The following is a 115343-nucleotide window of genomic DNA, read 5'->3' on the forward strand; positions in this document are numbered from 1 at the left end:
CCTGGGCCGTAGCTGAGAAGTCCTTAAGAGCATCTTTGACAGTCAGCTGTACCTGTCTGGCCTGCTGCATCATCGCCCCGGATTGATCGCTCAATTGCACCGAGTGCTCGGCGACCTCATGGATCGAAGCGGTCAGTTCCTGAGCGGAGGAGCTGACATTCATCGTTTCCTGCAGCGACAGATTGACCGAATCGATCAACGGCTTGACTTTATCCATCTGGATCAGCTCTTCAATGATCTGGCTGTTCGTCTCGATATACTCGAAGTCATGAGCCTCGTTGTAGGCTTCAAGCACCAGCTGCGAGTCCAGCATAATGATTCGTTGCAAAGAGATGATAATTTCTGCCGCTTCGCTAGGCCGTGAGAATTCATGAACGATCGCCGGAATGAGAATTTCATATACTCTGGTGTATGCACCAAGGAACCATTCGGGTGGTAATTTGACGCGATTATGGATGAAACCGATTCTTTTGCGGGAAGTGACATATTCTTCATTAAGCTCGATACGAGGAATTGATTTCATATATTCAATAAAAGTGACTGTGAGACGTTCTCTTGTACTGTGATCCTTGATAATTTGCAACATCTCAGGGATTTGAAACAGCATATCATAATTGCGTTCTGTGATCGGCTTGGCTAGACGATCCATCAATTCGGTTAGTTTGCGCAGATTATTGATGTCTGCTTGCTTGATTTGCAGGTAGTGTAGCTTCTGTTCGAGTGCCGGAACGGAGGACAGGTCGGAAGCTGATAGCGGTTTCACAAGTTGAGAATATGCTTTATGGCGTGTGCGAAACATGTTAGATACCCCTTTTCATATATGTATTAAATGCCATACTACTCCTATTCTGCCGAGTCACTGCTGCTGTTCAACTTCTACTACTATCAATATACTAGTTACTATAGTTATTATAGTCCTGATTGAATCATAGGGACAGGATTATAATAGAAAAGAAGACACCCACCTAAATTATGGCAAGTATCCTCTCGTAATGCAATGGTTTGATTATTCAGACGCTCTATTATTTTGCTGCCTCAACAAATCACGAATTTCAGTCAGCAATACCTCTTCATTGGAAGGCTTGGGAGCTTCCTGCGGCTCTGGCTTGGTCTCTTCCTTGCGTTTGAAGCGGTTAATCGCCTTGACGAACAGGAAGATCGCGGCCGAGACGATCAGGAAATCGATCACCGTCTGCAGGAATACACCATAGGTCAGTGGAGAATCGCCAATGGTCACCGTTAATCCAGATAAGTTGACGCCACCAAGTAGCATTCCGACCAGCGGCATGATGATATCTTGGACAAGGGAAGTGACAATTTTACCAAAAGCACCACCGATGATAACCCCGATAGCCAGGTCTAGCACATTACCCTTTAGAGCGAATTCCTTGAACTCTTTGAGAATATTCATTTAGGTTCACCTGCTTGTTAGAAAATAATGATTCCTTCTTAAGAATCCATCGTTGGTAATATATCAGCAATCGCTAGATTATGCAAGATGATGTTGGAGGGAAGCTTGAATCACTAGCAGTTGGAATTTATATGTAGTAATATAACAAGCCCCCCGGAGATCCGGAGGGCTTTGTATGAATGCTAGTTTGTTTCTTATATATGTTAAGCTTCTTCTTCCTCGGTGTCCTCGATGTCTCCAGCCTGGATCTTAGGCGTTACTACTGAAACCAGCAGTTCGTTCTCGGCAGAGATCAGGTCGAGTCCGTCCGGAAGCTTAATGTCGCCTACGGTCATGGAATCTCCGATTTCAAGATGACTGATGTCTACTACAATCGAAGCCGGGATTTTGTCCGGGAATGATTCAACTTCGATGAAGGTACTCTGGGTCTGAACGATGCCGCCCAGCTTCGTACCTTGCGCAGTACCGACATACTCGATATTGATCTTGGTGCGTACGAGTTGGTCTTTCTTGACACGAAGGAAATCCACATGAATATATTCCTGTGTTACCGGATCACGTTGCACGGCTTCCAGAAGAACAGGAATCGAGTCATGATTTTCAAGATTAAGCTCAATAATACCGCCGCTGCCGCCTCTAATCCATTTTCTGAAGTCCTTCGTAGAAAGATGGATCATCGTATTGTCTGTGCCTGAACCGAACACAACAGCAGGGAGCCGTCCGGAATTCCGCAATTGCTTCAGCCCTGTTCGATTCGTAGGTATACGTTCTTCAACTTGAAAACATGTTCTCATAATAAAAACACTCCTCTGATATATATATGGTATCCATGCTCTGAAAATCTATCGTCTATTGACTACGGATTTCGCCCCCCGTAGCTGGGGAAGCCTGAGCACCATCACATCACCATCCTTAATACATTAAATGTAAAAAGTCGTATAAATACGCGCTAAGGCACTTCGTTCCATCTGGAACGAAATGCCCTATTACTAGGTACGATAACACAGAAATAAGCTCCTGTCGACTACATATTGGGTTAATTTGGGTATTCTTCAGCCACAATATTCGTCCGTCTATACACCGATAGCAGCAAGCCCATCAGAGCCATATTCATCATAAATCCATATGCGCCATAGGATACGAACGGAAGATAGAAGGACAGCGGCATAATGAGCCCTAAGTTGGTAAGTACATAGAAAATAATTTGCCCTGCTATCGCCAAACAGGCTGCACAGGCGACAAGAAAAGCGGGGGTATTCTTTTGCTTCAATACGGAAGAGAACATTCTTGCAATGAGCATGAGCAGGATCACGATGATCGTCATGCCCGGAATATAGCCTATTTTTGCAATGAGATAGGTGAGAGAGAAATCTGTTGTCCACGAGGGGAGAATCTCTTCCACCGTCATGTTCCCTATGAAGGAAGCCCCGATCGGTTTAGAGGAAGTAATGATGTTCTGCACCGTCGTCTGAAGATACCCAGCGCCTAACGGATCAAGCTCCGGACGAAACATCATCTTGAGTTTCAGCAGCCGATATGAAGTTGTGGCCATGGGCAACCCTAGAATGAGAAGCGTCAACGTATAGATTAGCGGCAAGAAGAATCTCCTAATATTTCCAAATACGCCCCTAGCAACAGCGACTGTTAGAATGATCAAATAGGAAACGGTGAGTAATACTAGAGCCGAAGAGGAGGGCGCAATCAGGCACAGATACGCTGCAACGCCATAATACATATAGGAATAAAAAATTCCTAACCAGCCCTTATTTCTATAGCTATATATGACGCCGGCCAAGACTGGTATTAATAGCAAGGATAAATACTGGACATGAAAGTATGAGCCGTTCATCTTCAAAGAAAACATATAGAATCCTACTAATGTGATGAAAATGAGCGAAAAATAGATTACTCTTGAGTGGCGTACAAACCATGTATAGTTAAAAAAGTACATCCCTGCAAAAATGACGATGCCGATCGGTACATACTTAACAAAGTAAGAAAAGCTATGTATCCCGATTGTATTCATCTGAGAGGACACGAAAAATTGGATCACACCACCGATAGAGATTAATAGGGCTGTAATCAGCAGGATCGACCATTCGGTCTTAGGTTGATAGGTGCGATTGAACTGCTTGCCTACTAGGGATGGATCACCCATTTGTTCAATAGCCAGAGAGGTTGCAACTTCTTCGCTGAACCCTTGCTGAAGGTATTCTCCCTTCAGATCTTCGATATGATCTCTAAGCTCTTTACTGATCTTGGCGTGGACGCTTCTGAAGCGAATCTCTTTACATACCTCACCGACAAAATCCTGAACCGCTTTGCTAGTCCTAGTCGAGCGCATAGTTCGCCCCCCCTAGAACCCGATTTACAATCGCGGTGTATTCCTTCCACTGAGCCTGCTGTTCTTTAAAAGCTTCTTTCCCTTTCAGCGTGATGCGGTAATACTTGCGTGGTCGTTGTTGGTCGGAGACTTGCTCATAGGATTCGATCATGCCTTGCTGCTCCAAGCTGTGAAGAATCGGATAAAGAGTACCTGCCTTCAGCGAAAATACATTCTCAGACCGAAGCGCAAGCTCCTGAATCATTTGATACCCGTACATATCCTTAAGGTCAAGAAGCTTCAAGATTAACATTGTGGTACTGCCACTCATAAGGCTTTTATCAACCCTCATCTGACGTGATCTCCTCCTATATATAGATGATCTATATATGATGATATGTAGATCATCTATATATGTCAAGAAGAACTATAACCATACATTACCTAATGTTCTGCAGCTCAATATGCTATGGTCGGGATAAACGCAGTATTCTGTGGAGTTTCTGATATTTGTTCAAGTTGGAGGCAGCAGCCGTTATAGCGTTCTGTAGTTACTTTTGAAAGGCAAAGGGCTTATTCGGCGCTAGAACTTGGAGCTTTCAAAAAAAGCCTGCAATTCTGCAGGCATGCTCTAAGAAATGATGATTTCGTGGGCAAAAGCCTGCATATTTGCAGGCTTGACAAAACCTCTGCTGCTTTTACTTCCTATATCCGCGCATCCCGGCCTAAAGGTCCTTTTTTAAATAGTAGTGTGTATACCCGCCAGCATTTTCGATAGTTCCATATTCCTTCGTGCCCCTCTCAAGTTAGCAGTTCGTTTAATCTGATCCTTACCGTTTTAGTTACTTACACTTCCACCACTTCCACAATCGCCTTCAAATCCCTAAAAGATATTTCCTCCATAAATTAATAATTTGATGGCTAAAAACTCCGGACTAATGATATAGTTAGATCGTAACCCAATATATCATGTAAAAGAGAGGGACCGAGCGATGAATTCAAAGCTTGAGCAAGGCGCTAACATTTTGTGGGTGGACTTCCTGGCAAATGGCCTGCGCCTGGCCGATCCGGAAGAACAAAGAAAACTGGCCGACAACGCCAAACAGGCGGGGATAACTCATATCGTCGTGGACGCCAAAATACCTTACGGTCATACTACTTTTCCGAGCCAATTCGGTTATCATGTCAGCCGTTGGTCTGATGGGCGGTATGATATGTGGAAGGAACGCGACTTTCTGCAGGAAATGGTCGATGTGCTGAAACCGACTGGAGTGAAGGTGCTGGCGAATGTTGACGTGTTTGCCGAAGGGACGGCTCAGTCACGGGATGGTATCGCATACGATAAAAAAGAGTGGCAGGTTATGTTTTATAATCCAGACATGTCGTCTGCCCCAGTAGCTGCTGAGAATGCATCAGATGCAACGATCTTCGTCAATCCGATCCATCCGGAGGTCAAGCGTCACGAATTATCGATTATTGAGGAAATTACCACAAACTACGAACTGGACGGGATCGTGCTGGACCGCTGCCGCTATCCCAACGTGTATGGCGATTTCAGCGAGCTGAGCCGACAGCAGTTCGAACAGTATATCGGGCAAAAGGTAGAACAGTGGCCACAGCATATTTTCACCCTCCAGGAAAATGCGGATGGGACGAAGCAGGTTGAATTCGGACGTTGGTTCGGGAAATGGTCGGAATGGCGGGCCCTAAATATTAAGAACTTTGTAAAAGAAGCCAAGCAGCTCGTAAAATCACTGAAGCCGGAATTATTGTTCAGCATTTACGTCGGTTCCTGGTATCCCCTGTATTATAACGAGGGCGTGAACTGGGCGAGTGAGACGTATCATCCCGACCTGCCATGGGCCTCGGAGGACTACCATCGCTCTGGCTACGCGGATGAACTCGATTTTATTATGACAGGCTGCTACTATCCGGAAGTACGGGTGGAAGAGGCGGAACAGAACGGTCGCCCTGCCTCTTGGTACAGTGTCGAGGGCGCGATTGACATCAGCTTGCAGGCGGTTAATGGACAAATCCCAGTCGTGGCTAGTTTATATCTGAAAGACTATGCCGGCGATGTGGAACAGTTCAGAAAAGCCATCCGCATGTGCAGAGAAAAATCCCATGGCGTCATGCTGTTTGATACGGTGTATTTGGAAGATTATCATTGGTGGGGAGAGTTGGACTCCAAACTCTAATGCTGCGCTGGCTTGTTCCGTTTAGTTGTACTTAGTTCCGCTTAGTTGTAAAAATACACTTATTCTGGACAATTAGCTTGAAACTCAGAAAATAGATGCAAATATACAGTTATTTCCTTACTAAAGCTCAAATGGAAGAAAAACTCATGCGAATAGTTGCATAATTGCAGTTATATCCACGGTCTCGGCCATAAAGGAGGAATTTAGTTGCATTTGAGCACTTATATTGCCTTCAACGAGCTATGAAACGAGCTGTGAGACCAGCTGCGAGAACCATCCAGACAATCCCAACTTCCCATTGACCATGGATCTAAATGACGGCCGCTCCTAGAGCGGTCTTTTTTTTATTCCGCACACGGTGGGTTTAACACAAAAAGGAGATTAAATTCTTTTTCGAAGCATAAAAATAAAGAAACATTCATTCCAAATCCATAAAATCCTCACACTATCCTACTGAGAGGGGGAATGCTGATGGCATAACGGATACTCGCGAGCTTAAAATCGAGCGGTTGTCTGGACACTTGAGTTTCACAATAATACGACGGGGGTACGGGGTTCATGAAGAAGTTTGCGGTTACAGCTACAGCGTCCAACAGAGAATCCATTATGCTCAATAATGTAAACGCTAACACAAAGGCGAATACCTTCCTTCTCATCGAACACATCGAACACAGTTGAGTACATTGTCGTCAACGATGTCGTGGTAGTTAGGAATCCAGAGGCCCATCAAGGCACCCGCATCCAAGCTTCATCGATTACATGCTGAATGTGTATGCAGCCAGAACCAAAATGGGGCAATCATTGTAGAACCAATGAAGCCCGAAAGAGGGGAAAGAAATGAAAAGAATAGGACGTATGACCGTGATGGTGCTGGCCGTCTCATTGCTATTATCCATACTCGCCGCTTGCGGCAGTTCCGGGACCAAGCAAGTCGAGGATACGCCAGGCCCGGTTACCATCAACTTCTGGACCATTTCATTAAGCCCTACCTTTGACGATTACGTAAATGCCAGAATTAAAAAATTCGAAGACGCCAATCCCGACATCACTATTAAATGGACCGACCTGCCTTACGGTTCGATGGAGAATAAATTGCTGTCCTCGATCGCCGGGAATCAGTCGCCGGACGTCGTCAATCTAAATACGGCTATGGCGCTCAAATTGGCTGATAAGAACGCGCTGGTCGATTTGAACAAGGAAGCGACTGAGGAGCAGCTGTCGATCTATTTCGAATCCCTACTGCACTCGGCCCGAATCGGTGATAGCATATATGCCTTCCCGTGGTATTACGGTCTCGGCGTTCTGTCGTTAAACAAGGAAATTTATGAGGCTGCTGGTCTGGATCCGAATCAACCGCCTTCCACCTGGGAGGAGATGAAGGAACATGCCGTGATCATTAAGGAAAAGACAGGCAAATACGGGTTCGTACCTATCTATAACCCACCGATCGATCTATTCTTGCGTGGGGTGCCGATCATTAATGAAGATAAGACCCAAATCATCGTCAATACGCCCGAAGCGCTGGAGTGGGCGAAGTGGAATAAAGATCTATATGATTCAGGTGTTGTGCCTAAAGAGAGCATTACAGCTGATGCGGGGTATGCAACTGACAAATATCAGGGCGGCCAAATCGCTTCTTTTATCACCGGGTCACAATTTTTGAACCGGATCAAGAACAATGCCAAGGAGGTCTATGATAAGACGGTTGTCGCTCCGATACCGACGGTTTCAAAGGACGGTAAAGTCCACGGTGGCTTGATGAACGTCGTCGTTCCAACGATGAGCAAGCATCATGAGGAAGCGATTCTGTTCGCGCATTTCATAACGAATGATGAGTCACAGCTTGAGTTTGCCAAGGTCGTCAACATTTTGCCTTCGACCAAAGAGGCGGCTAAGGACCCGTTCTTTACCGAGGGCGATAGTAACGAACCGGAAGACGTGGCGAGGAGAATTACGGCTACGCAAACCGATAAAGCCATCGACTTTACGCTCGGTGTAAATAAAGAAGGTGAAATCCTCGAATTCCTGTGGAAATATTGGAAGGAAATGCTCCTGGGCCGGATGACACCGGAAGAAATGCTGAAAAAGGCCGAAGCGGATATGCAAGCTAAATTGGATGAAATCCTAGCCGAGGGGTAGGCTCAAGTCGAATCGTCGATGGCGCAAGGGGTGAGTCTGTACTCACCCTTTGCCATCTAATAACAAGGGGGATGCACTATGGCGAAAGCTACAATTACGAATTTAAGAAAAAAACGGCTGATTTTCTCCTACGCTATGCTTACCCCAGGAATCATTGTGCTGCTTGTATTCACATTTTATCCGATCGTTTACGGATTGCCGCTTGCGTTCACCAATTATTCCGTCATCGAAGACACGAAATGGGTCGGGATGGCCAACTTCAACCGCATGTATGCCGATCCGGACTTCTGGCTGGCCTTGCAAAATTCGCTGCTCTATGTCATCTGTGTGCCGGTCATTCAGATTTTAGCCATTCTTATGGCGGTGCTCGTCAATAACAAGCTGCGCGGAGTTCATTTCTTTCGCGTCGCTTATTTTATTCCGGTCGTCACTTCTATGGTGGCCGCCGCGATTGCCTGGAAATGGGTGTACGAGGAAAAAGGGGTGCTGAACTATATTCTGCAAGCCTTAGGCGTGATTAAAGAGCCGGTGTCATGGATGGCGCTGCCAGGCATCGCTTTATTCGCAGCCATGGGCGTTACCGTCTGGAAAGGACTTGGCTACTATATGATGATCTATCTGGCCGGATTGCAGTCGGTGCCCGTGGAACTTCAAGAAGCGGCGCGAATCGACGGTGCCAGCCGCTGGCGGGTCATTTGGAGCATCACGATCCCGCTGCTGCAGCCGTTTATTCTAGTATGTACCATTATGTCGGTGATGGGCGCGGTGCGCGTCTTTGACGAGATCTTCGTCATGTTCGGTCCCAAGGGAGATCCGGCAGGGGCGACCTTGGTCACCGGAGTGTATACTTATAAGCTGGCTTTTATCGACTTCAATTTTGGTTATGCGGCTACCGTCGGCTTGATCGTCTCGCTGATGATTATGATCTTTACGATTCTGTCATTCAGATTCAACCGCAGGGGAGGCATGTCCTATTATGAGTAAAATAGGTGCATTCCTTTTATATACTCTAATGATCATTGTAGCCTTGATCTGCTTGGGCCCCTTTCTATGGCTGCTATCCACTTCACTCAAGACGGGTGAAAATTTATATGCATTCCCGCCACAATTTATCCCTAATCCAATCACCTTCGAGAATTACGTAAAAGTATTCGATATTATGCCGCTCTGGAACTATATGTGGAATACGGTCGTGATGACCGCGTCGGGAGTCGGCTTGAACATCATATTTTGCTTAATCACCGCTTATCCGCTGGCACGTCTGAGCTTCCCCGGACGGAATTTTATCTTTTTTGCGATTATCAGCACGATGATTCTGCCTAATGCGGCGGGAATGATCGTCAATTTCATAACCATCAACAAGCTGGGATTATATAATTCGATGATGGGCGTTGTCATACCGTCGGCGATTAGCGTCTTTAATGTGTTCCTGTTACGTCAGGCGTTCATAACCATTCCGCGGGAAATGGAGGACTCGGCTCGGGTGGACGGAGCCGGGGAGTTCAGGATCTTTTGCAGCATTATGGTCCCGATGATTAAACCGACGATTTCTACGGTGCTTATTTTTGATTTTATGGCGTTCTGGAATTCGTTCCTCTGGCCGATTATCGTGCTTGACGATCCGAAGAAGTATCCGTTGGCTCCCGCGCTATCGTATTTACAGGGCTCGCTTTCCTTCAACTTCGCTTATATCGCCGTTGGGACCATCATTTCCATCATTCCGATCATCGTCATTTTCCTGATCCTGCAGAAGCAATTTATTAATGGGATGGTCGGTGCCGTTAAAGGGTGAGAGAGGTAGGACTATGAATTAGCAGAGCGAGCGTGAGGCATTTCCTTGCCTATTCAGTACAACATAGCTAAAATATAACAGAAGGAATCAACCTTCCAAGTGATCCAAAATGGAGATTTCATTCTATCGTTTCGGCTGAAAGGGGATTTTATGTTTGTCAACCACACAAGGGATGGGGAAAACATTACTGAAAATACGCAGTCATTTGAATGGACTTACTAAGACGGAACAAAAGGTGGCGCAATATATATTGGATAACGCCTCCGACATTATTTATCACTCGGTCACGGAGTTGGCGGAAAAAGCTGATGTCGGTGAGACGACGGTGCTGCGCTTTTGCCGGAAGCTGAAATTTCAAGGATTTCAGGATTTTAAATTATCCCTGGCGCAGGATCTGGTGAAGCCGATCGATAATCTGCATGAAGAAGTGTCAGAGGATGATGATTCCACCGCGTTGAATGAGAAAATTATTGCCAACCATATCCGCACCTTGGAGCAGACGAGAGAATTGGCCGTCTCGGACCAGTTAGGCAAAGCGATCGACGCGCTGTTTCAGGCGCACAGCATTTACTTCTTCGGCGTCGGTTCGTCTGGACTGACGGCTATGCAGGCGGCGCACAGCTTCTCCAGAATCGGCAAACGGAGCAGCGCTAAGATCGACACGCACTTCCAGGCGATGGAAGCGGCCTTGATGACCAAGGACGATGTGGCGGTCGGTATTTCGATCTCCGGCAGCACGAAGGATACGGTCGAGAACCTGACCCTGGCCAAGAAGACCGGTGCCACGGTAATCGCCATTACCAGTAATGCCCGTTCTCCGATCACGAAGGTGGCGGATATCGTCCTGTTAATGATCGCGCGGGAGAATCCATTACAAGGCAGTTCGCTTGCGGCGAAGATCTCCCAGCTGGCCGTCATCGACATTCTGAATGTCGCTGTCTCGCTGCAAATGAAGGACGAGGCGCTAAAATACAGAGAAATATCGGCCAAAGCGATCTCCGAGAAACTGTTCTAGTATAAAGAGCCTTTTGCGGGCTCTTTTTTTGTGAACAAGAATATTGGATATATTTTTTATTATAAAATAAAATAGTGGAGATTTTCTCTTATAGGTGATACAATGAACGTGCAAGAGAGGAAAAGCTGCAGGAATATGCTGCTATGGACCGATAATCCGCAGAGACTGTATCCGGATAATTAATTCTTTTGTAAGCGCTTATCAAGGAAGAGTCGAATCTGTTGGATGCAGGGCTAAGTTATGTCCTCTCTCGGCGTAAGATCAATATATTACACACAAGAAAGGGTGTCAGGTATGAGTTTCAAAGGAAGGCGATTGATTTCACTACTTTTGGCGTCGATGATGATGGTAGGTCTGTTGGCAGCGTGCGGATCGAGTTCTTCGGGTAACGGGGAGGCTGCTCCGGGCGATGAGGGAAAGAAGGCGGAGGAACAAGTCACCGTAGAGTTCTGGACGATTTCATTGCAGCCTACCTTTAACGACTACTTCAACAAATTGATCACGGATTATGAAGCGCAGAATCCGAACGTCAAGATCGATTGGAAGGACTATCCTTACGATGCAGTGCTGAACAAATTAATGACGAATATTGCTGGTGGCGAGGCGCCGGATGTGGTCAACCTCAATACGGAGCTTGCTAACCAGATGGGAACCAAGGGTGCACTGGTTGACCTCAACCAAGAGCTGACGGCTGAACAGAAAGCGGCTTACTTCCCAGGAATCTACTCCTCGACGGAAATGGGCGGCCAAGCCTACGCGCTTCCTTGGTATACCGGGCTACCTGTCTTATTCCTGAATAAGGATCTGGTAGAGAAAGCGGGGCTGAATCCGGATACCCCTCCGCAGACGAAGCAGGAATTGAACGAGTGGGGACGCCAGATCAAAGAGAAAACCGGTGCTTACGGCTACATCTTCACGATGGAGGCTCGCACTCTGCTAGAAGAGAACCTGCCGTTCCTGTCGGAGGATTATAAGAAAGCAACCTTTAATACACCGGAAGTAGAAGAGTATGTCAATGAGAACTTACAGCTATTGAATGACGGCGTTATTCCAAAGGACATCATCAATTATGATAAGCAAGTGCAATACTTCGCAAGTGAGCAAGTAGCTATGTCCCTGTCCAGTTCTCCGTTTATTAACAAAATCAAGACGGCGGCACCGGATGTATATGAGAAAATGATCGCTGTACCGAGCCCGGTCGGCAAAGCGGGCATCCGTTATTCCAACACGATGAACCTGGTCGTGCCTGCGGCAACATCGCATAAGAAGGAAGCAGTCGATTTCGCCGTATTCGTCACCAACGCGGCCAACCAGCTCGAATTCTCCAAGATCGCGAATACACTGCCTTCGACGGTAGAGACCGCTAAAGATCCGTTCTTCTCGGAGAATGACGGAACCCTGGAAGGTGTGGCCAAGACGGTATCCGCAGTGAGCTTGGATAAAGCCGAGGATTTCTACATCGGTGTCGAGAGCGCGAAGGACGTCAACCAGGCCGTTACCAAGGCGTTGCAGACTATCTACTTGAACGGCGCTGACGTGAAGAAGACATTGGATGAAGCTGAGGCTGAGGTTAATAAAATCTTGGGTGATTAAATATACCAGAAAAGGGCAGGCTCGTCCTGCCCGATTCTTTATAGTGGAAGTTCAAAAAGAGGCCCTTTTTGAACTACCTCTTTAGAAGTAGTGTTCAAAAAAGCCAGTTTTCAGTACCGAGAAGGTTGGATGAAGCTAGGGCATGAGGAGCGGAGCGTACGTAGTGGGTACGTGAGCACCGGAAGGCCCGGCTGAATTCAAGATTCGATGTCGAGTTACTTCTCGAGTTACTTCGTAATCAAAAGAGGCCCTTTTTGAACTACCTCTTATTAAGGCGGTGGAGGAAACTAACATGAACAAGACTCCCTTTTTTGCTAGATTCGGCAAGTCAGAAGCGTCCGTCGCTTGGCTATTCATGGCCCCGGGTTTGCTGCTATTGGCTCTATTTGTCTTTTGGCCGATTATTTACAGCATACCGCTGGCGCTGACGAATTACTCCGTGATCGGCAAGACCGATTTCGTCGGCTTTGATAATTTCGTCAAGGCCTTGCAGGATAAGAGCTTTATTACGTCGTTGATCAATTCATTGCTCTATGTTATCGTCGTGCCATTCATCCAGTTTTTCTCCATTCTGATGGCGATTCTGGTCAACAGCAATGTGAGAGGAATTAAACTGTTCCGCACGGCTTATTACATCCCCGTAGTTACATCCATGGTTGCGGTCGCGCTGATTTGGGGCTGGCTGCTCAACCAGAACGGGGTCGTGAACTATATATTATCCAACGTAGGCCTGATGCAAGAGCGAATTACCTGGTTATCTAACAAAAATACAGCTTTGTGGACCCTGATGTTCATTACGATGTGGAAGGGTCTCGGTTACTATATGATGATCTATTTGGCCGGACTGCAATCTATACCGAAGGATCTGGTAGAGGCGGCGATGATCGATGGCGCGAACCGGGCACAGACGATTCGAAAAATTACGATCCCGCTACTCAAGCCGTACGTCTTTTTCTGCTCGCTGATTTCACTCATGGCGGCGATTCGGGTGTTCGACGAGGTATTCATCCTGACGATGGGCGGACCGGGGGATGCCACCTTGACCTCCAGCTTGTATATCTATCAGCAGGGCTTCCAGCAATTTAATTTCGGCTACTCCTCGGCACTTGGCTTAATCGTCAGCGTTATCATTGCCGCGCTTAGTATCGTCATCTTCAGATTCAACCGGAAAGGCGGTGTCAATCCATATTAATGGATGAATGATATGAGAAGAAAACCACTTCATTTTATCAAATTTACACTGCTGTATGTCTGTCTGCTATTATTCGCTATTTTTATGATGGGGCCGTTTCTATGGCTGTTGAGCGTGTCGCTGATGCCTGGCAAGAATGTGTTCAGCTTCCCGCCAGCGATTTTCCCGACATTTATCGATTTCGAAAATTACGTGCAAGTGTGGAATTATATGGACTTTCCTCGTTATCTAACGAATACCTTGATCATAGCTATGATGGGCGTCGTGATGAATATCTTCTTCTCTTGTCTGACGGCTTATCCGCTCGCTGTATTCCGGTTCAAAGGGCGGGATCTGATCTTCACCCTATTGGTGGCGACGATGATTATCCCCGCTGCGGCCGGTATGGTAGTCAACTACCTCACGGTGAAGGCGCTTGGAGTGATGGGCACCTATATGGCGGTCGTGCTACCTTCGGCGATTACCGTCTTCAATGTGTTCCTCATGAGACAGGCGTTCATGGGCATGCCGCATGAGCTGCGTGATTCCGGCAAAGTAGACGGGGCCAGTGAATTTCGCATTTGGCTGCAATTGTCGCTGCCGATTGTGAAGCCGGCGGTTGCCGTAATCGGGCTATTGGAGTTTATGGGCATGTGGAATAGCTTCCTCTGGCCGATGATCGTGCTTAATGATCCGAAGCAGTATCCGATCGCGTCTGCGCTCAGCTTTTTGAATGGTCAATTTGCTTATAATTTCGGCTGGATCGCCGCTGGAACCGTGATTTCAGTCATACCGATTATCATCGTGTTCCTGTTCACACAGCGTTATTACATGGAAGGTGTATCTGGAGCGGTTAAAGGATAGGAGGGTGCTGCTCTTATGAAAAAAATCATCTATATTCCCCTGGACGAACGTCCGTGTAATTATGAGTTCCCGGCGCTACTTGCGGCTGGAACCGATTATACCGTGATCCGTCCGGATATAAACTTGATGGGACTCAAGAAACGCCCTGGAGACGTAGAGAAATTATGGGCGTGGCTATTCGAGCAGGCGCGTGATGCGGACGGAGCCATCGTCGCCTTGGATACCTTACTGTACGGAGGGATTATCCCTTCACGGCTGCACGGAATGACAGAGGAACAATGTGCGGAGCGGTTGGAGAATGTCCGTAAGTTAAGACGGATCAATCCGTCCATGCAACTGTTCGCATTCCAGCTTATTATGCGCTGTCCGCAGTATTCCAGCAGTGACGAAGAGCCGGATTATTACGAGAATTGGGGCAGGGAGATTTTCCGGCGAGGTTATATTCGTCATCGGCTGGAGCTCGGTATCGCGACCGGGGAAGAGCAGAGTGAACTGCAGCAGATTGAGGCAGCTCTGCCTGAGTCGGTATGGCAGGATTATACGAAACGCCGCGCCGTCAATTTGACGGCGAATCAGCGGGCGATCGAGCTGGTGCAGGATGGGACCGTTGATTTTATGATCATCCCGCAGGATGATTCGGCTCCATACGGTCTAACGGCCATCGATCAGCAAGGGGTTCGGGAGCATGTTAAGGAATGCCGACAGCAATTATCGGTCTATATGTATCCGGGAGCAGATGAAGTAGGCTGTACACTGCTGGCGCGCATGATCCATCATTTTGAGCGTCGCAAGCCGCGGGTGCATGTTCATTTTGCCAGTGTGCAAGGACCTTACGTAATACCTCTATATGAAGATCGCGTGTTGTATGAATCGGTGAAGTATCAGATTATGGCAGCCGGAGGGCTGATGGCGTCTTCCTTGGCGGAAGCTGATATGGCGCTATGCATCAATACGCCGGGTGAGAGCATGATGGAAGCGAATAATCAGGGTCAGACTCATCCGGGGTATCAGGTCTATCGGAATATCGTTGAACTGGTTGAAATGGCGGATGACATCGTTCGTCGCATCACGAAGCCATGTGTTATAGCTGACGTTGCTTATGCGAACGGAGCAGATCTTGAACTACTGCAGCTGCTTCGCGACAAGAAACTACTATTTGATCTGGCTGGTTATGCTGGTTGGAATACGAGCGGGAATACGCTGGGAACCTGTATTGCGCAAGGTATGATCTATGCGATTTATGGAGATACGCCGCAGCATCGTGATTTTCTGTCGCTGCGCTATGTAGAGGACGGCGGCTATTGCGGCTATGTACGCCAGGATGTATGCGATCGCGTGCTGCCGGGCATGGGTTATGATTATTTCGCCGTTGATGGTCAGCGGGGGCAAGTCGCGGAACGGGTCAGAGCGGAACTGAACCGCTTCATCGAGACCCATCTGCAGGACGATGAGGATGAATATGAGATCGTGATTGACGATTGCTATATGCCTTGGAGCCGGATGTTTGAGGTTGGATTGAGAACGCATGTACAGGCGCGCCATAAAAATTAAGGAAATGGGTAGGAGAGAAAAAAATGAACAATAGAGAGGAAATGAACCAGCAGCCGCTGTTTGACCGTGTTCGAAAAGGGTTGATCGTATCCTGTCAGGCATTGGAGGATGAGCCGCTCTTCGGGGCGGAGACGATGGCCAAAATGGCGAAGTCGGCTGAAGTCGGAGGTGCCGTTGCCATCCGGGCCAACAGTACGCAGGATATCGCCGCGATTAAGAAGGCTACGAAGCTGCCGATCATCGGCATCATCAAGAGAGTCTATAACGGTAGCGACGTTTATATTACGCCAACGCTGCAGGAGGTTCGGGAGTTGATGGAGGTGGGAGTCGATCTCATCGCGCTGGATGCGACCCGCCGTTCTAGACCGAACGGGGAGACATTCGAATCGCTCGTCGCTTATATGAAGGAGCGAGGCCAGAAGGTGATGGCCGACATCTCCACCTTGGAGGAAGGACTCTATGCGGCTTCGCTAGGCGTGGATTGCGTCTCGACGACATTATCCGGCTATACGCCTTATTCGCCACAGGAGCCTGAACCCGATTACACCTTGGTAAAGGAGGCGGCTGGGCAGCTTGAAATTCCGGTGTTTGCAGAAGGGAAGATTCATATGCCGTCGCAAGCGGTGCAGATGCTCATGCTGGGTGCCCACGCTGTCGTTGTCGGCTCGGCCATAACACGCCCGCAATTGATCACGGAGAGGTATGCCGTTGAAATCAGGAAGGCGACGGAGCAGCGGATTTGACGGTTTCGACGGATTTGACCATTCGAGCGGGAGGAGGCGGGTTGTTATGAACATCATCGGCATCGATATCGGTGGCACTTCCATTAAAGGGCTCGTCATCAATGAACGCGGGGAGGAGTTACACGAGGCGGGAGCGCCAACGGAAGCGAGCCGCGGCAAAGACCATATCATACTTCAAATGGAAAAGGTAGTTCGGCAATTGCTCGACCGCTATCCGGACGCAGCGGGGATCGGTATCGGCACGGCGGGCCGGGTGGACGTCGATACTGGGCGAATCGTATACGCGACCGATAATCTGCCGGGTTGGCAAGGGTTCGAATTGCGGCAGTGGTGCGAAGCGAGGTTCAATCTGCCCGTCATTGCCGATAATGACGCCAATACAGCGTTAGCCGGGGAAGCATGGCTCGGCGCGGGCGTTGGCCTGGCTGATTTGACGATGCTGACGCTCGGTACGGGCGTCGGCGGCGCCAATATGATCGGCGGCAAGCTGTATCGGGGCGCGCATTGGAATGGCGGCGAGTGGGGACATGTCGTCTTCGTTCCGCACGGCCATCCGTGTAATTGCGGGATGCAAGGCTGTATCGAGCAATATGTCTCAGGTACGGCTCTGGTGCGGCTCGCTCGGGAGGCGGCGCAGCAGGACTACGCGTCGGGGCGTGAAGTATTCGCTGCCTATGAGCAGGGCAATGCGGCGGTCGCCGCCGTGATCCGTCGATTTGTCGACGATTTGGCGCTCTTCATCCATAACATCCATATCGGATTGAATCCTCGCGCGATGATCCTCGGCGGAGGGGTTGTCGAAGCGAAGGCATTGTGGTGGGATATGCTGGAGCAGAGGCTCGCGGCACTGGACCCGGCACTGGACGTTCGTGCTGCATCGCTCGGTAATCGGGCCGGGGCGATTGGCGGGGCGCGATTGGTACTGGATGAACTTCTAGAGTAGCCATAATGAGTGAATTTTTGAGAGAAGTGAAGCAGGAAGAAGCTGATCTTGCAAAAAATAGTTGCGGCGACCCGGTGACAGCAATGCCGGGACGCCGGAAAAGGAGCTTGCGAATGCATAACGATAACGAACGGATAACGGATGTCGTCGTGCTCGGCGGTGGGCTGGGCGGATGCATGGCTGCATTGGCTGCGGCCAAAATGGGCGTGCGTGTAATTATGACGGAAGAGACAGACTGGCTCGGCGGGCAATTAACGAGCCAAGCGGTTCCGCCGGATGAACATCAGTGGATCGAAAAGTTCGGCTGCACCCAAACGTATCGCGAGTTTCGCAACCGAGTACGTGCATATTATAAGCAAAACTATCCGATGACGGACGAAGCGGAAAGCAACGAGCTACTTAACCCGGGCAACGGCTGGGTAAGTCGGCTCTGTCACGAGCCGAAGGTGGCGCTGCGTGTGATTGAGGATATGCTGGCCCCTTACGTGAGCAGCGGCCGTATCACGATACTATATCATTACCGACCAAGCGCAGCTGCTGTAAATGAAGATCGGGTGGAGAGCGTGACGGTTACGCATACAGGCACAGGCCAGGAAATGCTGCTAACAGGGGCGTATTTCCTCGACGCAACCGAATGCGGGGATGTGCTGCCGTTAGCGGGCGCCGAATATGTGATCGGTGCGGAATCCAGACATGACACAGGTGAGCCGCATGCGCTGGAAGAGGCGAATCCGCTCGATATGCAGTCGATTACGCATGTATTTGCGCTCGACTATGTAGAAGGCGGCGATTTCACGATCGCGAAGCCGGAGCAATATGATTTCTGGCGCCAATTCGTACCGAAGCATTCGCGCTTTCCGCTATTAAGCTGGTATGCGAACGATGCGGATGATACGACGCAGATGAAGGAATATGGCCTGTTTCCCGACGGGCGCAAAGACGCTGCCGGGCGTGAGATCATGCCGCTGTGGACGTATCGGCGCATCATCGACCCGGCATTATTCGAGCCGGGCTTGTACGACGGTGATATCACATTGATCAACTGGCCACAGAATGATTATTTCCTCGGCCCGATCATCGATGTCTCCGCGGCGGAGCGGCAGGAGCATCTGGAGAATGCCAAGCAGTTGAGCCTCTCACTTGTCTACTGGCTCCAGACCGAGACGCCTCGTCCGGACGGGGGATGCGGATATCCGGGCATACGGCTGCGGACAGATGTGCTGGGAACAGAGGATGGATTGGCCAAATACCCGTATATCCGCGAATCACGGCGCATCAAATCGGTATATACGATCACCGAGCAGGATGTGAGCAAAGAGATCCGCGGAGCGCAGGGGATATGCCGTTACGACGACAGCGTCGGGGTCGGCAGCTATCATTTGGACGTTCACTTGACGACCGTCACGAACCGGACGTTCTATATTCCGAACTATCCGTATGAGATTCCGCTCGGGGCGCTGCTGCCGGTTCGGATGAAGAATCTGCTTCCAGCCTGCAAAAATATCGGCACCACTCAAATTACGAACGGCTGCTATCGACTTCACCCGACGGAATGGAATATCGGCGAGTCGGTGGGCTATTTGGCCGCCTATGCCCTGCAGAACAAGGTGACGCCGCATGAAGTGCGCGCCAACCAGGAGCATCTTCACGCGTATCAGGCGCTGCTGCAGCGGGAGGGCGTACAGATTCATTGGCCGGAGGATCTCCCGCTTTAAGCTATAATTAGAGAGACGCAAGGGGCGCGCCAGCAATGTGGCACGCCCCTTCTTGATGAGCAATATATGGAAGCCCTCAGAGCCAATGGTCAGGAATCTGCAAGTTATGGGGCAGCCTGGTATTTTTATTGCCTTTTGCAGAGTTCACTTGGGCCTGCGTCAGGAAAATACTCCCAACAAGATCGGCATCCGATAAGTCAGCATCTCTTAAGTCAGCCCCTATAAAGTCCGCTTTCCTCAAGTCTGCATGCCTTAAATTAGCGGCGATCAGTAATGCCCCGCGCAGATTCATGCCCTGTAGATTTGCCCCCTGCAAATTCGCTCCAATGAAATCCTGGTGCTGCATGCTGTTCTTGTGGCTCTGGGAATCGCCTTTTCGAACGAGTTCACTGGTTTTTTGCAGCAGCGGATTGACGATCGCTCGATGAGCGGGCACATCCAGATTGAGAATTTCCGCCGGGCTAAGCTTAGTTAAAGCTAGAGTCCTCTCATATATAGTTTGTAGTTCGCTGCGAATGGAGCTTGTCTCTTGCAAATTCAGGGCTTGATCCAAATAGTAGAGCATCTCATGCAATTGCTGAACGATCGGGAAGATGGCGAACATTTCCTGCGATAGCTCGGGATTCTCTCGCCAGTCATTACCGTTATAGGTTTCCTGAGATATATGCTGCCCCGCCCCAAAGCACTCATAGGTAATACACCCGTGAAACCCTTTATCTCTTAAATGCGCGTGTATGCCACAGCGGTGATCTGAACATAAGTTAGGGCAGGGCACACCATCCATTTTGTCAAAAGCAAAATCAGCGGATTTCACATACGCTAAGGCCACACAACATAATCCAAAACATCGCTCACAATCAGACTGCAAATTTTTATTCAACGAGAACACTCCTAATTTTAACTAAATACGCTATTTTAACTAAGTACGAAACTCCTCAGTACCCATTATCTTAGAAAAGCCTGCAAATGTGCAGGAATTTCACAAAAATTTCGACCTGCGAGAGTAAATTCCTGCGATAATGCAGGTTTTTTCTCCACATCGGCTCGTTTGTGAGGAAATATGAGGAAAAGCCTGCATATTCGCAGGCTTTTCTTAAAAACAGCTGAGTTTGGGCGAAAAAACTGCATATTTGCAGGTTTCGAGTGGTTTCGAGTCCATACGCGGTTTATACGTGTACGCATGTGTTCCGCAAACGGGCAGCATTACTCCCACCAGTGCTTGTTCTCCGTTATCCCGACATCCCATAGCTTCGCATTCCCGGTCATCGTTATTTTAATCTCATGAACCTGGTCGAAGTGCATCTCTACAGGCACTACTTCATTACTATATTCATTACTGGTCTGAAAGATGGTATTCCCATCCGCTTCAATCGAGACCTCGCCCTTGAATTCAACATCGTCAGGGATGCCATAGTTCGCGTAGAACTTAACATCCTGCTTGTTTCCCAGACGGTAAGTATATTCTTTGCTAGATCCATCTTCACTACTATACAGGTTTAATTTCGGAGCTACTGTATGATTGGCCACAGTAAAGCTGGGAAGCTGATCTGTCTGTGCGGCGTTGCTGCCTACTTTTTCGTAATGGCTTAATGCTTGGATAGAGCTTTCTTTTTTCTGAATCGTTAAGTTAATGATCTCGGAGACAGCGATAATCCCCGCAAGGATCAGAGTCATAGATAATATGGCGGCGATAAGCTTCTTCGTAGTAATCTTGGCGGCAAACCCGATTCGATAGCCTATATATCCTGTGGTCGCGCCTAATGTATTGGAGATCACATCATCGACATCGAAGGTCCCTCGGAAGGTCAGCGACTGCATCGTCTCGGCAATAAGTATCGCGAAGATGAAGAAGGCGATGAACCTTTTGAAGCTCATTTTAGGGAACAACCATGGGATTAATAAGCCGAAAGGAATGAATGCAGCGACGTTTCCAAAATCATAGATCCATGAGAAAGTAAGCTTGGGAAAGGTTAAAGGAACGCTACTTGGAACGAGCATAAATTCATATTCGATATAATCGACGGAATGCGCGATTCTATTAAAAGCGAAGAACTGAAAATATAATATTAATAGTGTATAAAGGATTGCTGCCAGGAGTATGAAGCGGCGTGTTGTAGTTTTTGTCATTCAATGATTACCTCACATTTCAAGTAGAAAAATTGTAGTTGAAACCCTGAACTTTGCCGTTCGCGGGGATTATGTTCATAGAACGTCTCATCCTTTGAAATAGTTATACATTGAACATTTTTATATCAAATTAGAACTAATTGCATCGGGAGGTGGGGGGAGGTGTGCGCTGATTGGGTGTAAAAAAAAGGCGCGGAACAGTAACCACCATTCCGCACCTGGTGTAAGACAGGATTAATGCCTATTATGCCAAAAAATATACATAATCTATGTATTCACCAACAAAATCTTCACTATTTTGATTCTTCCTTTGTTGATCTCTTGTAAACCCAACGCTCTCATACATTCGTTGAGCAGGGGTCAAGTCATCATTCGTAGTGACGATGATTTTTCTAACATCATTTTGGACGATTCTATTGAACGCTTCTTGAAGCTGTACTTTGCCATAACCATTTCCTTTGTGTTTTGAGGCAACGCAATTATGGCCAATTTCCACATATTCAGGCATTTTTCTCGGGTCCCATGAAACAAATCCGATGACTTCATCGGCTAGTGTTGTTACGAACCCATATTGATCTGCAATTTGCAAATAGTCAAAGAAAAAGTCATCAAAAGCTTGCCAATCAGAATGGAAATTTTGCTCATACCTACCATCAAAAGAATACGCGTCTTTCAATAATTCAAACAGTATGCCTCGTTTAAAGTCGCTCACTTTTCTAAATTCGACATTCATGTACTAATCAGCACCGCCTTGGCAGCTATTTGAAGCATCTGCCCAATAAAAAAACCGCCCCTTAGTAAAAGGAATGCGGTCATCATATGACTTATCAGTGAATTCTGCCACGTTTGAAAACGGCTACCTGTATCATTTTTTCTCCAAACATGCTACGCACTCCACATGTGTCGAGATGACAGGGAGTATAACTAAATGATGGAATGACATTTGCTCACTTTTTATATTAGATTATCTTCTCTAATTCATATTGAATAATCGCTAAATGGACTGGAAACTTCTTGACGAATTGTGAGTATAAATAATACTCGTTTCCTTGTTCTTCTTGTGTTGCTATTGCAAGGTTATCTAAATCTATAAGGGCATCATAAAGAACTCTGTTTAGTTTACGACATTCATAGGGTGGCAAAATGTCACTCATTAAATGGAAGTTTCTTCGATAGTATTTACTCTTCAAAATAAGATGTTCATTAAATTCCCTTTTATCGGTTTTGTTAAAAAGTTCCGTTAAATTGGCCAACTCATACTTAGTGAATGAAAGCAATTCTCTAATTTCTTTCAAGTATTCATTTTTGGAAGCGGAGTTTAATTTGAGGTACTCGTTCAAGGGTCTATAATTATCTTCCCATTTAATTCTTATATTATGACTTTCGATGTATTGGTCAAACTCCTTCAAGAGAATTGGCTCGTTGTTGCCATTGTTGTTGTTAGTCCATTCACTTCGGCAAATAGGTAAGCCAAATTCATGTTGGATTAAATCGTCATAAAAATAAAGCCATATATAATCAGGATTACTTCCGTCACTACCTGTTTCTAAGACTTTTCTGAAATAATTATTGTTCTTCACTTTTTCATTTATTTTTTTAATAAGTTCAACTAAAGAATCCTTTGAACTTGCAAATGAACGTTCAACATATATTTTTGCACTAATCTTTCTTTTGGTGCCTGTTGGATTATCCTTTTCTTCCAGTATGGTAAAGTAGTATTCGCTTGTTTCTTGTTTTCTCCATTGTTGTAACTCATGTACTCCCACTTTTGAAATGCTCTCTATTGCATTATAAAATTCGACATCCTCTTTAACCTCATTTTGGATTGGTACTTTAATTCTTGTTGTCGATGTGTTTTTTCTCCAGTCTACACCCTTACCATCCAAATCCTGAAAAATATATTTCTGAGCCCATATCCAGTAAGCTTTTTCCTCAGAAACACCGTAAATTACTAAGATGACTGGAAAATCACATACATCACAAAAGTTCAAAAATTTTATAGGACAATCAAAAACAATTGAGTCTTCATTATATTTCAGTTCACTTGTTGCCTTTAATTGCACCTTAATTATCTTAGCTGTAGTTTCACCTTCATTAGTAAAAACTTCAATCTCACCATCAATGTCATTGTCCTTTTCTTGTGTCCTGTATTTCCATCCATTGGAAACGATTGTTTTTTCAATAAATACTTTAGATAAATACTCAGAAATTTGCTTTGAATCGAGCTTAGAACGCACTACTTCGTCACTCCTTTTCAGGTACTAAACTTCTCTATTCAATCCATATGTTTATCAATTTTAATATGTAGGAGAATAGATTTTGTTAGTATCAGAGTCAATAACAAAATCCACTTGCACATCTGCCGAATACGGCACTATCTCAAAATTATGGAGTTTACAAAATACTTCGGCTAGTTCCTTAATTTCTATGACTAATTTACAGTTTATTGGACTGTATCTTTTCTTTTAAGTCTCACTGTAACCTCCGACTTGATTGTGTAGTAATGATGTCATCACGGAAACAATCACTATACTACAGTGCTGCTCTTAAGCTTAAAGCAGCTAATAAATAAACCCAGTAGTTCTTCTGAACTCTTTACTGGAACCTTCTCGTCATTCTCATTTAATAAAAATGTACTACCATATTCAATACTGACTTCAAAACATGATGCTGCTATATCTTTTATAAGAATACATAAAGAAAGGAATACATCGAGAAACACTAGTAGTTCTCTCTGTCCCCAATCAGTATGAATATCATATCTCTGTGTTGTTGTAATCCCATGTACCAATTTATTTCTCATTTCGAGAAATAGATCCATTGCAATTTTAATATCAGTATCAATGTCAAAAGCTTCTTGAATAGCCGAGAATAATCCTCCTAATGTTTTCTTCTCCCAGCCCTTAAAAAAATCATTAATTGTTTCATATTTTTTTTGTTGCTTTTCTGATACGGCAAATATAAAAGATTTCGAAAATAGATATTCAATTTCATGACATTGCGTCAAGGATAGCCCAATGGCACCATGGAGTTGATCGGCAATATTGATTCTAGGTTCATTTTCATAATTGTCATACTGGGGAAGTAGCTCATTTCTTTCTGAAAGAGCTCTTGCTCCAACGCTATAGGTATACCATTGGCCGTTAGTTTTTTTTGCGTAAACAACGTCCCGCAAAAGTGTCTGCTCCTCGTCATCTATAACTCGGAACTGTGCCCCCAAATCTTCAAGCAGCCATTTATCAGCATACCAAGGCCATTGATGTAAGTCAGGTCTATTAGCTTGGTGTGGCGCATGTTCTTTTGACCAGTCTCTGAATTTCTTATCTGCTTTCTCTTCAAAAGTATCAGGTATATCCATTACACGCATAGCCGTAACATCGGACATATTAAATCCGTTCATATTTACCTCAACACATTTTGCACTACGGCTATTTTTAGCCACCACAAAACAGTCCTCATAACCATCGGATTCAACCCAATATAATTTCCATTTCGCCATATGAACACCTCTGTCCTATTATCTTCATAACAGATGTAATTGAGTAGGGTCGAAGTATTACGAGAATCTGTTATTACTGGATTATATAGAATACTAAAAAAGTCCAGTAGTATGAACTAAGACTTTTCTAAATCACATTTATGCGGAACCCTACCACACCTCATTTTCGATCTATAGTATACTAAGTTTTTGATGATTTCCTTCAAAACAAAAGCTCGAGCATAGTTATTATGCCTAAGTTTTTAACAACAACTATGCTCAATGTTGCCATTTATTTTCTCATTAAGAATTTTAATGCATAGATATATGAGAACATTTCTATCTAAGAATGATGGGCTTGTAGGAAAAAATGGTCTATACAAGTAAGAAACTTTCAAAATAATCTACGAAACGATACCTCAGTCTCTTTGGACGTGCCACTTAAGAGTCCAGGATACTAGATCTGAAAGATTAAAATATTCTTCAGTTAAGATAACCTCTTTTAGTTGGCTTGGTAATATACTAAAACATGACTTCCGGAGTCACTTGTTTAATCATACATGTGGTATCGGGGAGACTTATCCTTATATTTGTTACTGGGTCCATAGTCAAAAGGTGCACATACACGTTTTAACGTATGCAGATCTTCGTTGGAGAAAATGTTACGAGTATTTTCCTTTTTTCGTGGATAGCTTTAATAAAAATATCATGCATGTCAGACCCTCAATATTGGTTGGATTTTCCTGATACTATAAATCTATTTTATCACCAAAATCATTATTATGGGAGTCGTAGTCCGCTACTTTGAATGAACGATTTGGTCTACAGAAAAAGAGAACCCAAGCACTGTCTACGCTTGAGGTCATTATTTCCAGAAATGTTATGCTATAAATTAACATTTAAACTAATATTAATAATATTCAAGAGAACAATCAGTAACCCAAACCAACGTTAAAGCTCAAGCATTTTACAGCTTGAGCCTTTTGTGGTATCAGTTAAATTTGGATTTAAATCGCTACTTCTCAACAACACATAGCAATACACAATCTTTAAGCGAACCTGCCATATCTCATTTTCGAACCATCAATATTACCGTCTCCACATGACTCGTCTGCGGGAACATATCTACCGGCTGCGCCCACTCCAAGGTGTAGCCGCCGTCCAGTAGGTCTTTGCAATCCTTGGCCAGTGTGGACGGATTGCAGGAGACATAGACGAAGCGCTCCGGCTTCGTGCGCAGCACCGCTTCGATGAAGCGGGGATCAAGGCCGGTGCGCGGCGGGTCGGCGACGATCACGTCAGGGGAGAAGCCGCTCTTGACCCAGCGCGGCAGCAGCTCCTCGGCATAGCCTTCGTAGAAGGCGGCATTGCTGCGCCCGTTGCGCTGCGCGTTGGCTTTGGCGTCCTCGACCGCCTCCGGGATCGACTCGATCCCGCGCACCTCGCGGGCGTAGGGCGCCAGCCACAGGCCTATTGTGCCGGTACCGCAATAGGCATCCACGACCGTCTCCTTGCCGGTCAGCCCGGCGGCAGCCCGTACGGTCTCGTACAGCTTCACCGTCTGCAGCGGATTCAGCTGGAAGAAGGCGCGCGGAGACAGAGTGAATTCCAGATCGCCCAACGACTCCTGGATGCTCTCCTCACCCCACAGAATGATCGTCCGATGACCGAACACCAGCGAGGTGTTCTTCGGATTGATATTCATCGCGATGCTCGTAAGCTCCGGTATGGCGAGCCGTAACTCCTTGATTAATTGCTCCTGTTTTGGCAATTTATCGCTGCTCGTCACGAACGTAATTTGCAGTTCTTCGGATTGAAATCCCCAGCGCACCACGATGGTGCGGACGAGCCCTTGATTGCTTTTCTCCTTATATACTGGAATCTGCAGCCGTTGCAGTACCTTGCGTGCCTGATCTACGGCTTCATTCACCTTAGGATGCTGGATTGGACAGCCTTTAATGTCGATCAGTTGATGAGAATCCGCCGCATACAATCCGGCGATCAATCCCTCGGAACCCATGCCCAGCTGGAGCTGCGCCTTGTTTCGGTAGCCCCAGGGATGATCCATGCCCAGGATCGGCTTCAGCTTGATCTTCTCAAGTCCGGTATAGCGTGAGAAGGCCTCGCGCAAGATCTCTTCCTTGGCGGCCAGTTGTCCTTCATAAGACAGATGCTGGATCTGGCAGCCGCCGCAGATGTTAAATACCGGACATGGGGCATCAACCCGATGAGGGGAGCGCTTCTCGATTTGCTTGATCACAGCTCCAATATATCTGGCCTCTGCTTTAGTGACCTCAGCCTTGATGACTTCTCCCGGTAGAGCTCCGTTAATGAAGACCGCTTTCCGACGGTAATATCCGACGCCCTCGCCGTTGATTCCGAGCCGCTTGATCGTCACGACGATCCGGTCCCCTACGCGAAGCTCCTCCGCCGAGTCCCGGCTAGTGATGCGATCTGCTACAGGGCGCTTCTGCTTCTCCTTCTGTTTTGAACCGGGCCTGGAATAAGGCTTTGATGCTGTATGTGATGCTTTTTGTGCTGTTTTATGTGCTTTCTGTGCTTGATGATTAGGTCTGCCTTTCATGATATATCTCCATCCTGCATTCAGTTTGTTTACTGCAAATGATACCTTGTAGCGTGTCCACGGTCAATGAACCGGCGGTGTGGTGAGAATAACGAAACACCATATCGTTATTTCCGCGAAATCAGCATCCATTCAAATCTAACGAAACACCATATCGTTATTTGAGTAAAATTCCGTCGTTTAGCCCCTTTTTGCCATAATAACGATACCCTGTTTCGTATAAATTTTAAATCACTCCTTTTGGCGCAAATAGCGATACGTAGTTTCGTTACAACTTAGCGCATTTAAAGCAGCCTTCAAAGTAGCAACAGTAGTTTACACGCATAGTTGGTCAGTGTTGATCATTATTGGTTATTGTTAGTCATTGTCGGGTAATCGTCGATTGTAGTTATCATGGGGTCAGTGTTGGTCATGTTGGGGTTACAAGAGGGGCAGGATTACATCGCGATGATTTGAATTTCGGACACGGGGAACCATTTTTTGGAGTCGATATCTTTAAAGTACACCTTAATCACATAATTTCCTTTCTCGCTATAGGTGTAGGTGAAATCCTCTGATCGGAACCAGAAATATTCCGTTGAATCTTTGATCTCCTGGGAGCTTATGGTGTCTGTCTTGTCCGCAGGACTCGTGATGGTGACTTTTAAATCGGAAATCTTCGTCTTTAAATTATCCACCTGTACCAAGGTAGAGAAGGTAATGCGATTGGTGCTTTTCACTTTGCCGAACACCTTATCATTATTATCAAGCAAAACGACGTTAACATTCGGTTTATAGATGCGAACTGTTTCTCCTGACTCGTCCCGGGAAAATAAGGCAAATAAATCCTCAGACATCTGCTCACTGGATAGTAACACGTCCCCATCCACGACTAATCCGGATCTTTTTTGCAACACATCATTTAAATAGAGAGAAATTTCCGCTTTATTTACCGCTGCAGCTAGAATGGTCCCACCCGGCAAAATCATCAAGCAAAATAAGAAGAAAAGGATCTTTTTGGCTTTTTTCATTATTTTCCCTCCGTGGTTCGATTATTGTATTCTTACCTTTAAAATGTTGAAAAGTTGCGTTCCGTGGGAAATAGCTGAAAATCTGCTGCGGATTTACCAGTTTCTCGATTTGCCCATTTGTGAAAAGCCCAGTAAACTTAATGAATAGAAGCTGGCCCGTCAGACAGAGCGGGCAGGAACGGTGCAATAAGGAGATATGATATGAAAACGGAGCTACATATGATGGAAGAAGCCAAGCAATTACTGCAAAAATACTACGGTTATCCCGACTTTCGCGAAGGTCAGCGCAAAATCGTAGCGAGTGTGCTGTCCGGCGCGGATACGCTGGGTATTATGCCGACCGGGGGCGGGAAATCGATCTGCTACCAGATTCCGGCGCTGATGCTGCCGGGGCTTACCTTGGTAGTCTCACCGCTGATTTCATTAATGAAGGATCAGGTCGACGCCTTGCTGGCAGCGGGGATATCCGCCGCTTACATTAACAGCACCTTGACCGGCAAAGAGGTCAATGAACGGATTCGCGCGGCCAAGCGCGGCGAGCTTAAGCTGCTCTATGTCGCTCCCGAGCGACTGGAGCTCGACTGGTTCCGCGAGGAAATGAAGGCGCTGACCATCTCGATGCTGGCGGTGGATGAAGCGCACTGCGTATCGCAATGGGGGCATGACTTCCGCACGAGCTATCTGGCGGTCACGCCGTTCGTGGCCGAGCTGCCGCGCCGCCCGATCGTCGCCGCCTTTACCGCGACAGCCACGCCAGAGGTCATGGACGATATGATCGGATTGCTGAAGCTCCAGGAGCCAGCGGTGTTCGTCACCGGACTCGGCCGGGACAATCTGTCCATGTCAGTGCTGCGCGGGGAGAATAAGCGGGAATTCGTGCTGAATTACGCCCATACTCACGCCAGCCAGCCGGGGATCGTCTATGCGGCGACCCGTAAGGATGTGGATGATCTGTATGAGCGGCTGCAGGCCTCGGGAATTCCGGCCGGACGATACCATGCCGGCTTATCGGATCAGGAGCGGGATGGGAGCCAGGAGGCTTTTCTCTATGACGATATCCGCGTTATGGTGGCGACGAACGCCTTCGGTATGGGCATTGATAAATCCAATGTCCGCTATGTAATTCACTACAATATGCCTAAGAATATGGAGGCTTACGTCCAGGAAGCTGGTCGCGCCGGGCGTGACGGTGAGCCGAGTGAATGTATTCTATTGTTCAGCGGCCAGGACATCATGACCCAGAAGTTCCTGATTGAACAGAATCCCCAGGATGAGACGCGCAAGCATAATGAGTATCGTAAGCTGCAGCAAATGATAGAATATTGCTACTCTACCAAATGTCTGCGTTGGGGGATGCTTGATTATTTCGGCGAGGAGCATGACCATACGCCCTGCGGCATCTGCAGCAATTGCCGAGATGAGCGCGAGCTCATGGACGCTACGACCGATGCGCAGATCATCTTCTCCTGCATCCATCGGATGAGAGAGCGATTCGGGGTGGCACTTGTATCTTCGGTCCTCAAGGGCTCACAGAGCAAAAAAGTGCTCCAATACCGCTTCGATCAGCTATCCACCTATGGCATGATGCGGCGGCGGACGGAGAAGGAGATCTCCGAGCTGATCAATGTATTGATCGCCGAAGGCTATTTAACGCTGTCCGAAGGCCAATATCCTGTCGTGAAGCTGGCGCCGCTGGCGATTCAAGTGCTGAAGGGCGAGCAGCAGGTGATGCTGCGTGCGCCGGAAACACCACAGACGGCAGGCTCAGGCAGCACAAGGCGCCGAGGCCGCAATTACGACGAAGGGCCGTCAGCGGTGAACGAGACGGTGTTCGAGCAGCTGTGCTTGATCCGCCGCGATCTGGCGCAGAAGGAACGGGTTCCGTCCTATATTATTTTCAATGATGCGACCCTGCGGGAAATGAGCGTAGTCTGTCCGACTTCCGAGACGGATATGCTGAGAATAAAAGGCGTGGGCGAAGTGAAATTCCGTAAGTACGGCGCGCCTTTTCTGGAGTTTTTTCAAAATATGGAATAGGGTTGTGAACAGAGCATGAAAGTCATCTTGGCTACATTAAACGCAAAATTTATTCATACTTCGCTGGCGATTCGGCTGCTCAAGGCCTATAGCGGCGGAGAATTCGATATCGATCTGGCAGAGTACACGATCAAGGACCCGACGATGAACATCGTATCGGATCTGTATCAGCGGAAGCCCGATGTGATCGGGTTCTCCTGTTATATCTGGAATATAGAAGAGACGCTTAAGATCGTGGATCTATTAAAAAAAGTGCTGCCCGATACGTTCATCGTGCTCGGCGGTCCCGAGGTGTCCTACGACACCGTGTATTGGATGGAGCGCTGTCCGAATATCGACGCGATCGTGATGGGGGACGGGGAAGAGACGTTTCATCACTTACTGCAGGAGTTGGCTGGTGAACGTAAGCTTCATTTCGTCTTCGGCGCCACCTATCGTAAAGGCGATGAGGTTATCGTCAATCCGCCCCGGCCGAAATGCGATCTCAATACGTTGCCCTCTCCGCACCGTTTTCCCGAGGATATTCCGAACATTAGTAAACGGATTATTTATTTTGAGACGAGCCGTGGCTGTCCGTTCAACTGTCAATTCTGCTTGTCCAGCATCGAGGTCGGGGTGCGGTATTATGATATCGAGCGCGTAAAGTCGGACATTCTGTACCTGATCGATCATGGCGCGAAGGTGATCAAGTTCCTGGATCGCACCTTCAATATTAATCGTAGCTATGCGATGGAGATGTTCCAGTTCCTGATCGACAATCACCGCGGCTGCGTATTCCAATTCGAGATCACCGCCGATATTATGAGGCCCGAGGTACTTGATTTCCTGGCCGAGAATGCGCCGCCGGGGATCTTCCGCTTCGAAATCGGTGTGCAGTCGACCAATGATCCGACCAATCTGCTGGTGAAGCGGCGGCAGAACTTCACTAAGCTGACCCGTACCGTGACCAAGATCAAGCAGAGCGGCAGGATCGATCAGCATCTTGACTTGATCGCCGGTCTGCCTGAAGAAGATTATCCGACTTTCCGCAAGACCTTCAACGATGTGTTCGAGATGCGTCCGGAGGAGCTGCAGCTTGGCTTCCTGAAGATGCTACGCGGCACTGGGCTGCGCAACGAGGCGGCCAAATACGGTTATCAGTATATGGACCATGCGCCCTATGAAATATTGGGCAATGATGTGCTGCCTTTTAGTGACGTGATCCGGCTGAAGCGGCTGGAGGATGTGCTGGAGAAATATTGGAATGACCATCGTATGGATCATACGATCGAATACCTGATTACGCAGGAGTTCACATCCCCATTCGATTTCTTCCAGCAGTTCGGTGATTATTGGGAAGAGCGGGGGTGGCAGCGGATCGGCCATCAGCTGGAGGACTTGTTCTCACGACTGCATGAGTTCCTGATTCAGCGAGGCCTGAAGCAGCCGGAGATCGTGCTCGGCTTGATGAAGCTCGATTACTATCTGGGCCATAAGTATAAGCCGCGTAAAATATGGTGGGAAGACCGGATGCATAAGCATGAGCGCAATAGCTACATCAAGGCTCTGGCCTCGGGTACGCTGGAACTGCCTGACGAGCTAGCCGCCCGGAATAGGGATGAACGTGAGCTGATGAAATACGCAGTGATCGAGGAGCTTCCGTTCTCGCTTACCGAAGTTTTAGCGGGCCAGCCAGCTACTTGTTCTGAGGTCAGGGACGGCAAAGGCTCATTGCTTGTCGTGCTGTATCAGCAGGAGGCTGATCAACATCCCGTATACTATACACTGCCGTTGACGTCGGCAGCTGTGCAGGAATAAGATGACTTCAAGAGAGAGCCGAACTTGGGATTTAGCAGAGAATAATCTGATTGCGAACTAGAAAAGGTCGCTTTTGGGAGCGACCTTTTCTAGCATAGTTACCTATTCATAGGAGGGAAGAGCCTTAGAAATCATCTTCCACGATGTTTCTTTTTGGCTTTCTGACGTTTAAGCGAATATTTGTATTCCTTTAACTCCTCCAGACTTTCTTTGCTTTGGGTCTTCCGTTCCTTCTTTCGCGCTTCTGTCTCCAGTTTTATCGCTTCTTGAGCTAAGGTGGAGATTCCTTTCCTGTGGATCTCTCTTGCTGCTTGTCTGGCCAGCCTTTTAGGATTGATTCGCTGACGAACGACATTTGGACATGTCTCCACACCTTGTCTGTTTTCAGCGATGAGATCCATCATTTTGTGGCATACAAAGTCCAGAACCTCATTATCTTTGGGCTCGGTACCAAATAAATGCTGACAAGCTGTTAGATTGGAACCGATTTGGTTTTCTACAACACCGACCCAAAACTGACCATTAAAAAATACGGTTAGCTTCACGCAACCGCCCCCTTTGATTTGATTCAGAGTGGCGGACATCCCAAGGGGGAAGGTTACTGATAAGAAAAAGAATGAACTTTTCTTACGTCCGGACTACCGACCGGAGCTGTGTTTTTACACTCTATTTTCATTATTCATAAATATGTCTTTCATTTCAAGATCATTTTCACTATTAATGAATAAGGAGACTTCATGGGAAACTATCAAATATGTGACTTCTGCGGGAATCTATCCGAGAAGAGAAGCAGGAAAATGTGCGCGAGCTGTGAAGAGGACTACCGGCAAATACGCGACATTGTCGAGGCCAAACCGGATACGATGGTGATCGATATATCCCGGCAGACGGGAATTCGGGTGAGTAAGATTATTGCCTTCGCGCAAAAAGGCTTCTTCATCTTGAACGAAGGAACGATCGAAGGACTCGACTAATCTCTAACGAAACGCCATATCGCTATTTTCGCAAAAAAGGGGAGGTATCATATTGAGCGACACAGATGCAGAGAGCAAGCTGCGGGAGCAAGAAGGAGATCGCATCCTCTACATGAAAGCTGAGGTGTTCATCTATCAATGCTATAGCGAGTTGAATAAGTCGGAGGAAGAGGCTCAGCGGCGAATGCAGGAGATTGAAGCGGAGATAGAGCGCCTGGGAACCTACGAGCTAAGCTATGAGGAGCTGGAGTATGGAGCCGGAATGGCCTGGAGGAACAGCAATCGTTGTATTGGCCGGCTGTTCTGGGAGTCATTGAACGTCATCGACGCACGTCATAAGTCTACGGAAGCGGAGATTGCCGAGGCCCTGTTCCATCATATTGAGTATGCCACGAATGGCGGGAAAATCCGGCCGACTATTACGATATTCAGCCAGAAGACGTCCGGGTGGCAGCTCCGCATCTGGAATCATCAGCTTATTCGCTATGCAGGTTATGTGACCAAGGACGAGGACGGGAACGGGGATGGAGTAATCACCGGAGATCCTCACTCCGTGAGCTTTACCGATCAATGCATGGAATTAGGCTGGCAGGGTGAGGGTACCCCCTTTGATCTTCTGCCGCTCGTTGTGCAGGTGAATGATCAGAAGCCGCAAGTCTTTTCGCTACCGGAAGGCTTGGTGCAGGAAGTGCCGATCAGACATCCCAAGTACAGTCCATTCAACGAATTGCAGATCAAATGGTACGCCGTGCCGATTATTTCGGATATGGGTCTGGAGATCGGGGGGCAGCATTTTACGGCTGCGCCCTTCAATGGTTGGTATATGGGGACGGAAATTGGCGCTCGCAATCTGGCGGATGAGGGAAGGTACAATTTATTGCCCAAAATGGCTGAAGCGATGGGGCTGGATACCGCGTCCAACCGAACTCTATGGAAGGACCGCGCGCTTGTGGAGCTGAATGCGGCGGTGCTGCAATCCTTTAGACAAGCTGGAGTAAGCATCGTGGATCACCATACGGCAGCGGAGCAGTTTGCGTTATTCGAGCACAGGGAGGAGCAGCAAGGGCGAAATGTCACCGGGAACTGGACCTGGCTTATTCCTCCGGTATCTCCTGCCACAACCCATATCTGGCATAGACAGTACGATAACACGATAGTTACCCCTAACTTTGTCAAGCAAAATAAACCCTATTAAGCTGGGATGATGAAATGCGGGAATATGTCTTATCGAATGGCGAAGTAATTCGGCTGAAGCAATACATAGAGCAGAAATATGAGAATCTTGGAGCAGAGCAGAAGCTGGCGATCTGGTCCGATGCGGCTCATCGGATTATTGAGAGCCGTCTTCCTGCTTTTCCCGATGAAGTGAAGAAGCGGATGCGCGCAGAATTGTTGTACAAGCAGAGAGAGACGCTAGTCATTCATCAGGATGATGCCTTGCGGGAGTTCATGACATTGGATTTGAATCAGGAGGAATTACTCGCTCCCTTGACAGTCTGGGTGAGCAGCCGCTCTGCTCTGCCCTTGGAGGATGAGGACGTTAGGCATACCTTGCAAAAATGGGCTCAACATACCCCAGATCATATCTCCTTGGAGGCACTAACGGAAGAAGATGCTAAGGCTGCAGAGGCCTCCCAGCCTATGCAGAAGCCCGGCTGCGCCCTTGATGAGACAGCTGCCGCTATTGAAATTACCGATATGGCGAACTTATCCGGCGCAGCTCATTCAGCCACTCCGGCTCCTCTGCCGATGCACAGGATTTGGCTTGGACACCCACGAGCGATCATGGCATCGGTCTCATTGGGGTGTCTTGCTGCTGCGGTCGTCCTTGTGTTCACGGCGAACAGCCTCCGTAATGAGCCGCCTGTGGCTAAGGCCCGCTCCTATCCGAGCGTAATGGAGATTATGCTGCGTGATATTCGCGAGCGGGAGAGCTTGCGAAGGGCGGGCGGTATCCCGGCCGAGCTCCGCTATGTAGAAGTGGATAAGACGCGGGTACGCGTATTTTTACAGGATAGAGGCTCTTTGCTGGCGGATGAACCGTATTTATCGGCGATCATCGCCTCAGCGAAGCGATATGATATTCATCCTCTGCTGTTATTCGCGATTACGGGACAGGAGCAAGGGTTCGTGCCTAAGGATCATAAGGAGGCCGAGCGGATCGCGAATAACCCGTTCAACGTATTCGGTAGCTGGGAGAGCTATAACACGTCCATCGAGGCTTCCGCGGATATCGCGGCCAAGACAGTGAGGAATATAAGCCGTCGCCGCCAGGGAAGCGAGCACCCGATTCAGTGGTTAAATCGAACCTATGCAGAGGACCCGGAGTGGTGGACTGGCGTAACCTGGATATTCAATACGATGCAGCAACAAATTGAAGGGAAATCCTTCGAGTGGGCCAAGTAGCCAGCTCTCGTAGAATTTCCCTCTTCGACATTTTTAACGAAAACATCTACGACACATGCCGCTCCAGCCAACCGATGACATCGCGCGTGACTTCGTCTCGATTGATCTCATTGAGCATTTCATGTCTTCCTCCAGGATATAACTTCACCTCAAGATCCTTGATCTCTAATTGCTCATACAATTGAGCCAGCTTCTTGACTCCAGCACCGCTCAATCCAACCGGGTCCTGCTCTCCGCAGAAGATATAAACCGGCTTATCCTTCGGAATCCGGCACAGATGATCCGGGCGGTGGATCTCTCGGAGGATACCGAACAGGCCCTGAAAGAATTCCGCGCTGCACAGGAAGCCACAGTAAGGATCAGCAATGAACTTATCTACTTCGGCCTCGTCGCGGGACAGCCAGTCAAAGGCGGTTCGTACCGGACGGAATTGCCGATTGAAGCTGCCGAAGGAGAGCGCGTTCAGGAACACACTCGGATGACTGGGCCCCTGCAGCTTCATCTGCAGCCGGGCGAGCCCATCGCCGAAGGAGAGGAAGGGGCGGGGGCCGTTGGTTCCGGACAGGATAAAGCCGGTGTACAGCTCTGGAGCTGCGTACATCATCTTCTGTGCCAGGAAGGAACCCATACTATGACCGAGCAGAAACAACGGCAGCATCGGGTGCTTCTCGCGAATGAGATCGCCGAGCTTGGTTAAATCGCGAACCATGCCATTCAGACCGTCCTTGCCAGGCCAGCCGAGCTCGGATTCATCGGCTGCCGTCAGGCCGTGGCCGCGATGATCACCTGCGTAGACCAGGAAGCCTGCCCCGGTCAGGGCCTCGGCGAAGCGGGCGTAGCGCTTGGCCGTCTCCGCCATTCCATGGGCGATCTGCACTACGCCGCGCAGCGGCAGCGTGGTATCGTCAGGACACCAGTGATACACGAACACCTGCTGACCGGCATCATTTCCGAAAGTAAAGGTTTTCTCTTGCATATGTCAAGACACTCCTTCTCATGATTTCCCTGATACTCATATATTTCCAGTTTAACGCTATTTCTTCTCGATGGCTATGAGATAAGGCGCATGAGGACGCTGAATTTGTCGATATAGTATAGTCTGCCCGACGGAGGCAGGCAGGGCGGCGGCCCAGGCTTGAACCGCTTCAGCCTCCCGATCCCCGCCCGGATGACCGGGATAGAGGACAGCGGTCACAATTCCCCGCGGGCGCAGCAGTGAAGTCGCCGTCTCCAGCGCAGCAAGGGTAGTCTCAGCAAGCGTAATCAAGGAATGATCGGCCCCTTCCGTCGGAAGATAGCCGAGATTGAACATCACTGCGCCTAAATGGCCATGGACTGCCTGCGGGAGCAGCTCCTTCATGTCGGCATGGCTTCTCTGAAGCAGATGAACCTGTGCCAGTTCAACCTGATCCGCTTCTTTAGCCAATCTTTCCCCAGTCAACCGCAGTGCCTCAGCCTGAATATCGAACGCCCAGACTTGTCCGCGCCGTCCGCAAGCTCTAGCAAGGAACAAAGTGTCGGCTCCGGTCCCCGCGGTCGCGTCAACAGCCGCGTCTCCAGACTGTAGTCGATCAGCCGCCAATTTATGAGCATAGCTCAATACAGAAAGAAAGCCCATCTTTATCCCCTCCAATACTTACCTTGCCAGGAATCTCTGCGCTTCAATTCATCATCGAACGCATTCAGCACTTCCCATTTCTTGAGACTCCACATCGGACCGATCAATAGATCCCGCGGCGCATCGCCGGTCAACCGATGGACGACCATCTCTGGTGGCAGGAATTCAAGGGTATCCACGATCAGTTTAATATATTCATCCTTCTCCAGAAAACGCAACAGTCCTGCTTCATATTGCTTGACCATCGGTGTCTTGCGCATAAGATGCAGCAGATGGATCTTGATGCCCTGAACGTCCATATTCGCAACGGCGCGCCCGGTATCGAGCATCATTTCATGGGTTTCCTGCGGCAGTCCGTAGATGATATGGGTACACACGCGGATGTTCCGCTTGCGCAGCTTCTCTACGGCATCCAGATAACACTGGGTATCATGAGCCCGGTTAATCAGCTCCGAGGTGGTATCATGGATCGTCTGCAGACCCATTTCAACCCAGAGATAGGTCCGTTCATTCAGCTCGGCCAAATAATCGACCACATCATCCGGAAGACAATCCGGGCGCGTAGCAATCGATAAGCCGATGACTCCGGGCTGCTCGAGAATCGCTTCATAGTACTCGCGGAGTACCTCGACTGGAGCATAGGTGTTCGTATAGGCCTGGAAATAACCGATATATTTGGCATGCGGCCATTTTTGATGCTGTTTATCGCGAATTTTGTTGAACTGCGTCACAAGGTCGTCGCGGCGACTGCCAGCGAAATCCCCGGACCCCCTCGAGCTGCAGAAGGTGCAGCCGCCTTTGGCGATGGAGCCGTCCCGGTTCGGACAGGTAAATCCGGCATCGAGCATCACCTTGAACACTTTATCGCCGAATTGATGTCTCATTTCATAATTCCATGTATGGAATCTTTTGTCAGACCACAGCAAGGGGGAAGCAGATAATGGTGTATTCATTTAAAAACTCCTTTATTTGTCACAAAAATATGCGAAATTCTCTCTGTTGCTCGTAAAGCCTGCCCTATAGCGGGCTCTCCTGACTTATTGTATCAAAGATCAATTAAAAAAGGGAATGAAGGCCTACTTCCTTCTGTTGCGATGGCCAGGCGATTATGTTATTTTGATTGTAATAACATTCGTTGGACCCCAATTCCAAAATAGATGAAGAAGGAATCTTTTCCACTGTCTCCCCGGCGGTGTGAAGGGTTCCTTTTTCTCTGCGGCTCTTTACTTTTCCGACGAACTTCGGCACAATATTTCAGTAATCGTTTTATTTTGCAATCAATTTTAGTGTGTGTTCAAAAAAGATCGATTTTCAGCACCGAGAAGGTTGAATGAAGCTGAGCATAAGCGGACTTTTTGAACTATCTCTAAGAAAGCGGAGGAATGACATGCGTTTACGCGGTAGAAAAGGAATACGGGAAAATCTGGAGCAGCAGCCTGATCTGGTTGTGCTCGATCCCCAGCAATATAAAGGACGCTGGTCTCAGCTGTTCGGCAATGATCGTCCTATTCATGTCGAGCTCGGCATGGGTAAAGGACAGTTTATCAGCGGCATGAGCGCGAAATATCCAGATGTGAATTTCATCGGCATGGATATGTATGATGAGTTGATTCGTCGCGGCAGTGAGAAGGTACGGACGATCCATCGTCAGGAGGATGCAGAGGCAGCCGACGAAGCTGGTTCAACCAGCGATAGCGATGAAGGTTCATTCAATGTCCGGCTAGCGCTCGGCAATGTGGAGCATCTGGAGGAGATTTTTGCCCCGGGTGAGGTGGAGCGGATTTACTTGAATTTCAGCGATCCTTGGCCGAAGAAGAAGCATGCGAGAAGACGTTTGACTCATCCGCGCTTTTTGAATAAATACCGCTCTATTCTGAATGAGAACGGAGAGATCCATTTCAAGACGGATTCACGCTCTTTATTTGAGTTTTCGCTGAATGCCTTCGCTGCGTCTGGCTTACAGATGAATAATATTTCGCTCAGTCTGCATGAGAATGGCATTAATGAAGAGCATGTAATGACCGAGTATGAGCAGAAATTTGTCGGTAAGGGAATGCCTATTCACCGCTGCGAGGTCATCATCGGAGAGACGGCTCTGGGTCGGTATCATGAGCGTAAGATGGATCAATTTTAAAATATAATAGTCTTAAAATCATAAAAACGCCCTTGGCTCTAAGCCAGGGGCGTTTATTGTTGGATTATGCCGAAAACGTTTAAGTTGTTTAAAGATCAATTAACCTGCTGATTGTTCGAAGCAGCCAGCATATCTAGAATCGCTTGGGCACTCTGCATTGGATGATAGCTTGCGATATGCTCCAGCACCTTCTCGCGGTTGCGGGATACTTCCTCATAATTGTACAGCAACCGATGAATCCAGCCTTCAATATCGCCTAAGGAGTGGATCTGCGTTCCCCAGCCCTGTGATGCGAAATACTGCGAATTCTCTTCTTCCTGACCGGGAAGAGGCTTATGGAACAGCATCGGGATGCCTTTGGCCAGGCCTTCAGTACAAGTCATTCCCCCGGGCTTCGTAATTAACAGATCGGAGACCTCCATCAGCTTGTCGATCTCCCTCGTGAAGCCGAGCAGATGGATATTGGTATGGATATATCGCTCATCCTTACGCATTTTATCGAGCTGCTTGGTGTTATTGCCGAAGCAGAAGATGATCTGAATCTCATTACGATAGGACGCGAGCAGCGAATTCACCGCCTCATCCTTCATAAATCCCCAGCCGCCGCCCATGACGAGCACAGTAGGCATATTCTTCAAGGCGAATTGGGAGCGAATATCATCCTTCTGATGCCTTTCCCAGAAGTTAGGGTGTACAGGAATGCCAGTAATCTGGATCTTGGCGGCCCCGACCCCCCGTTCAAGAAGCTTCTCTTTGACCTGCTCGGTCGATACGAGATAACGGTTCACCTCACGGCTGACCCAGGCGCCATGCACATCATAATCCGTAATGACAGTGCATAGCGGTACATCGAAGCCGAGCCGCTTGATCCGCGAAATAACCACGCTTGGAATCGGATGAGTACAGACGATGACATCGGGATGTAACTGACGTATGATCTGTAAAGTCCGTGTATAGAATATCCGATGAAGAGCAAGCGTCGTGAAACGGTTCAAAGATTTATTATAATTGCTGCGATACATCATGCGAACGAGCCGAGGCTGGGAGGATACCGTCTTCTTATAGGCAGTTATAATGACTGGCGCTACCCGCGGGTTAAGAAAACTGCCCAGTTCCAGCACTCTCGTCTGAATATGCGGAGCAATTTTGCGTAAACTGCTGGAAAGTGCATATGCTGCTTGCGTATGTCCTGCTCCAAACCCCTCAGATAAAAGCAATACTCTTTGTTTTTGCACTTTGGTTTCACCTTTTCCTGCAAGGTTTTCTACCAACTACAATATCCCGTTTACGTCCATAATGCAACAGTTCCAAACGCTACGGAGGACCCGATGACTGCCCCTGCAAGCACGTCTGACGGGTAGTGCAGCCCCAGATAAATTCTGGATATTCCTACGAGCAGAGCGATTGGTCCTAGCACAAAAATAAGCGATGGCATGACGACCATGAACGGCATGGTGATAGAGAAAATCGCCGTCGTATGCCCGGAAGGAAAAGAATGGTCGGTCAGCGGATTCGGAAAAGTCTTCGTGTCCGGAAGCGCCAAATAAGGGCGGATGCGCGGGTAGATCTTCTTGGCTATAGCCACTGGTATATGGCTTAAAGACAAGGCGGTTAAGGCCTGCAGCCCCAGACGACTCCATGGATTCGCTGTGAAATACCAGACGAGCACAGTGGTTATAATTGTAAACCAGGCTCCGCCTAAATGCGTGATATAATAAAATCCGAAATTTAAGGATTTACGATGTAAACGTCCGTTAATTCCTTTAAAAATCTTTTGGTCGAGCAGAGTAAGCTTTTGAAGCAAGGAATTCATAGGATACCTCCGATATAATTTGGCGAGCAGTAGTAGCATGTCATTTCCGAGTTAGACTTATCATATTTTTATTTTGTTGCCTTTTCAAGGGTTGAACGCTTTTAAGCAGCAGATTTTTGATTTCTGTTAATAAGGGCATTACAATGTTTTAATGATAACAAATTTATGTAAACAATATTGAAGAATTAAGTAACTTTTTTGTGTTGTTTTCGTTATTAAGGATGTATTGGAAAGGCCAAAAAATTAACATTCCGATAAAAAAGGGGGTCTAAAGAAATAAAAACCGTCTAAATGGATGAAAATAAGACCAAACTGCACTGAAATAGAGTTGCGGTGGATCATGCTTGAATAGAGGGTGGCTCCGGTCGATATTTACGCCACGATGACGTTACATCGTTTTTGACAAATAGGCCGAAGTCATGGAAAATCGTAATGCAATGTAAGAAAATGTTTTTTCTCAAAAACATAATGAAGAAGAAGGGTCATTAAAAACTCCGCAAAAAACAAAAAAACAAGAGATGGAGTTTTGAAGGGGGTACAAAAACAACATGTTTCAGGCTATTTTGATTGTACTGCAGGTTGTGCTCGCTGTCGTTGGGCTCTATCAATTTGGTTTGTCGTTGTTCGGCTTGTACAAGAAAAAGACAAAGGTACATTATGAGCCGAATAAATCATTTGCCGTGCTCGTCGCAGCGCATAACGAAGAGAAGGTTGTAGGGGCTCTGATGGAGAACCTCAAGCATCTCAATTATCCAAAAGAATTGTACGATGTATTTGTTATTTGCGATAACTGTACTGACCGTACAGCTGAAATTGTACGCAGCCACGGGATGAACGCATGTGTTCGCACCAACCCGAATCTACGCGGGAAGGGCTATGCGATCGAATGGATGCTGAAGGAATTATGGAAGATGCCTCGTCAATATGACGCGATCGTTATGTTCGACGCCGATAACTTGGCTCATCCGGATTTCCTGACCGAGATGAATAATGATCTCTGTGGTGGGGCGCGGGTTATTCAGGGCTATATCGATACGAAGAACCCGGAGGACTCCTGGATTACCGCCGCATACGGGATCTCCTATTGGTACTGTAACCGTCTGTGGCAGCTATCTCGCCATAATCTCAACATGGCCAACTTCCTCGGTGGTACAGGCATGTGCTTCGAGACCGATCTGCTCAAGGAAATGGGCTGGGGAGCGACCTCTCTCGTCGAGGACCTGGAATTTACGATGCGCTGTGTTAACCGCGGGGTGTACCCGGTATTTAACTATGATGCGAAGCTGTTTGACGAGAAGCCACTGACCTTCAAGGCGTCGGCCCGTCAACGTCTGCGTTGGATGCAAGGGCACTTTACGGTGGCCCGCCGTTATTTCTTCCCGCTGCTGTGGAAGAGCATCAAGGAGCGTAATCTGGTGAAGCTGGATATGGCATTGTATGGTGTGAACGTATATATCGTTCTGCTGACCTTCCTGCTGACCGCGCTGATATGGGTTGACCAGTCGCTGCTTAGCGGGCCGCATTTTGCGACCTTGTACAGTTACTTCCCGCTGTGGATTTCATTTCTGGCGATTGCGGCCAACGTGTTTATTTTCCTGGCGGCCATGGTGCTGGAGAAGGTCAAATCCAAGAAGGTGTATGCTTATCTGGTGCTGTTCCCGATCTACCTGATTTCCTGGTGGCCGATTACGTTCTACGCCTTTTTCACGCAGAACAACAAGCACTGGAGCCATACTCAGCACACCAGAGTGGTGCGTTTGGAAGAAGTACAGAGCAAGCAGGGGTAATATGGGGTTTATATTTTCAAAAACAATTCTTGACATAGTATTCAGAAGTATGATACATTAGTCTTCGGTATTAATCAGGATTGCAAGCAGAGGCCGTGGCTTCTCACCTGTCCGACTACGTGTTGGCTGGTATTGATCCGTTAATTTATGAATGTACTATTCATGGCGAATTGACGATCAAGTGGGATGCGGGCGTGAACCTGCATCCCTTTTCTTTTGAACTATATCGGTCGTAGGATCAGAATATTTTTCGGAGGTGGAGAACTATTAGTAAGGAACACATGATCAATGAAGAGATTCGTGCGAAGGAAGTCCGTTTGGTAGGCGCTGAAGGTGAACAGATCGGCATCAAGCCGCTGCGTGAAGCCCTGCAAATGGCCGTGGACTTGAATCTTGATCTGGTGAACGTAGCGCCAACTGCCAAGCCGCCGGTATGCCGGATTATGGACTATGGTAAATTCCGCTATGAGCAACAGAAGAAAGAGAAGGAAGCCCGCAAGAATCAAAAAGTTGTCGATGTCAAGGAAGTTTGGTTCCGTGCCAATATCGAGGAACATGATTTCCAGACCAAGCTTCGCAATGTCATCAAATTCTTGAAGGACGGCGACAAGGTGAAATGCTCGGTACGCTTCCGCGGCCGTGAAATCACCCATGCTGATATCGGTAAGAAGATCCTTGACCGTGTCAAGGAAGAGGTCGCAGAGATTTCCTCGGTGGAACGGATTCCGAAGCTGGAAGGCCGCAGTATGATTATGATTCTGGCACCGAAAAGCAACTAAAAAAGCGCGTGCGCATTCATTAGGGTTGTCCTTAAAGCGACGACCTGTGGATGAGCACCGTATCACACAATTTGAGGGGGATATACCATGCCTAAAATGAAAACCCACAGCAGTCTGAAAGGACGCTTCAAAATTACTGGAACTGGTAAAGTAAGACGCTACAAAGCGAACCGCAACCACTTGCTGTCTCATAAGTCCAAACGCGGCAAACGCGTACTGGCTAACAGCCCAGTAGCTTATTCGGGTGACGTTAGCCGCATGAAACAGCAGCTTGCAAATTTGAAATAATCTAACACAATTTTTCTGGGAGGTTTATTAATATGGCAAGAGTAAAAGGCGGATTCGTGGTTCGTCGTCGTCATAAAAAAGTACTGAAACTGGCTAGAGGTTATTTTGGTTCGAAGCACCGCATCTACAAAACAGCTAATGAGCAAGTTATGAAATCCATGCAATATGCATACCGTGACCGTCGTGTGAAAAAACGCGATTTCCGCAAATTGTGGATCGTGCGTATTAACGCGGCTGCACGTATGAATGGCTTGACTTACAGCAAAATGATGCACGGCCTTAAGCTGGCTGAAGTGAACATCAACCGCAAAATGCTTGCGGATCTGGCTGTGAACGATCTTGAAGCGTTCAACTCCTTGGCTACTGTAGCTAAGCAAAAAATCAACGCTTAATTATATATTTAAAAGAGACAGGCATCCATTTTTGGATGCCTGTTTTTTTGGATTAAAGGCGATGGCATATGCGGACTGAATCGCTCATGAATAAGCTGATGGAAGATAGGGCGCATGCTTCAGGCTTGAGGAATAACGCTTTGTCAGTGGATCTTGGACGATTCTGGAAGGAGGATGGATGATGGGTAGAACAGTGACCAGGAGAGAGGCTGAGAAATGGGTTGGCAAGTCCATCGTCGCTTACAAGAAGGACGGCGGATTCGTAACCGGCAAGCTGGTAAAAATCAGCGGCAACCGCTTGGTATTGCGGCAGAATCCGGGCAAGAAGGTGAAGACTAAGGCGCTGATCCCGCTCGTATTATTCGATCTGCTCGCCATCGGCAGCGCACCCTATGGTTATGGTGCATATGGCCCATACGGCGGCGGCTATGGTTATAGCGGCTATGGAGGGTACGGCGGTTATGGTCCCGGTAGTTATGGTTATGGCGGTTATCCGTATGGCTACGGATACGGCCCTTTCCTCTAACAGACTTATACCCTTACAGGTAGCTGCTTCTCCAGCTCATAGCATTCCGATTGATCGATATAGCGAATCGTTTTATACCCGAGCTTGCGGTAGAAGGTGTGGGCTCGGGGATTCCCCTGGTCCACCATCACCTTGGCCCGTCGGCATCCACGTGCTCCGGCATAGCTCTCGGCCTGGGACATTAGCGTCTTTCCAAGCTGCTGCCGACGATGCGCCGGTGCTACGGCCATCATGTCAATATATAACAATTCTCCATGGATCATGAAGTGAATAAACGCGACCGGATCGGCCTCATAATAGGGCGAAGCGACCAACGTGATCCCGCGGGCCAGCCGCTTGGGGATATCCTTGAAGATAGCGGTTATTTCCTCCGGAGGAAGATGGGAATAGGGGACAAGCTCCTTCTCGATCAAGTCGATAATGACAGGATCATCCTGCCTGGGCCTTCTATAGCGGATCATTCGTCAGTAACCCCTCCTTTGGGTCTTAGCTTGCTGAAAATCTGATTTTTGAGGACGTGAAACAAAGGCTGCTCTAACGCCCTAAAATTTTAACGAAACTAGGTAACGCTATTTGCATCAAAAGCAGCCCTTTCAAAATCTAACGAATCTGGGTATCGCTATTAGAGCCAATAGGGGACAAAATAGTGGATTTTCACCGGAATAACGCTATGGTATTTCGTTAGGTTTGGGTGGATGCTTATTTCGTGAAAATAGCGATATGGAGTTTCGTTAGAGCTCGGGAAGACTTTCCAATGCTGGTTTTATAGCCGGAAAACAGGCGTTGTTGTTTATCATATGACAGCAGGGGGGAGAAGCGTTCCAACCGGATCATGAGCTATCTGCTTTAACTAGCCTTGGAAAAAAGGGTATTGACTCTGGCTGTGAACTGATCATATAATGTTTCTAAACATTTTCATGACAAAATATTGAATCGGCGATGAAGAGGACGAAGGTTTAGGGGCTCTTTGCTCAGAGAGTGGATGGATTTGCTGAGACCACCACCAATATCCCTTAAATGCGAGCTCACCTCGGAGCTGTTTTCCTGAAAGGCCAGCGGACTAATCCTAGGTATAGTCCCGCCCAAGCTTATTAGGGAGAATCGTCAGGTCTGCGTTAGAGACCACAGGTAAGCACGGGTTAAGTGTGCATACCTGTTAAGGCTTGATGCTGTGAAGCGTCAGGTGAACTTGGGTGGTACCACGGAAGTAATAACCTTTCGTCCCTCGAAGTAGATATAACTATTTCGACGGATGGAAGGTTTTTTGTTTTATATCCCATAACAAAAATTAGAGGATTCAAATCTTGGAAGGAGGATGACTGATGAGCGCGCAAATGCCAGCAATGCGGTCTACAGAACAATTACGTGAGAAATGGATGAAACCGGAAGTCATTACAGGCTCGGAAATCTTGCTTCGCAGTTTGCTATTGGAAGGTGTCGAATGTGTCTTTGGTTATCCGGGCGGCGCAGTCCTGTACATCTATGACGCGATGTACGGATTCGATGATTTCCACCACCTGCTGACTAGACATGAGCAGGGAGCGATTCATGCGGCAGATGGCTATGCACGCGCCAGCGGTAAAGTTGGAGTCTGCATCGCGACCTCCGGACCAGGAGCGACCAATACCGTAACAGGAATTGCCACAGCCTATATGGATTCGGTGCCGCTGGTAGTGATTACCGGGAACGTGGCTACGAGCCTGATCGGTACCGACGCATTCCAGGAAGCGGATATTACCGGCATCACGATGCCGATTACGAAGCATAGCTATTTGGTCAGAGATGCTGCGGATCTGCCGCGGGTTATCCACGAGGCGTTCCATATCGCCAACTCTGGCCGCAAGGGACCGGTATTAATCGACATTCCGAAGGATGTCTCCGCACAGAAAGTAACCTTCGAGCCAGCTCAGTCGGTTGACCTGCGCGGCTATCATCCGACGGTAGTGCCGAATCGCCTTCAGCTTGATAAGCTGGTGGCGGCAGTCTCCAAAGCGGAGCGACCGGTGATACTGGCCGGCGGTGGTGTCATCTACTCCGGAGGCCATGAAAGCTTGTACGAATTCGTCAATCGTTCAGGCATACCCGTGACGACGACCTTGCTAGGACTCGGTTCATTCCCAAGCGGTCATGACCTGTGGATGGGGATGCCGGGAATGCACGGTACTTATACCGCCAATCAAGCGATTCAGCAAGCGGATCTGCTGATCTGTATCGGAGCCAGATTCGATGATCGCGTGACAGGACGGCTGGACGGCTTTGCACCTTATGCCAAGATCGTTCATATCGATATCGATCCGGCGGAGATAGGCAAGAACGTCAAGACGGATATCCCGATTGTCGGTGACGTGAAGACGGTGCTGGATATGTTGAATCCGGTGGTTGGATACAGCAGCAAGGCGGATGCCTGGAGAGCACAGATCATCAGCTGGAAGCAAGAAAAGCCGTACAAGTATATAGATTCCGAAGAAGACGGTCTGAAACCGCAATGGGTAATCGAGCTGTTGAACGATACAACCCAGGGGGAAGCGATCGTAACGACCGATGTAGGGCAGCATCAGATGTGGACGGCGCAGTATTATAAATTCAACCATCCGCGCTCCTTCATCACCTCGGGCGGACTTGGCACGATGGGCTTCGGCTTCCCGGCTGCGATCGGCGCACAGATGGCCCACCCTGATCGTCTGGTGATCTCGATTAACGGGGACGGCGGAATGCAGATGTGTGCCCAAGAGCTTGCGATCTGTGCGATCAACAAAATCCCGGTCAAGATCGTCGTTATTAACAACCAGGTGCTCGGGATGGTAAGACAGTGGCAGGAACTCATCTACGACAACCGCTACAGCCATATCGATCTTGCCGGCAGTCCGGACTTCGTGAAGCTCGCCGAAGCTTATGGAGTCAAGGGGCTTCGAGCCAGCAGCAAGGAGGAAGCTGAGCAGGCTTGGCAAGAAGCGCTGGATACAGACGGGCCGGTACTGGTGGAATTTGTGGTTCGCAAGGAAGAAAACGTATATCCGATGGTTCCTCAAGGTTCCACTATTGATCAAATGCTGATGGGGGACTGTGAATGATGACGAAGAGCCATGTAATCGCCGTATTAGTGAATGACCAGCCAGGTGTGCTGCAGCGTGTGTCCGGATTGTTCGGCCGTCGCGGATTCAATATCGAGAGCATTACGGTGGGTCAGTCGGAGGAACAGGGATTGTCCCGGATGGTCATCGTGACCCAAGGGGATGACACGACGCTGGAGCAGATCGAGAAGCAGCTCTACAAGCTGATTGACGTCATCAAGGTCGTGAATTTAAGCGCCAATCCAATGGTATCCCGTGAATTAGCCTTGATCAAGGTGAAGGCGGAGCCGGCGGAGCGCCCGGAAATTATGGGCGTCGTTGAAACATTCCGCGCCGCGGTCGTCGATATCGGCTCCGGCAGCATGGTCGTACAGGTCATCGGGGATACCGAGAAGATCGATGCGATGATCGAACTGCTTCGCCCTTATGGTATCCGCGAGTTGTCGCGGACTGGCGTAACAGCCATGCCGCGCGGATAGTCAGTTACATTCCGTTACGTTTCGTTGGTATGCAAGCATCATCCGCTCCTGTGAGCGGGGGTTTGAGAGGAGCGGTCTAGTCAACGTCTGCATTTCGTTAACGCTGCGACGGCCCTCTGAAGCACCCGCTTAACAGGCGGAGAATCAAATTTATGGGACATGCTGCAAGCAGTCCGACATTATTTAGGAGGGTTATAATCATGGCAGTTACTTTGTATTATGAACAGGACGCAGAACTTAGTGTTTTGAAAGGAAAGACAATTGCAATTATCGGTTATGGCAGCCAAGGCCATGCTCATGCTCAGAACTTGCGGGAGAGCGGCTTGAACGTAATTATCGGTCTTCGTGAAGGCAAATCATTCGATAAAGCGAAAGAGGATGGCTTCGAAGTGTTGTCCGTAGCTGAAGCGACCAAGCGCGCTGACGTAGTACAAATCTTGATGCCAGACGAGACTCAGGCTGCTGTGTATCAAAGTGAAATCGGACCGAACCTGAAGAAAGGCGCTGCTCTTCTGTTCGCTCACGGCTTCAACGTTCATTTTGGTCAAATCGTTCCTTCCCAAGACAATGACGTATTGCTCGTAGCTCCTAAATCTCCGGGCCATATGGTTCGCCGTACTTATGTGGAAGGCTTCGGGGTACCAGGCTTGATCGCTATCCATCAGGATGCTACAGGCAAGGCGAAGGAAATCGGTCTTGCTTATGCCAAAGGGATCGGCTGTACTCGCGCTGGGGTTATCGAGACTTCCTTCCGTGAAGAAACAGAAACGGATCTGTTCGGTGAACAAGCGGTATTGTGCGGCGGCGTTAGCGCCCTGATCAAGGCTGGCTTTGAAACACTGGTAGAAGCAGGCTATGCGCCGGAAATGGCATACTTCGAGTGCTTGCATGAAATGAAGCTGATCGTAGACCTGATCTATGAAGGTGGATTGGCAACGATGCGCGATTCGATCTCTAACACCGCGGAATACGGCGACTATGTAACAGGACCTCGCATCGTGACCGACGAAACGAAGAAGGCGATGAAGGAAGTATTGGCGGATATCCAACAAGGTAAATTCGCTCGCGACTTTATCCTGGAGAACCAATCCAACCGTGCTTTCTTGACAGCAACTCGCCGCAACGAAGCGAATCATCCGATCGAAGTGGTAGGCGGGGAGCTCCGCGGACTCATGCATTGGATCAAAAAATAATAGCTTTCTCGTTATACAATGAATCGGGCGTCATATGTTTATGTATGTAGTGTGATGACGTAGACTGTCTCAAGTTTGAAAGTCTGAGTCATCCTTCTAAGCCCTCGCTTTAATTAATTATGGAGTTAAAGCGTTCTAGTAACCATCCCCCAATGCGGCCGTGCTTATGTATGTGCCGCATTGGTTTTATCAGGTATTCGTACAGGAGGTGTACATAGGTGCGCAAAATTTATATGTTTGATACCACCCTGCGGGATGGAGAACAGTCCCCGGGAGTGAATCTGAATACCCGTGAGAAATTGGAGATTGCCTATCAATTGGAGAGGCTTGGCATCGACCGGATTGAGGCTGGATTTCCTGCCGCCTCGCCAGGCGACCTGGCGGCTGTCAATGCAGTTGCCCGGGCGATCAAGAACTCGACCATCATCGGCCTGTCCCGCTCGCGGATCCAGGATATCGATGCGGTAAGGGAAGCGCTCAAGGGAGCGGAGGACCCTTGTATTCATATCTTCCTCGCGACGAGCCCGATCCATCGCCAGTATAAGCTGAAGATGGAGAAGGAGCAGGTGCTGGAGACAGCGCAGGCCGCGCTAAGATATGCGCGTCAATACTTCTCCAAGATCGAATTTTCCTGTGAGGATGCCGGGCGTACAGAGATCGACTTCTTGTGCGAAATGACGGCGATGGCGATCCGTGAAGGAGCGTCGGTCGTGAATATTCCGGATACGGTAGGATATCTGTACCCTTATGAATACGGGAATATCTTCAAGACCTTGAAGGAGAGAGTTCCGGACATCGAGAAGATTCAATTGAGCGCGCACTGCCATGATGATCTGGGCATGGCGACGGCGAATTCCTTGGCCGCGATTCTCGGCGGAGCCGATCAGATCGAGGGAACCATCAATGGGATCGGTGAACGGGCTGGTAATACGGCGCTTGAGGAGGTGGCGATGGCGCTGGAGACGCGCAGTGAATTCTTCGGGGCCAAGACGACGCTTGAGCTGTCGGAGATCGCTCGCACGAGCAGTCTGATCAGCCGCTTGACAGGGATGGTCGTGCCGGGGAACAAGGCGATTGTCGGGGCCAACGCTTTTGCCCATGAGTCGGGGATTCATCAGGATGGCATGCTGAAGGAGAAGACGACTTATGAGATCATGACGCCGGAGACGATCGGCCTGAAGGAGAGCAAGCTGGTGCTTGGCAAGCACTCCGGCCGCCACGCTTTCCGCGAAAGATTGATCGAGCTTGGCTACAGGCTGGATGATGAGCGCCTGAACGAAGCCTTCGCCAAATTCAAGGTGCTGGCTGACAAGAAGAAGGATGTTACCGATCAGGATCTGCATGCTCTGCTGCAAGAGAAGCTGGTGGATACACCGGAAGCATATCAATTGCAGGCGATCCATGTGTCCTACGGCAATGAATCGACGCCGACGGCCAGAGTACGCATCATCACCGCGGAAGGCCAGACGCTGCAGCGAGAAGCTGAGGGCAACGGCTCGGTCGATGCAATATATAATGCGATTGACCAGGCTACGGGCGTGACCGTGACCCTATCGGATTACTCGATCAAATCGATCAGCTACGGGAAGGATGCCCAGGGCGAGGTTCATGTTGTCATGACGCAAGGTGAACATACCGTACAGGGCCGCGGCGTAAGCACGGATATTCTGGAAGCCAGCGCCCGCGCTTATGTGGATGCGCTGAATCGGCTCAAAAGCCTTGAATTAAGTCAGTTTGAGCTACAATAAATCTTTCAAAAGGTCGACACTCACTGCTTCTGTAACATAGGAGAGCGCGCTGAGGTCGGCCTTTTTTGCTGCGCTTAAGATCCGCTTCAGTCGTTAACTTTGACCGTTATGAAATTTTTAGCGAATGTGATAACCTAAAATTACTAGTGAAAGGAAGTGTTCATATTGAGTCAGATGATTCCGGAAATCACGTTAAATGATGGGCTTAAGCTACCGGCCATCGGTTTGGGCACCTATACACTTCGCGGCAGCGAAGGCGTGCAGTCGATCGTCAGCGCGATCCATTCGGGCTATCGTCTGATCGATTCCGCCTATAACTATGAGAACGAAGGAACGGTCGGCCAAGCGGTAAGACGCAGTGCGTTACCGAGGGAAGAGTTGATCATCGCGTCGAAATTACCGGGTCGCTATCATGAGTACGACAAAGCGGTGAAGGCGATCCAGGAGTCGCTGTATCGAGCGCAGCTGGATTATTATGATTTATACCTGATCCATTGGCCGAATCCGCTCCAGGATCATTATGTGGAGGCTTGGCAGGCGTTGATCGATGCGAAAAAGTGGGGGCTTATCCGCTCGATCGGCGTTAGCAATTTCCTGCCAGAGCATTTGGAACGGTTGGAGCGGGAGACTGGCGTGATCCCTTGCGTGAACCAAATCGAGCTGCATCCGTTCTTCAACCAAGCGGAGCAGCGGACATGGAATGAAGAGCATGGTATCGTAACGGAGTCTTGGAGCCCACTCGCTCGTGGCAACGAGGTGTTTAATGACGAAGCGGTTCGTCAAATCGCCGCACGTCATGGTAAGTCGGCATCGCAGATCATTCTGCGCTGGCATTATCAGCTGGGAGCGATACCGATCCCTAAATCGGCTTCCGCCGCACGGCAGCAGGAGAACCTCCTGATCTTCGACTTCGCCTTGGATGAGGCGGAGATGAATTTGATCTCTGGAATGTCCCGCCCAGACGGCCGCTTGAAAAATCAAGATCCGAAGGTGTACGAGGAGTTTTAATACGTTATAGTGTTTGTGATGAGGAGAAAGCTTGCATATTTGCGGGCTTTTTCTTATTTTCAAGGGAAATCAGGCCAAGGTGAAGGAACATACTGCAAATACTAGGCTGCCCCAAATTTTAACGAAACTACGTATCGCTATTTGCGCCAAAAGGAGCGATTTCAAAATCTAACGAAACTGGATATCGCTAATGCGTCAAAAAAGGGGTTGAATGGTAGATTTCTGCTCAGATAGCGGTATGGTGTTTCGTTAGATGGGAATAGGTGCTGATTTTGTTCGAATAACGATATGGCGTTTCGTTAGAGCTCCGGCAGAAGCGTCCGGAAATTTATAATGTTGGGCAAATCTGCACAATCTAAGGTTGCTAGAAGCGGGCAAGTCTATTCAGGAGGGAGGCCATAAAGCGGTATTCGAGAAATTCAATTACCAGATCACGAAGGGGGAAATTGAACGGAACCGCGAGCTGGCGCGTCAAGCCGGAGCCAATATTATCGTTGGTATCGGCGGCGGCACATGCGATCCATAACGGCATGACGGCAGTGGAATCCTTGCATAAAGCGCAGCATGGGGAGAAGGTAACCTTCGGTCTGCTGGCCCACTGGTCCTGGAGAATGCTCCACGGGAAGAACTGGAGACGGTGATCCATCTCATCAAAGCAGTGAATCTGCCGCTGACACTGAAGGATCTTGGCATGGAGAAGTTCGTTGAGGAAGAGTGGCGCAAGGTCGCGGCCGATGCATGCGCCGAGGGAGATACGATGGGCAATATGCCGTTCCCGGTCAGCCCGGATGATGTATACCAAGCGATCGTTACCGCGAACGCCATTGCCGAAAAGTATCATGATTAATAAGGGGGAGCACGGGAGATTTCTGGTATTCCGTGCTTTTCTTTACATCAGCTTATAGTCAAAACCTATAAGTCTAATAGATTCTATATCTTGGTCTAGTCCGGGCGGTTATGTTACAACAGAGTAAGGAGATATTCGTCAAATGCTTAGGAGAGGAAGATGGGATCATGGCTGACGTGAAAAAGATTGCTGTTATTGCCGGAGATGGGATCGGACCCGAGGTAGTGGCGGAGACGGAGAAGGTGTTGAAGCGTACGGAGGAGCTGTTCGGCTACCGCTTCGAGACCGAACATGCGCTATTCGGAGGGATCGCCATCGATGAGAAAGGGACGCCGCTGCCGCAAGAGACGCTCGATATTTGCCGCGATGCGGATGCGGTACTGCTCGGTGCGGTCGGCGGGCCAAAATGGGATAACAACCCGAAGGAACTCCGTCCAGAGACAGGTCTGCTCGGCATTCGCAAGGCGTTGGGGTTATTCTCCAACCTGCGTCCAGCTGTGGTCTTCGATTGTCTGAAGGACGCCTCTACGTTGAAGCCGGAGGTGCTGGAAGGTACCGATCTGATCGTGGTGCGTGAGTTAACCGGCGGTATTTACTTCGGTGAGAAATTCCGTCGCGAGACCGAGCAGGGGCAGGAAGCGGTCGATACTTGCGCTTATAATGTGAGTGAAGTAGAGCGCATCGTACGCCAAGCGTTCGAGATCGCCCAGAAGCGCCGCAAGAAGCTGGCCTCGGTGGACAAAGCGAATGTGCTGGAGACTTCCCGTCTATGGCGTGAAGTGGTGAATCGCATCGCTCCGGAATATCCGGATGTGGAGCTGGAGCATGTACTGGTAGACAACTGCGCGATGCAGCTGCTGCGCCGCCCAGCCAGCTTCGATGTCATCGTGACCGAGAATATGTTCGGCGATATTCTGAGCGATGAAGCAGCGATGTTAACGGGTTCCATCGGCATGCTATCCTCGGCTTCGCTTGGGGAAGGAAGCTTCGGCCTGTACGAGCCGGTTCATGGATCAGCCCCGGATATCGCTGGCCAGAACCTGGCGAATCCGATCGCGACGATCCTGTCGCTCGCGCTGATGTTCAGAATGACCTTCGGCTATGCGGATGCGGCGGATTCGATTGAGAAGGCGGTGGCCGATGTTCTCAACGCGGGACATCGTACCGGAGATATCGCTGTAGATAAGAGCACGGCGGTCGGGACCCAGGAGATGGGAGATCTGATCGTCGCGGCGATGCAAGCATAATTATTAATTCATAATAACAAGCCCTCTGTCTGGTTTAGGACCATACAGGGGGCTTTTTAACCCCCAAAATGCTGCAGTTTTGGATTTTTGGTAATATTTTCGTGGATCACAGAGGAATTACTAACTCCATTCTCGAATAAATTATTTGAAATCACTTATTTCGCTGGATATAATACTGTAGTGAATTGAACAAGGATCTGGAAAGGGTGACAGGGGATGAGTTTTTGCTGCGGTGCTAGTATGCTTGGAACGAAGGGGACATTGAAGCATTATCGTACCCAGGTTCATAACGTTCCCTTGCTGTTCTGCCCGGTATGTCATCGGGTGGAGGTCCATTATAAAGTGGAGAATGAATATGAGATTTTAGCAGAGTACGCACATGGTGACGGGGTCTCGGAGATTGACTTCCAGGATTTTGTGATGGAGGACGAAGAATCGATCTTTTGCAATTGCGTGAATTGTGAGGAAGAGGATCCGCTAGATATCGTACAGAGCCAAATCGATATGTCCCTGGACCTGCTGGCCTTTGCGAAGCATATCGGGGATGCTAAATGGGAAAAAGAACTTAAAAAACGACTTGCGGTCATGAGCCGGCGCAGAACAAAATTGCTGCAAAAATAGAGTTTTCCATTTTCTTGCAGTGACAAACGGAAGTTTTTTTGTGATAATGTTAACAACTTTATATTGATACCTTTAAATCAGTCCCGTGAGACTGGCAAGGACAGCGGACTTTATGATCCGAATACAGCATAGTTGTGCTTATTTGGTCATGAGTAGAAGAGGCGTATTGTCAGAAACGGCAATATGCCTTTTTTATTTGCAAATCGATTGAAATTTTGCACGGTTCGGTGATCTCCAAGTATGTACTAGCATCTAACGGTATCAATCAACATTGGAGGCTGCTATGGAAAAAGTAGATTTGGAATTCTCGCTAGAACCTGTGCCGCAGGCACACCGTAACGGATTTTGGAAAATTCTCGCCGTCATGCTGGCATTCACCTTCTTCTCCGCCAGTATGTGGTCAGGCGGTACGCTCGGCAACGGACTTAAGTTTTCCCAATTCATCTGGATTGTACTGGCCGGTAACCTGATCCTTGGTGTATACACCGGGGCTCTGGCCTATATCGCGGCGAAGACAGGGCTGTCCACTCATCTGCTGACTAGATATGCGTTCGGGGAAAAAGGCTCTTATCTGTCCTCATTGCTGCTCGGCTTAACGCAGGTCGGCTGGTTTGGCGTCGGTGTCGCGATGTTTGCCGTTCCGGTACAGAAAATGACCGGCATGAATGTGTACGTTCTGATCCTTATTTCCGGGATACTGATGACGGTAACGGCGATTTACGGCATAAAAGCTTTGGCAATTCTCGGAGTTGTATCTGTGCCTTCGATTGCGATCCTGGGCAGTTATTCGGTCATCGAGGCGACGGAGAAAGCGGGAGGCCTGCAAGGATTAGTGGCTTATCAACCGGCTGAAGCGATCGGGCTTGCGACAGCTCTAACGGTCTGCATCGGTTCCTTTATCAGCGGAGGGACGTTAACACCTGACTTTGCAAGATTCGCCAAGACGACCCGTTCCGCGGTGGTTTCGACGGTGCTGGCCTTTTTCCTCGGAAATTCATTAATGTTCTTATTCGGCGCAGTGGGTGCGATTGTATATGACAAATCGGATATCTCCGATGTTATGTTCCTGCAAGGCTTGATCCTGCCAGCCATCATCGTACTCGGTTTGAACATTTGGACCACGAATGAGAATGCGCTGTATGCTTCAAGTCTGGGATTCTCTAATATTACGAAAATATCGCGCAATAAATTCGTGATCGGAAACGGGCTTCTAGGTACGATTGCCGCGATGTGGCTCTATAACCATTTCGTCGGCTTCCTTACGGTATTAGGCTCTGTGCTGCCTTCGATCGGGGCGATTCTGTTGACCGACTTCTTCTTGCTCAAGCGCGGCAAGTATCAGAAGTTCGAAGAGATGAAATTCAGACAAGTGAATTGGAATGCTCTGATCGCCTGGGTAGGAGGCGTGTTGATCGCCAAGTTCGTACCGGGGATTCCGCCGATCAACGGGATTTTGGGCACAGCTGTGATCTATGTGATCGCTATGAAATGCTTTCCTCTACGTGAGGGACAGACAACGACTACGAAGATAGTTAATGAGGGGGTTCATCAATGATTATTCAAAATGCAAAATTAAGAGCTCAAGAGGGACTATGGAATATTGTTGTACAGGACGGGAAATTCGAAAGTGCGACAAAGTCCCCGGTGGATGCTGCGGGACATGAAGTGATCGATGTAGGCGGGGCGCTTGTGCTTCCGCCATTCATTGAGCCGCATATTCATTTGGACACGACGCTTACAGCCGGTGAACCGGAATGGAATCAGAGCGGCACGCTATTCGAAGGAATTCAGCGTTGGTCGCAGCGCAAAGAGACATTGACCCGTGAGGATGTGAAGCTTCGCTCCAAGACGGCGCTTAAATGGCAGATGGCCCAAGGGATTCAGCATGTGCGGACGCATGTCGATGTGACCGACCCCGATCTGACCGCGCTGAAGGCGCTGCTGGAGGTGAAGGAGGAGATGGCTCCGTATGTGGACATCCAGCTGGTCGCTTTTCCACAAGAGGGCATTCTGTCGTTCCCGAACGGTGTAGAACTGCTGGAGGAAGCGATGAAGTTAGGAGCGGATGTGATCGGCGGAATTCCTCACTTTGAATTTACGCGCGAATATGGTGTCGATTCCATGAAGGTTGCCTTCGACCTGGCGGAGAAATATGACCGTCTGGTAGACATTCATTGTGATGAGATCGATGATGAGCAGTCTCGGTTCATTGAGGTTGTCGCCAAGGAAGCGCTGGAGCGCGGCCTCGGGGCGCGTACGACGGCAAGCCATACAACCGCGATGGGCTCCTATAATGATGCGTATGCGTACAAGCTGTTCCGTCTGTTGAAAATGTCAGGCATTCATTTTGTCTCCAACCCGCTCGTCAATATTCATCTTCAGGGCCGATTCGATACGTATCCGAAGCGCAGAGGCTTGACCCGTGTAAAAGAGCTGCTGGAAGCCGGGCTTAACGTATGCTTCGGGCATGATGATATCTTTGATCCATGGTATCCGCTCGGTACAGGGAAGATGCTTCAGGTTCTGCATATGGGGATTCACGCCGCTCAGTTGATGGGCTATGAACAGATAGTCAATTCCATCGATATGATTACGACGAACAGCGCCAAGACCTTGCAAATTGAGGATCAGTATGGCATTGAAGCCGGCAAGCCGGCGAATTTCATCGTCCTGTCGGCCGAGAATGAGTATGAGGCGATCCGCAAGCAAGCGACGGTTCGCTATTCCTTCCGTAACGGCAAGCTGATCGCCGAGACGAAGCCTAGCGAGACTACCCTCAGTTTGGGGCATGGAACGGAAAAAGTTGATTTTAATCGATAATCAGACAAGGGCACTCCTCATTTGGGGGTGCTCTTCAATTTTCACATATTTTTTAGAGAAAATGAGTATTTTTAATCGAAATCTCTTTTTTCGACAGTATCTCTGATTGACGTTTTCTGAAAAAGTTTACTATGATTAAAATATGGCTTTTGTACAAGCTGATATAAGGAGTTGGTAGTAAAGATCAATGCCGGAACGTGGAATGGAACTGTTGCATATAGACCGAAGTTTGACGCATGCAAGGCAGGTAGATCATTTGAAAAGGGGGATCAACTTGTTGAGTGAATTCCAGGATACATTACTTGAGTCCGTTAAAGCGTTTGAGTCGACTCAGCTTGTTATGAACAAGTATGAAAATGTGCTCCAGCAGCTGGATAGTGGGATTATGCTATTCGATAGCGACGGAGTGCTGACCTTTATTAATGTGCAGATGGCTAAACTCCTTGAAACCCCGCGCCATGCATTGATCGGATGCAATTTACTACAAATATTACTACATCCACATCTGAACCAATTCAAGAAGAGGAAGATTCTACGGATTTATCGTGAGACTATTTTTTATCGCAAGAAAAATCATGAGGTCATCGATGAATATGGCCGCCACTGGCTCATCACGGTGAAATATGGAGATCAGATGGATGGGGATTTTCTGCTCAGCGTCAAGGATGTGTCGGAGTTCAGGCAGATTGAACAGACCGCCTATCAGAATGACAAGCTGGCCATGCTGGGGAAGATCTCAGCGGCGATCGCCCATGAAATCCGCAATCCGTTGACGACTATCCGCGGGTTCATCCAATTGTTGCGTCCGCATCTTGCTCAATTAGGCAAGGATGAATATGCGCGGATTATTCTGACCGAGATTGACCGTGCCAATGATATTATCTTTGAATTCTTAAATTCTTCCAAGCCAACTACTCCACAAATGGTTGTCGTTAGTGTGTATTCTCTGTTGAAGGAAGTCGTGCTTCTGACGGAAAGTGAAGGGCATATGAAGGGCTGCGAGATTAACCTGCTCATGTCAGAGGACTGGAACATGAATGTATCGATCGATGTGAAACAGATTAAGCAGGTGCTATTGAATATTATCAAGAATGCCATGGATGCGATTGAAGAGGTCAAAGGTGATCGCTCCGGAGTTATCAATATTACAGCAAAACCAGAAGGAAAATATGTCAATATGTCCATTCAGGACAACGGAGATGGCATAGACAAGACCTTGCTCACCCACCTGTTCGATCCATTCTTTACGACGAAGGAGAAGGGAACAGGGCTTGGTCTGTCGGTCAGCTACCGCATCGTCAGAAACCATAAGGGGACGATTTCCGTCGATAGCATTAAAGGGGCGGGAACGATCTTTGAAATCTGGCTTCCGATGGTGGATGATCCCGATGCTTAGCTCAGTTACAGCGATAGAGTCGTATGGGGTCGATATGAAGAATAGGGGCATCCCGGGTCAGTAGCTGACCGTGGGATGCCCCAGTTTTGTTGCTGCTATTCGATACACGAGCTCTCAGGATTTGCTGCAGGTAGAAGCTGATGAATGGTTGCTATCATCGCTATTGCAGGCAGCACAGGAATTACGCTGGGAGCAGCCTGCGCAGGCCCCCTTCTTGCTCTTCTTGAAGCCGCGGTAGAGCGCGAATGCGGCAAATCCGAAGACGACGCCAACGATCAGGATATCGGCCATGAATAACACTTCCTTTCCTTGAATCTATGGCTCTTATGCGAATCCGAGCAATCTGCCGCCTTGATAGATGATGAAAGACATAATGTAGGCGAGCCCTAAGGAATAGAAAATAGAGAATAAAGTCCATTTCCAGGAGGCCGTCTCTTTGCGCAGAACCCCTACGGTAGCCAGACAAGGTGTATATAACAATACGAAGACCATGAAGCTGTAGGCTTGCAATGGGGTAAAGGCCATTGCAATTTGTCCGATAAGTCCGCTCATATCCGAGGCATGATAGATAATAACCATCGTGGATACGACGACCTCTTTAGCCATAAATCCGGTAATCAGCGCGGCCCCTGACTGCCAGGTTCCGAAGCCAAGCGGCTGCAGCATCGAAGCGAACAGACCACCGATCCAGGCCAGGAAGCTGTCATCCATCGTCTCTGCTACCCCTCCAGGACCCAGATAGGTGAGCAGCCAGATCAGTACGGAGCCGCCGAGAATGAAGGTCCCTGCCTTGCGCAGGAAGCCTTTGCCTTTCTCCCAAGTGCTGCGGAACAAGGTAACGGATTGCGGCATCCGGTAAGGCGGCAGTTCGACCATGAAGAAGGACTTGGAGTCCTTGAACATGAACATGGAGAACAGCTTGGCCAATAAAAGCGCCAGAACAATGCCTAGCAAGTATAAAGAGAATACGATGAGCGCCTGGGAGCGGGCGAAGAATATTCCCGCGAACAGGGCATAAACTGGCAGTCTGGCAGAGCAGGACATCAGAGGTACGAGCAGCATCGTCAGCATCCGTTCCTTTGACTGCTCGATACTGCGCGAGGCCATGATACCGGGAACATTACAGCCGAAGCCGATAATGAACGGAATCAGCGCTTTGCCGTTAAGGCCAGCCAGTTCCATGACTTTGTCCATCATCACTGTGATCCGTGCCATATAACCTGAATCCTCTATGAAGGAGATGATCAGGAACATAATGAAGATCTGCGGTATGAAGACGAGTACGCCACCGACCCCGCCGATGATCCCTTCGGTCAATAACGCTCGGGTGAATTCCGAGGCACCCACTGCTACAAGTCCTTGATCTACCCATGTACTGACAGGTCCGGATATGAAGCCCTCCAGTAGGTCTGAGAGCGGAGTACCGAGCCAATCGAAGGTCAGCATGAAGGTAAGGAGCATGAATAGTAGAAAGATGGGAATCCCCCAGATTGGATGGGTGACTATGGCATCTATTTTTTCAGTCAGTGTGTTAGGCTTACGGTTCGTCGCATCTACAACTCTTGCGCAGATATCGCGAATCAGCTTCGTTCTTACAGAATGGATATGCTCTTGAACGGTTGTTTCGACGCCTGATTTATGCAGTCTTTGCTCAGCCAGATCGCAAATCGATTGGATCTTGGCTTTGACCTCATCCCCAATCGCTAGTGAACGGAGAACGGCATCATTGCGCTCGAGTAACTGGAGAGCGATGAAGCGCTCCGAAGGGCTATGCTCTGGCAGCACGGAATTTAATTCCCGGGAAATGTTGCTGATCGCTGCTTCAACTGCATTTCCGTAATCGATGTGAAAATCCGGCGCCTGAATGGAATGGCTGCTGATCAAATGCAGCAGCTCCTCCGCGCCTTTTCCCGCCCGGGCTACGAGCGGCACGACAGGTACTCCGAGACTGCTCGCTAGAGTCTCAGAGTGAATGCGTAGACCATTTGATTTGGCGACATCCATCATATTAAGTCCGATGACTAACGGCTTCCCGTATTCCAGTAATTGAAAGGTTAAATACAGGTTCCGCTCCAGTTGAGAAGCATCGACGATATTAACTAATAAGGAAGGTGAATCTGTAACCAGATATTCCGCAGCGATGCCTTCATCGCGCGATAAAGGATGCAAGGTGTATATACCGGGGAGGTCGGTCAGTGCTCCGCTTTTATTCTTGAGCTGTCCGACTTTTTTCTCGACGGTAACGCCTGACCAATTACCTACATATTCGTAAGAACTAGTCAGTGTATTAAAGAGGGAGGTCTTACCTGTATTCGGGTTGCCGATCAGCGCTGCACTACTCATGAGACAGCCACCTTAATTTCCGCAGCTTCCTTCTGACGAATTCCGAGCAATTGCCCGCTGCATTCCAGCATTAACGGTCCACCGCAAGGGCAGTAACGTTTAATGGTGATATTCGATCCGATCGAGATTCCCAGATCAGCAAGACGGCGCTTCAATGCAGGGTCAATTGCCCCAAAATGCGATATCTCTGCGGAAATTCCCGGTTTCAGACCAAGCAGACAGTTGTGACAGGCAGACATAGTAGATCGACTCCTTATTAAATTAGTTTAGAATCTTAGATATAGAATAGTCTCATAAGTAGACAAAGAATAATGATCTATGGGAGATCATTATTAATGTAGGAACTAATATTAAATAACAATTTATATTAGTTAATAATATCTGATATTGAGAATCAATCTCAATTACTAGAATCAATATATCAAATCATAAAATAAACAACTGTGATAAGTGTCACATAAAATTATATGTTTCGCTTTACATTTTCAATTACCTTCAAGTAAGATGGATAATAAAACATATATGATTGGAAAGGGATAGGCCGATGAAAGCGAACAAATGTAAGATTGTCGATTGCACCATTCGCGATGGTGGGTTAGTGAATAACTGGGATTTCAGCGTGGAGTTCGTTCAGAAGCTGTATGCTAGTCTGAATGAAGCGGGCGTAGATTATATGGAAATCGGATATAAGAATTCTCCCAAGCTATTAAAGGGTGCAGATCAAGCGGGGCCTTGGCGCTTCCTGGATGACGATTTCCTGCGCAAGGTAATCCCTGAGAAGGGAAAGACCAAGCTATCTGCTCTGGTTGATATCGGGCGGGTGGATGAGAATGATATTCAGCCACGCAGTGAAAGTATGATAGATCTGATTCGTGTAGCTTGCTATATCAAGGATGTGGATAAGGCGCTGGAGCTGGTGCAATTATTCCATGACCGCGGCTATGAGACAACGATCAACATTATGGCATTGTCTAATGTAATGGAGAATGAGCTGCTCGAAGCGTTCGAGATGATTAAGGATAGCGTCGTTGACGTTGTATATATCGTCGATTCTTACGGCAGCCTTGACTATAAAGATATGGAATACCTGGTGAATAAATTCAAGACCCATTTGCCGAATAAGCGCTTAGGTGTTCATACGCATAACAATATGCAGTTGGCCTTCTCAAACACGCTCGTCGCTGCCGATCACGGGGTTGAACTGCTTGACGCTTCCGTATACGGAATGGGACGTGCGGCAGGGAACTGTCCTACAGAATTACTAGTTACTCATCTAAAAAATACGAAATACAATCTTCGTCCATTGATGACTGTGCTCGAAGAGTTAATGATTCCACTTCGCGAGAAGGAAGAGTGGGGATACTTGATCCCCTACATGATTACCGGCACGTTCGATGAGCATCCTCGGTCAGCGATGGCGCTTCGCGCATCGGAGGATAAGGATAAAGTCGTGGATTTTTACGATAAGCTTACGACGCCTGAAGTGAATTTCAAGACGAAGTAAGCTTAGAGAGCGCCATTATTATGAAATAAAATTTTACTGAGAAAAGTCCGGTTATCTTAGGGGAGCCGGGCTTTTTGTCGTAGACAGAGGATGGAGGGGGTGCGAATTTTGTCGTCGACTGCAGGAATAAGGCAGGAAAAGAGCGGGCGATGTTGAATTGTACAACTAATGAATATACCTCCGGGGGTTGAGAGCGCAAATGGGTACAAAGAGAGATAGAAGGACAGCGATGATCCAAGGAGGACTCGGCTTGGCAGGCATGTTAGGCTTATTTATAGCGTTAGCCAGGTCAGGCAGTCTGGGGATATCAGATAGTAGCTTGAGAGCACTGCTGGTTCTGGCTGGTCTCGTCTGCGGGACATTCTCCTTTGCGATTTTTGCACAGGGCTGGATTCTTTTTGCAGACAAGCTGTCGCGGCAGCGTTTGTATGCGGCGGTGCTGTTTTTCATCGTTGGGTTATTAGATATTCTACATATTTCGGCGTTTAGCGGATTAGAGCTATTCGGTGTACAGACAGGACTACATCTATCCGACACTTTGTTAGCGATTTCTCATCTGCTGGGCGTATTGGGGATTTTGTTTATTTTCAGTACAGAGGATCGGCAGGTCTCAGGCAAGCATAAAATGATCGCCTTCACCGCAGCCGCATTGCTAAGCGTAATCGGGATCGGACTATTATATACATATCAGTGGAGTCACTCCACTTGGCTGGAATACAATGGACGCAGCACCGGGAATACGATCATTTGGGTGGGGACGCTTCCGGTCATTGTGTTGGCGGTTATATCGATGATTCATCGCTCCCAGAAGGATAGCTCATCCGCTGCGCTTACGATGGTTAGGGCGCTTATGTTCATGCTGATGGGACATGTTCTGCTGCTGACTGTTGATATGCATACCAGCTTGCTTCATGCAGCCGGAGAGTGGTATATGGTTATCGCCTATTATTTCGTCCTTAAGGGAGTGTATCGCCTTACGATTGAGGAGCCGTTCCATGATCAGCTGGCTGTTGAGGCCCGGATGAAGTATATGGTCTATCATGATGATCTGACCGGACTTCCTAATCTGAGGCGTATGAAGGAGGAGCTTGTGCACGCAGCTCGTACCGTTGGTTCTTCCTGCATCGGCGTGACGGTGATTAATATCGACCGATTTAAGGCGATTAATGATTCCCTCGGTTATAGTGCGGGTGACAAGATGCTTATGGAGGTCGGTGAGCGGCTGTCCGAGGTCTGCCAGGGAGCGGAGAGCGTGTATCGGATGGGCGAGGATGAATTCGCAGTCATCTTGCCGAAGTTGAACGATGCGGCAGCTGCCGAAGAGCATGCGGTGAATTTGCTTCATACGGTCAATCCGTCGGTCATTCTCGATGAGACAGAGTATCATATTTCGCTCTCGATGGGCTTGGCAGTATTCCCTGTGGATAGTACCTCGGTGGAGCAGATCATTCGATACGCCGACATGGCTGTTCATCATGCCAAGGAGCAGGGGCAGGAGTTCGCACGTTATGCCGATACGATGAAGCAGGCTATTCAGGCCAGAGTCGAGCTGGAGAATGATCTGCGCAAGGCGCTGGAGGCGGAGCAATTCTTCCTCGAATTCCAGCCGCAATTCAGTTTGCATACGGATCAAATGGTGGGAATGGAGGCGCTGGTCCGCTGGAATCATCCGAAGCGGGGCGTCATTCCGCCGGGAGAGTTCATTCCGATTGCCGAGGAGAGCGGGTTGATCGTACAGCTTGGGGAATGGGTGCTGAGGACGGCTTGCCAGTACAATAAACAGTGGCAATTAGCAGGTTATCCGCCGGTGTGCGTCTCTGTCAATCTGTCGATGCGGCAATTCCGGCAGTACAATCTCGCTGAGCGAATTGGAGCCATCCTGGAGGAGGTTGGCTTGGAAGCGAAGTATTTGGAGCTGGAAGTCACGGAGAGTATGACGTATGATATCGAGACGGCGCTGAGCCAGCTACATAGCTTGAAGCAACTGGGAATACATATTAGCATTGATGATTTCGGAACAGGCTATAGCTCCCTCTACTATTTAAAAAGCCTGCCGATCGACCGTCTGAAGATCGATCGTTCCTTCGTCCAGGAATTGATGCTGGACGGAAATGACGCCGCCATCGTGTCCACGATTACGACGATGGCACATCACCTGCAGCTGAAGGTGACCGCTGAGGGCGTTGAGAGTCCGGAACAGCTTGAGTTCTTGAAGCGGCAGAACTGCCATGAGGGCCAGGGCTTCCTGTTCAGCAAGCCCGTGCCCGCAGCGGTGTTCGAGAATCAGTTTCTTAGCCGACTTGTCGGCTAGGAAGCTGATGGGGGAGAGGGAGAGCGGGAGTTGGCGGCCTTGCTAGTCTCAAGCAGAATTGCAGTATCGCATTGTCATATTATCGCCCCCGTTCCGCCCTTCCGCCGGTATCTCGGGGCATCGCGCTAGAAAAGCCTACAGAAATGCAGGCTTTTAACCCTCATAAGCCTCTCAAAGAGGAAATTCCTGCGAAAATGCAGGTATTTCGGATCGTAACGCCCGAATTCACGCGAATACGAGAAAAAGCCTGCATAATCGCAGGCTTTTTGCTTGAGCTGCCCATTTTTGGGATAAAAAGATGTATTTTTGCAGGCTTTTCTATTTGGGACCTTGTCGATGAGCTCTAACGAAACTTTAGATCGCTATTGCAGCATCAGAGGCACTAACTGAGCTCCGACGAAACCAACTATATTACTTTAACGGCGGCATACGGCACACAAGACGAATCGAACTCTAATGAAGCGCCAGTGGGACTTTAACGAAACCCCATATTGCTATTGTTGGTGGAAGCCTGTCTGCTCTGACCGCCTTATTTTACATAGTAGCCCGGTCGAGTTGATTGCTAAGGTGGACTTTGAAACGCAGAAAATCCCTTGCTCTCTGCAAGGGATTTTCTAGGAAGCGGGTGATGGGAATCGAACCCACGCTACCAGCTTGGAAGGCTGGAGTTCTACCATTGAACTACACCCGCACAATATGAATGATGGTCGGGACGACACGATTTGAACATGCGACCCCCTGGTCCCAAACCAGGTGCTCTACCAAGCTGAGCTACGTCCCGTTGTCTTTTGTGAAGTGTTTTCTTCTTTTGAAGACAAGAAATAATATATCATTTTCGTAGACGGAATGCAAGACTTTTTTCGAAAAACTCTAACAACTCCCTCATCCTGCTCCAAGCGGCTCAGAGCTTGCCATTCGGCTGAATTTTGCATATAATAGTCGTTAAGCAACAATTAGTCAAGCTGATGTATGAATGATGTGTAATGCGATGATGGAGAAGAGTAAGCAGAAGCCTTCTTACAGGGAGGGGACGCCGCGGATTGAGAGCGTCTCTACGAAACACAGACTGCTGAAGTTCACTCCGGAGCTGTTCCTTGAACACCTTGTCCTTATGGAAGGCTGAAAAGCCGAGATGAGGCGAGAGTTAAGTAGAGGATACCGGTTACGAGCCGTTATTCGTTAGAGTGAGAATTCTGCTGTTCCAGCTGGATGCGATGAGCGTCTAATTGTAGGCTGCAGGTTCTAACAAGGGTGGTACCACGGTCTTTTCGTCCCTTTAGGGGAGAAAGGGCTTTTTTTGTTTTGGTCAACTATTAACTTTAAGAGGTTGTTCCAAAAATTCCGCTTAATTAATGAGTTGTCTTATGAGCTGAAATGGATATCTAAAACATAGGGAGGACTACGTTCATGAAGGATCGTTTGGAAGCACTCAAGCAAGATGCAGTAGAGCAGCTTCGCAAAGTTGCGGATGGAAATCATCTGAATGAGCTGCGTGTCAAATATTTAGGTAAGAAAGGTGCGCTTACAGAAATTCTGCGCGGGATGGGAGCTTTAAGCGCTGAGGAGCGCCCGGTGATCGGCCAGGTGGCGAATGAAGTTCGCGGAGCTATTGAAGCGTTGGTTGAAGAGAAGAGCAGCTATTTCCAACGTCAAGCGACCGAACTGCGTCTGGCGGCGGAACAAGTCGATGTGACCTTGCCAGGTCGTCCGCTGAAACAGGGGGCGGTTCATCCGCTGAACCAGGTTATTCAGGATATTGAAGATATTTTTATCGGGATGGGCTACCGGATCGCCGAGGGACCGGAAGTAGAGACCGATTATTATAATTTCGAAGCCTTGAACTTGCCGAAGGATCATCCGGCTCGGGATATGCAGGATTCCTTCTATTTGACGGAAGAATTGCTGATGCGTACGCAGACCTCTCCAGTTCAAGTTCACACGATGGAAGAGATGAAGGGCGAAGTACCGATCAAGGTAATCTGCCCGGGACGTGTCTATCGCCGTGATGATGACGATGCGACGCACTCCTTCCAGTTCCATCAGATTGAAGGTCTGGTGGTTGGCAAAGGCATTCGCATGAGTGATTTGAAGGGGACCTTGCTGGAGTTCACCAAGAAGATGTTCGGACCCAATACCCAAATTCGCTTGCGTCCAAGCTTCTTCCCTTTCACAGAGCCTAGCGTTGAGGTTGACGTGACCTGTGTGAAATGCGGCGGGCATGGCTGTCGGGTCTGTAAGCAGACCGGATGGCTGGAAATTCTGGGCAGCGGCATGGTGCACCCGCGTGTGCTTGAAATGAGCGGCTATGATCCGGAAATTTATAGCGGCTTTGCATTCGGTATGGGTGTGGAGCGGATCGCGATGCTGAAATATGGAGTAGACGATATCCGTCACTTCTTCAGCAATGATCTTCGCTTCTTGCAGCAGTTTGCCAGAATTTAATAGCGGAAAGGGGAATTCAGATGAAAGTATCAACCGAATGGTTATCCAAATATGTATCGCTGGAAAATGTAGATATCCCGGAGCTTGCGGAGCAAATTACGCGCTCGGGCATTGAGATTGATTCGATCGAGAATCGTAATAAAGGCGTGACTAAGGTCGTCGTCGGCTATGTGAAAAATAAAGAGAAACACCCCGATGCTGATAAGCTCAACATATGTACCGTAGATGCTGGCGAGGGCGAGGATCTGCAAATTGTATGCGGAGCGAAAAATGTGGATGCTGGGCAGAAGGTTCCGGTTGCGCTAGTAGGCGCTGAACTGCCAGGGGGCCTGAAGATCAAGAAGGCGAAGCTGCGCGGTGTTCCTTCCCATGGTATGATCTGCTCTGCTAAAGAGCTTGGCCTGAATGACAAGCTGCTGCCCAAGGAACAGCAAGAGGGAATTCTGGTGCTGCCGGAGCATGTAGAAATCGGCACTTCCATCTCGAAGCTGTTGGGGCTTGATGATCAGGTGCTTGACTTCGATCTGACACCGAATCGTTCGGATTGCTTAAGCATGCTGGGTGCGGCTTATGAGGTAGGAGCTATCCTGGGCAGAGACATCAAGCTGCCGACACCGGAGAAGGATCTTGTCGAAGTACAGAAGCCAGCTAGTGAATATATTTCCGTGAAAATAGATGCGCCAGCCTTATGCGACCACTACGCGGTTCGATACATTTCAGGTGTGAAGATCGCACCTTCACCGCAATGGATGCAGAATCGCTTGATGGCGGCGGGTGTTCGGCCGATCAACAATATCGTGGACATCACGAATTATGTCATGCTGGAATATGGGCAGCCGCTGCATGCTTTTGATGCGGATAAAGTCGCTGGCGGCGTAATCGGCGTTCGTCAGGCACGATCCGATGAGGGCCTCACTACATTAGATGGTCAGAAACGCAAGCTGGATGCAGGCACGCTTCTGATTGTTGACGGAGAAGATAAGCCGGTCGGTCTGGCTGGTGTCATGGGTGGCCTCGATTCGGAAGTAACCGAGCAGACGGTGAATATCGTACTGGAATCGGCCAAATTCAGCGGTAGCTCAGTACGAGTGACATCCCGTCATCTGGGGCTACGCTCGGAGGCGTCCCAACGCTTCGAGAAAGAGGTTGACCCGAATGCGGTAATACCGGCTTTGAATCGCGCAGCTGGCTTAATGATGAAGCATGCTGGCGGCAGCGTGCATCAAGGTGTCGTTGAAGCGGTCACTAAGCAGCCGCAAGAGAAGATCGTTTCCTTGTCTCTGGATAAGCTGAACGCCTTCCTGGGAACAGATATTTCTTCACTGGAGACCAAGACGATTCTCAGCAGATTGCATTTCGATTGTGGCGAGATCTCTGATAATAAAATTGAAGTGCGAGTTCCGACTCGTCGCGGGGATATTACCCGTGATGTGGATCTGATCGAAGAGGTCGCACGCTTATATGGATATGACAACATCCCGACGACGGTGATTGAAGGGCCGACGACAGCAGGCGGTTATACTAAGCCGCAAGCGCTGCGTCGCTCTCTACGCAATCTGCTGGTGCATGGTGGCTGGCAGGAGGCGATGGGATATTCCTTCGTCAAAGAAGGCAGCGGCAAGCTGTTCCCGCGTCTGGGTAACGGGGAATATGAAGTGAAGCTAGCGATGCCGATGAGCGAGGAGCGGAGTGTGCTGCGCAGCAGTCTGCTGCCAGGTCTCGCAGATATCGCGGCATATAATCGCAATCGCAAGCTGGATAATCTGGCGCTGTTTGAAATCGGCAATGTATTCCTATCCTCTGAGGAAAAGCTGACGAAACAGCCGCAGGAACTGTCCGTGCTAGGTATGCTGCTGACTGGAGCTCGCAGTGAGAAACGTTGGAATACTCCGGCGGAGAATGTCGATTTCTTCGATCTCAAGGGAGCGCTGGAGAGTGTATTCGAAACGCTGGGATTGAACGGACGCATCTTCTATGAAGCGGATAAGCCGAATGGATTCCATCCGGGACGCTCCGCTTCGATGTATCTGAATACGGCGGAAGGCAAGCTCTGGATCGGGACTCTTGGCCAGCTTCATCCGGAATTACAGCGTGAGATGGATCTTGATGATACGTATGTAGCCGAATTACTGCTGGAGCCTATTTACCGCTATGCGGGAGAGACAGTGGTGTATCGTGATTTACCGCGTTTCCCATCGATGCAGCGAGATATTGCTGTAGTTGTAGGAGAAGAGGCTCAGGCAGGAGATCTGATCGGTACGATCCGTCAAACGGCAGGTGAATTGCTGGAATCCGTGGAGGTATTCGATGTGTTCACCGACAGCAAGCTGGGAGAACGCAAGAAGAGCGTTGCACTGTCACTGGTATACCGTCATAAGGAACGGACGTTAACCGATGAGGAGATCACAGCGGTGCATGGAGCTGTGGTTGGCGCACTTGAACAAACTTTTGCTGCTGAATTAAGAAAATAGAGCAGGAATTGTACAAAGTCACATCGAATCAAGTATGGGTAACCGATTCGATGTGACTTTCGTGCAAAAAAATGCAAAATTCAGACACCCAGAATAACCGCGGATTAGAAGGAGGCACAAAGTTTGAATACCCCTGACCGGATTAGTGTAAACGTAGATATTTACGGTACTTCTTATAAAATTGTAGGCAGTGACGAAGTGTATATGAAGCAAATCGCTAAGCGTGTGGATGAGCAGATGCGGATGATTTCCAAGGCGTATTCTCATCTGGATACTCCTCGTTTAGCGGTATTAACCGCTGTGCGTATGACGGAAGAGGCTGCGAAGACGGAACGGCTTGAGAATGAGCTGCATAGTCTGCAGCAGGACAAGGCGGCGGTCGCTCAGGAGCTGGAGGTGTTCAGGACACTGAACGCCAAGCAAGAGGAACAGCACGCCAAGCTCCAGGAAGAGTATAGCGATTTGAAGGATCAGAAGAAGGCGCTGGCGGACAAGCTGGCAAGTGCAGAAGCGACCATCAAGCAGCGAGAGGCGGAGTATGCCAAGCTGTCCAAGGATCGGGAAGCTGAGTATGCCAAATTGTCCAAGGAACGAGATGCCGAGCAGTTGAAGCTGGCCAATAAGGTGCAGGAACTGGAGCGTCAATTGAGTGAACAGCGGAATAGCAATTCCCAGCTGCAGAACAAGCTTCGCACATCAGAGCAGAATTTGCAGCGAGAGAAGAGTGAGCGTGATAAGCTGAATGCTCAATTAAAGGCCGCTCAACAACGGGAAGAGACGGCCAAGACAGATGGACAACGTCTGAAGGCGGATCTTGAGAAGCTGGAGCTGCAGAAGAAGGGGATCCAGCAATCCTTGCAGGGTGCAGAGGCTGAGGCGAAGAAGCTGCAGCAGCATATGCAGGAAGCGAATGCGCGGGAGAGCAAGCTTCGTTCCGAGTTGGATAAGGTTCTGCAGAATGAGAAATCATGGCAGAAGCTGGCTGAGAAGCGCAGTGGAGAGCTGAGTAGTCTGGAAACGAAATTGTTGGAGACGATGAAGGAACTGGAGAAGAACGAGCAGCAGCTGCAATTCGCTACGAAGGAAGCGAATGCGGCCCGTCAGAGTCTACAGGTTGAGCAGGACAAGCAACAGCAGAGCTTAGCCGAGCTTGAGGAGCTTCGCGCGAAGCTGAAGCAAGCTCTATCGGACCGGGGCACTGCGATTATGAAGGTAGAGGCGATGGAAGAGGAGAAGATCCGTCTGGAGGCGGAGATTCGAAGTCTTGGCGAGCGTATCCATGGCTTGGAAGAAGAATCGAGAGAGTATGCAGAGCTGGCGGAGTCCAGTGAGTCAGAGAACGTTCGGCTACAAGGGAAGGTTCAAGCCTTAGAAGAGCGTATCCGTGGCCTGGAGGAAGATGCGAAAGACTATGCGCAGCTGGCAGAGTCTAGTGAAGCAGAGAACCACGGCTTGTCAGAGAAGGTTCGAGGTCTGGAAGAGCAACTCCAGGGGTTGATGAGAGAGGCGAGTAGATTTGCTCAGGAAGCTGAAGCGAGTGAAGCCGAGAAGAATCGCCTGAAGGAAGAGGTTCAAAGTCTTGGCGAGCGTATCCGGGAGCTGCGGGAAGAGGCGAAGGGCTATGCCCAGCTGGCGGAAGAGCAGGAACAGGCGCGCAAGAATGCGGAGCAGCAAGAGCAGGCCTGGAGAACGCAGCTGACCTCAGCGGAGCAGGAGCTTGCTTCCTGGCGTGAGATCGAGGCGGATCTGCAGCGACAATTGAATACATGGCAGCAGGAATGTGCGGCTAGTGCAGAGAAGGTTGACGAGCTGACCGGGGAGTATGAGACGCTGCAGCAGGAGAAGGAGAAGATGTCCGAGCAGCTTCAGCAAATTTCCGAAGGCTACGAGATCGTATCGCATGAGTATCATCTGTTAAGATCGGCTAGGGAATTGGAGCAGGAGAATGTACAGAAGATCGAGGAAGAGTATAAGCGCCTGAAAGAGGACTATGCCAAGCTGCAAAATGAGTATGATGAATGGATCGAATTGATCGAACAGGATAATAAGTAACGCATGAGCATATGAGCTAAAGCTGATACATGTTCGCGTTATAGAATTCGAGGGTCCTTAGGCGATTTGCCCAAGGACCCTTGCTGCTGTTACTCCTCGACAATAATTTTCGAGATCATACTGGAATGCCCGGTGCCGCACATAATGGAGCAGGCTACTTCGAATTCCCCGGTCTCATCAGGAATAATCGTCTTGGACTCGCTTTTGCCGCTCAGCTGGAGCTTGAGTCCAGGTACGAGCATTCCGTGATTCCCTTCGGTGCTCTTGAATGTAATCTTCACCGGGACACCCTTCTTCAAGTGATATTCGGGCTGATCGAATTGAAAATTAGTCGCCTCGATCGTAAGCTCGGCCTCCGGTTTCACGTTGTTATTCTCTGCGCTTGTATTGGAACCGCTGCCACAAGCAGCCAGTACAAGCAATAACACAGATGTAGCCATGAATGCAACAGTCTTTTTCACACTAATCACCTGCAATATAATATTATTGTGACAAATTTAAGAATATTATAGCGCAGGTTTTTAACGGAAAGAGGAGAATGATATGAATAATTAGTGAACTTTTACCAAAAATTTCTGGAATGTGGGATATATAAAGAAAACTACCCCGAACCCACCATCGCTGGAGGCACGGGGCAGTTCACGGATCTGATGGCCAAAATCGCGGGGAGCTTAACGGGAGCGATCGTCACGGCCTGCTTCAAACGGCGTAGAAACAGGGATGAACAGATCGATAATCCCGATCACTAATGCTGCCAGCAAAGCGCCGATTATGGACACAGAGACTCCGGATACGACAAATTGGGCGAGCCAGATCACGAGAGCGCTGGCCAGAAACCCGACGATTCCGCGACCAAATGGAGTGACCTTCTTACCGAAGATGCCCTCAATAGCCCAACCCAATAAGGCAATTACAAGAGCGAGCACGAGAGCGCTCCAGAACCCACCGACACTGAATTGTGGAACAAGCCATCCCACAACGAGCAGCACCAGGGCGGAGACGATAAAACGGACAACATGCCCAAGAAAATGCATGGTATTTGCCTCCTTTTTTTTAAATGAAATACATCTGGCAACTCTATATTATGATGTTCATGAAAGACGGTTCTTATGTGTCTGTATTTATAATTAGGGCGAAATAGCGAAATTTGGGCGGTTTCGATATAATGTAACCATAGCTCGAGAGAGGTTGTGAAGTTTCTTGGATCAGAAAATACTTCAAACAATGGAATACCCGAAAATAATAAATCAATTAGTCAACTATGCGCAGACCTCGCTAGGCAAACAGATGGCGGAAGAGCTTCAGCCAGTGACCCAACTTGAAGATGTGAAATTGCTGCTGCAGGGGACTGAAGAAGCCTTCACGGTTGATCGGCTCAAGGGTTATCCTTCCTTCGGGGGGATTGTAGATATATCGTCGGCTGTGCGACGCGCCCGCATCGGCGGGACGCTGAATCCCCATGAATTGTTGGGAATAGCGACGACGCTGGAAGGCTCAAGACGGCTCAAGCGGTATCTGTCGGCCATGCATGAGGACAATCCGGTGGAAATTCTATTCACGCTGAGCGATTCCTTGAGTGAGCAGAAGCCGCTGGAGGAAGCGATCAAGCGCTGTGTGGATGATAGCGCGGAGATTATGGACTCGGCAAGCTCGGAGCTATCGCAGATTCGCCGCGAGCTGCGTGGCGGTGAAGTGCGAATTCGCGAGAAGCTCGATGCGATGATCCGTTCGTCGACGGTGTCGAAGATGCTACAGGATCAGATCGTTACGATCCGTGGAGATCGCTTCGTCATTCCGGTTAAGGCGGAATACCGCGCTCATTTCGGCGGAATTGTCCACGACCAGTCCGGTTCCGGAGCGACGCTGTTCATCGAGCCGGAGTCGATCGTAGCGATGAATAATAAGCTGCGGGAGACGAGACTGCGGGAGGAGCGGGAGATCGAGGTCATATTGCAGAAGCTGACCGCCCTCGTAGGAGATCAGGCCGAGCTGCTGCTCTATGATATCGATATTCTGGCGCAGCTTGATTTCATGTTCGCCAAGGCACGCCTGGCGCGCGAAATGAAAGGCACGCTGCCGCGGATGAATGATCGTGGCTTCATTAAGCTGCGTCGAGGACGCCATCCGTTAATTCCGGTTGAGCAAGTCGTGCCGATTGATGTGGAGCTCGGCAATCACTTCTCAACGATTATCGTCACCGGTCCTAACACAGGCGGGAAGACGGTTACGCTGAAGACGATCGGCCTGCTGAGCCTGATGGCGATGTCCGGTCTATTCGTTCCGGTAGAGGATGGTTGTCAACTATGTGTATTCGATGCGATCTATGCGGACATCGGCGATGAGCAGAGCATTGAGCAGAGTCTCAGTACCTTCTCTAGCCATATGACGAATATTATCTCAATTCTGAAAAATATGACGCCGAAGAGCCTGGTTCTATTGGATGAGCTGGGGGCGGGTACAGACCCGGCCGAAGGCTCGGCATTGGCGATTGCAATTCTGGAGCATATTCATTCGCTGGGCTGCAGAATGGTCGCGACCACCCATTATAGCGAGCTTAAGGCCTATGCCTATGAACGCAAAGGTGTCATCAACGCCAGTATGGAGTTTGACGTCAATACATTAAGCCCGACCTACCGTTTGCTGGTAGGGGTACCTGGTCGAAGCAATGCATTTGCGATAGCCGAACGACTCGGACTCCCAGCCCCGATCCTTGAATTTGCCCGCGGTGAGGTCAAGGAAGAGGATCTGCGGGTAGAGAATATGATTGCCAAGCTCGAAGAGAATCGCAATATCGCCGAGCAGGAGCGCGAGAATGCCGAGAAAATACGTAAGGAAATGGAAGATCTGCGCAGCAGGCATGCGGCCGAGCTAGAGAAGCTGGAGCAGCAGAAGGAACGCTATCTTGAGAAGGCCGAGGATGAAGCGAGAGCTGTTATCGCCAAGGCTCGCAGCGAAGCCGAGAAGATTATCGATGAGCTGCGCCTGCTAGCCATGGAAGAAGGAGCTTCGGTGAAGGAGCATAAGCTGATCGCTGCCCGCAAGCAGCTCGACGAGGCGGAGCCGGCGCAGCGCAAGAAGGCAGCCCCTCGCAAGGCGGCTAAGCCGAAGCGCTCGATCCAGCCTGGTGATGAGGTGAAGGTGCATAGCTTGAACCAGAAAGGCCATGTTGTCGAGCTGTCTGGCGACAAAGAAGCGCTTGTCCAGCTTGGTATCATGAAGATGAAGGTTACGCTCGACGATCTTGAGCTGATTGGCTCAGCTCCTGTTACGAAGCCGATTCAACGAACCGCAGCCAATGTGAAACGAACCCGGGATGAGAATGTCCGGACGGAGCTGGATCTGCGGGGAGCTAATCTGGAAGAGGCGCTGATTGAAGTGGATCGCTTCATTGATGAAGCTTACTTGAGTAATCTGGGTCAGATCTATATTATTCATGGTAAAGGGACAGGAATTTTGCGCAGCGGCATTTCAGATTACTTGCGCAAGCATAAGCATATCAAGAGCTACCGTCTTGGAAATTACGGAGAAGGCGGCACAGGAGTTACGGTGGCAGAGCTTAAATAATTCGTATGTAACGGATTAATCCAAGTGGGAGGAATAAGATCATGCTGAAGAACCTGGCTAAGGTTTTATTCGCGGCTGCCGTATGCTTCATTATCGCGGGGATCGTCTATCTGTGTGTAGCATAACTATTTGACGCGAGAGCGGTCTTGAAACGGAAAGGAAGAGGACAATGGAAACGACATTATGTCCATGGTGCCAGACAGAAATTGTATGGGATGAAGAGATAGGGCCTGAGGAATATTGCCCTTATTGCAATAATGAATTGAAGGGCTACCGCACTCTGAATGTCGGAATCGGTGGGATCGAGGATGAAGCCGATGGCTACGACGACGAAGAAGATGAGGAGCAATCAGATTTCTGGGAGCATGAAGAGAGCGGACATCTCGATGCGATCCGCCGAGTCGAGACTTTCACTAAGGCGGGCGGAGATTTGCTGGCTTATGAGTCCGGTGTCGAGAAGCTGCTGGATAACCAGGAAGAGGTGCCGGAGTGCCCGCATTGCCGTGAATATATGCTGCTTGCCGGAAGCCAGCCTTTGCCGGACAGCTTCGTACCTGCGGTTCCTGCCGGATTGCAGAAGCCGTTAGTACCGAAGGCGGCCAAGCTGGATATCTACATTTGCTCCGCTTGCTTCCACGTAAGTCATTTCTTGAAGGAAGACGATCGGATGCATTTGATCCGTACGGTGAGCGAGGAAGAATAGATATCAAGGGGCTGTCCAGAAAGTCTATGAGAGCTGACCGCTGGACGCCCCGTTTTTGTTGAAAGTGATTAATAAGTACAAAAAAATCGCCTAATCTTGCAGAATGGAAGTTACCACACAACCAACTCAGGAAAGGGCGATTTTTTGCGTAATCTATCGACTAATATTAATAATCGTCCAATCGAGGAGGCTTAAAGAGATGAAAAAAAACCGATTCATTTCCATGATGGCATGTTCTGTATTGCTGCTTTTAACCGTTGCATGTTCTTCCGTCGGAAAGGTCGATCAGGTTGGTCTTGGTGAACCAGTGACGATTGGAGCTGCCCAAGACTTCCCGAGTTACGCAAGCATAGATAGCTTGTCTCAAACAGCGGATACGATTATCAAGGGAACGGTGATAAGTACCAGAGTTGAAAAGATCAACGATATGGTCAAATCGGATTCTGAGGACGAGCAGGTTAATCCAGGAGGGGAGCCATCTGATATCAGCAAAATTTATACGATCTATACCGTCAAAATAAATGATACCTATAAAGGAAATTACAATCCAGGAGATACTATCGAAGTTAAACAATTGGGCGGTCAGATTGGAACTGAAAATTTTGTATCAGAAAATAAGTTGGAAATTGGAAGTGAAAGTGATTACATCTTTTTCTTGGCTACTTATGTTAATACACCCGCAAATCTTTTGAATCCTATTCAGGGATTATATGTTTATGAACCACGATCTTTAAGTGAAGATGGGAAAATGAGCGATCGAGTCAAGATCACGGGTGCACATCCAGATAATAACTTAATACTCAAATTAGAGGACTTAAACAAAATAAAGAGTGAATACCATTGATGTTTATCCAACACTCAGGGGTTCGGCTTGGTTGTCCGGGTTAGTGAGAATAGCTGCATATCCGGGCGCGCTGTTCCGCTGATGACGTCTGTGACCATCTCTGCCGCTACCGTATTACATACGGTGCCATTCCCTCCATAGCCCTCGATAAAATAGCAATGCGGATAATCCGGGTGCGTACCGATATAAGGCAGTCCGTCATGAGTATGTGCGAATACAGCTCCCCAGCTATAATCGGCTCGGATCGAAGCGGCTTGCGGGAACATTTGCTGGACGTAATCGAGCAGCTGCTTGCTTTTCGCGATATACCGACTCTCATCGAGCTCTCCGCCAGGGAGTTGTTCATCTAGCCCACCGGCGATAATCCGCCCGTCCGGGGTCGTCCTTAAATAGTAATAAGGCCGCGCCGTCTCCCAGATAAGGCATCGCTCATACCATTTCTCAATTTTCCCGACCGGTTCGGTGACGATGACATAGGAGCTGGTCAATTCCGCGCCCTTTTCCTTCTTGTATCGCTGGGTCTCATATCCAGTGGCAAAGACAACCTGCTTGGCGGTAATTAGCGATTTACCGCAGCGGCACACCACCCGGTCCGACTTGAATTCACACCCGCTTATTGCCGAACGCTCGAAGATCCTCGCCCCCTGCCTGACTGATTGCTCAACCAGACTCTGGATGAACGCATAAGGATTTAATTCGGCATCTCCTTTGGTGTAAATAGCGCCAGACTTTGTGAACGGAAAATGGGCAGAAATCTGCTCCTCATTCCACCATGCTGCATCGAATCCGTAATGCTGTAACGTGTTGTATTCTTCACGAAGCATAGGCAAATCCTCTGGAGTGCTTGCATAATAGAGGCTGGCGCGGGGAATCAGTCTGGCGATCTCTGGAAAGGACTGGCTGATCCGCAGCAAATGCTGGATGGCTTCCAGGCAAAGACAGTAGAAATGAACTGCAGCCTGCTCACCGAATGTATGAATCAAGGAAGTTAGTGTCTTATCATTAGAGAACTGCAGCAGACCGGTATTGGCCAATGAGCTGCCAGAAGCAATGGTGTCCCGTTCCACAAGTACGGTGTCGATATTTTTTTGCGAGAGCAGATATGCGGTTAAGGCCCCTCCCATACCTCCTCCGACGACGAGGACCTCACAGTCTATATCTTTAGCTAGAGCAGGATATGTAGTGGGATTAGGGGTTGTGGTTTGCCAATAGAGTTGACCGGAATGCAATTTCAAATAACCCACTCCTTATAGATGAAGTTCAAAAAGCACATTTTTGATCACGAAGTAGCTCTAGAAGTAACTCGACATCGAATCTCGAATTCAGCCGGGCCTTCCGGTGCTCACGTACCCACAACGTACGCTCCGCTCCTCAGTCCCTGCTTCATCCAACCTTCTCGGTGCTGAAAAATGAGTTTTTGAACCACTATTTAAAGTGATGAAGTTCAAAAAGCACATTTTTGATAAGAAAACCGATCGAAGTCATTCAAGGGTGGGCGACCGCGATTCAAAGGTAGGTTTTCTTGCGATATAGAATTCATCAGCTTTCGCTGATAACGTATAAATTCTATATCTAACACGAAGTAGCTCGACATCGAATCTTGAATTCAGCCCAATTAGCTTGTTCACAAGGATGTCATCAGTATGTCCATTTTCAGGCATTATAAAAAATAGTTTCCGGGACATAATAGGCAAGAATTGAACTAAATTCAGGAGGAATAGGGCATGAACAATATGCAAATGAAACCTCTCTCAGGGAAGGAATTGGATTATATCTCCGATTCGCTATCCAATGAGAACATGCTTATCAAGCTATGTGCCGCAGCTAAAAGTGTGTCTGCTAATCCGCAGATCAGTCAGGTGATGGGACAGCATCTTCAAATGCATGAGCAGCATACTCATCAAATGATTGAAATGATGAAGCAGCATCAGCAGATGGCTCCTACTCAAAGTCATTAACACCAAGACGGCCGAGGGAGCGAATGTTCTGACTAAATTTCAGGAGGATAGCTTACGATGAACCAACAACCAAATCAACAGCAGAATCAACAACAGAACCAACAGATATTGAAGGAGCAGGATCTGCTGGATGTGATTCTGTCGGATCTCAAAAGAACGGTTAGGGAATATACGACAGCTACGACGGAATCGGCCTGTCCTGTCGTCAGAAGAATGTTCACGGATCTAACTAACAGTACGCTGCGCATGCAGGGGGAATTGTATCAGGTGATGGATCAGAATCAGATGTATCCTACCCCAGCTCCGGCTCCGCGCCAGCTTATCGACAAGGAGATTCAGACGGCTCAGCAGAATCATCAGCAGGCCCACCAGCTCTCGCAGCAGCAAGGGATGCAATCCGGGTCATTCATTCATCAGAGTAATGTAGAGACCCATTCTTCGAATGTAGGGGATTCGCAGAATCCATACTTAAGCTAAGCCGAATAGGTGGTATGGCGACTCACCAGTATTACCGTACTAGCCGTCCGCACTAAGGGAGATGATCCTTTATGGTGGACGGTTTTTCTTTGCAGAAGCCAGAAATTCATGTAATATTAATATTAAATTTAGTTTTCGGCGGGATTGGCAAGGATGTTCTTACTGGCATCAGTTGTCGCCTGGCCGGAAGCAGCGCTGGAGGATGAAGGATGAGACAAATGAGCGAGCTTAAGCTGAAAGTGCTGGATCTCCTGAAAGAGGACGCGAGGCGCGAGCCTGAATTGTTAGCGACTCTGCTTGGCGCGACTCCTGAGGAGGTTGCCGCTGCGATCACGGAATTGGAAGAGGATAATGTGATCGTCAAGTACGCGACAATTGTAAATTCCAGCAAGCTTGATGATGAGAAGGTGACGGCGTTAATCGAGGTGCAAATAACGCCTGAACGCGGTAGAGGATTTGAAGCGATTGCGGAGCGCGTCTATTTGTTCCCGCAAGTCATGAGCGTCTATCTGATGTCCGGCGCGTATGATTTGCTGGTAGAGGTGGAGGGGCGTAATTTGAAGGAAGTGGCGAGCTTCGTATCCGACAAGCTATCTACGCTGGAATCCGTGCTTTCGACCAAGACCCATTTTATTTTGAAGAAGTATAAGCAGGACGGCATTATTTTTGAAGATCCTGAAGAGGATCGCCGACTTTTGATATCTCCGTAAAGGAAGTAATGATATGAGTGTAAATTCGCAGGATGTAGACAACAATAGCAAATCGATGACATCTTATCTATCTCCAGTAGTGAGGGATATACAGCCCTCAGGTATTCGTCGTTTTTTTGACCTGGTTAGCGGCAATAAGGATATTATCACACTAGGTGTTGGTGAACCGGATTTTATAACTCCTTGGCATGTTCGGGAAGCGTGTGTATATTCATTGGAGCGTGGGTTTACGAGCTATACGTCCAATGCAGGCATGCCGGAGCTTCGCGAAGCCATCGCGGAGTATCTATATACTAGCTATGATGTGAAATACGATCCGAAGGACGAGATTATCGTGACTGTGGGCGGAAGCGAGGCGATCGATCTTGCGCTCAGAGCATTGATTGTGCCTGGGGATGAGGTGCTTGTCCCGGCTCCATGCTATATATCCTATTCTCCGATCACTTCGATCGGCGGAGGGGTGCCGGTGGAAGTCGAGACCTATGCGGAGGATAGCTTCAAGCTGAAGGCGGAGCATCTGCAGGCCAAGATTACACCGAAGTCCAAAATATTAATCCTGAACTATCCAAGCAACCCGACCGGCGGTATTATGACCTATGAGGATTGGTTGCCGATTGCCAAGGTAGTTGAGGAGAATGATCTGATCGTCATCGCTGACGAGATCTATTCGGAGTTGACCTATGACCATAAGCATGTCAGCTTCGCCTCGATCCCAGGCATGAAGGATCGTACCTTGCTCGTGAATGGCTTCTCCAAGGCTTTTGCCATGACCGGCTGGCGCATGGGTTATGTGTGCGGACACTCGGATCTGATCTACGCGATGCTGAAGATCCATCAATATACGGTGATGTGTGCGCCGGTGATGGGGCAGGTGGCTGCGCTTGAGGCTTTGAAGAACGGTCTTGAAGAGAAGGATCATATGGTTGAGTCTTATAACCAGAGAAGACGCTTGATCGTTCAGGGACTACGGGATATTGGATTGACCTGCCATGATCCGCAGGGGGCTTTCTACGCCTTTCCTAGCATCGCATCGACTGGACTTAGCTCCGAGGAATTCTCGCAAAGGCTGTTGATGGAGGCGAGGGTGGCTGCTGTACCTGGCAATGCTTTTGGCGGTGGTGGCGAAGGCTTCCTACGTTGTTCCTATGCGACCTCGGTCAGTCAGCTTAATGAAGCGCTGCACCGGATGGGTCAATTCGTCCATAAGCTGAAGCAAGGTTAGGACTGGCGCTGCTCCCAGCATATTATTCACCTGGGAAAATGGTTCTATTTAACATTTCTTTCAGTTATTAATTGATCATTGTCCAATTCATATGGTATAATCTGTTTTCGGAGGAAGGTTATAGTTTCTCAGGGAGGGATAACAGTTGGGTTGTGGTGAATACAATCTGGTATATGATATGGCGGGGCTCTTGATCGCTGAAGAAGATGAATCGGACAAGTGGATGGTAGAAGCGAGCCGTAAGACTTCACCACAAGCAATGACCTTGGAGGATGAAATTCATATACTACGTAATAAAATGGAGAAGATCTTCTTGCAAGAGAAATCTTTTACCTCAGATATTGTAATTGAAGTCAGTCATATGTTAGATCTGAAAATTAACGAGTTTATGAAGAACAGGCGCAGCAAGAACCATTAATAATAATTGATCTGATAGGATTCAGAGATGCAGAAGATCTTTCAGGAGATCTTCTTTTTTTCGTGGAAAAGCTCGCAGCATCGATTTATGGTATATTTGAAATATCGATTTTCTCGCGGACAGGAGGAATAAATGATGACGATTTATACGCGGACGGGTGACCAGGGTCAGACCTCGGTGATCGGCGGAAGGGTATATAAGGATGATGAGAGAGTAGAAGCCTACGGTACGATAGATGAATTGAATTCCTTCGTCGGTCAGGCGGTGAGTCTTGCCGAGGGAGAGAAGTTTACTGATTTGCGAGAGGATTTGCTGCAGGTTCAGCAGGAGCTGTTCGATTGTGGCTCAGATCTGGCTTTTGTCAAAATCAAAGAGAGTAAGTATAAGGTGGGGCCTGAGCTGTGGCAGCGACTGGAGCAATGGGTCGATCGGTATGAGCAGGAGAATCCGGTGCTTGAGCGCTTTATTCTTCCGGGCGGCTCTCAGTTAGCTGCCGTTCTTCATGTCTGTCGTACGGTCTGCCGCCGTGCTGAGCGCCGGGTAGTGACCTTAGGCCATCAGACGGAGATTAACGAGGATGTTCTGAAATATATAAACAGACTGTCTGATTTCTTCTTCACGGTAGCCCGGACTGCAAATGCTCGTCTGCAGGTTCCTGATGTAGAATATGTGCGCAGCAGGAAGGTGTTTGGCCATAAATCATGACGCAATACTATGAACCCATTATTTATAGAGTTACAGAGCTTGAGGAAGGCTGGCTTGTGAAGACCGTGCTGCAGCGGCGTCTCGGTGTATCACGGAAGCTGCTGTCGCGAATCAAGCTGACCGAGCGCGGAGTGATGCTGAACGGGGAGAGAGTCTACATCAGCGTGCCGGTGAAGGCTGGCGATGTCGTATCTATCTCCCTGGAGCAAGAGGTGTCAGACGACATTCTACCGCAGCCGATTCCGTTTGAAATCGTGTATGAGGATAATGCCCTGTTGATCGTGAATAAGGAGCCGGGGATCATCGTTCATCCGACCCATGGTCACTATATGAATACGCTCGCGAATGGGGTCGTTCATTATTGGCAGGCCAAGGGGGAGAGATACCGATTTCGCCCGGTGCACCGGCTGGATCAGGAGACAAGCGGGATTATCGCTATAGCGAAGAATGCTTATATTCACCAGCATATCTCCGAGCAGCTTATCGCGGGACAAGTTACGAAGAAATATGTTGCTCTCGTTCATGGCTGTCCTCAGCCGGAGGCGGCTGCCATTGACGGTCCGATCGATCGTGATCCGCTAGAGCCACATCGCCGCATCGTGACCGAGGATGGATACCCTGCCTTAACCCATTATGAGGTGAAATCCTGCTATGGACAGGGGCGGGGCTCCTTGATAGAGCTGAGGTTGGAGACAGGGAGGACGCATCAGATTCGGGTCCATATGACGTCCATCGGACATCCGCTGATCGGCGATAAGATGTATCGCTATCCTGAACTGGACAAGCTGGCGGAGAGCGAGCGCCAGAGTATTGACGAATTGGACGGCCTGATTGAACGGCAGGCGCTACATGCTGCGGAGCTTGGGTTCCGCCATCCGTTGACGGGGGAGGAGCTGATATTCTCAGCTCCGTTACCGGCGGACATGGCAAATTTACAAGAAAAACTGCAGGCCTGAATTTTAACGAAACGGGGTATCGCTAATTCCGCCCAAAAGGGTGAATTGAACATCTGACGAAACTAGGTAACGCTATTTGAGCAAATTTCTGGCTTAAACCCTGGATTTTATTAAAATAACGATATGGAGTTTCCTTAGATTCAAAAGCCCCTCATTTTTGCGAGAATAACGATATGGTGTTTCGTTGGAAATCTGAGGGAGATTATAATTAAATTCAGGAGGGATTGAGATGAGTATACTGACGGTTTATCACTATCCGAAATGCGGTACCTGCCGCAAAGCGGTGAAGTGGCTGGAAGAGCACGGACATCAGCTGGAATTGCATAATCTTAAGGAAACGACCCCTTCAAGTGAAGAATTGACGGCCATGATCGACCGCAGCGGACTGGAGCTGAAGAAGTTCTTCAATACGAGCGGTGAAGTGTATAAGGAGCTGGGGCTTAAGGACAAGCTTCCAGGGTTGTCACGGGAAGAGGCGATCGAACTGCTGGTCGCGAACGGCATGCTGATCAAGCGCCCGCTTGTTACCGATGGTCAACAAGTAACCGTGGGCTTCAAAGAGGAAGGATATAAGCAAGTCTGGGGAAAAAAGTAGTTGAACTAGGGCAAGGACTGATCGGAAGAACATTTCACCCGGCCGCCTGCATCTGGACTCATAAGTTCAACTTTCTAGTAGAGGAGTTAGTTATAGCAATGATCGAACAAACGAAGGAACGTTTATTATTAGTGGACGGGATGGCTTTGATGTTCCGAGCCTTCTATGCTTCAGCTGCCAGCGGTTATATCCGGCGGACGAAGGCGGGGCTTCCGACCAATGCCGTCTACGGATTTATGCGCTATTTCTGGGACGCTGTACAGAAGTTCGAACCGACGCATATCGCCTGCTGTTGGGATTTGGGCAGCAAAACATTCCGCACGGAGCAATTCTCGGCTTACAAGGGCAACCGTTCCGATGCGCCAGATGATCTGATCCCGCAGTTCTCAGTGATTCGTGAAGTGATGGATAGCCTTGGTATTCCTAATGTCAGTGCGCCTGGCTATGAAGCCGATGATTGTATCGGTTCATTGGCCGCTAAATTTAGCGAGGATATGGATGTGTTCATTCTGACTGGCGACCATGATATGCTACAGCTTATCACTGAGCAGGTTAACGTCATTATTATGAAAAAGGGCCATGGCAATTACATGGTATACACGCCGGAAAGCCTGCTCGAGGAGAAGCAATTAAGACCTAGGCAAATCATCGATATGAAAGGGCTCATGGGCGATGCTAGTGACAATTATCCGGGGGTGCGCGGGATCGGCGAGAAGACGGCGCTGAAGCTTGTGCAGGAATATGACTCGGTTGAAGGTATACTGGCTAATCTGGACGGGCTATCGAAATCGGTTCGTACGAAAATAGAGAATGATCTGGATATGCTGCATCTATCCAGACAGCTTGCTGAGATCCGTTGTGATGTGGAATTGGAGTGCTCGATTGAGGCTTGTTGCTTCGAACTGAACCCGGCGCTTGTGATCTCCAAGTTTGAGGAACTGGAGATGGCCAGTATCCCATCCTGGATGGGGCTGGCTATGGCCAAGTAAGGTTAGAGCGGTTTACTTTAAGGGGGGTTCCCACTAAAAATGTTTAATTTACATTGGGGGAGCCGCCCTTGTTCTATGTTTGCACGGACTATCGCCTATACATAATTAATTTTTTTGAGTGGGGGATGAAGAAAGATGAAGAAGAAGAGGTCATTGAGAATATTAATGTCCCGTATGAAGGGGAGATCCACTGGGCTATTAGGGTTGCTGCTGCTTATCGCTGTACTGCTGGTCGCCTGTGGTGGGGGGACAGGAAGCGAGGACGCGGCGGGAACCGCTACTGCCGACGCTGCTGCTAACGGAGCAGAGACGACAGAGCCGGTTACACTCATCGTGTCAGCAGCGGCAAGCTTGCGAGATAGTCTGGAGAGCCTTACTCCGCAGTTCGAGCAGGAGAATCCAGGCATTACCGTAACTTATAATTATGGAGCGTCAGGTTCATTGCAGAAACAGATCGAGCAAGGCGCACCGGCGGATGTATTCCTATCGGCTGGACAGAAGCAGATGGATGCGCTGATTGAATCAGGACATATCGAGGCGGAACAGAGCCTCAATCTATTAAAAAATAGTCTGGTCGTCATCGTACCCGCAGATGCTAAGGTTGTCCCGGAGAGTCTGAACTTACTAGAGGACGCTGACACTGGCATCGGGATGATCGCTGTCGGTGAACCGGAGGTGGTTCCGGCCGGAATGTATGCCAAGGAATCGCTGGAGCATGAACAATTGTGGGACAAGCTCTATTCCAAAATGGTATTCACCAAAGATGTAACCCAAGTGCTCACCTATATCGAATCCGGGAATGCGGATGCCGGGTTTGTCTATCTGAGCGATGCGAAGTCTTCTACGAAGGTGAAAACCGCATTTGCGATCGACGATTCCTATCATCGGCCGATCGTCTACCCTGCTGGAATGGTGGCTGAGACCAAGCATAGGGAAGCGGCCCAAGCTTTTATGCAGTTCATTCGGGGAACGGCGGCGAGTGACATCTTCACAGAGCATGGCTTCACGGTGGCGGAGTAGACGAATTGATGAATCGTGATTTTCTCATTCCGGTCGGTCTCTCCTTAAAGGTAGCGCTGATCGCCGCCGTGCTTGCTTTCCTGCTGGCCGGACTTGCGGCCTGGCGGATCGCGGATAAGAAATTCAGAGGCAAGCTGCTGCTGGAGACGGTCTTCATGCTTCCGATGGTGCTGCCCCCGACCGTTGTCGGCTTTCTGCTACTCGTCATCTTCGGGCGGCGCGGATTCATCGGCAGAGCCTTCGAGTGGCTGACCGGGATGCCGATTGTGTTCACTTGGGGAGCGGCTGTATTGGCTGCGGCGGTCGTCGCCTTTCCGCTCGCTTATCAGGCCGCAAAGGCGGGCTTTGCCTCGATTGATCGCGATCTCCTTGAAGCCGGGCGCTCGCTGGGAGCTTCGGAATGGAAGCTGCTATGGCTGGTGGAGATCCCGCTTGCCCAGCGCTCGCTCCTGACTGCGTTCATCCTGGCCTTCGCCAGGTCGCTGGGGGAGTTCGGGGCGACGCTAATGCTCGCTGGCAATATCCCGGGCAGAACCCAGACGTTGCCGACGGCGATTTATATGGCAGTAGAATCCGGAGATATGACATCGGCCTGGCTATGGGCGGCGCTGATGATCCTGATCTCCTTCATCCTGCTCGCCGCAACCAACCCCCGCTCGGAATGAACGGGGGTTTAAGTCTGCCTATTGCGAATACGAAACATGGGCTGTCCTAACGCTCTGAATTGTAACGAAACGTGGTATCGCTATTTGCCTCAAAAGGAGCGATTTCAAAACCTAACGAAACGGGGTATCGCTATGGGGACAAATCAGGGACTAAATAGTGGATTTTCACCCAAATAGCAATATGGTGTTTCGTCCCGATAAAATCCCGCCCCGACCAGATAAATTCCTCTCGAAAATGCAGGCGTACCCAGTTGAAGTCCATTAATCTGTGAAGTAAGGGTCGCCGACCACTTGGTAGAGGAAAGTTCGCAGTTCCTCGCCCTCTTGCTCATCCAGAGTGAAGAGACGCTCCAGATAGCCTTCTTCCTCCAGATCATCTGTGCCAAGGATGGCTGTGCGTCCATTCTGTAAATCGGCGACGAGCTTCTTGCCATAGAAGCGGTTTGTCGTCGTGACCGCGAGATCAAAGCGTTTTAGTGAATGTCCGATGAAGGTGACGAATCTCGTTGAGGTGCTCTCCGTGCTGTCGGATAAGAAATCCAGATCATTTGGGTCAGTCATAATATAGACCTCCTTAAATTGCAATGTCTTTTGTCATTATATCGGAAAAAATAGGGTTTGTGGGAAAAGGTGCTATAATCGTTGACAGTCCATTAAAAGATGGTACAATTAGGGATAACAGTATACGTCTGGGGGAAGTACCTCTCTTGCTATTAGCAGGGGAGGTGTTTTTTGTTGTTCTGGCCCCTTATGTAGCTGAATGTATAAAGGAGGCGAAGGGTATGAGGATCGTATTTCTAAACAGTATGGAGAAGAGCTTGGAGGAAGGAGCTACAGCAGAGGCGCAGGTCTGGATCGGAGAAGATGAGGGAATATGGCATATGGGCTGGAATGAGCTCAAGCTGGAGGGGCAGCAGGAGACGGTCTGGTTCGAGGGCTCCTCGTGGTCGGAGATGCTCCTCGTCTACCGACATCGGCTGGCTGCCAAGCTGAGCGAAGGCTTCAGGCCGATTATCGAAGGGATATGGAACGAGGGCGATCTGGTGCAGGGCAGGGGCATGGCGGCGCAGAGATTGGTCTGTTATAGTGAGCTGCATCCGAATCAAGAACTGTATGCTGAACTCGTATCCTGGCGGAGAAGGAAGGCGTCAACGGAGCGTAAAGCCCCGTATTTGATAGCTAGTAATCGGCTATTGAGATTGATCAGTGTGTTCTGCCCGCATACCAGGGAAGAATTGCTGCAGCTGCCCGGTGTCGGCGAGAATAAGGCGAATGAATATGGGGCTGAGCTGCTAGAGCTAACGCAGAATCGTGAGCAGACGAGAGCTTTCCCGCTGGACTGGGTGGAACAGACTATAGATGATGAAGCCTTCCGCTCTTGGGTATATCGACAGAAGGAAGTCAAATATCGGGCCGAGGCCGAGAAATTCAGCCTGCGCCGCAAGGTGCTGGAATGTCTGGCTGAAGGGATGAATATCAACGATATCTGTCTTCAGACGGGAATGGAGCGGAGGGATACGCTGGCCATGCTCGAGGTGCTGGAGAAGGACGGCTACCAGATCGAGGAGCTGATCAAGCTGGAGCTGCAGGATATGCCAGATCAGGAACAGACAGCGGTATGGCAGGCCTTCGCCGAGCTCGGCGATGCTTTTCTGAAGCCGGTGTTGCTGCGGGTGTACGGGAAGGAAGGGGCTGAGGGGGGCCAAGCTGATCTATTATACGAGCGTCTGAGATTGATCCGTCTTCAATTCCGTCGCAGCGCGGAATCGGCTCAGAGAGCGGGATAGCTTGTCCGCGAAGCGCTTAACGACAGTAAAAAAGAGGAATATTCATAAACGGACAGATCCGCCAGTGAATATTCCTCATGATGTTCAAATCCAGTCCCGCTTGCGGAATAAATAGAACATGCCTACCCCAAGCACGGCCATAATGCCAAGGACTACATAATAGCTATATTTCCAATGCAGCTCAGGCATATTGTCGAAGTTCATTCCATAGATCCCCGTAATCAGAGTCAGAGGAATGAAGATCGTTGTAATTGCCGTGAACACGCGCATAATTTCGTTCGCCCGGTTAGCGATCGAAGCCTGATAGGCTTCTCTTAAGTTCCCGATCAATTCGCGGAATGTATCGAAGTTTTCAGCGATTTTAACCGCATTTTCATAGATATCGCTGAAGTATTTTTGCAATTGATCGTCAATCAGACGCAAATCCTTCTTATTTAAGATGTTAATAACTTCTTTTTGCGGACCGAGCATTTTCTTCAGCCACAGAATTTCACTTCGCAGCCCGATGATCTCGTTCAGATGCGAACGCTTCGTGTGCATCAGAATATCTTCTTCCAGATTCTCAATCTTCGTCTCAATCCGGTCGCCGACTGTGAAGTAATTATCCACGACAAGGTCGATGAGCAGATAGAGGAACCAGTCTGGCGCGCTGACCTCCTGTTCCCACAGGAGAGGCTTAACCGCGCGAAGCTCGTTGATTTTCTGCTTGGTAACGGTAATGATATAATGCCGTCCGAGGAAAATATTCAATGACCGCAGGAAGATTTCCTCATCATCATAACGGATACTGTTCACTACAATGAAATAGTGATTCTCATAAGTCTCGATCTTAGGCCGCTGTTCTTCTTCCGAAAGACAGTCTTCAACGGCCAAATCATGCAGCGAGAATAGGGGTTGAAGCAGAGCGAGATCCTCGGTCCCTGCATCGATCCAATAGAACCCTTCCTCTGGAGGGGTAGTCGTAACTTCCACATCCTCTACTGCTGTAAATACGCCATCTTTAACATGACGAACTTTCATATTTAATTCACTCCCTTTTCCTGGCCATTACGTCAGGGTATGCACTTTAGATGAAGCACAGGAAAAGACAGCGTCAATTCAGGATAGACATGGGAAAGAGGCGTCACTTAATAAAACACCGGGTAAAGAAGTGCCCGCGCTAAATCCACAGGTCGTCTGTTGACCGTTTTTTCCTATGCGGTTGTATAAAAAATACCTCTGCGGACTCGGGTCGCCTTCCATCTCGGATGTTCACCTCTTCGTTCCAGTTTTTAAACACTTGTCTAGTATAACGCTGTGTGCTTCGATGTTTCAAGAGGGACTTCAAAAAGTCATTTTTTCATAAGAGGCCTTTGATCAAAGCCATTGCAAGGTTTGAGCGACGCGGTGCCAAGCGGGTTGTCGGTCATTTCCGGGGCCGCTTTCAGGCTGGATAAATTGAAAGTGATGAAAGACTTGTGAAAATGTAGAAATGATGTATAATGAGATCAAATCAAATTTAAAACAAATGAATACAAAATACATTTTTTCTTATCAAGAGTAGGTGGAGGGACTAGCCCGATGATACCCGGCAACCGGCGAGCTTCGCACGGTGCTAATTCTTGCAGGATCGATCAGTCGCAGGACTGCTTGATCTCTGAGAGATGAGAGAGGTATATTCAGTCAGATTTCAGATGGCCTTTCTCGAATTACGAGTTAGGCCATTTGTTGTATCTCCAGCTTTTGAAAATGACAAATGATTTGTATTCAAATTTATGAAAATGAGGAGTGGGAACATTATGCCAATCAAGATCCCGGATCATTTGCCGGCCAAGGAAGTGCTTAATCAAGAGAATATATTTGTAATGGATGAAAGTCGGGCATATCGTCAGGATATTCGGCCACTCCGCATTGCGATACTAAATCTTATGCCAACAAAAGAAACGACGGAGACACAAATATTGCGTCTGCTCGGCAATACGCCTCTGCAGGTGGATATCGTACTTCTGCATCCGCGCTCCCACACCTCGAAGAATACGTCGGCTGAGCATCTGGAAATGTTCTATAAAACTTTTGATGAAATTAAACATCGCCGCTTTGATGGTTTGATCGTGACTGGCGCTCCTGTGGAGCAGCTCGAATTTGAAGAAGTGAATTACTGGCAGGAGCTGCAGGAAATCTTCGATTGGAGCAAGACCCATGTAACTTCGACGCTCCATATCTGTTGGGCTTCACAGGCCGGATTATATCATCATTATGGCGTACGCAAAGTCCACTTGGAACAGAAATGCTTCGGGGTATTCCCTCATACGGTGAACAAACCGCATGTTAAGCTGCTGCGCGGCTTCGACGAAGTATTCCAGGTTCCCCATTCCCGTCATACCGATGTCGCGCGAGAGGATATTGAGGCGATCGATGAATTGGAGATTTTGGCGGAATCGGAGGAGGCGGGCATTTATCTCGTTGCTACCAAGGATGGCAAGCAAATTTTCGTAACGGGCCATTCCGAATATGATCCTGGCTCCTTGAAGTGGGAATATGATCGGGATGTTGCCAAAGGGCTTGATATCGATCTGCCGCTTCACTATTATCCTAATGATGATCCTACCAAGACGCCGTTATCCACATGGAGATCGCATGCAAACTTATTATTCTCCAATTGGTTGAATTACTATGTGTATCAAGAGACTCCATACAATATTGATGAAGCAAAAGAATTCATATATCAGATATAAGCTTGCTATAGGCTTGGGAAGGGAAGAAGAATAGGAATGGATAAAAAGTGGCATATCGAGAGTAAACTGGCGCAGATCGGTTCAATGGAGGAGCCGGTTACAGGCGCAATCAATTATCCCATATATCAAGCAACGGCCTTTCGTCATCCGCGGCTGGGGCAGAGCACTGGGTTTGATTATTCCCGCACGAAGAGCCCTACGCGGACGATCCTTGAACAAGCGGCGGCCGAGCTGGAGTCCGGAGATGCCGGGTTTGCCTGTAGCTCGGGCATGGCGGCGCTGCAAACCGTATTTATGATGTTCTCGCAGGGAGATCATTTGATCGTCTCGCTGGATCTGTATGGAGGTACATACCGGCTGCTTGAACGCATCTTGGCGAAGTTCGGTGTGACGGCTTCCTATGTGGATACGAATGAACTGGATCAGTTGGAGAGTGTCCGCAAGCCGAATACCAAAGCGGTATTCATTGAAACGCCGACCAACCCGCTGATGATGGTCACCGATATAGAGTTAGCAAGTAACTGGGCGAAGCAGCATGGGCTGTTGACGATCGTGGACAATACGCTGCTTACCCCCTATTTCCAGCGACCGCTGGAGCTTGGTGCGGATATTATCGTTCATAGCGCGACGAAATATCTAGGCGGACATAATGATGTATTAGCCGGAATCATCGTGACGAAAGGGGAGGAGCTGTCGCAGGAGATGGCCTTCCTGCACAATTCCCTGGGCGCTGTGCTCAGTCCCTCGGACAGCTATCAGCTGATGCGGGGAATGAAGACCCTGGCGCTGCGGATGGAGCGGCATGAGAGCAATGCGCTGGCGATTGCCAAATATCTGCAGACGCATCCGCAGGTGTCGGAGGTATTCTACCCGGCCCTGCCAGACCATCCGGGCTATGAAATTCAAAATAAGCAGAGCAGCGGCAATACCGGCATCTTCTCTTTCAAGGTGGCGGACGCCCGTTATGTCGAGCCAGTGCTGCGTCATCTTAAATTGATCGCCTTCGCAGAGAGTCTCGGCGGTGTGGAATCGCTGATGACTTACCCTGCGGTACAGACACATGCTGATATTCCGGTAGAAATTCGCGAAGCTATCGGTGTCGATGATCGCCTGCTGCGCTTCTCTGTAGGAATCGAGCATGTCGATGATCTGATCGAAGATCTACGGCAAGCGCTGGAGGCGGCAAGAGTAGAGATAGAAGGTTGATTCCTGTAAAATGCAGGAATTTCCTTAGAACCGCGGAGTTTGAATGATAAAGCCTGCATTTCTGCAGGCTTTTAATCATTCCAGCTCAAATTCCTAACTGACTCGTAGTTTCGTGAAACCTCTGTAGCCGTTTTTATTGAAAAAATCATCGATATACGCTCGTAAAGGGATCGCAGAAGCTTAGCATCTGATACCAAATCATTTGCTGTTTTTTGGCCGGGAGTATGTTAGGATAAATTTATCATTATTATTATCTGCATTTGTGATAGTTATATATTGAAGTAAGAGGGAGGGCGCTATATGACAGCTATTGATCATATACTAGATAAAGCTCTTAAGGGAGAGCGCGTTAATCTGGAAGAGACGATTGCCCTGTTCGAATCCAGTGAAATTGAGAAGATGGGGCATGTTGCCAACATTCTTATGGAGCGCAGGCACCCTGAGCCTGTGACTACATTCGTGATTGGACGCAACGTGAACTATACGAATATTTGTGATGTCTATTGCCGTTTCTGCGCTTTCTATCGCAGACCTGGATCGGAAGAAGGCTATGTACTGCCTACTGAGACGATTCTGCAGAAAATCCAAGAGACGATCGATGTCGGCGGGACAGAAATTTTGATGCAGGGGGGGACGAATCCGAACCTGCCGTTCAGCTATTATACGGATCTTCTTAAGGAGATCAAGGCTCATTTCCCAGACATTACGATGCATTCCTTCTCTCCGGCGGAGATTATGAAGATGAAGGAAGTATCTGATGGACTATCCCTGGAGGAAGTATTGCGGCAAATCCATGCAGCAGGTCTGGATTCTCTGCCAGGCGGCGGAGCTGAAATACTGGATGACCGCACACGCCGTAAGATCAGTCGGCTAAAGGGCTCCTGGAGGGACTGGATGGATGTGATGCAGACGGCGCATAAGATCGGTATGAATACGACAGCGACGATGGTGATCGGCTTCGGAGAGTCGATGGAGGAGCGGGCGCTCCATTTAATGCGGGTGCGTGAGGCGCAGGACGAGTGCATTCAGAATCAGTATCCTTCAGAAGGCTTCCTGGCCTTTATCCCATGGACCTTCCAACCGGATAACACGAATCTAAAGAAGGAAAGACAAACGCCAGAGGCTTACTTGAAGACTGTAGCGATCAGCCGGATTGTGCTGGACAATATCAAGAATTTACAATCCTCCTGGGTAACGATGGGACCTGAGGTAGGCAAATTATCTTTGCAGTATGGCTGCAATGATTTCGGTAGTACGATGATTGAAGAGAATGTCGTCTCATCGGCTGGCGCAACTTATAAGGTGAATATCGAAGCCATTCTGTCCATTATCCGTGAAGCCGGCAAGATTCCAGCTCAGCGCAATACGAAATATGATATTCTGCGCGTGTTCGATACAGATATGCATGTTGAACGGGATTTTGTAATGCAGAATTAATTTATAGGTAACATTGGAAAGGCTACCTTTCATTCCATGGGCTTGATCCGTATATCCGTTTTCCCCTCACCATATACTTGTGAAGAGGAAGCGGAAGGGGGAAAGTCCATGGATTTTTTTACAATTCGGATCAATATTGACGGTACAGAGTCAGGGGCCCGGTTTATAGAATGTTTCTCAGGGCAAGATCTGTATATCGACTCAGGCCAGCCAGCAATCAGCTACTTAGCAGACGGCAAAATCATGGATGTTCTCGTTGGCATATCTGGTGAAACTTCGCACGGACGTGGTCAGGCAAACCCAGGATGGGGAGAAGGACATGAGCGAATGATTGAGGGGATCGCCCGTTATGTGATTGAGGTAAAGGAAGCGGCACTTATGTCCGCGATGCTGTCCAGGAAGTATTCCTTTGCCTCCCCCGAGGATTACGAAGCTGTGGTGAAGCAGGGCTTAAGGCTGCTCGGCCCAGATGAATTCGGTTTATCTGCCCAGAAGAAGAGAATCTCTTTGATCAAAAGGGAGCTGCAAAGCTATTTGCAGCATAATGCCTTCGTGCATTTAGACGGCTTGCTGAACTTCAGGCTGCAGGAGTACAGGGATAAGTTGGAGGAAATTATCGACTACGCGGTGGATGAGCTCCTGCTTGATAAGCAGTATGAAGAGTTCATCGGCTTGCTGCAGTATTTTGTTCATTTTCAGGAGCCCTTGACGCCACTGGTTCATTTGATGCACAAAAGAGATCAGGAATTCGTCATCCTTGATGAGCAATTTACTTCCATCCATATCCCTTCCGGCGGCGGTGTAGTAGCCCGAATTGCCGACCAGGAGCTTGAGATGGAGAATGCAGTCGTCAGTTCCTTGATCTCTCTGTCGCCGCTTCGCATCTTAATCCATACACCATGGCCCGAAATGCAGATGATCTCAACGATCTGCCGTATCTTTGGCGAACGGGTGCAGATCTGCTCTCAATGCCCGCAATGCACGATGTTCCATCAAGCTGAACGGTCGAGGGATCAACTGCTTGAGCCGCTATGATCGCTCGATTTCTTGACTAGGGGACAGGATCGCTATATAATTTACACAATGAATCACCTTTTAAAAGCGATGACAAAGATATGAACCAGATTTTGAACTGTACAGAGAGAGGGAGCTTGGCTGGAACTTCCTTCGGTGTCGTTTTTGGTTTACCCCTTTGTAGCTGCTGTTCCGAACCCTGGACGAATTTGGGCGAATGTAGCATTTTTGTTGTCTGTTCGTTATTTATGGTACTAGGAATTGCCGGTTTATGACCGTTACACCATGCTCAAATTAAGGGCTTGTCCTGCTGCAATCTCGTTGCTGTCAAGACGGTCGAATAAGGGTGGAACCACGGGTATATCACGCTCGTCCCTTTTACGGGACGGGCGTTTTTTGTATGTCCGCTTCCGGCGGTCATGGTTAATTATTATGAGGGAGGCAATGAAAGTGGCAGTATCTATTACTTTACCGGACGGTTCAGTCCGGGAATATGCAGAAGGAAGTACATTTGAAGATGTAGCGGCATCGATTAGCAGCGGTCTGCGCAAGAACGCAGTAGCTGGTAAATTGAACGGGGTTGCTGTCGATCTGAATACGCAGCTGCAGGATGGTGCGAAGGTAGAGATTATTACTCTGGATTCGCAGGAAGGTCTGGAAATTATGCGTCATAGCTGCGCCCACTTGATGGCTCAAGCTGTCAAACGGCTGTTCGGCGGCAAAGAAGTGAAGCTTGGCGTAGGCCCGGTGATCGAAGACGGGTTTTATTATGATATGGATCTTGAGCACCCGCTTAACCCTGAAGATCTGCAGAAGATCGAGAAGGAGATGGAACGAATTATCGGCGAGAATCTGCCGATTACACGCCGTGAGGTAAGCCGCGAGGAAGCGATCGCGATCTTCACTGAGCTAGGCGATCCGTACAAGCTTGAATTGATCCGTGATTTGCCGAAAGGCGAGACGATCTCGATCTATGATCAAGGCGAATTCTTCGACTTGTGCCGGGGTCCACACGTTCCTTCCACAGGCAAGATCAAGATCTTCAAGCTGCTCAGCGTCGCTGGCGCATACTGGCGCGGCAACAGCGATAACAAGATGCTGCAGCGTATTTACGGGACAGCCTTCGTGAAGAAAGCCCAGCTTGATGAGCATCTGCATATGCTGGAGGAAGCGAAAAAACGTGACCACCGTAAACTCGGCAAAGAGCTGAGCATCTTTACTTTTAACAATCTGGTTGGACAAGGGTTGCCGATCTGGCTTCCAAAGGGAGCTACTCTGCGTCGTACGCTCGAGCGTTATATCGTTGACATCGAAGAGCGCCTTGGTTACCAACATGTCTATACTCCGGTACTGGGCAGCACAGAGCTGTATAAAACTTCTGGGCATCTGGAGCACTATGAAGAGGATATGTTCCCGAGAATGCAGGTCGATAACGAGGAATTCGTGCTGCGTCCGATGAACTGCCCACATCATATGATGGTGTTTAAGAGCGATCTGCGCAGCTACCGTGATCTGCCGATCCGCATCGCCGAGCTCGGAATGCAGCATCGTTATGAAATGTCCGGCGCATTGACCGGTCTGCATCGTGTTCGTTCGATGACGCTGAATGATGCTCATATCTTCTGCCGTCTCGACCAAATCAAGAGCGAGTTCTCCCGTGTGCTTGATCTGATCAAACAGGTGTATAGTGACTTCGGAATCGATGAATACCGCTTCCGCCTGTCGTATCGTGATCCACAGGATACCGAGAAATACTATCAGAATGATGAGATGTGGAATACTGCACAACGCATGTTGCGTGAGGTTGTAGAAGAGGCTGGCTTGCCGTTCTATGAAGCAGAAGGCGAAGCTGCATTCTACGGTCCGAAGCTGGACGTACAGATCAAAACGGCTCTGGGCAAGGAAGAGACCCTATCTACGGTACAGATCGACTTCCTGCTGCCAGAACGGTTCGAACTGGAATATGTCGGTGAAGATGGGGCGAAGCATCGTCCAGTGGTACTTCATCGCGGTATCTTGGGCACAATGGAGCGCTTTACGGCCTTCCTGCTTGAGAATTTTGCTGGCAATCTGCCACTCTGGCTGTCCCCAGTACAAGCGAAGGTGATTCCGGTATCCGCGCATTTCGAAGAATACGCCCGCAAGGTGGAAGAGGAACTGCGTGCCGGCGGCATTCGTGCTGAGAGTGATTTGCGTAATGAGAAGCTGGGATATAAGATTCGGGAAGCCCAGCTGGAGAAAATCCCTTATATGTTCGTTGTCGGCGAGAACGAACAAAGCAGCGGTACGGTATCCGTACGTAAACGCGGCGAGGGTGATTTGGGAGCGAAGCTTTTAAGTGAGGTTATCGCCTCCTTGAAGAATGATATTGCTAACCATGTTATTTAAATATCAGGTATAAATAGTGGCGCATATGGAGAACCTTCTGAAATAAGGGGGAGGTTTTTCGTATGCGCCAAATTATTTTATGGAAAAGATTTGTGTTGGGTGGTATTTTGACGGGGATGCTGCTGCATGGGATTACTCTGGAACAAGTTCCTGCGGTGGCCAAGTCGGCAAATGTGACGAATATAACGAAGATATCGTATGCAGATCCGTATTATAAACAGAAGCAATATTTCGATAAAATGCGCTTGCTGGAAAGTCAGGCCAAGCAGGACCAATTCGGCAATCCGGTGTTCCTACAGCATTCGGTGAAGAAGCCGAAGCCGATAGATACTGTGCAGGGGACTCCGCAGAAATCGCAGGTGGAGAAGCCGGAGCCGCTTAAGAAGAAAGTGAGTACGGTGAAGGTCATGGCCACCGGGTATACGGCGGGTTATGAATCAACCGGTAAAAAGCCCAATCATCCGGAATATGGTATCACTTTTTCTGGGGTGAAGGTACGCCGTGATAAAAATACAGTCTCTACCATCGCCGCCGACCTGAAGGTGTTCCCGCTCGGAACCATTCTGTACATCCCTGGCTATGGCTATGGGATTGTGGCGGACAAGGGCTCGGCGATCAAGGGCAAGAAGATTGACTTGTATTTCAAGACGACCAAGCAGGTCTATAAAGAATGGGGCAAGAAGGAAGTCGAGGTTCAGGTGATCCGTAAAGGGAACGGCAAGCTGACGGAGGCTATGTTGCGTGAGTTGGGCGAGGCGATGGAGGTTAATCAGGAGATCCCCGAAGACCTCTGGAACGAAGCCGTTTGAGAGGAAGTTCAAAAAGTTCGATTTTGATCACGAAGTATACCGTAGGAGCAGATTCGGCGTCGAATCTTGAATTCAGCCGGGTCTTCCGGTGCTCACGTACCCACAACGTACGCTGCGCTCCTCAGACCAAGATTCATCTAACAAGGTGCATATTTTGCCGGAACTCCTTGCATAATAAAGGTGGTGCGTTGAATGGACGCTCCGCGAAAATCCGATAAGAGTATTCTTGTCGCGAAATGCAAGGGAGGTGAAATCAATGCCAAACCAAAATCAAAATAAAAACAAAGCAGCTTCTCCTGGCTATAAAACACCGAATGAGAAGTTCAATGCTGAGTTCGCTGAAGAGAACACGACGACCATCGCGAAGAAAGCAAAGGCTTCCCGTAATGCTGCGTCGAACCAAAGCTCCAACCAACAATAATTGCAGATACATCCGAGAATTTCAGGGCTCCCGTCAGGGTGCCCTTTTTTATCGGCCCGGTCAAGCGCTAACGAAACTACTGAACGCTATTTGCTCAAAAACAACGGTAAAAAAATGTTAACGATACTCCATATCGTTATTCCGGCGAAACCGACTCATTTAGTGCCTTTTTTGCTCAAATAGCGTTACCTAGTTTGGTTAGATTTTGGAAGACCGCTTTTTGGTGCAAATAGCGTTACCACGTTTCGTTAGAGTTGGGGGAGGTCTGAGATTATGCGAATTATGCATTGTACCCATGGCGAACAACCCTGCACACCATGTGATTCAACGTGAATCCTCCATAATAGCCCGTGGCCCCACACGAACTGCCGCACTTGCTCCATACAGTATGTAAAAAAAAGTAAACCACCTCGGTCTCGGGACCGATAGCATGTTCCATCCTGCGCCGCTGTTACTTGTCATCGGAATGCGTTACACTGTGGTTAGGATGATGACAAGTACGAAGTACGATGGAGGGATACATGATGAAACATAGCTATGTGGGCCGTATGATCGGCGGGCTTGTGCTGATATCGATCGGCGGTATTTTTATACTGAATATGCTCGGAATTACTGATATAAGCATTGGGTATCTATTCTCTACCTTCTGGCCAGTATTCCTTATTCTCGGCGGTATCGCCAGTTTTGCGAATGGGGACAGGCGCGGTGGTAGTATGATCGGCAGTATGGTGCTGATTTTGGTCGGCGGATATTTCCTGGCCAGAAATTTGGATCTGGTTACCCTTGATCCGGGCCAATTCTTCAAGTTCTTCATACCAGCAGCGCTGATTATTGCAGGGGTCAATATGCTGTTCAAGCCGCGATCCCCTAAGAGTCAGGAACCTCCGTTCCCGCCGCCTGCTCCTCCGAAGCCTCCGGTTCCGCCAATCACGGAGATGGAATCGTCTCTGGACTCGATCTTCGATGCGATGGAGAAGCCGAAGAAGGAGAATAAGATGGGACCTGGTCCTGGTAATTTTAACTATAATCCATTTGACGATAATCCATATAATATGAAGCAAGGACAAGGACAAGGGCATGGCCAAGGTCAGGGAATGCATGATGCTTATGGTCCGAAGGGGATGGATGACAAGTCAGGCTGGAAAGGGCAATTCCAGAAGGTGTTTAATGAGTTTGGCTCCAAGGAGACGCTTAATAAATCTGGCTTCATCGGCGATGTGCATATGGGTCAGGATTACTTCGAGCTGCAACCGATGAATATATCGCATTTTATCGGAGATACGATTATCGACTTGACCAAGGCGCAAATTCCTTACGGGGAGACGAGGATTAATATCTCGGCCTTTATCGGTGACGTGAAGATCTTCGTGCCTGACGATATGGAGGTTGGCGTTGTAGCCGTATCGAGTGCCTTTATCGGTGATCTGTCCGTGCTCAAGCAGAAGGAAGGCGGGTTCATGAGCAACATCAAGGCGCAGACCCCATACTATAGTGAAGCTAACAAGAAAGTGAAGCTGATCGTCAGCGTATTTATCGGTGATGTTAAAGTGAACATGGTGGGTTGATACTATGATCGTTCAACGGATATTAAAAAGTACAAAATGGGAGCTGCTGGGATTTTTCCTTCTAACGGGCAGCCTGGCGGCGATTGCCTCCTATATCGGTGTGAAGGCGGGGATCATCATTATTGGTGATCCCCATGTCTGGTTCTATGAGTTAGTTGGCATTATTGTATTGACGCTTGTTATCGGCTATATCGCTGGCCGTCGATTACAAGGCCGGATCGATCTGCTGCATTTGAATTTGCTCCAGGCGGCTAAGGGAAATTTGTCCGTGCGCATGCCGGAGACCCTGGATCAGTCCTTCGCCGGAGTATATCATGAATTCAACAATATGACGGATGCGGTGGAGAAGAAGATGCAGCTGCTGCAGCAGCTTGGCGAGCAGGAGGTCGTGGAGAAGGAACAGGCCGCGGAGCTTGCCGTGCTGGAGGAACGGCGGAGACTCGCCCGCGATCTGCATGATACGGTCAGTCAGCAGCTATTTGCTATTCATATGGCCGCTTCCTCGCTTCCTAAAGTGCTGGAGATCAATGAAGCTCAGGCACAGACCGTGATGGAGCAGCTCATTCTGATGTCGAATACGGCACAGCGGCAAATGCGTGCATTGATCGCACAGCTCCGTCCGATGGAGCTCGTCGGCAAGTCGCTGGCGGAAGCGCTGGATCAGTGGTTCCCCGATTACTGTCGGCAGAATGGGCTTAAAGGGATTAAAGATCTGGATATTCAGGGGGATATGTCCGAAGCCAAGGAGCATCAGTTGTTCCTGATTATCCAGGAAGCGATGGCTAATATCGTGAAGCATGCGGGGGCAAAGGTCGTCAGCTTGTCCCTCAAGGAGGGGCCTAGGCAGGTGACTCTTAGTATTAGCGATGACGGTCAGGGCTTCAGCAGCACTTACCAGAAGCCGGGATCCTATGGGCTGACTACGATGCGTGAGAGGGCTGAGAAGCTCGGCGGCAATGTGGAGATCATTAGTAAGCCGGGAGCCGGAACGACAATACGCGTACATATTCCGAAATTTGAGAAGGGGAAAGAGGCGGCAGGCGATGAGTGATAAAATTAAGGTGATGATTGTTGATGATCATGATATGGTTAGAATGGGACTCAAAACTTATTTAATGATGGAGCCTCTCTTTGAAGTCATCGGAGAAGCGGGAAATGGCAAAGAAGCCGTTGAATTTATGAATTCCTGCCTGGAGAACGGGCTGCCTGATATTATATTAATGGACCTGATGATGCCGGTAATGAACGGTGTTGAGGCGACGAGGGCGGTATTGGAGCAGTACCCACAGATCAAAATTGTCATCTTGACGAGCTTCATTGAGGATGATCTGGTCGTACAGGCTGTAGAAGCCGGGGCGGTCAGCTACTGCCTCAAGACGGTGTCTGCGGATGAACTGATCCATGCACTGCATCAAGCTAATCGGGGGATGCCGGTGATGACTGGCGAGATCGCCCAGGCTCTGACACGCGGTCTGCGCCAGCGGACAGTACAGGGCGATGATACGGATCTGACTGAGCGTGAGAAGGAAGTGCTGCTGTTAATCGCCGAAGGGAAGAGCAATAAAGAGATCGGCGAGGAACTGCATATCAGCATCAAGACGGTGAAGACCCATGTCAGCAACTTGCTGATGAAATGCGAGCTTGAGGACCGTACCCAACTGGCCATTTATGCCCATCGTCAAGGGTGGGTCAGCTAATTTCCTGCTTTTATCTCCTTTTTAATTGTTTTTAAGGTATGTTTAAGGTTCTTGGTACAAAATAATAAATGTAAACGAGATAACAAACGGAACTTCAAACAATCAATTACCCCTGTAGTATTAAGGGGAAGGAGGTATATTACTATGGAAGAGGATAAAAACAAATCGGGTCAGCCATTCAGAGAGAATGAAAATGATAGATCGCAGGGAACGCAGGATTCAGGATCTCCCTACTATTACTCTTATGGTCCATTTCAATCCTATAACAAAGAGACGGAGGGAACGACCACGAGTTATTCGAATAATGGCAGTTCAGAGGATGTAGAAATCACGAGACCTCAGCCAGTAAAGCCATTGCCTAACACATACAATTATCGTTCCACAGCGGATAATATGAATGGCTCCAGTGGAGGCGGCGGGTCATTGCCACCTAAGAATTCAGGGAACTGGCAGTTCAATAAGCCGAAGCAGAAATCATCTATTAAATCGATCGTCGCCGCTTTTCTGGCGGGGATGCTGATTATGGGCGGCGGTATGGTGTTTGCGGATCGCGCAAATCTGTTCACAGGCAATCCGTCGACACCGGCTGTGGCTGAGCAGGGTGTGAATCAAGCCAGCAATTCGACGCCGACCAAGGCGGCAGCTACTTCTTATCCGGTGGCAGGTTCTACAGATGTAGCAGGTGTCGTTAAAGGAGCAGGCCCGGCTGTTGTCAAAATAGAAACCTTGGTTAAGGCGGGCAAGCAATCCAGCGGCAGCAACCCATATACGGATGATCCGTTCTATCGTTTCTTCTTCGGAGATGACACGAATGGGGGCTACGGCAACAATGGAGGCGGCGGATCTTCCTCGAATTCGAACCAGTTGGTTCCAACTGGCATCGGTTCCGGCTTCATCTTCGATAAGACCGGCTATATCCTGACCAATGAGCATGTGGTTCATAATGCCGATGTGGTACAGGTAACGGTGCAGGATACCGAGAAGCCTTACGAAGCCAAGGTGCTGGGCACCAGCTATGAGCTTGACCTGGCTGTTCTGAAGATTGAAGGCGACAAAGACCTCCCGTCGATTCCACTGGGCAGCTCTGACAGTGCACAGGTCGGGGATTGGCTGGTAGCGATCGGGAACCCTAAGGGCTTCGATCACACAGTAACTACGGGCGTGCTTAGCGCGAAGGAACGCAGTATCACTATCGCTGGTGAGAATGGCGAGAAGGATCGTGAGTACGAGCATCTGCTGCAAACCGATGCTTCTATTAACCCTGGTAACTCCGGCGGACCGCTCTTGAACCTGAACGGGGAAGTAGTCGGGATTAACGTGGCTGTTAGCTCGGATTCCCAAGGGATCGGATTTGCGATTCCGGCCAGCACGGTTAATGAAGTGCTCGATAAGCTGAAGAATAATGAGAAGATTCCCCAAAAACCGGCTCCATTCATCGGTGCTACGTTGATGACGATGACGGATGAAGTCGCAGCCCAAATGGCTACGGATGTGAAGGAAGGCTCGGTGGTAACCAACGTCGTATTCAAATCGCCAGCCTATACTGCAGACCTGCGTCCATACGATATCATTACGGGGGCTGATGGCAAGAAATTTGCCACCAAGGAATCGCTGATTGAATATATTCAGAAGCAACAAGTCGATACTGAGGTCACGTTCAATATCGTCCGTGATGGCAACAAGATGGATTTGAAGATTAAGATCGGCAATAAGAACGACTTCCCGAATATTCAGTAAACGGCAGGTCGATGCGTCTGATGCTGGGCGTAAGGAGGCGGCGGGCCTTGGGGCCTGTCGCCTTTTGCTGTAAATTTTAGATGTGTAATATATAATCTGAACCGCGATCATTTATCGTCGAATTGGCTTTGAAATAGAGGGTTTCTTATGTTTTGAGGCCAGTTTTGATAGAATGGTGGTGAGAGAATTTATTCGATGTAATGAGAAAAAGGCTCTGGATAAGGAGATGCTGTCATGAGATCAGTAATATTGGTTATCGATGATGATGAGAAGATTACCTCCATGCTGAGGCGCGGCCTGGCATTTGAGGGCTATGATGTATATACGGCGCAGAATGGATCGGAGGGTCTGTCCATGGTCATGTCGGCAGAGCCGGACGTAATTATTCTGGACGTGATGATGCCGAAGGTTGACGGTTTTGAAGTAATCCGCAGATTGCGCGAAGGCGGCAGCAAGGTCCCGGTTCTTATGCTGACGGCCAAGGATGAGGTGGAGAATCGTGTCAAAGGGCTCGATCTCGGGGCTGACGATTATTTGGTCAAGCCGTTTGCGCTTGAGGAGCTACTGGCTCGGGTTCGCGCTCTGCTTAGACGGAAGGACCAGGGTGGTGGCGAGACGAGCGAGCATCGCTTGATCTTCGAAGATATCATTATGGATCTCGATTCACGTGAGGTTATCCGTGCCGGAGAACGGCTGGAGCTGACGGCGAAGGAATTCGATCTACTGCATCTGTTCATGCAGAATCCGAAGCGGCTCTTAACCCGAGATCTGATTATGGACAAAATATGGGGCTATGATTACAGCGGCGAGTCCAATGTCCTTGAGGTATATATCGCTATGCTGCGGCAGAAGACGGAGGAGTTCGGCGGGAAAAGGGTCATCCAGACGATCCGCGGCGCCGGTTACATTCTGAGAGGGGACTAAGAGCATGTCGATTAGGTTACGACTCACCGCTTGGTACACCAGCATATTGGCAGTCGTATTGATCTTATTCGGTGCTTCGTTCTATGGATTGGTAAGGTATTATACTTACCAGGAAGTGAAGAATCGGCTGGAGGAGCAGGTTAGTCGGGTTCGATCAAGTTTTTATTTAACGAATAATTTGAATGTTCAAGTAGACGCGGGTCAGCTCAATCGCTTGGAGGATGCACAAATCTACGTGCAGGTCTATAACTATTTGAATCGGACCCTGAGCCAGTCGCCCAATATGCAGGATCTGAATCTTAAATTTCCTGTGCCTGATGCAACTTCATCGAAACGAAAAATGACAGGCTTTCAGAGAATTCATATCGGTTCGAACTCTTTTTTGCTATATCAAGGCCCTTTGACATTCGATGATAAGACTAAGGATGTTGTTCACCTTCTGCAGATGGGCGCTTATACCGGGGCAGAGGATCGCTTGCTGGACCTGGTCAGGACCGTGCTGTTGATCGGCTCGTCTATTTCGCTTGTTTTTGCCGGTACGCTAGGTATGTTCTTAGCACGCCAGTCGATGGCGCCGATCGGCAAGGTGATTGAGGCGGCGAATGGAATCCAGACCGGGAATGATCTGAGTGTACGGATTGATTATGATGGGCCGGATGATGAGATCGGCCAGCTGATCGGGACGGTCAATCGCATGCTGGAGCGTACCGAGGGCTTCTATAATGAGCTGGATGAAGCCTATTTAACGCAGCGCCGCTTCGTCTCCGATGCTTCTCATGAACTAAGGACACCGTTGACGACGATCCGCGGCAATGTTGATTTGCTGCAGAAAATGTGGGGGCAGGATGGAGAGAAACGGGTAGAGCTGGATGAAGAGCAGAAGCGCGTCTATACACTGGAGGCGATTACGGATATCGCCGATGAATCACGGCGGATGAGCCGTCTAGTCAATGATCTGCTGTCGCTGGCCCGAGCCGATGCGGGCAAGACTATCGCTAAGGAGCCGCTGGCACTCTCGCCATTAATCGAGGAGGTCATTCGCCGAGCACAGTTTCTTCCCCGTAACGCGGCTTGGCTGCAGGGGGATCTTGAAGCGGTAAAAGGCGTTGCTATTATGGGCAATAAGGATTATTTGCAGCAGCTGCTGTTCATCTTTATTGAGAATGCCTTCAAATATACGCCTGAGGGCAGCGTTACGATCGATGCGGCAAGGCAGGGAGAGCAGATTGGGATTCGGATCAGCGATACCGGCATAGGCATGGATAAGGATGAGGTTCCACACATCTTCGAGCGCTTCTATCGGGCCGATCCATCCCGTGGCGAGATTCAGGGCGTCGGGCTCGGCTTATCGATTGCGAAGTGGATTATCGATGAGCATGATGGCTCGGTGGAGGTAGTAACCAAGCAGGGGGAAGGGACCACTTTCATCATCTGGCTTCCAGCTGTCTTTAATGCCTTGCCTGAATAGGCTATAATAGGGAGGGTTCTTATTATCCGCTTATCTCCCTAGGAGGGGCGTTATGGAAAGAAGGGATTATTTCAATGGAAGTGCTTAAAATTACGCCGCGAGGCTATTGCTATGGGGTCGTCGATGCGATGGTGCTGGCCAGACAGGCGGCCCAGAATCTTGATCTACCGCGGCCTATATATATTCTTGGCATGATTGTGCATAACAGTCATGTTACCCAATCCTTCGAGGATGAGGGGATTATTACGTTGGATGGCCCGAACCGGGTGGAAATCCTGAAGCAGGTTGAGAGTGGGACTGTGATTTTTACCGCTCATGGTGTCTCCCCAGAGGTCAGGAAATTGGCCCGTGAGAAAGGGCTGACGATGGTGGATGCTACTTGTCCTGACGTGACCAAGACGCATGTTTTGATCAAGGAGAAGGTAGCTGAGGGCTACGAGGTTATCTATATCGGCAAAAAGGGGCATCCGGAGCCAGAAGGGGCCATCGGCGTTGCTCCCGACAAGGTTCATCTGATCGAGAAGGAAGAGGAGATCGCGGATCTGCATGTGACAGCGGATCGGATTATTATTACGAATCAGACGACGATGAGCCAATGGGATATCAAGCATATTATGAAGAAGCTGCTAGAGAAATACCCAGGGGCTGAGGTGCACAATGAGATCTGTCTCGCTACCCAGATGCGGCAGCAAGCGGTGGCCGAGCAGGCCAGTCAGGCTGATCTGGTCATCGTCGTAGGTGATCCACGCAGTAATAATTCCAATCGGCTTGCTCAAGTCTCGGAGGAGATCGCCGGGGTGACGGCATACCGGATTTCCGATGTGACGGAGATCAAGCGGGAATGGCTGCAAGGCATCAATAAGGTAGCTGTTACCTCGGGGGCTTCCACGCCTACGCCGATCACGAAGGAAGTCATTAATTATCTGGAACAGTATAACCCGGATGACCCATCCACTTGGGAGATCGTCAGGACGGTCAATATGCAGAAGCTGCTGCCGCCTATTAAAGTCGGTGCCAAGAAGAAGTAGAGACGTATAGTAAGAGTTGAAATGAAACGGTAAATCACCGAAGTCTATTGATTCACATCGAATAGACTTCGCGTGGTTTGCCGTTTTTTTATGACTGTAATCTATTGGCGAAATGGGGGAGGCGCTCTTGACGGAAAGGGGAGGATGAAGTATATTTGCTTTAATTATTAAAAGCTTAAAAGCGTTTATGTCTAAAAGCATATAATGTCAACGCGAATGAAAGGGTGGAATTTCATGATTATCGTAACTTCAAATCGTACGCCTGAGGAACGGATTCAGGAGATCGTGGCGGTGATTGAGAAGGAAGGGCTGCAGGTTCATATTTCACGTGGCAAGGATCGCACGATTATCGGGCTGATTGGCAGCATCGAACCGAAGCTGGCTGAGCATCTCCGGCAGATGAAGGATATTGAGAATGTGATTAAAATCTCGAAATCATATAAATTGGCGAGCCGTGATTTTCATCCTGAGAACACGGTTATCACGATCGGAGATGTGAAGATCGGCGGCGGGGATCTGGTCGTGATGGGCGGCCCGTGCGCGGTGGAATCTCCGGCGCAAATTGACGAGATCGCCAGTCTGGTGAAGGCGGCGGGTGGGCAGGTGCTGCGCGGAGGGGCGTTCAAGCCACGTACGGGCCCTTACAGCTTCCAGGGCATCGGTGTAGAAGGGCTGGCCATGATGGCCGAGGCTGGCAAGAAGTATGGCCTGTTGACGATTACGGAGGTCATGACTCCGGAGTATGTCGATGTGTGTGCAGAGTATGCAGATATTCTGCAGGTCGGGACAAGGAATATGCAGAATTTCGATCTGCTGCGCAAGCTTGGCGACAGCGGCAAGCCGGTGCTGCTCAAGCGGGGCTTTAGTGCGACCTATGATGAATTCCTGAATGCGGCAGAGTACATTCTCGCGGGAGGCAATCCGAATGTGATGCTCTGTGAGCGGGGCATCCGCACCTTTGAGACCTACACCCGCAATACGTTGGATTTGGCGGCGATTCCTGTGCTCCATTCATTAAGCCATTTACCTGTGATCGCTGATCCGAGCCATGGCACTGGACGCCGTGAACTGGTGGAGCCGATGACGAAGGCTTCGGTAGCTGCTGGTGCGGATGGGCTGATTATCGAAATGCATACCGATCCAGACAATTCGATGACGGGAGATGGCGTGCAATCCCTGTTCCCGGAGCAATTTGCTGCTTTGCTGCGAGATCTGGAGAAGCTGTCTCCGCTCGTAGGCAAGAGATTTGATACCCCTAAGCTCATTCAACACGGATAGCTGCAGACGCTAATGTTCACCATTTTATATGTGCTTGGTAGGTGTAAACAGAGCTCTCCCGTCGTCCAGACCGGAGGGCTTTTATACTATTTGTCTATAAGTTTGTACTCGATGTAACAATACCTGACATATGGTATAAAAATACCTTACATCGCTATTGACGGCTTATTTTCGTGGTTTTATAATGACCTCAGAATAAAACGAAAGCATGAACGTTATCGATGGATAACGGTTATAACGTTCGTGTTCTGGGGAGGAAACGACATGTCAGCAGAGCTTGTAATGAGAACGATCAAGGAAAAAGGAATTGAATGGGTGGATTTCCGGTTTGTCGACCTGTCCGGCCGAGCCCATCATATTACCCTTCCCGCCAAGCAGGTGAATGAGGATACATTCGTTAACGGGGTAGCTTTTGACGGTTCCTCCATCCCTGGCTTTCGCGGGATCGAGGAATCTGACATGGTGATGATGCCAGATCACGGCGCGGTATATGTGGACCCATTTACCGCCCATCCGACGCTGAATGTATTCTGCGATATTTACACGCCGGAAGGCGAGAGATATGAGCGTGACCCGCGCAGCATTGCTGTAAGGGCGGAGGAATATTTGCAGGGAAGCGGGATAGGAACTGCGGCCTTCTTCGCACCGGAATCGGAATTCTTCATCTTCGATGATGTGCGCTATGAGAATAAGATTAACGGTACCTCTTATTCTGTTGACTCGGAGGAAGCGTTCTGGAATACGGGCCGTTCCGAGGGAGGTGGCAATAGCGGCTTCAAAATCCCTGTAAAGGGTGGCTATGTCCCCGTAGCTCCGGCTGACAAGCAGCAGGATATCCGCAGTGAGATGTGCCGGCTGCTGGAAGAAGCGGGACTCCAGGTGGAACGGCATCACCACGAAGTAGCGACCGCGGGCCAGGCGGAAATTAACTTCCGCTTCGATACCTTATTGAATACGGCGGATAATCTGATGGTCTATAAATATATCGTCCACAACACAGCGATTCAGTTCGGCAAGACCGCGACCTTCATGCCGAAGCCGCTCTTCGGCGATAATGGCAGCGGCATGCATGTGCACCAATCGATCTTCAATGGCGATACGCCGTTGTTCTATGAAAAAGGGGCCTATGCGAATCTAAGCGAGACGGCACTGCATTATATCGGCGGTATTCTGTACCATGCTCCGGCCTTGATCGCATTTACGAATCCGAGCACGAATTCCTTCAAGCGTCTGGTTCCGGGCTATGAAGCTCCGGTAAACCTCGTCTATTCCAAAGGCAATCGCTCCGCGGCCGTACGGATTCCTGTAGCGGCGGTGACGCCTAAAGGCTGCCGGATCGAGTTCCGTACCCCGGATTCAACGGCGAATCCGTATCTTGCTTTTTCGGCGATGTTGATGGCGGGGCTTGATGGTATTAAGCGAAAGATCGATCCGGTGAAGGAAGGCTACGGGCCATTCGATAAAAATATATATGAGCTATCGCGGGCGGAAAAAGATGGAATTCGCAGCGTGCCGGGTTCGCTTGAAGAAGCGCTGAATGCGCTTGAGGCAGATTGCGGGTTCCTGACGGAGGGCGGCGTGTTCACGAAAGAGTTCATCGCGAACTATATTGAATTTAAGCGTGCTGAGGCCAGAGCGGTGGCCATTCGCGTCCATCCGTATGAATTCGGCCTGTATTATGACCTGTAAGAAAGAAGCCCGAAGGCAGAGAAAGAGCACAGTCCATTAGGACTGCGCTCTTTCTTCGAATTTACGGGCGATGCCGATAATTACTTCGGTCGCCTTGATCATATTATCTACGGATACATATTCGAATTTGCCGTGGAAGTTCTCACCGCCAGCGAACAGATTTGGCGTCGGCAAGCCCATATAGGAGAGCTGGGAGCCGTCGGTACCGCCGCGGATCGGGGTGATGATCGGTTCGATCTTCAGATCCTTCATGACTTCAGCGGCTACGTTCACGATATCCATCACAGGTTCGATTTTCTCGCGCATGTTGTAATATTGATCGCGCAGATCGAGCGTAATTCTGTCCGGGCCGTATTTCGCCTTAAGTTCATCAGCAATGCTCACCATCTTGGCCTTGCGGGCTTCAAAATTCGTCCGGTCGAAGTCGCGGATGATGTAATGGAGCTTGGTCTGCTCTACATCGCCCGTGATCGAGGAAAGATGGTAGAAGCCATCATAGCCGTCGGTGTGCTCAGGGGCCTCCGCAGCGGGCAGCATGGCGTTGAATTCCATCGCGATCTTGGCGGAATTGACCATTTTACCTTTGGCTGATCCGGGATGGACGCTTACGCCTTTGCAGGTTATTTTGGCGGCGGCGGCATTGAAGCTCTCATATTCCAGCTCACCTAATGGCCCACCGTCTACGGTGTAAGCAAATTCAGCTCCAAAGGCGTCTACATCAAAACGCTCCGGTCCCCGGCCGATTTCCTCATCCGGTGTAAAAGCGACGCGGATAGTGCCATGCTTAATCTCCGGGTGCTGGATCAAATAGTTCATCGCGGTCATAATCTCAGCTATGCCAGCCTTATCATCCGCGCCTAATAGGGTTGTGCCATCGGTTGTAATCAACATATGTCCCTTGTATTTGTCCAGCTCTGGGAAATCACGCGGTGATAATACGATATCGCCTTCCTTATTCAGGACAATATCCCCACCGTTATATTGTTCTATGATCTGTGGCTTCACGTTAGCGCCGGTGAAATCGGTCGCGGTATCGATATGGGCCAGGAAGCCGATGACGGGGACGTCCTTGACGGTGTTGCCCGGAAGAGTCGCCATCACATAACCATTATCGTCCAGACTGATATCCTCCATCCCGATGGCCTCCAGCTCTTCAACGAGCTGTCTGGCTAGCGTAATTTGTCCGGGAGTGGACGGGCAGACTAGATTGTCTTCATTGGATTGGGTGTCAACTTGCACATAGGAAGTAAAGCGGTTGATGATCTCGTCTCTCATCGAATTAGCCTCTTTTCATCGATTTAATCATTAATTAAATTGTATCAAACCCGGCGGCGGGATGAAAGGGCGACAGAAAAGCAAACGGGGTGTATTAACGAAAAGCGCGGAGGAAGGTATACTTATCTGATAAGCCCATAAAGGGATAGGAGAACTATTTTGCGAGAGGAAGAATGAGTATGGGTTATCAGTTAAAGAATGAGCAATTGATCGTTGATATTGCAGAGCAAGGACATTATCGAGGAACGCGCTTCGATTGGAGCGGCTTCATTACGGGAGTGACACTGCGGCAAGGGAATCACAGCTTCTGTGTACCGGAGAGTCCTACTCCGGGATTAGGCACGGGCGGCGAGGGACTGTGCAACGAATTCGGCATCGCTGATCCGATTGGATATGAAGAGACCCAGCCCGGTGAGATGTTCCCCAAGCTGGGGGTCGGCCTGTTAACTCGGGGGGATGAGGCGGCGTATCAGTTTTATAAGCAGTACCCGGTGGTTCCTTTTCGCCAGGAGGTTATACAAGATAGTGCGTCTGAGCTAAGCTACACCATCTATCCCCAGGAGTGTCGTGGCTATGCGGCCCGGCTGGAGAAGCGGGTTCGCCTCGAGGACCATCGTCTCATAATCGACTACAACTTGCATAATGAAGGCAGCAAAACGATCTCTACGACCGAATATAATCATAATTTTCTCGGCATGGATCAGCGGGGGATTGGGCCGGGTTATACCTTGAAATTTCCGTTCGAACTGGAGCCTGAGGTAGACGAAGAGGGATCGATGGATCACATGCTATTCCAAGGCCGTGAAATTCACTGGAGCGGTAGGCAGGAGAGCTGGTTCTACTTCCGTCTGAGGGGGGCAGCTCAAGCTTATAAGCCTCAGGGATGGATCTGGGATCTATTTCACAGCGAGAGTCGGGCCGGCGTAAGAGAGATTAGCACATATACGGTCGATTCTATCGCGGTATGGGGAGAGAAGCATGTCATTTCACCAGAAATATTCATTAGACTGCATGTTGCTCCAGGTGAAATCTATAGCTGGTCTAGGGTTTATGAGTTCTATAAAGCATAAAAATTTATACTATATCTTGGTGAAGCGTTAATGTGTCAATTCTGCGAATTGATGCTATATACTGAAATATCAGCTTGCCGTTAAAAAGAATAGTTGCTATGATTATGCTTATCAAAATTCTAAGCAGATTAAAGGGATAACAGGAGAGGATGGGGAGAAATGGGTAAGAGAGCTTATAACTTTAACGCCGGGCCGGCTGCATTGCCGCTCGCGGTGTTGGAACGTGCACAAGCTGAATTTGTTGATTTTCATGGTACAGGAATGTCGATCATGGAGATGTCCCATCGCGGGGCTGTGTATGAAGGGGTCCACAATGAGGCGTCCAGTCGTCTGCTGCAATTGCTAGGCAATCCGCAAGGCTATAAAGTGCTATTCCTGCAGGGCGGAGCATCTACACAGTTCGCTATGATTCCGATGAATCTTCTGACAGAAGGCAAGGTCGGGGCCTATGTGAAAACAGGAAGCTGGGCCAACAAGGCGATTAAGGAAGCAAAATTGATCGGTGAGACTGTAGTTGCGGCTTCCTCGGAGGAAGACAAGTACATGTCTATTCCGGATCTTAGCAAGCTGCAATTGCCGGAGAATGCGGCCTATCTGCATCTTACTTCCAATGAGACGATTGAAGGTACCCAGTTCACACAATATCCGGATACAGGCAGCGTGCCGCTGATTGCGGATATGTCGAGCGATATTCTATGCCGTCCGTTCGATCTGAGCCAGTTCGGTATGGTCTACGCCGGGGCACAGAAGAATCTCGGTCCTTCCGGGGTGACGGTCGTGATCGCTCGTGAAGAGCTGGTGAACGATTCACCTAAGCATATACCGTCCATGCTTCGCTATGATACTCATGCCAATAACAATTCACTCTATAATACCCCGCCATCCTTTTCTATCTATATGGTGAATGAAGTATTGCGCTGGATTGAAGAGCAAGGAGGTCTGCAGGCGGTTGAGAAGAACAATCGCGAGAAGGCCGCTCTCTTGTATGATGCGATCGACAATAGCGGCGGATTCTTCCGTGGCTGTGCAAGTAAGGAGAGCCGCTCCCTGATGAACGTGACGTTCCGCCTGGCTGATGAAGAACTGGAGAAGCAGTTCATCAAGCTATCGGAGCAAGAGGGCTTTGTGGGTCTGAAGGGACATCGTAGTGTCGGTGGCCTTCGCGCTTCGATCTACAACGCTGTTCCGTATGACAACATTAAGGCCCTGGTTGATTTCATGAATCATTTCCAACAACAAAACGGTTAATTAAGTTTGGCTCTACAGTATGGACCTTCCGTTGCCGCTGGCGATGGGAGGTTTTTCATTTTGTTATGATTATATTTTTAAAACGATTCTTATACTTCGAAGTCTAAACTGTTATAATAGGTTAGGACTACCTTTAGACAGCTATAGAGAAATACAGATTCTACCATTGATGAGGTGTTGATCAGCATGGCATTGCATATCGTACTTGTGGAGCCGGAAATTCCGGCGAACACCGGGAATATTGCCAGAACCTGTGCCGCAACAGGCGCCCATTTGCATTTGGTGCGTCCGCTTGGCTTCAGCACAGATGACAAGATGATGAAACGGGCTGGTCTCGATTATTGGTACGCCGTAAATATCGAGTATCACGACTCGTTCCAGGAAGTGGAAGAGAAATACGCGGGCAGCCGCTTCTTTTTTGCAACGACGAAGGCCAAGCATTATTACACAGATTTTCAGTTCCATGATGGGGATTTCCTGGTGTTTGGCAAGGAGACTAAAGGGCTATCCCCGGAAATTCTGGAGGCACATCCAGATACATTGATGAAAATGCCGATGAGCGACAAAGTGCGCTCGCTCAATCTGTCCAACTCGGCGGCCATTATTGTATATGAAGCATTGAGACAGATCGGCTTCCCCGGGATGGAATAATCCTGAAAGCTTTCTAGATTAATAGACCACGCCGCGTTGAAATTTGTTATACTTTAACAGCAGATGATCGCTGGTCGTGGTCAAATACATAACCCTGCTGTTAACAGATCCGGTATTGGGGAAGCCGGACGATTATATTTAACTGTCGATATTAGCAGGAATCTGCAAAAAAATAGCGAAATATATATTTTAGCTAGGTATTTCGTTCTATTTTTACATAATAATTAATGTTGGAGAGGTGTATCATATCATGAAACCTGCTGGTGTGGTCCGGAAAGTGGATCAACTGGGAAGAATCGTATTGCCAAAGTCGTTGCGTAAAAGATACCAAATGAATGAAGGTGATCCTG

101 protein-coding genes, 2 tRNA genes, 1 pseudogene, 1 riboswitch and 1 other annotated feature (2 of these 106 only partly in view) are annotated in these 115343 nt (G+C 49.0%); of the genes and pseudogenes, 74 read left to right on the forward strand and 30 right to left on the reverse strand.

Annotated elements, in window-relative coordinates; translation table 11 throughout:
• From BFJ94_RS00755 to BFJ94_RS00775, 5 genes are all read right to left on the reverse strand, one after another.
• On the reverse strand, positions 1–799 hold the 5' portion of the coding sequence (locus BFJ94_RS00755) for a globin-coupled sensor protein (protein ID WP_120460268.1). It extends 953 nt beyond the left edge of the window; only the first 799 of its 1752 coding nucleotides appear in the window; its start codon is at positions 797–799; its stop codon lies off the left edge, out of view.
• A gap of 207 nt (positions 800–1006) precedes the next feature.
• Positions 1007–1411 (reverse strand): large conductance mechanosensitive channel protein MscL, encoded by a 405-nt coding sequence (mscL, locus tag BFJ94_RS00760; RefSeq protein WP_120460270.1) that lies wholly within the window; start codon positions 1409–1411, stop codon positions 1007–1009.
• Positions 1412–1614: 203 nt separating this feature from the next.
• Complete coding sequence (locus tag BFJ94_RS00765; RefSeq protein ID WP_120460272.1) at positions 1615–2205, reverse strand: 50S ribosomal protein L25; 591 nt, start codon at positions 2203–2205, stop codon at positions 1615–1617.
• A 242-nt stretch (positions 2206–2447) separates the two neighbouring features.
• The gene (locus BFJ94_RS00770; RefSeq protein ID WP_120460274.1) at positions 2448–3755 is read right to left on the reverse strand and encodes an FtsW/RodA/SpoVE family cell cycle protein; all 1308 of its coding nucleotides are present in this window, start codon (positions 3753–3755) and stop codon (positions 2448–2450) included.
• Positions 3742–4086, reverse strand: a complete 345-nt coding sequence (locus tag BFJ94_RS00775; RefSeq protein ID WP_120460276.1) for a PadR family transcriptional regulator — start codon at positions 4084–4086, stop codon at positions 3742–3744. Before BFJ94_RS00775 ends, BFJ94_RS00770 begins: the two co-directional genes overlap by 14 nt.
• A gap of 640 nt (positions 4087–4726) precedes the next feature.
• On the opposite strand from BFJ94_RS00775, the gene BFJ94_RS00780 reads away from it, so the two are divergent.
• From BFJ94_RS00780 to BFJ94_RS00835, 12 genes are all read left to right on the forward strand, one after another.
• Positions 4727–5932: an alpha amylase family protein gene (locus BFJ94_RS00780; RefSeq protein WP_120460278.1), complete on the forward strand. Its 1206-nt coding sequence runs from the start codon at positions 4727–4729 to the stop codon at positions 5930–5932.
• Positions 5933–6769: 837 nt separating this feature from the next.
• Entirely contained in the window at positions 6770–8071 is a 1302-nt protein-coding gene (locus tag BFJ94_RS00785) for an ABC transporter substrate-binding protein (protein WP_120460280.1), read from the forward strand.
• 78 nt (positions 8072–8149) lie between these two features.
• Positions 8150–9055, forward strand: coding sequence for a carbohydrate ABC transporter permease (locus BFJ94_RS00790; RefSeq protein ID WP_120460282.1), 906 nt, complete (start codon positions 8150–8152; stop codon positions 9053–9055).
• On the forward strand, positions 9048–9863 hold the full coding sequence (locus BFJ94_RS00795) for a carbohydrate ABC transporter permease (protein ID WP_120460284.1): 816 nt from the start codon (positions 9048–9050) through the stop codon (positions 9861–9863). The genes BFJ94_RS00790 and BFJ94_RS00795 overlap by 8 nt, the downstream gene beginning before the upstream one ends.
• A 154-nt stretch (positions 9864–10017) precedes the next feature.
• Positions 10018–10878: a MurR/RpiR family transcriptional regulator gene (locus tag BFJ94_RS00800; RefSeq protein WP_308424637.1), complete on the forward strand. Its 861-nt coding sequence runs from the start codon at positions 10018–10020 to the stop codon at positions 10876–10878.
• A gap of 315 nt (positions 10879–11193) precedes the next feature.
• Positions 11194–12471, forward strand: a complete 1278-nt coding sequence (locus BFJ94_RS00805) for an ABC transporter substrate-binding protein (protein ID WP_240431885.1) — start codon at positions 11194–11196, stop codon at positions 12469–12471.
• A gap of 292 nt (positions 12472–12763) precedes the next feature.
• Positions 12764–13663: a carbohydrate ABC transporter permease gene (locus tag BFJ94_RS00810; protein WP_120460290.1), complete on the forward strand. Its 900-nt coding sequence runs from the start codon at positions 12764–12766 to the stop codon at positions 13661–13663.
• Positions 13664–13675: 12 nt separating this feature from the next.
• Complete coding sequence (locus tag BFJ94_RS00815) at positions 13676–14506, forward strand: carbohydrate ABC transporter permease (protein WP_229716798.1); 831 nt, start codon at positions 13676–13678, stop codon at positions 14504–14506.
• 15 nt (positions 14507–14521) lie between these two features.
• Positions 14522–16057, forward strand: a complete 1536-nt coding sequence (locus BFJ94_RS00820; RefSeq protein WP_120460294.1) for a DUF4127 family protein — start codon at positions 14522–14524, stop codon at positions 16055–16057.
• A gap of 41 nt (positions 16058–16098) precedes the next feature.
• On the forward strand, positions 16099–16800 hold the full coding sequence (locus tag BFJ94_RS00825; protein ID WP_120465032.1) for an N-acetylmannosamine-6-phosphate 2-epimerase: 702 nt from the start codon (positions 16099–16101) through the stop codon (positions 16798–16800).
• 46 nt (positions 16801–16846) lie between these two features.
• Entirely contained in the window at positions 16847–17743 is an 897-nt protein-coding gene (locus tag BFJ94_RS00830; protein WP_120460296.1) for an ROK family protein, read from the forward strand.
• A gap of 113 nt (positions 17744–17856) precedes the next feature.
• Positions 17857–19458, forward strand: a complete 1602-nt coding sequence (locus BFJ94_RS00835; protein ID WP_120460297.1) for an FAD-dependent oxidoreductase — start codon at positions 17857–17859, stop codon at positions 19456–19458.
• Between the two features lie 76 nt (positions 19459–19534).
• Here the strand turns inward: BFJ94_RS00835 and BFJ94_RS00840 are convergent, their stop codons facing one another.
• The 7 genes from BFJ94_RS00840 to BFJ94_RS00870 form a co-directional block, all read right to left on the reverse strand.
• Positions 19535–20338 carry a pentapeptide repeat-containing protein gene (locus tag BFJ94_RS00840; protein WP_120460299.1) on the reverse strand — a complete coding sequence of 268 codons (804 nt, stop codon included), beginning with the start codon at positions 20336–20338 and terminating at the stop codon, positions 19535–19537.
• A 323-nt stretch (positions 20339–20661) separates the two neighbouring features.
• Complete coding sequence (locus BFJ94_RS00845; RefSeq protein WP_120460301.1) at positions 20662–21585, reverse strand: VanZ family protein; 924 nt, start codon at positions 21583–21585, stop codon at positions 20662–20664.
• 244 nt (positions 21586–21829) lie between these two features.
• A complete protein-coding gene (locus BFJ94_RS00850; RefSeq protein ID WP_120460304.1) occupies positions 21830–22318 on the reverse strand; it encodes a GNAT family N-acetyltransferase in 489 nt (162 codons plus the stop codon).
• 226 nt (positions 22319–22544) lie between these two features.
• Positions 22545–23822, reverse strand: a complete 1278-nt coding sequence (locus BFJ94_RS00855; RefSeq protein WP_162944101.1) for a DUF4365 domain-containing protein — start codon at positions 23820–23822, stop codon at positions 22545–22547.
• A gap of 290 nt (positions 23823–24112) precedes the next feature.
• Positions 24113–25084: a hypothetical protein gene (locus BFJ94_RS00860; RefSeq protein ID WP_120460308.1), complete on the reverse strand. Its 972-nt coding sequence runs from the start codon at positions 25082–25084 to the stop codon at positions 24113–24115.
• A gap of 1048 nt (positions 25085–26132) precedes the next feature.
• Positions 26133–27647 (reverse strand): 23S rRNA (uracil(1939)-C(5))-methyltransferase RlmD, encoded by a 1515-nt coding sequence (gene rlmD, locus BFJ94_RS00865; protein WP_120460310.1) that lies wholly within the window; start codon positions 27645–27647, stop codon positions 26133–26135.
• Between the two features lie 437 nt (positions 27648–28084).
• Entirely contained in the window at positions 28085–28657 is a 573-nt protein-coding gene (locus BFJ94_RS00870) for a hypothetical protein (protein WP_120460311.1), read from the reverse strand.
• Between the two features lie 201 nt (positions 28658–28858).
• On the opposite strand from BFJ94_RS00870, the gene recQ reads away from it, so the two are divergent.
• Both recQ and BFJ94_RS00880 read left to right on the forward strand, forming a co-directional pair.
• Positions 28859–30694 (forward strand): DNA helicase RecQ, encoded by a 1836-nt coding sequence (gene recQ, locus BFJ94_RS00875; protein ID WP_120460313.1) that lies wholly within the window; start codon positions 28859–28861, stop codon positions 30692–30694.
• Positions 30695–30709: 15 nt separating this feature from the next.
• Positions 30710–32491 carry a B12-binding domain-containing radical SAM protein gene (locus BFJ94_RS00880; protein WP_120460315.1) on the forward strand — a complete coding sequence of 594 codons (1782 nt, stop codon included), beginning with the start codon at positions 30710–30712 and terminating at the stop codon, positions 32489–32491.
• Between the two features lie 131 nt (positions 32492–32622).
• Here the strand turns inward: BFJ94_RS00880 and BFJ94_RS00885 are convergent, their stop codons facing one another.
• Entirely contained in the window at positions 32623–33036 is a 414-nt protein-coding gene (locus tag BFJ94_RS00885; RefSeq protein ID WP_120460317.1) for a YjdF family protein, read from the reverse strand.
• 192 nt (positions 33037–33228) lie between these two features.
• On the opposite strand from BFJ94_RS00885, the gene BFJ94_RS00890 reads away from it, so the two are divergent.
• From BFJ94_RS00890 to BFJ94_RS00900, 3 genes are all read left to right on the forward strand, one after another.
• The gene (locus tag BFJ94_RS00890) at positions 33229–33465 is read left to right on the forward strand and encodes a hypothetical protein (protein ID WP_120460319.1); all 237 of its coding nucleotides are present in this window, start codon (positions 33229–33231) and stop codon (positions 33463–33465) included.
• Between the two features lie 112 nt (positions 33466–33577).
• The gene (locus BFJ94_RS00895) at positions 33578–34660 is read left to right on the forward strand and encodes a nitric oxide synthase oxygenase (protein ID WP_120465033.1); all 1083 of its coding nucleotides are present in this window, start codon (positions 33578–33580) and stop codon (positions 34658–34660) included.
• A gap of 14 nt (positions 34661–34674) precedes the next feature.
• The gene (locus BFJ94_RS00900) at positions 34675–35871 is read left to right on the forward strand and encodes a glucosaminidase domain-containing protein (protein ID WP_120460321.1); all 1197 of its coding nucleotides are present in this window, start codon (positions 34675–34677) and stop codon (positions 35869–35871) included.
• A gap of 46 nt (positions 35872–35917) precedes the next feature.
• Here the strand turns inward: BFJ94_RS00900 and BFJ94_RS00905 are convergent, their stop codons facing one another.
• Genes BFJ94_RS00905 through mnmL form a run of 3 tightly spaced genes read right to left on the reverse strand, consistent with a single transcriptional unit; the run spans position 35918 to position 38442 of the window.
• Positions 35918–36847, reverse strand: coding sequence for an alpha/beta hydrolase (locus BFJ94_RS00905; RefSeq protein ID WP_120460323.1), 930 nt, complete (start codon positions 36845–36847; stop codon positions 35918–35920).
• A gap of 57 nt (positions 36848–36904) precedes the next feature.
• The gene (mnmM, locus tag BFJ94_RS00910) at positions 36905–37489 is read right to left on the reverse strand and encodes a tRNA 5-(aminomethyl)-2-thiouridylate-methyltransferase MnmM (protein ID WP_120460325.1); all 585 of its coding nucleotides are present in this window, start codon (positions 37487–37489) and stop codon (positions 36905–36907) included.
• A gap of 2 nt (positions 37490–37491) precedes the next feature.
• Positions 37492–38442, reverse strand: coding sequence for a tRNA modification radical SAM protein MnmL/YtqA (mnmL, locus tag BFJ94_RS00915; RefSeq protein ID WP_120460327.1), 951 nt, complete (start codon positions 38440–38442; stop codon positions 37492–37494).
• A gap of 434 nt (positions 38443–38876) precedes the next feature.
• Here mnmL and trmB point away from each other — a divergent pair, with 434 nt between their 5' ends.
• A complete protein-coding gene (trmB, locus tag BFJ94_RS00920; protein ID WP_120460329.1) occupies positions 38877–39623 on the forward strand; it encodes a tRNA (guanosine(46)-N7)-methyltransferase TrmB in 747 nt (248 codons plus the stop codon).
• 95 nt (positions 39624–39718) lie between these two features.
• Here trmB and BFJ94_RS00925 read toward each other — a convergent pair whose 3' ends face one another.
• Positions 39719–40858 (reverse strand): MGDG synthase family glycosyltransferase, encoded by a 1140-nt coding sequence (locus tag BFJ94_RS00925; protein WP_120460331.1) that lies wholly within the window; start codon positions 40856–40858, stop codon positions 39719–39721.
• Between the two features lie 50 nt (positions 40859–40908).
• Complete coding sequence (locus tag BFJ94_RS00930; RefSeq protein WP_120460333.1) at positions 40909–41436, reverse strand: phosphatase PAP2 family protein; 528 nt, start codon at positions 41434–41436, stop codon at positions 40909–40911.
• A gap of 548 nt (positions 41437–41984) precedes the next feature.
• Between BFJ94_RS00930 and BFJ94_RS00935 the strand changes: the two genes are divergently transcribed.
• The 5 genes from BFJ94_RS00935 to BFJ94_RS00955 all read left to right on the forward strand — a co-directional run bounded on the left by BFJ94_RS00935 (position 41985) and on the right by BFJ94_RS00955 (position 45208).
• Entirely contained in the window at positions 41985–43223 is a 1239-nt protein-coding gene (locus BFJ94_RS00935; protein WP_120460335.1) for a glycosyltransferase family 2 protein, read from the forward strand.
• A 281-nt stretch (positions 43224–43504) separates the two neighbouring features.
• Positions 43505–44002: a translation initiation factor IF-3 gene (infC, locus tag BFJ94_RS00940; protein WP_120460337.1), complete on the forward strand. Its 498-nt coding sequence runs from the start codon at positions 43505–43507 to the stop codon at positions 44000–44002.
• 87 nt (positions 44003–44089) lie between these two features.
• Entirely contained in the window at positions 44090–44290 is a 201-nt protein-coding gene (rpmI, locus tag BFJ94_RS00945) for a 50S ribosomal protein L35 (protein ID WP_068780125.1), read from the forward strand.
• Between the two features lie 32 nt (positions 44291–44322).
• The gene (rplT, locus tag BFJ94_RS00950) at positions 44323–44682 is read left to right on the forward strand and encodes a 50S ribosomal protein L20 (protein WP_120460339.1); all 360 of its coding nucleotides are present in this window, start codon (positions 44323–44325) and stop codon (positions 44680–44682) included.
• A gap of 181 nt (positions 44683–44863) precedes the next feature.
• A complete protein-coding gene (locus BFJ94_RS00955) occupies positions 44864–45208 on the forward strand; it encodes a hypothetical protein (protein ID WP_120460341.1) in 345 nt (114 codons plus the stop codon).
• A gap of 5 nt (positions 45209–45213) precedes the next feature.
• On the opposite strand, the gene BFJ94_RS00960 is transcribed toward BFJ94_RS00955, so the two are convergent.
• Positions 45214–45669 carry a GNAT family N-acetyltransferase gene (locus tag BFJ94_RS00960; RefSeq protein ID WP_120460343.1) on the reverse strand — a complete coding sequence of 152 codons (456 nt, stop codon included), beginning with the start codon at positions 45667–45669 and terminating at the stop codon, positions 45214–45216.
• Between the two features lie 861 nt (positions 45670–46530).
• Here BFJ94_RS00960 and ilvB point away from each other — a divergent pair.
• The 11 genes and pseudogenes from ilvB (at position 46531) to BFJ94_RS01015 (ending at position 59638) form a co-directional block, all read left to right on the forward strand.
• The gene (gene ilvB, locus BFJ94_RS00965; RefSeq protein WP_120460345.1) at positions 46531–48279 is read left to right on the forward strand and encodes a biosynthetic-type acetolactate synthase large subunit; all 1749 of its coding nucleotides are present in this window, start codon (positions 46531–46533) and stop codon (positions 48277–48279) included.
• Positions 48279–48758 carry an acetolactate synthase small subunit gene (gene ilvN, locus BFJ94_RS00970; protein WP_120465034.1) on the forward strand — a complete coding sequence of 160 codons (480 nt, stop codon included), beginning with the start codon at positions 48279–48281 and terminating at the stop codon, positions 48756–48758. The genes ilvB and ilvN overlap by 1 nt, the downstream gene beginning before the upstream one ends.
• Positions 48759–48958: 200 nt before the next feature.
• Positions 48959–49951, forward strand: coding sequence for a ketol-acid reductoisomerase (gene ilvC, locus BFJ94_RS00975; RefSeq protein WP_120460347.1), 993 nt, complete (start codon positions 48959–48961; stop codon positions 49949–49951).
• A 218-nt stretch (positions 49952–50169) separates the two neighbouring features.
• Complete coding sequence (locus tag BFJ94_RS00980) at positions 50170–51699, forward strand: 2-isopropylmalate synthase (protein WP_120460349.1); 1530 nt, start codon at positions 50170–50172, stop codon at positions 51697–51699.
• A 165-nt stretch (positions 51700–51864) separates the two neighbouring features.
• Positions 51865–52707 (forward strand): aldo/keto reductase, encoded by an 843-nt coding sequence (locus BFJ94_RS00985; RefSeq protein WP_120460352.1) that lies wholly within the window; start codon positions 51865–51867, stop codon positions 52705–52707.
• Positions 52708–53210: 503 nt separating this feature from the next.
• Positions 53211–53554, forward strand: a pseudogene (locus tag BFJ94_RS00990) (glycerol dehydrogenase); the annotation flags it as partial.
• Positions 53555–53721: 167 nt separating this feature from the next.
• Entirely contained in the window at positions 53722–54801 is a 1080-nt protein-coding gene (gene leuB, locus BFJ94_RS00995; RefSeq protein WP_120460354.1) for a 3-isopropylmalate dehydrogenase, read from the forward strand.
• Positions 54802–55017: 216 nt separating this feature from the next.
• On the forward strand, positions 55018–55422 hold the full coding sequence (locus tag BFJ94_RS01000) for a hypothetical protein (RefSeq protein ID WP_120460356.1): 405 nt from the start codon (positions 55018–55020) through the stop codon (positions 55420–55422).
• Positions 55423–55705: 283 nt separating this feature from the next.
• Positions 55706–56977 (forward strand): cytosine permease, encoded by a 1272-nt coding sequence (gene codB / locus BFJ94_RS01005; protein WP_120460358.1) that lies wholly within the window; start codon positions 55706–55708, stop codon positions 56975–56977.
• The gene (locus BFJ94_RS01010) at positions 56974–58242 is read left to right on the forward strand and encodes a cytosine deaminase (protein ID WP_120460360.1); all 1269 of its coding nucleotides are present in this window, start codon (positions 56974–56976) and stop codon (positions 58240–58242) included. The genes codB and BFJ94_RS01010 overlap by 4 nt, the downstream gene beginning before the upstream one ends.
• Positions 58243–58516: 274 nt before the next feature.
• Positions 58517–59638 (forward strand): ATP-binding protein, encoded by a 1122-nt coding sequence (locus BFJ94_RS01015; RefSeq protein WP_120465035.1) that lies wholly within the window; start codon positions 58517–58519, stop codon positions 59636–59638.
• A 114-nt stretch (positions 59639–59752) separates the two neighbouring features.
• Here BFJ94_RS01015 and BFJ94_RS01020 read toward each other — a convergent pair whose 3' ends face one another.
• Genes BFJ94_RS01020 through BFJ94_RS01030 form a run of 3 tightly spaced genes read right to left on the reverse strand, consistent with a single transcriptional unit; the run spans position 59753 to position 62220 of the window.
• Positions 59753–59929 carry a FeoB-associated Cys-rich membrane protein gene (locus tag BFJ94_RS01020; protein WP_120460362.1) on the reverse strand — a complete coding sequence of 59 codons (177 nt, stop codon included), beginning with the start codon at positions 59927–59929 and terminating at the stop codon, positions 59753–59755.
• 33 nt (positions 59930–59962) lie between these two features.
• Positions 59963–61981 carry a ferrous iron transport protein B gene (gene feoB / locus BFJ94_RS01025; protein WP_120460365.1) on the reverse strand — a complete coding sequence of 673 codons (2019 nt, stop codon included), beginning with the start codon at positions 61979–61981 and terminating at the stop codon, positions 59963–59965.
• A complete protein-coding gene (locus BFJ94_RS01030) occupies positions 61978–62220 on the reverse strand; it encodes a FeoA family protein (RefSeq protein WP_120460367.1) in 243 nt (80 codons plus the stop codon). The genes feoB and BFJ94_RS01030 overlap by 4 nt, the downstream gene beginning before the upstream one ends.
• Before the next feature lie 305 nt (positions 62221–62525).
• Here BFJ94_RS01030 and BFJ94_RS01035 point away from each other — a divergent pair, with 305 nt between their 5' ends.
• Positions 62526–63485 (forward strand): aldolase catalytic domain-containing protein, encoded by a 960-nt coding sequence (locus BFJ94_RS01035; RefSeq protein WP_120460369.1) that lies wholly within the window; start codon positions 62526–62528, stop codon positions 63483–63485.
• 199 nt (positions 63486–63684) lie between these two features.
• Positions 63685–65796 (forward strand): putative bifunctional diguanylate cyclase/phosphodiesterase, encoded by a 2112-nt coding sequence (locus tag BFJ94_RS01040; protein WP_120460371.1) that lies wholly within the window; start codon positions 63685–63687, stop codon positions 65794–65796.
• Between the two features lie 620 nt (positions 65797–66416).
• Here the strand turns inward: BFJ94_RS01040 and BFJ94_RS01050 are convergent.
• Positions 66417–66487, reverse strand: a tRNA-Gly gene (locus BFJ94_RS01050).
• 13 nt (positions 66488–66500) lie between these two features.
• Positions 66501–66577, reverse strand: a tRNA-Pro gene (locus BFJ94_RS01055).
• A 198-nt stretch (positions 66578–66775) separates the two neighbouring features.
• Positions 66776–67075, forward strand: a binding site (T-box leader).
• A 128-nt stretch (positions 67076–67203) separates the two neighbouring features.
• Here BFJ94_RS01055 and pheS point away from each other — a divergent pair.
• From pheS to BFJ94_RS01070, 3 genes are all read left to right on the forward strand, one after another.
• A complete protein-coding gene (gene pheS, locus BFJ94_RS01060) occupies positions 67204–68238 on the forward strand; it encodes a phenylalanine--tRNA ligase subunit alpha (RefSeq protein WP_120460374.1) in 1035 nt (344 codons plus the stop codon).
• 20 nt (positions 68239–68258) lie between these two features.
• Positions 68259–70709: a phenylalanine--tRNA ligase subunit beta gene (gene pheT, locus BFJ94_RS01065; RefSeq protein ID WP_120460376.1), complete on the forward strand. Its 2451-nt coding sequence runs from the start codon at positions 68259–68261 to the stop codon at positions 70707–70709.
• 123 nt (positions 70710–70832) lie between these two features.
• Entirely contained in the window at positions 70833–72761 is a 1929-nt protein-coding gene (locus BFJ94_RS01070; RefSeq protein ID WP_120460378.1) for a cell division protein ZapA, read from the forward strand.
• 89 nt (positions 72762–72850) lie between these two features.
• Here the strand turns inward: BFJ94_RS01070 and BFJ94_RS01075 are convergent, their stop codons facing one another.
• Both BFJ94_RS01075 and BFJ94_RS01080 read right to left on the reverse strand, forming a co-directional pair.
• Positions 72851–73222, reverse strand: a complete 372-nt coding sequence (locus tag BFJ94_RS01075) for a cupredoxin domain-containing protein (protein WP_120460379.1) — start codon at positions 73220–73222, stop codon at positions 72851–72853.
• A gap of 210 nt (positions 73223–73432) precedes the next feature.
• The gene (locus tag BFJ94_RS01080; RefSeq protein WP_120460381.1) at positions 73433–73795 is read right to left on the reverse strand and encodes a phage holin family protein; all 363 of its coding nucleotides are present in this window, start codon (positions 73793–73795) and stop codon (positions 73433–73435) included.
• A 166-nt stretch (positions 73796–73961) separates the two neighbouring features.
• Here BFJ94_RS01080 and BFJ94_RS01085 point away from each other — a divergent pair, with 166 nt between their 5' ends.
• The 3 genes from BFJ94_RS01085 (at position 73962) to BFJ94_RS01095 (ending at position 77872) form a co-directional block, all read left to right on the forward strand.
• Positions 73962–76325 carry an endonuclease MutS2 gene (locus BFJ94_RS01085; RefSeq protein WP_120460383.1) on the forward strand — a complete coding sequence of 788 codons (2364 nt, stop codon included), beginning with the start codon at positions 73962–73964 and terminating at the stop codon, positions 76323–76325.
• A 169-nt stretch (positions 76326–76494) separates the two neighbouring features.
• Complete coding sequence (locus tag BFJ94_RS01090) at positions 76495–77028, forward strand: hypothetical protein (protein ID WP_120460385.1); 534 nt, start codon at positions 76495–76497, stop codon at positions 77026–77028.
• A gap of 199 nt (positions 77029–77227) precedes the next feature.
• The gene (locus tag BFJ94_RS01095) at positions 77228–77872 is read left to right on the forward strand and encodes a hypothetical protein (protein ID WP_120460387.1); all 645 of its coding nucleotides are present in this window, start codon (positions 77228–77230) and stop codon (positions 77870–77872) included.
• Positions 77873–77886: 14 nt separating this feature from the next.
• On the opposite strand, the gene BFJ94_RS01100 is transcribed toward BFJ94_RS01095, so the two are convergent.
• Positions 77887–79116: an NAD(P)/FAD-dependent oxidoreductase gene (locus tag BFJ94_RS01100; protein WP_308424634.1), complete on the reverse strand. Its 1230-nt coding sequence runs from the start codon at positions 79114–79116 to the stop codon at positions 77887–77889.
• 480 nt (positions 79117–79596) lie between these two features.
• Between BFJ94_RS01100 and BFJ94_RS01110 the strand changes: the two genes are divergently transcribed.
• The 11 genes from BFJ94_RS01110 (at position 79597) to modB (ending at position 87587) form a co-directional block, all read left to right on the forward strand.
• A complete protein-coding gene (locus BFJ94_RS01110) occupies positions 79597–79830 on the forward strand; it encodes a spore coat protein (protein WP_120460393.1) in 234 nt (77 codons plus the stop codon).
• Between the two features lie 57 nt (positions 79831–79887).
• The gene (locus BFJ94_RS01115) at positions 79888–80307 is read left to right on the forward strand and encodes a spore coat protein (protein WP_120460395.1); all 420 of its coding nucleotides are present in this window, start codon (positions 79888–79890) and stop codon (positions 80305–80307) included.
• A 209-nt stretch (positions 80308–80516) separates the two neighbouring features.
• Positions 80517–81017, forward strand: a complete 501-nt coding sequence (locus BFJ94_RS01120; protein WP_120460397.1) for an Lrp/AsnC family transcriptional regulator — start codon at positions 80517–80519, stop codon at positions 81015–81017.
• Positions 81018–81030: 13 nt separating this feature from the next.
• Entirely contained in the window at positions 81031–82239 is a 1209-nt protein-coding gene (locus tag BFJ94_RS01125) for an aminotransferase class I/II-fold pyridoxal phosphate-dependent enzyme (protein WP_120460399.1), read from the forward strand.
• Between the two features lie 145 nt (positions 82240–82384).
• On the forward strand, positions 82385–82657 hold the full coding sequence (locus BFJ94_RS01130) for an aspartyl-phosphate phosphatase Spo0E family protein (protein ID WP_229716793.1): 273 nt from the start codon (positions 82385–82387) through the stop codon (positions 82655–82657).
• A 135-nt stretch (positions 82658–82792) separates the two neighbouring features.
• Positions 82793–83362 carry a cob(I)yrinic acid a,c-diamide adenosyltransferase gene (locus tag BFJ94_RS01135; RefSeq protein WP_120460401.1) on the forward strand — a complete coding sequence of 190 codons (570 nt, stop codon included), beginning with the start codon at positions 82793–82795 and terminating at the stop codon, positions 83360–83362.
• Positions 83359–84318, forward strand: coding sequence for an RluA family pseudouridine synthase (locus tag BFJ94_RS01140; RefSeq protein WP_120460403.1), 960 nt, complete (start codon positions 83359–83361; stop codon positions 84316–84318). The genes BFJ94_RS01135 and BFJ94_RS01140 overlap by 4 nt, the downstream gene beginning before the upstream one ends.
• Positions 84319–84547: 229 nt before the next feature.
• Positions 84548–84913, forward strand: coding sequence for an arsenate reductase family protein (locus BFJ94_RS01145; protein ID WP_120460406.1), 366 nt, complete (start codon positions 84548–84550; stop codon positions 84911–84913).
• A gap of 98 nt (positions 84914–85011) precedes the next feature.
• Positions 85012–85902 (forward strand): 5'-3' exonuclease, encoded by an 891-nt coding sequence (locus tag BFJ94_RS01150; protein ID WP_120460408.1) that lies wholly within the window; start codon positions 85012–85014, stop codon positions 85900–85902.
• Between the two features lie 135 nt (positions 85903–86037).
• A complete protein-coding gene (modA, locus tag BFJ94_RS01155; RefSeq protein WP_120460410.1) occupies positions 86038–86922 on the forward strand; it encodes a molybdate ABC transporter substrate-binding protein in 885 nt (294 codons plus the stop codon).
• An 8-nt stretch (positions 86923–86930) separates the two neighbouring features.
• Positions 86931–87587 (forward strand): molybdate ABC transporter permease subunit, encoded by a 657-nt coding sequence (modB, locus tag BFJ94_RS01160; RefSeq protein ID WP_120460412.1) that lies wholly within the window; start codon positions 86931–86933, stop codon positions 87585–87587.
• A 261-nt stretch (positions 87588–87848) separates the two neighbouring features.
• Here modB and BFJ94_RS01165 read toward each other — a convergent pair whose 3' ends face one another.
• Entirely contained in the window at positions 87849–88148 is a 300-nt protein-coding gene (locus tag BFJ94_RS01165) for a DUF3055 domain-containing protein (RefSeq protein ID WP_120460414.1), read from the reverse strand.
• 221 nt (positions 88149–88369) lie between these two features.
• On the opposite strand from BFJ94_RS01165, the gene BFJ94_RS01170 reads away from it, so the two are divergent.
• Positions 88370–89374: an HRDC domain-containing protein gene (locus BFJ94_RS01170; protein WP_120460416.1), complete on the forward strand. Its 1005-nt coding sequence runs from the start codon at positions 88370–88372 to the stop codon at positions 89372–89374.
• A gap of 84 nt (positions 89375–89458) precedes the next feature.
• On the opposite strand, the gene corA is transcribed toward BFJ94_RS01170, so the two are convergent.
• Complete coding sequence (gene corA, locus BFJ94_RS01175; RefSeq protein WP_120460418.1) at positions 89459–90394, reverse strand: magnesium/cobalt transporter CorA; 936 nt, start codon at positions 90392–90394, stop codon at positions 89459–89461.
• A gap of 507 nt (positions 90395–90901) precedes the next feature.
• Positions 90902–91024: riboswitch (SAM riboswitch) on the forward strand.
• A 128-nt stretch (positions 91025–91152) separates the two neighbouring features.
• Here corA and metA point away from each other — a divergent pair.
• From metA to glnA, 16 genes are all read left to right on the forward strand, one after another.
• The gene (gene metA, locus BFJ94_RS01180; protein ID WP_120460421.1) at positions 91153–92088 is read left to right on the forward strand and encodes a homoserine O-acetyltransferase MetA; all 936 of its coding nucleotides are present in this window, start codon (positions 91153–91155) and stop codon (positions 92086–92088) included.
• A gap of 36 nt (positions 92089–92124) precedes the next feature.
• Positions 92125–93294, forward strand: coding sequence for a PLP-dependent transferase (locus BFJ94_RS01185; RefSeq protein ID WP_120460423.1), 1170 nt, complete (start codon positions 92125–92127; stop codon positions 93292–93294).
• A gap of 300 nt (positions 93295–93594) precedes the next feature.
• On the forward strand, positions 93595–94731 hold the full coding sequence (mqnC, locus tag BFJ94_RS01190; RefSeq protein ID WP_120460425.1) for a cyclic dehypoxanthinyl futalosine synthase: 1137 nt from the start codon (positions 93595–93597) through the stop codon (positions 94729–94731).
• Between the two features lie 108 nt (positions 94732–94839).
• A complete protein-coding gene (locus BFJ94_RS01195) occupies positions 94840–95766 on the forward strand; it encodes a putative sporulation protein YtxC (RefSeq protein WP_162944103.1) in 927 nt (308 codons plus the stop codon).
• 429 nt (positions 95767–96195) lie between these two features.
• Positions 96196–98133, forward strand: coding sequence for a threonine--tRNA ligase (gene thrS / locus BFJ94_RS01200; RefSeq protein WP_120460430.1), 1938 nt, complete (start codon positions 96196–96198; stop codon positions 98131–98133).
• Positions 98134–98372: 239 nt separating this feature from the next.
• The gene (locus tag BFJ94_RS01205; RefSeq protein WP_120465037.1) at positions 98373–98942 is read left to right on the forward strand and encodes a 3D domain-containing protein; all 570 of its coding nucleotides are present in this window, start codon (positions 98373–98375) and stop codon (positions 98940–98942) included.
• A 256-nt stretch (positions 98943–99198) separates the two neighbouring features.
• Positions 99199–99363, forward strand: a complete 165-nt coding sequence (locus BFJ94_RS25270) for a hypothetical protein (RefSeq protein WP_162944105.1) — start codon at positions 99199–99201, stop codon at positions 99361–99363.
• Between the two features lie 521 nt (positions 99364–99884).
• Positions 99885–100928 (forward strand): cell wall-active antibiotics response protein LiaF, encoded by a 1044-nt coding sequence (gene liaF, locus BFJ94_RS01210; RefSeq protein WP_308424632.1) that lies wholly within the window; start codon positions 99885–99887, stop codon positions 100926–100928.
• A gap of 4 nt (positions 100929–100932) precedes the next feature.
• Positions 100933–101979, forward strand: a complete 1047-nt coding sequence (locus BFJ94_RS01215) for a sensor histidine kinase (RefSeq protein WP_120460435.1) — start codon at positions 100933–100935, stop codon at positions 101977–101979.
• A complete protein-coding gene (locus tag BFJ94_RS01220) occupies positions 101972–102625 on the forward strand; it encodes a response regulator (protein ID WP_120460437.1) in 654 nt (217 codons plus the stop codon). Before BFJ94_RS01215 ends, BFJ94_RS01220 begins: the two co-directional genes overlap by 8 nt.
• A gap of 144 nt (positions 102626–102769) precedes the next feature.
• Positions 102770–104362, forward strand: coding sequence for a S1C family serine protease (locus tag BFJ94_RS01225; RefSeq protein ID WP_120460439.1), 1593 nt, complete (start codon positions 102770–102772; stop codon positions 104360–104362).
• A gap of 234 nt (positions 104363–104596) precedes the next feature.
• The gene (locus tag BFJ94_RS01230; protein WP_120460442.1) at positions 104597–105286 is read left to right on the forward strand and encodes a response regulator transcription factor; all 690 of its coding nucleotides are present in this window, start codon (positions 104597–104599) and stop codon (positions 105284–105286) included.
• 4 nt (positions 105287–105290) lie between these two features.
• The gene (locus BFJ94_RS01235; protein WP_120460444.1) at positions 105291–106754 is read left to right on the forward strand and encodes a sensor histidine kinase; all 1464 of its coding nucleotides are present in this window, start codon (positions 105291–105293) and stop codon (positions 106752–106754) included.
• 74 nt (positions 106755–106828) lie between these two features.
• The gene (locus tag BFJ94_RS01240; protein ID WP_120460446.1) at positions 106829–107782 is read left to right on the forward strand and encodes a 4-hydroxy-3-methylbut-2-enyl diphosphate reductase; all 954 of its coding nucleotides are present in this window, start codon (positions 106829–106831) and stop codon (positions 107780–107782) included.
• Positions 107783–108016: 234 nt separating this feature from the next.
• Complete coding sequence (gene aroF, locus BFJ94_RS01245; protein WP_120460448.1) at positions 108017–109060, forward strand: 3-deoxy-7-phosphoheptulonate synthase; 1044 nt, start codon at positions 108017–108019, stop codon at positions 109058–109060.
• 264 nt (positions 109061–109324) lie between these two features.
• Entirely contained in the window at positions 109325–110749 is a 1425-nt protein-coding gene (gene glnA / locus BFJ94_RS01250; protein ID WP_120460450.1) for a type I glutamate--ammonia ligase, read from the forward strand.
• 36 nt (positions 110750–110785) lie between these two features.
• Here glnA and pepT read toward each other — a convergent pair whose 3' ends face one another.
• Positions 110786–112024, reverse strand: a complete 1239-nt coding sequence (gene pepT, locus BFJ94_RS01255) for a peptidase T (protein WP_120460452.1) — start codon at positions 112022–112024, stop codon at positions 110786–110788.
• 179 nt (positions 112025–112203) lie between these two features.
• Between pepT and BFJ94_RS01260 the strand changes: the two genes are divergently transcribed.
• From BFJ94_RS01260 to BFJ94_RS01275, 4 genes are all read left to right on the forward strand, one after another.
• Complete coding sequence (locus BFJ94_RS01260; RefSeq protein WP_120460453.1) at positions 112204–113094, forward strand: hypothetical protein; 891 nt, start codon at positions 112204–112206, stop codon at positions 113092–113094.
• 159 nt (positions 113095–113253) lie between these two features.
• Positions 113254–114342 (forward strand): 3-phosphoserine/phosphohydroxythreonine transaminase, encoded by a 1089-nt coding sequence (gene serC, locus BFJ94_RS01265; RefSeq protein WP_120460455.1) that lies wholly within the window; start codon positions 113254–113256, stop codon positions 114340–114342.
• 186 nt (positions 114343–114528) lie between these two features.
• Entirely contained in the window at positions 114529–114993 is a 465-nt protein-coding gene (trmL, locus tag BFJ94_RS01270; protein WP_120460458.1) for a tRNA (uridine(34)/cytosine(34)/5-carboxymethylaminomethyluridine(34)-2'-O)-methyltransferase TrmL, read from the forward strand.
• A 250-nt stretch (positions 114994–115243) separates the two neighbouring features.
• Positions 115244–115343 carry the 5' end (the start) of an AbrB/MazE/SpoVT family DNA-binding domain-containing protein gene (locus tag BFJ94_RS01275; protein ID WP_120460460.1) on the forward strand. Its footprint extends 146 nt past the window's final position, so the window shows 100 of its 246 coding nt (coding positions 1–100); it begins with the start codon at positions 115244–115246; its stop codon lies beyond the right edge, outside the window.

Source organism: Paenibacillus aceti, assembly GCF_003614185.1.
In the GTDB taxonomy this organism is placed as follows: Bacteria; Bacillota; Bacilli; order Paenibacillales; family Paenibacillaceae; genus Fontibacillus; species Fontibacillus aceti.

Bases quoted from the DNA above. Each gene is read 5' to 3' on its own strand.
- trmL (WP_120460458.1), top strand. From the start codon at position 114,529: ATGGCATTGCATATCGTACTTGTGGAGCCGGAAATTCCGGCGAACACC.
- BFJ94_RS00870 (WP_120460311.1), bottom strand. From the start codon at position 28,657: ATGAAAAAAGCCAAAAAGATCCTTTTCTTCTTATTTTGCTTGATGATT.
- glnA (WP_120460450.1), top strand. From the start codon at position 109,325: ATGTCAGCAGAGCTTGTAATGAGAACGATCAAGGAAAAAGGAATTGAA.
- rplT (WP_120460339.1), top strand. From the start codon at position 44,323: ATGGCAAGAGTAAAAGGCGGATTCGTGGTTCGTCGTCGTCATAAAAAA.
- ilvN (WP_120465034.1), top strand. From the start codon at position 48,279: ATGACGAAGAGCCATGTAATCGCCGTATTAGTGAATGACCAGCCAGGT.
- BFJ94_RS00810 (WP_120460290.1), top strand. From the start codon at position 12,764: ATGAACAAGACTCCCTTTTTTGCTAGATTCGGCAAGTCAGAAGCGTCC.
- BFJ94_RS01225 (WP_120460439.1), top strand. From the start codon at position 102,770: ATGGAAGAGGATAAAAACAAATCGGGTCAGCCATTCAGAGAGAATGAA.
- mnmM (WP_120460325.1), bottom strand. From the start codon at position 37,489: ATGGGCTTTCTTTCTGTATTGAGCTATGCTCATAAATTGGCGGCTGAT.
- BFJ94_RS00785 (WP_120460280.1), top strand. From the start codon at position 6,770: ATGAAAAGAATAGGACGTATGACCGTGATGGTGCTGGCCGTCTCATTG.
- BFJ94_RS00830 (WP_120460296.1), top strand. From the start codon at position 16,847: ATGAACATCATCGGCATCGATATCGGTGGCACTTCCATTAAAGGGCTC.
- BFJ94_RS00835 (WP_120460297.1), top strand. From the start codon at position 17,857: ATGCATAACGATAACGAACGGATAACGGATGTCGTCGTGCTCGGCGGT.
- BFJ94_RS00765 (WP_120460272.1), bottom strand. From the start codon at position 2,205: ATGAGAACATGTTTTCAAGTTGAAGAACGTATACCTACGAATCGAACA.
- BFJ94_RS01090 (WP_120460385.1), top strand. From the start codon at position 76,495: ATGGAAACGACATTATGTCCATGGTGCCAGACAGAAATTGTATGGGAT.
- BFJ94_RS01110 (WP_120460393.1), top strand. From the start codon at position 79,597: ATGAACAATATGCAAATGAAACCTCTCTCAGGGAAGGAATTGGATTAT.
- BFJ94_RS01030 (WP_120460367.1), bottom strand. From the start codon at position 62,220: ATGTCTGCCTGTCACAACTGTCTGCTTGGTCTGAAACCGGGAATTTCC.
- BFJ94_RS00780 (WP_120460278.1), top strand. From the start codon at position 4,727: ATGAATTCAAAGCTTGAGCAAGGCGCTAACATTTTGTGGGTGGACTTC.
- BFJ94_RS01000 (WP_120460356.1), top strand. From the start codon at position 55,018: ATGAGTTTTTGCTGCGGTGCTAGTATGCTTGGAACGAAGGGGACATTG.
- BFJ94_RS01170 (WP_120460416.1), top strand. From the start codon at position 88,370: ATGAGGATCGTATTTCTAAACAGTATGGAGAAGAGCTTGGAGGAAGGA.
- BFJ94_RS01125 (WP_120460399.1), top strand. From the start codon at position 81,031: ATGAGTGTAAATTCGCAGGATGTAGACAACAATAGCAAATCGATGACA.
- pheS (WP_120460374.1), top strand. From the start codon at position 67,204: ATGAAGGATCGTTTGGAAGCACTCAAGCAAGATGCAGTAGAGCAGCTT.
- BFJ94_RS01145 (WP_120460406.1), top strand. From the start codon at position 84,548: ATGAGTATACTGACGGTTTATCACTATCCGAAATGCGGTACCTGCCGC.
- BFJ94_RS01135 (WP_120460401.1), top strand. From the start codon at position 82,793: ATGACGATTTATACGCGGACGGGTGACCAGGGTCAGACCTCGGTGATC.
- trmB (WP_120460329.1), top strand. From the start codon at position 38,877: ATGCGTTTACGCGGTAGAAAAGGAATACGGGAAAATCTGGAGCAGCAG.
- pepT (WP_120460452.1), bottom strand. From the start codon at position 112,024: ATGAGAGACGAGATCATCAACCGCTTTACTTCCTATGTGCAAGTTGAC.
- BFJ94_RS00935 (WP_120460335.1), top strand. From the start codon at position 41,985: ATGTTTCAGGCTATTTTGATTGTACTGCAGGTTGTGCTCGCTGTCGTT.
- infC (WP_120460337.1), top strand. From the start codon at position 43,505: ATGATCAATGAAGAGATTCGTGCGAAGGAAGTCCGTTTGGTAGGCGCT.
- BFJ94_RS01095 (WP_120460387.1), top strand. From the start codon at position 77,228: ATGAAAAAAAACCGATTCATTTCCATGATGGCATGTTCTGTATTGCTG.
- ilvC (WP_120460347.1), top strand. From the start codon at position 48,959: ATGGCAGTTACTTTGTATTATGAACAGGACGCAGAACTTAGTGTTTTG.
- rpmI (WP_068780125.1), top strand. From the start codon at position 44,090: ATGCCTAAAATGAAAACCCACAGCAGTCTGAAAGGACGCTTCAAAATT.
- BFJ94_RS00960 (WP_120460343.1), bottom strand. From the start codon at position 45,669: ATGATCCGCTATAGAAGGCCCAGGCAGGATGATCCTGTCATTATCGAC.
- mqnC (WP_120460425.1), top strand. From the start codon at position 93,595: ATGACAGCTATTGATCATATACTAGATAAAGCTCTTAAGGGAGAGCGC.
- BFJ94_RS01220 (WP_120460437.1), top strand. From the start codon at position 101,972: ATGAGTGATAAAATTAAGGTGATGATTGTTGATGATCATGATATGGTT.
- BFJ94_RS00820 (WP_120460294.1), top strand. From the start codon at position 14,522: ATGAAAAAAATCATCTATATTCCCCTGGACGAACGTCCGTGTAATTAT.
- BFJ94_RS01040 (WP_120460371.1), top strand. From the start codon at position 63,685: ATGGGTACAAAGAGAGATAGAAGGACAGCGATGATCCAAGGAGGACTC.
- BFJ94_RS00890 (WP_120460319.1), top strand. From the start codon at position 33,229: ATGGGAAACTATCAAATATGTGACTTCTGCGGGAATCTATCCGAGAAG.
- BFJ94_RS00895 (WP_120465033.1), top strand. From the start codon at position 33,578: ATGAAAGCTGAGGTGTTCATCTATCAATGCTATAGCGAGTTGAATAAG.
- ilvB (WP_120460345.1), top strand. From the start codon at position 46,531: ATGAGCGCGCAAATGCCAGCAATGCGGTCTACAGAACAATTACGTGAG.
- BFJ94_RS00845 (WP_120460301.1), bottom strand. From the start codon at position 21,585: ATGACAAAAACTACAACACGCCGCTTCATACTCCTGGCAGCAATCCTT.
- BFJ94_RS00880 (WP_120460315.1), top strand. From the start codon at position 30,710: ATGAAAGTCATCTTGGCTACATTAAACGCAAAATTTATTCATACTTCG.
- BFJ94_RS00860 (WP_120460308.1), bottom strand. From the start codon at position 25,084: ATGGCGAAATGGAAATTATATTGGGTTGAATCCGATGGTTATGAGGAC.
- BFJ94_RS00955 (WP_120460341.1), top strand. From the start codon at position 44,864: ATGGGTAGAACAGTGACCAGGAGAGAGGCTGAGAAATGGGTTGGCAAG.
- BFJ94_RS01215 (WP_120460435.1), top strand. From the start codon at position 100,933: ATGATCGTTCAACGGATATTAAAAAGTACAAAATGGGAGCTGCTGGGA.
- BFJ94_RS01150 (WP_120460408.1), top strand. From the start codon at position 85,012: ATGATCGAACAAACGAAGGAACGTTTATTATTAGTGGACGGGATGGCT.
- mscL (WP_120460270.1), bottom strand. From the start codon at position 1,411: ATGAATATTCTCAAAGAGTTCAAGGAATTCGCTCTAAAGGGTAATGTG.
- rlmD (WP_120460310.1), bottom strand. From the start codon at position 27,647: ATGAAAGGCAGACCTAATCATCAAGCACAGAAAGCACATAAAACAGCA.
- BFJ94_RS01115 (WP_120460395.1), top strand. From the start codon at position 79,888: ATGAACCAACAACCAAATCAACAGCAGAATCAACAACAGAACCAACAG.
- BFJ94_RS01165 (WP_120460414.1), bottom strand. From the start codon at position 88,148: ATGACTGACCCAAATGATCTGGATTTCTTATCCGACAGCACGGAGAGC.
- serC (WP_120460455.1), top strand. From the start codon at position 113,254: ATGGGTAAGAGAGCTTATAACTTTAACGCCGGGCCGGCTGCATTGCCG.
- feoB (WP_120460365.1), bottom strand. From the start codon at position 61,981: ATGAGTAGTGCAGCGCTGATCGGCAACCCGAATACAGGTAAGACCTCC.
- BFJ94_RS01010 (WP_120460360.1), top strand. From the start codon at position 56,974: ATGATTATTCAAAATGCAAAATTAAGAGCTCAAGAGGGACTATGGAAT.
- mnmL (WP_120460327.1), bottom strand. From the start codon at position 38,442: ATGAATACACCATTATCTGCTTCCCCCTTGCTGTGGTCTGACAAAAGA.
- BFJ94_RS00775 (WP_120460276.1), bottom strand. From the start codon at position 4,086: ATGAGGGTTGATAAAAGCCTTATGAGTGGCAGTACCACAATGTTAATC.
- BFJ94_RS00850 (WP_120460304.1), bottom strand. From the start codon at position 22,318: ATGAATGTCGAATTTAGAAAAGTGAGCGACTTTAAACGAGGCATACTG.
- BFJ94_RS00795 (WP_120460284.1), top strand. From the start codon at position 9,048: ATGAGTAAAATAGGTGCATTCCTTTTATATACTCTAATGATCATTGTA.
- BFJ94_RS00900 (WP_120460321.1), top strand. From the start codon at position 34,675: ATGCGGGAATATGTCTTATCGAATGGCGAAGTAATTCGGCTGAAGCAA.
- BFJ94_RS00825 (WP_120465032.1), top strand. From the start codon at position 16,099: ATGAACCAGCAGCCGCTGTTTGACCGTGTTCGAAAAGGGTTGATCGTA.
- modA (WP_120460410.1), top strand. From the start codon at position 86,038: ATGAAGAAGAAGAGGTCATTGAGAATATTAATGTCCCGTATGAAGGGG.
- BFJ94_RS01240 (WP_120460446.1), top strand. From the start codon at position 106,829: ATGGAAGTGCTTAAAATTACGCCGCGAGGCTATTGCTATGGGGTCGTC.
- BFJ94_RS00790 (WP_120460282.1), top strand. From the start codon at position 8,150: ATGGCGAAAGCTACAATTACGAATTTAAGAAAAAAACGGCTGATTTTC.
- BFJ94_RS01205 (WP_120465037.1), top strand. From the start codon at position 98,373: ATGCGCTTGCTGGAAAGTCAGGCCAAGCAGGACCAATTCGGCAATCCG.
- BFJ94_RS01235 (WP_120460444.1), top strand. From the start codon at position 105,291: ATGTCGATTAGGTTACGACTCACCGCTTGGTACACCAGCATATTGGCA.
- recQ (WP_120460313.1), top strand. From the start codon at position 28,859: ATGAAAACGGAGCTACATATGATGGAAGAAGCCAAGCAATTACTGCAA.
- BFJ94_RS01020 (WP_120460362.1), bottom strand. From the start codon at position 59,929: ATGGCCGATATCCTGATCGTTGGCGTCGTCTTCGGATTTGCCGCATTC.
- BFJ94_RS01185 (WP_120460423.1), top strand. From the start codon at position 92,125: ATGGATAAAAAGTGGCATATCGAGAGTAAACTGGCGCAGATCGGTTCA.
- modB (WP_120460412.1), top strand. From the start codon at position 86,931: ATGAATCGTGATTTTCTCATTCCGGTCGGTCTCTCCTTAAAGGTAGCG.
- BFJ94_RS01120 (WP_120460397.1), top strand. From the start codon at position 80,517: ATGAGACAAATGAGCGAGCTTAAGCTGAAAGTGCTGGATCTCCTGAAA.
- BFJ94_RS00770 (WP_120460274.1), bottom strand. From the start codon at position 3,755: ATGCGCTCGACTAGGACTAGCAAAGCGGTTCAGGATTTTGTCGGTGAG.
- BFJ94_RS01195 (WP_162944103.1), top strand. From the start codon at position 94,840: ATGGATTTTTTTACAATTCGGATCAATATTGACGGTACAGAGTCAGGG.
- pheT (WP_120460376.1), top strand. From the start codon at position 68,259: ATGAAAGTATCAACCGAATGGTTATCCAAATATGTATCGCTGGAAAAT.
- liaF (WP_308424632.1), top strand. From the start codon at position 99,885: ATGATGAAACATAGCTATGTGGGCCGTATGATCGGCGGGCTTGTGCTG.
- BFJ94_RS00905 (WP_120460323.1), bottom strand. From the start codon at position 36,847: ATGCAAGAGAAAACCTTTACTTTCGGAAATGATGCCGGTCAGCAGGTG.
- BFJ94_RS01230 (WP_120460442.1), top strand. From the start codon at position 104,597: ATGAGATCAGTAATATTGGTTATCGATGATGATGAGAAGATTACCTCC.
- leuB (WP_120460354.1), top strand. From the start codon at position 53,722: ATGGCTGACGTGAAAAAGATTGCTGTTATTGCCGGAGATGGGATCGGA.
- corA (WP_120460418.1), bottom strand. From the start codon at position 90,394: ATGAAAGTTCGTCATGTTAAAGATGGCGTATTTACAGCAGTAGAGGAT.
- metA (WP_120460421.1), top strand. From the start codon at position 91,153: ATGCCAATCAAGATCCCGGATCATTTGCCGGCCAAGGAAGTGCTTAAT.
- BFJ94_RS01080 (WP_120460381.1), bottom strand. From the start codon at position 73,795: ATGCATTTTCTTGGGCATGTTGTCCGTTTTATCGTCTCCGCCCTGGTG.
- aroF (WP_120460448.1), top strand. From the start codon at position 108,017: ATGATTATCGTAACTTCAAATCGTACGCCTGAGGAACGGATTCAGGAG.
- BFJ94_RS25270 (WP_162944105.1), top strand. From the start codon at position 99,199: ATGCCAAACCAAAATCAAAATAAAAACAAAGCAGCTTCTCCTGGCTAT.
- BFJ94_RS01260 (WP_120460453.1), top strand. From the start codon at position 112,204: ATGGGTTATCAGTTAAAGAATGAGCAATTGATCGTTGATATTGCAGAG.
- codB (WP_120460358.1), top strand. From the start codon at position 55,706: ATGGAAAAAGTAGATTTGGAATTCTCGCTAGAACCTGTGCCGCAGGCA.
- BFJ94_RS00815 (WP_229716798.1), top strand. From the start codon at position 13,676: ATGAGAAGAAAACCACTTCATTTTATCAAATTTACACTGCTGTATGTC.
- BFJ94_RS01140 (WP_120460403.1), top strand. From the start codon at position 83,359: ATGACGCAATACTATGAACCCATTATTTATAGAGTTACAGAGCTTGAG.
- BFJ94_RS00930 (WP_120460333.1), bottom strand. From the start codon at position 41,436: ATGAATTCCTTGCTTCAAAAGCTTACTCTGCTCGACCAAAAGATTTTT.
- BFJ94_RS01035 (WP_120460369.1), top strand. From the start codon at position 62,526: ATGAAAGCGAACAAATGTAAGATTGTCGATTGCACCATTCGCGATGGT.